Origin of the sequence: Brucella sp. RRSP16, assembly GCF_052246815.1 — a bacterium.
Taxonomy (GTDB): domain Bacteria; phylum Pseudomonadota; class Alphaproteobacteria; order Rhizobiales; family Rhizobiaceae; genus Brucella; species Brucella intermedia.
The window spans coordinates 110080-225422 of the sequence record NZ_JBQQAM010000004.1 but is presented as its reverse complement, the minus strand read 5'-3'; the positions used below and the strand labels follow the sequence as shown (position 1 = coordinate 225422).

The following is a 115343-nucleotide window of genomic DNA, read 5'->3' as shown; positions in this document are numbered from 1 at the left end:
TCGCAACGTTTATCGGCTCTCCGTCCATGAACTTGCTGCCAAGTGCAGAAACCGTCGGCTGGACGACCGGCAGTGCGGTGAAGACACCCGCAGGAAATTTCACCATCGGTGTTCGCCCGGAAGATGTCCACATTCTCGAAGATGGCGCGCCCGATGCTGATGGTTTCAATACGACCGTCCGTATCGAAGCGGTCGAACTCGTCGGTGCAGAAAGCTATATTCACGCTGCTTTGCCTGACGGCAAGCCACTTATCTTCCGCGTTGCCGGGCGCTCGGCCCATAATATAGACCAGACCGTGAGGGTTGGCGCATCCGCAGAAAATGTCCATGTTTTTGGCAGGGACGGCCAGCGCCTGAACGATTGACACTCTGACGGGTTGCGTCCGTCGAAGGTCGCAACCCGCTATAATAATCGATTTCTGTTTTAGAATTTATCGGCTACACAGAATGGAATATTTTTCCGCCTGTGAGGAAATTCCGATAGATGACGCATCAGCAGATACTCTCCTTCGCAGTGATCATACTTATGATGGGGGCGTTTATCTGGGGCAAATTCCGTTATGATGTCGTCGCGCTCTGCGCACTTCTCTTAGCGATAGCTGTTGGCGTTGTCCCATTCGATCACGCATTTTCGGGGTTTAGCGACGACATTGTCATCATCGTGGGCAGTGCGCTGGTGGTTAGCGCAGGCGTCGCACGTTCCGGTCTCATGCAGGCGGCAGTGCAGCGTTTCCTGCCGGAGATCAGCAGTGTAAGATTACAGCTGGCCGTGTTGGTCGCGGTCGTCACCGTGCTCTCCGCCTTTGTGAAAAACGTCGGTGCGTTGGCCATCATGATCCCGGTCGCTTTTCAATTCGCACGCCGCTCCAATGTTTCCCCCTCAACGTTTCTCATGCCTATGGCGTTTGGCGCGCTGCTCGGCGGTTTGATGACTCAGGTGGGTACTTCGCCCAATATCGTCGTTTCTCGCATTCGCGGCGAAATGGTGGGGGAGCCCTTCACCATGTTCGACTTCACGCCCGTCGGCGCCGTGCTTTCAGCCGTGGGGCTAATCTATCTGGTTCTTTTTTACTGGCTCGTCCCGCAACGCACGCGCGAAAATGTTTCGCTGGATGAAGCAATCAAGATCAAGAATTATGCTTCCGAAGCGCGCATCACAAAAACCTCGACAATGATCGGCAAGCGCGTGACTGATCTCATCAAGGCTGCTGAAGGCGAAGCGATGGTAACCTCCATCGTACGCAAGGAACAGCGATTGACGCCGCTTCCCGACACCGTCCTGAATGAAGGCGATGTAGTGCTACTTGAAGGCGACCCAAAGGCGCTTGATGCGATCATAAGTGCGGGAAAGCTCACCCTCTCCGAGAACCGCAATCCTTCCGAGACCAGCGGTTCGACCGACATCGAAGCCGTCGAAGCTGTTATTGGAAAAAATTCGCGTCTCATCGGACTGACGGCCCAGAGACTCGCCCTTTTCGCGCGGTATGATCTGAATCTTCTGGCTGTCAGTCGTCCAGGGGAGCGGATTACCGAGCGCCTCAGCGAAGTTATACTGCGCTTCGGCGATGTAATCGTCCTGCAAGGCAGACAGGCAAATCTATCAACCTTCCTGCCCGAGTTTGAATTGCTGCCACTCGCCCGCCGCAAGTTGATGCTCGGCAGTGTCCGGCGCGGATTGATCCCGCTCGCCATTCTGATTGCCGCCATCGGTGCGACCGCTTTAAGCCTCGTACCGGTTGCGGTGGCTTTCTTTGCGGCTGCCGTTGCTATGCTTCTGTTCAAGGTCATACCTCTCAACGAGGTCTATGACGAGATTGATGGCCCAATTCTGGTCATGCTGGCTGCGCTCATTCCGGTTTCCGATGCACTGAGGACGACCGGGGGCACTGATCTCATAGCAGAGGGACTTGCCACAATCGGCCATCAATTACCACCGGCCGGTGCTTTGACGCTCATTCTTGTGGCAGCGATGATGGTGACGCCATTTCTCAACAATGCCGCGACGGTCCTCGTCATGGCTCCAATCGCGACAAGCTTTGCTTCTGGGCTCGGTTTCAAGCCTGAAGCGTTCCTTATGGCAGTCGCGATCGGTGCGGGGTGCGATTTTCTCACCCCGATCGGTCATCAGTGCAATACGCTGGTGATGGGACCGGGCGGCTACAAATTCAGCGATTATCCGCGTCTTGGGTTGCCGTTATCCATCATCATCGCGATTGTAACGGTACCCACACTGATGTTCTTCTGGCCGTTGAAATAACGCTAACGCTGAACTGAATCTATCCATTCGAGGCTATCGGAAACGATCTTTTCCACGCTCTCGGCAACATCTGCTCGGAATACCAACGGCTCTCCGACCGGGCTTTCAAGTGTAGCAATCTGGCTTTCCAGCATCGTTACCGGCATGAAATGGCCTGTGCGATGCCCCATATGCTCATGCAAGACTTCAAAACTGCCGTCCAGAAAAACAAAAAGGACAGGCGCATCCGCTGCGGTGCGGAGGCGATCCCGATAGCTCTTCTTCAATGCGGAACAGGATATCACAATCCCGTCGCTCGAGGCTGCAAGACGTTCTCCGACTTTATCGAGCCAGGGCCAGCGATCCTCGTCCTGCAAGGGGATGCCTGCCGACATCTTATCGACGTTCGACTTTGGATGAAGAGAGTCGCCTTCGAGAAACGGAAGCTTCAAAGCATCTGCAATCTTCTCCCCGACCGTCGATTTTCCGGAACCCGAAACACCCATCACGATGATACGCAGCATCAATTCCTCATACGCTTGCGGTCATGCCGCCATCGACATGCAAGACCTGTCCGTTCACAAAAGTGGAAGCATCGCTGCTCAGGAATACGGCGGCACCGACCAATTCTTCCACATTCCCCCAGCGGCCCGCCGGCGTCCTTTTTTCCAGCCAAGCCGTAAATTCGGGGTCATCAACCAATGCCTGATTCAGCGGCGTCTTGAAATAGCCGGGTGCAATCGCATTGACCTGCAAGCCATGTCTGGCCCAATCGGTGGCCATACCGCGGGTCAGGTTACGGATAGCTCCCTTTGTCGCGGTATAAGGCGCAATCGAAGGACGCGCCAGTTCACTTTGAACCGAAGCAATGTTGATTATCTTGCCGCGTCCTCGCGCGATCATATGGCGCGCAGCCGCCTGCCCGGCATAAAAAGCGCTGGAGATGTTGGTTTCCAGAAGCTGCTGCCATTTCTCGATAGGGAAATCCTCAAGCGGTGCGCGGTACTGCATCCCGGCGTTATTGACCAGAATATCGAGTGCGTCGATTTCCTCTTCAATCATCTCAATGGCGGCGCGGACTTCCGCGGCATTCGTCACATCGAAGGCAGATGCAAAGACCTTATGTCCATCATCCTCCAGCAGGGTGACAGCCTGATCCACCTTGCCCCGGTCACGGCCATTGATGATCACCGTTGCACCATGTTCCGCAAGCCCTCGCGCCAGGGCAAAACCAATGCCCTGACTGGAACCCGTGATCAGCGCAATGCGCCCTTCCAGATTGAAAAGCCCAAAAGAAGAAGCCATCAAAAAGTTTCCAGCTTGAGGCCGACTCGGCTTGCTGCCTGCACGATGTGGTGGCGCATCACTTCGCGTGCCTGCAACGGATCCCGCGAATGAACGGCGTCCCTGATTGCGGTATGCTCATCAATGGTGATCTCGACAATCTGCTCGAGCACGGCCCGCGCACGCGCTGCGTTGATTGCCTGATTGATGCGTTCGGCAATGAAGCCTAGGACCAACGGAAAATACTCATTGTGAGTTGCAGAAGCGAGCGCCCGATGAAAAGCCAGATCGGCAGCTATACCCGTATCGGTCCATTTTTTTGAACCGCTCATTTCTGCGAGCGCTTCGTTGAGTTGCATCATGTCATGTTCATCATGATGAACCGCCGCTAATCCCGCCGCTTCAATTTCGAGTGCCATTCGTAACTGGAACAGGCTGCGGAAATTTTCGCGATTGGCAAGTGTTTCTGGCTCTATCCGGAGGGCGTGTCTCCTGTCGGGTTCTGTCACGAAAGCCCCGACACCCTGTCGGGTTTCAACCAGACCCTCGTTGCGCAACTGGGCTATCGCTTCACGTACAACCGAGCGGCTAACTCCGAAGCTCTGAGCCAGATTATGTTCTGTCGGCAGCTTTTGCCCCGGCAAGAGAGTACCTTCACCGATCTGCCGCGTGATTTCGGAAGCGATGCGTCCAGGGAGTTGCTCATTGCGCCTGATTTCACCAAACAAAATGATAAAGTCTCCCTGATTGCCTGTGCAATTGATGTGTCGTCAGCCTTTTGAAGAGTCAAGCGAAAGCTGGCAGCCCGGATTCATGATGTTGTCCGGATCGATTACCTGTTTGAGACCTTCAAGCAGCTTTCGCCGTGCAGGGTCAATACGCTTCTCGAAATCGTCCCTTTTCAGGCGACCAATGCCGTGTTCCGCGCTAATGCTGCCTGCATAACGATCCAGAACAGCATTGATCGTTTCCTTCGCAAGCTTGATCTTCGCGTCTTTCGCAGCAACATCGAGATTGCTTTCCGGGATGACATTGAGATGCACATTGCCGTCCCCGACATGTCCATAGGAAACCGCGAGACAATCAGGAAGAACCTTGGCCAGTTCCCTTTCAGCTTCATCGACGAACGATGCCAGTTTCGACAATGAAACCGATATGTCAGTGCGCAGATGCTTGCCACGCAGCGCCTGCCCTTCATTCATCGCCTCGCGAAACATCCAGAGATTTTGACCTTGTGCCCGCGAGGACGCGATGGTCCCGTCAAGAACGAGGCCATCTTCCATTGCTCCTGCAAGAAACTGCTCCATCAGTGACGCTATATCGACCAGTCCCGAGCCTGAAATCTCCATCAAGACATAGGCCGGATATTGCCCCAGCGGCGTGGCGAGTTCCGGCATCGCCTCTTGTGCCAGTGTAAAAGCCACCGGAGGCATGAACTCGAATGCCGACATCAGATCACAGCACTGCACCCGTGCCCGCCGATAAAGCGCAATGGCATCTTCAAGGGAATTGAGCCCAAGCAGCGCAGTTTCCACCTTGTCCGGCAAGGGCATCAGTTTGATTGCGACGCCGGTTACTATTCCAAGAATGCCTTCCGCACCGATAAAAAGCTGTTTCAGATCAATGCCGCCATTGTCTTTTCTCAGCGTCGAAAGACCGTTGAATATAGTACTGTCAGGCAGAACGACCTCCAGCCCCAGTATCAACTCGCGGGTCATGCCATAGCGCAACACATTGATGCCGCCGGCATTGGTGCTGACATTTCCCCCGATACGACAGCTTCCCTGCGCACCAAGCGCCAGCGGAAAAAACATTCCTTCGGTTGCCAGTTTGTCTTTCAGTTCCGAGAGAATGCAACCCGCATCGACAACCGCTGAAAAATCATCCGGATCTATTTTCCGAATGCGGTTCATCCGCTCAAGACTCAAAATGACGAGATTGTCCCGGCCATCCGGTACGCCACCCTGCACGAGACCGGTATTTCCGCCTTGCGGAATGATAGACAATCCCAGGGAAGCGCAGGCTTTGACCGCGGCGGAAACATCCGCTGTCGAACGCGGACGGATCACAGCAACCGCCGCATTTTCCACATCCCCCGGCCAGTCACGACAATAGCCAGACATGTCATTTTGTTCGGTCATAACCAGATCGCCACCCAAAAGAGCGACGAGACCGTCCTGCTTGTTTCCCGCCCTGTCCCCCGTAACGTACATGATATCCTCTTGGCTTTATCGAAGTGCAATGCGCTGTCGCAGGAGTACGACAGTTTTTCAGATGCGGCGGGCTTTTCCGTTTCATTCCTTGGACAGAACGGAGAAAACTGTTTCCAACGCTTACATATAAGGTTATCAGACAACCCTACAACATGAATCTGCGGGAGATTGGATAAGTGTTGTTCCACAGCCAAGTCTGCATCATTTGAGTGTCAGTGGCTGCAAGGCAGGGAGGAGATTTCTGGATGCATATCGCAATCATCGGCGCCGCTGGCATGGTGGGCCGCAAATTAGCGCAGCGCCTTTCCAACGATGGCCGTCTCGGGGATATCCCCGTAGAGAAGCTCACGCTTGTCGATATCGTCGCCGCAGAACCTCCAGTCGGCTTCGCAGGATCGGTCGACACTTTGGCTGCGGATATATCCACCAAGGAAACCGCGCAGAAGATCGTATCAGGACGGCCTGATGTCATCTTTCACCTAGCGGCAATCGTGTCCGGTGAAGCAGAGATGGATTTCGACAAAGGATATCGAATTAATCTGGACGGCACACGTTATCTGTTCGATGCAATCAGACTTGCGCACGTTGCCGATGGCTATAAGCCTCGTGTGGTCTTCACATCCTCCATCGCCGTTTTTGGCGCTCCGCTGCCCTATCCGATCCCGGATGAATTTCATACGACGCCGTTGACCAGTTACGGCACGCAGAAGGCAATCAGCGAACTTCTTTTGTCCGACTATACGCGACGCGGCTTCTTCGACGGTATCGGCATCCGCCTGCCGACGATCTGCATAAGGCCGGGCAAACCGAACAAGGCTGCATCCGGCTTTTTCTCCAGTATATTGCGCGAACCGCTCTCCGGTCAGGAAGCCATATTACCTGTTCCTGAAGAGGTTCGGCACTGGCATGCTTCGCCGCGCTCAGCGGTGGGCTTTCTGATTCATGGAGCCACTATCGATACGGAAGCGGTCGGTGCGCGTCGCAATCTTTCCATGCCTGGTCTCAGCGCCACCGTCGGTGAGCAGATTGAGGCGTTGCGCCGCGTTGCTGGCGATAAGGCCGTCCGACTCATCCGACGCGAGCCAGATGAAATGATCATGCGCATGGTCGCAGGGTGGGCGCCCGGTTTCGAGGCTAAACGCGCACAGGCCCTTGGCTTCACCGCCGAAACCTCCTTTGATGAGATCATTCGCGTTCACATCGAAGATGAAATGGGAGGCAAGCTTTGAAATGCAGGATCGCTTTTCTCGGTACCGGCCTGATGGGCGCACCAATGGCCGGTCGGCTTCTGGATGCAGGCTTCGACGTAACGGTCTGGAACCGGAACAGCGCCAAGTCTGCCCCCCTTGTGGAAAAAGGTGCCAAGCTCGCTCAAACCGCCGCAAAGGCGGGGGTGGACGCCGATATCGTCATCACCATGCTGACCGATGGACCAGCGGTACGTGATGTCCTCTTTGAGCAAGGTGTCGCTGCTGTCTTGAAAAAAGGCAGCATAGTCATCGACATGAGTTCAATTTCGCCGGACTTCGCGCGCGAGCATTCGAAGCGTCTGGAGGCGACGGGCGTCAATCATATCGACGCGCCGGTTTCCGGGGGCGTGGTCGGTGCACAGGAAGGTACACTCGCCATCATGGCCGGAGGTGATGAAGCGGTTATCGCCACCCTCGCCGATGTGTTCAAACCGTTGGGACGCCTCACGCGCGTGGGTCCGTCAGGTGCCGGCCAGCTTGCAAAACTTGCCAATCAACAGATTGTTGCCGTGACCATCGGGGCAATCGCAGAGGCAATGGTTCTTGTCGAAAAAGGCGGCGGGTCGCGTGCCGCATTCCGCGATGCCATCCGCGGAGGTTTCTGTGAAAGCCGCATTCTCGAACTCCACGGCAAACGGATGATCGACCGCAATTTTAAGCCAGGAGGCACATCGCGCATTCAGTTGAAAGACCTCAACTCGATCCTGAAGACCGCAGGCGACCTGTCCTTGAAATTGCCGTTGACCGAGACCGTGCGAGAGGCTTTTGCGACTTTCGTTGAAGACGGCGGAGGCGAGAAGGATCATAGCGCCCTGCTTCTTCATATCGAAAAGCTCAACGACGTTCCTCAAGATTAGCGCCTGATAAGCAGTTGCATTGGGAGGTGCAATGAAGATCACAGCAATCGAAACCATTCGCATCGCCGAACGGCCAAATCTTTTGTGGGTGGAAGTTCATACAGATGAAGGAATCACCGGCCTCGGCGAAACCTTTTTCATGTCCGAGACGGTCGAGTCCTATCTGCACGAATATGTCGCGCCGCGTGTTCTAGGTCGCGATCCGTTGCAAATCGATCTGCTGGCCTCTGACCTTGTGGGCTATCTCGGTTTCCGTTCAACCGGCGCGGAAGTGCGTGGCAACTCCGCTTTCGATATCGCCCTGTGGGATTTATACGGCAAAGCTGCCAATCTCCCTATCGCTCAGCTTCTCGGCGGCTTCAGTCGTCAATCCATCCGCACTTATAATACGTGCGCCGGAACCGAATACATCAAGAAGGCTACCGGCCAGCAATCCGGCAACTACGGTCTGGCCGGTTCCGGAGCCAGCTACGACGATCTGAACGGCTTCCTGCACCATGCCGATGAACTTGCCCTCTCATTGCTGGAAGAAGGCATAACGGCGATGAAAATCTGGCCATTCGACATGGCGGCAGAAAAGACACGCGGGCAGTATATCTCTCAACCCGATCTCAAAGCGGCATTGCAGCCTTTTGAAAAAATCCGGGCGGCGGTCGGTGATCGCATGGATATCATGGTCGAGTTCCATTCCATGTGGCAGCTCTTGCCCGCCATGCAGATTGCCCGTGAACTCAAGCCATTCAAGACTTTCTGGCACGAAGACCCGATCAAGATGGACAGTCTCGGCAGTCTCAAACGTTATGCAGAAGCCAGCATTGCACCTATCTGTGCCTCCGAAACTCTAGGAAGCCGATGGGCATTTCGTGATCTTCTGGAAACAGGCGTGGCCGGCGTCGTCATGCTTGACTTGAGCTGGTGTGGTGGCCTTTCTGAAGCACGGAAGATCGCTGCTATGGCCGAAGCCTGGCATCTTCCGGTCGCGCCACATGATTGCACCGGACCGGTCGTTCTGTGTGCTTCGACGCATCTATCGCTCAACGCACCAAATGCCCTGATTCAGGAAAGCGTCCGCGCGTTCTACAAAACATGGTATCGCGATCTTGTTACCGCCCTGCCCGAAGTCAAGGACGGCATGATTACGGTTCCGCCCGGTACCGGGCTGGGCATGGCCCTCAGCTCCGAAATGGACAAAGCCTATACCGTCGGCCGAAGAAAAACAGATCGATCTAATTTTTGAGCTCAAAGCCGTCTCAAGGCTGGACTCAATTCTGGACTGCTAATAATAGTACTATTGTTGTCAGGCATCCTGACAACATATGGCCCGTGGGAAACGGCCATACATTGGGAGGATATCTGTGCAAGACAAGCGTGAACTGAAAGCAACGGTGATTCTGCCTGAAGACAGCCACTCAGCGGTTTTGATTGGCCGTGTGTGGTCGAAAGCCGAAAACGGTCCTTGTCCTGTATTGGTCAAAAATGGCCATGTGCACGATCTGTCCAGCTTGTCAGCTACGGTTTCGGGCCTTCTGGAACGCCGTTCGCTAATAAGTGAACTGGAGAATACCGAGAGCTATCCAAACCTCGGTTCTCTGGATGATTATCTTTCCGGTGATCGCGGGGAGTTGCTCGCTCCCATAGACCTGCAATCCATCAAAGCAGCAGGCGTTACCTTTGCCGACAGCATGCTTGAACGCGTGATTGAAGAACAGGCCAAAGGCGATCCCTCTCGAGCCCGCGAAATTCGCGAACGTCTGGCGCCGGTTATCGGCGACAATTTGCGCGGCGTCGTGGCAGGCTCCGAAAAGGCTGCGGAGGTCAAGGCGCTTCTTCAGGAAATGGGACTCTGGTCCCAATATCTGGAAGTGGGTATCGGGCCCGACGCGGAAATCTTCACCAAATCTCAGCCGATGTCGGCCGTTGGATGCGGCGCTACCGTCGGCATTCTGCCCATTTCCCAATGGAACAACCCGGAACCCGAGGTGGTCCTGGTTGTCGCCTCGGATGGACGTATTGTCGGCGCAACTCTTGGCAATGACGTCAATCTTCGAGACGTGGAAGGTCGTTCGGCTTTACTGCTCGGTAAAGCGAAGGACAATAATGCTTCCTGCGCTATCGGCCCGTTTGTTCGTTTGTTCGACGCCCAATTCACTATGGACGTATTGCGCAAACTCAAGCTGTCGCTGACGGTTCATGGGGCTGACGGTTTCGAAATGACCGGCGAAAGCCCTATGGAAGCGATCAGCCGCGATCCTGAAAATCTTGCGTCACAGATGATGAACCGCAATCATCAGTATCCGGACGGCGCAGTGTTGTTTCTTGGCACCATGTTCGCGCCCGTGAAGGATCGTCGTGGTGCGGGACAAGGGTTTACCCACGAAGTCGGCGACCGCGTGGAGATTTCCACGCCGAAGCTTGGACGGCTCATCAACTGGGTCGACCGGACCGACAAATGTCCTGAATGGACATTCGGTATCAGGGCGCTGATCCAGAACCTGCAAGCGCGCGATTTGCTCGATAAAGTCTGAGGGCGCATAGATGACGAAAGCCATAGACTTCTTCTACAAGATACTTGGCGCAATTCTCGTCTTCCTCCTCGCCGGCATGGCTATTATGGTCTTCGTCAACGTGATTTTGCGCTACGCCGCAAACTCTGGACTGACCGTATCGGAAGAACTTGCGCGTTATTTTTTCGTCTGGGTGTCTTTTCTTGGAGCCGTCCTCACCTTTCGCGAGAATAGCCATTTGGGCATCGAGTCGCTCGTTGCTCGCTTTGGACGGCAAGGGCGCGTTACCTGCATGGCAATCAGTTATCTGATCGTCCTGCTTTGTTCCGGGATTTTCTTCTGGGGCACCTGGAAACAGTTCGACATCAACGCCAGCATGGTCGCACCCGTCACGGGACTTTCAATGATCTGGGTTTACGGCGTCGGGTTATTCACGGGTGGCGCAATGTTCATCATTGCCGCCGAGCGCTTCCTGCGCGCTGTCACCGGTCGTTTGACCGATGAGGAAATTGCCACCTTTGCGGGCGAACACTCGCTCGACCATCTGATGGAGTAGACGACATGACGCTCGTAGTATTTGTCGGCTCGCTTCTCAGCGCCATGGCTATCGGCGTTCCGATCGCTTTCTCGCTCATGTTCTGCGGTGTGGTTCTCATGTGGTACATGGGGATGTTCAACACGCAGATCATCGCGCAGAACATGATTGCCGGCGTGGATTCCTTCACGCTGCTGGCAATACCGTTTTTCATTCTGGCTGGTGAGCTTATGAATTCCGGCGGCTTGTCCCGCCGCATCATTGATTTCGCCATAGCTTGCGTCGGGCATATTCGCGGCGGCCTCGGCGTCGTTGCCATTCTCGCAGCCATCATCATGGCCAGCGTTTCGGGTTCCGCCGCTGCGGACACTGCGGCGCTGGCAACCATCCTAGTCCCCATGATGGCGAAAGCGGGCTACAACATCCCCCGGTCTGCGGGACTGATGGCGGCAGGCGGCATCATCGCGCCGGTTATCCCGCCATCCATGGCCATGATCGTGTTTGGGGTTGCTGCCAACGTATCGATAACGCAGCTTTTCATGGCCGGGATAGTGCCCGGTCTGATGATGGGTATCGCGTTACTCTTCACCTGGCAGATCGTCGTCAGAAAAGACAATCTCAAGGTGCTTCCCAAGCAATCCGGCAAAGATCGGCTGCAGGCGACCGGACGTGCACTTTGGGCGCTCGGCATGCCCGTGATCATTCTTGGCGGCATCCGTATGGGCGTCATGACACCGACAGAAGCGGCTGTGGTTGCCGCAGCCTATGCCCTTTTTGTCGGCATGTTCATCTATCGCGAACTGAGATTTGTCGATCTTTACGGCGTGTTTTTGCGAGCTGCCAAAACAACATCCGTCATCATGTTTCTCGTCGCGTCGGCCCTGGTGTCGTCATGGTTGATAACGGCAGCAAATATCCCGGCTGAAATCAGCAGTTACATCGCGCCGCTGATCGACAGTCCGAAACTGCTGATGTTTGCGATCATGATACTTGTGCTCGTCGTCGGAACAGCACTCGACCTTACGCCGACGATCCTCATCCTGACGCCAGTCCTGATGCCGATTGTCAAACAGGCGGGGATCGACCCGGCCTATTTCGGCGTTCTTTTCATTATGAACAACAGCATCGGGCTCATCACGCCGCCGGTCGGCGTCGTGCTGAATGTGGTGAGCGGCGTCTCAAAGGTGCCGCTCGGAAAAGTGGTCGCTGGCGTCAATCCATTTCTGATTTCGCAAGTGATCGTGCTGTTCCTGCTGGTTCTGTTCCCAAGTCTCGTACTGGTACCCATGAACTGGCTGCATTAGGTTTAACATCAACTCTGGGAGGAGAGTTCAATGAAGAAATTGCTTATGCTGGCAACAACCGCCCTGATGGCGGCCGCGCTAACCGTACCCGCTCTTGCCGAATTTCAGGAGCGCAACATTCGTGTCTCCAATGGCATCAACGAGGATCATCCAGTCGGCAATGGCATCAAGGCAATGAATGAATGCCTTGCTGAAAAGTCCGGTGGCAAAATGAAGATAACCGCCTTCTGGGGTGGAGCTCTGGGAGGCGATTTGCAGGCAACGCAGGCACTGCGTTCCGGTGTGCAGGAAGGCGTGGTAACCTCGTCGTCGCCCCTCGTCGGGATAGTTCCAGCGCTTGGCGTTTTCGATCTGCCATTCCTCTTCGCAAACGATGAAGAGGCAGATGCCGTCGTCGACGGCCCCTTCGGCAAAATGATGGACGAAAAGCTCGCGGCCGTCGGCCTCGTCAATCTTGCCTATTGGGAAAACGGCTTCCGAAACCTTTCAAACTCAAAACATCCGGTCAACAAATGGGAAGATTTCAGCGGCATGAAAGTCCGCGTGATGCAGAACAACATCTTCCTCGACACATTCCAGAATTTCGGTGCCAATGCCACACCGATGGCTTTCGGTGAAATCTTCTCAGCGCTGGAAACCAAGGCCATCGATGCGCAGGAAAATCCTTACGTCACCATCGATACTTCAAAATTCTACGAAGTGCAGAAATATGTGACAGAAACCAAGCATGCCTATACGCCGTTCCTGTTCCTGTATTCCAAGCCGATCTTCGACACATATTCCCCTGAGGAACAAGCCGCCTTGCGTGAATGCGCCGTTGTCGGACGCGACGTAGAACGCAAGGTCATTCGTGAATTGAACCAGAAGTCACTCGAGAAGATCAAGGAAGCGGGTCTGGAAGTAAACACGCTTTCGCCGGAAGAGCACGCGCGCATGCTCGAAAAATCCCAGCCGATCTACGCCAAATACAAGTCTCAGATCGGCGACGACGTCATCGATGCGGTGCAAAAGCAGCTAAGCGAAATTCGGAAATAAAAACAATTTGAAAACTCGAACAGGCCGCGCTCGTCACGCGGCCTGTTTTGTTTCGTTCAAGCGGCTTTCCGGCGGCTGTTAACTCGTTCGGCGAGCTTGCGGGCACGCGCAAGACTATCAGCCTGCTCGGTACTGAAACGATCTTCCCCGATTTCCATGATCAGGAAGGTATCGGGCAAAAAAGTCAGTTCATCGAAAATCTCGTCCCACGGAATATCGCCCCAACCGATCGGCAGATGCAGATCGCCAATACCGAGCGCCGTTGCCTCCGCAGGATGATAAAACTTGGTCATCGTGTAAGGGCGACCAAAACTGTCATGAACATGCAGATGCCCGGTTACCGGAGCCATGGCACGAATTTGCGGACGCCAATCGATTCCGAGACGACTGCACTCAATATAAGCATGGCTGAAGTCGATCAGCCCGCAGACGGAAGAGTGGTTGACCGCAGCGACCGTTTCGGCAACCTGAGCCGGTGTCTGCCGATACTCGGCATCGCTCATTGCAAAGATATTTTCCAGCGCGATGCGGACGCCATAAGACTTTGCCAGTTCCGCCATTTCGCCGAGCGCATCCCGCTCCATCTTGTCGAGGTCGGGAAGGCGAGAAGGCGCAGGCATTGTGGCGTGGCCGGAATGATGAACAAGTACTTCCGCTCCCACACGATCGCAGAGTTCCAGCATCGCCCGGACCACTGCCTTTTGATACTCAAGATGTTCGCGATCCATGAAATTGGAAACGATCTGTCCGTGGACGCTGTAACGGACGTCAAACTGTCTGGTAATATTGACGAGGCGATCCACGCGGTGCGGAATGAGACGGCCGCCTGAGATTATTTCCTCGCCATAAAGCGACAATTCCACAGCGTCCGAACCGAGTTCGACGATATTACGGATTGCCCCTTCAAGCGTGCTGAAATTGCCGTCACCTGCCGGAGTGCAAAAGCCAATCGCTGATATTATGTGGTCAGAAGTCATGATACTCGTCCTGTCAGACATGGAAAATGCGCGAACGGGGTGTCCTGTATCGCGCATCCCCTCTGGCACGAGGCTATTTCAGGCGTATGACTATAAGAAACGATTGTTCATCAGTTGAGAGGAATTGCGTTACCATCCTTGCTTGACTGATAAGTGTCGGACAATTCGTCATACTTCGCAAAAATCGCGTCGAGCTTTTTGCGGAGTCGCAAACGATCGGCGTCCGGCAAGGATGCCATCATTTTCGGAATCGAATGGCTATGCCAGAAAGCGTTGTCGCGGTTGTATCCGCCCGGTTCCAGCGTGAAGACTTCCTTGAGGATCTTCAAATCATGCGGGATAGAGAAAGCATCCCGTGAATCTTCATGGCTGAAAAGGTAGTAAAAATTGTCGAAACCACTCCATGTGATAGCCGATAAGCACATGGAGCACGGCTCATGAGTGGAAAGAAACACCATGTCTTTCGTATCGGGACGTCCATTCTCCGGCATTTCATAGAAGCGCTTCAATGTGTGCACTTCGCCGTGCCAGAGCGGATTCTCGGTCTCGTTATTGGTTTCAGCAAGAACAAGAGACAGATCTGACTTGCGCAACAGCGCCGCACCGAAAACCTTGTTGCCTTCCGCAACACCTCGCTCAGTCAGCGGAATGATGTCCTGCTCGATAACCTCAATAAGCTTTTCAAGCAGTTTCAGTTCATTCGTCTGCACAGTTGGTTCCTCCCGCTATTGCAGAATTACGCCGGACCTTTTCGGCCCGGCGCTTTACGGTTACTCCGCAAAGAATGCGAAGCGGATGACGAAAAGTGCAGCGACCAGCCAGGTAGCCAGATGCACGTCACGTGCCTTGCCCGTGAAGGCTTTGAGGATGACATAGCTGATGAAACCGAAGGCCAAACCGTTGGCAATCGAATAGGTGAACGGGATAGCCAAAGCTGTCAGCGCAGCCGGCGCAGCTTCCGTTACGTCGTGCCACTCGATCTCGGTCAATTCACGCATCATCAGGCAAGCGACGTAGATAAGGGCCGGTGCCGTCGCGTAGGCTGGAACAGAACCAGCGAGCGGGGAAATGAACAAGGCCGCAAGAAACAGAAGTGCTACGACCAGTGCCGTCAAGCCTGTACGGCCCCCCGCCTGAACGCCGGATGCGCTTTCCACATAGGCCGTCGTGGACGAAGTACCGAGAAGCGAACCACCCAGAATTGCCGTGCTGTCGGCAAAAAGGGCGCGTCCGAGACGGTTTGGTTTCCCCGGTTCAATCAGACCGCCACGCTTAGCCACGCCGATCAGCGTGCCTGTGGCGTCGAAAACTTCAACCAGCACGAAAACGAGAATGACGTGCAGAATGCCAGTATGCAGAGCACCCATCACATCAAGCTGAAGGAAAGTCGGAGCAAGACTAGGCGGCGCTGAGAAAACACCGCCGAACTGGCTGATGCCAAGAGCGATAGATGCCACGGTGACAATGAGAATACCAATGAGGATCGCACCGCGAACCTTAAGGGCGTCCAGCACCGCGATAATGAAGAAGCCCGCAATCGCCAAAAGCGGTCCCGCCTTCGTCAAATCACCCAGGCCAACCAAAGTCGCCTGATTGCCGACAACCACACCAGCGCTTTTCAGACCAATCAAAGCCAGGAACATGCCGATACCGGCTGCAATCGCACTTCGCAGCGAATGTGGAATACCCTCCACCAACCAGCGGCGTACACCTGTAACGGTCAGGATCAGGAAGATGATACCCGAAATAAAGACAGCACCGAGTGCCTGCTGCCAGGAAAAACCCATCGCCCCAACAACGGTGAAGGCGAAGAAGGCATTAAGACCCATGCCGGGCGCCATGCCGATTGGCCAGTTTGCGACGAGCGCCATGATGATCGAGCCGAGAGCTGCCGCAAGGCAGGTGGCAACGAAAACGGCGTTTCGATCCATACCCGTAGTGGACAGAATATCCGGGTTTACGAAGATGATGTAAGACATCGTCAGGAAGGTCGTCACGCCGGCAATAATTTCCGTTCTCGCCGTTGTGCCGTGTTCCTGCAATTTGAACAGCTTTTCGAGCATCGTCCCTCCAAGGCAAAGCGCCCGTCAATTTAGCGCCCCAATTCGCGTCAAATCACGACGCGCAACCTATTGCGCCCCGCAAATGTGTCGAGTTGAAGCAACCTATGCGATTGCCATAATGTTAGTTGCCGCTGCAGATTTGCAGGCGGACATGTTCCCCATACACCCATCGCGGACAAAAGCACAGTTCTGCCGCGTGAATGCCAGTTTGTTGACATGATTTAGTGTGGACTGAGATTTCACCGCGCGCCAGTCACTCATTTGCGGGAAATATTTGAAACAGATTCAAAAAAGACAGTTCGTGAATGCGGCTCTGCAAATTCTAACCGACTGTTTGGAATGAGCTTTGCAGGAGCAAGGCCGTTCCGTACATGCCAAGAGCAAAAAATGTATGCGCTATAAGATTGAGCAGTCGCACATTGCGCGCATTTGGCAGCTTGGACGCCGCCCAACCGATTCCCAGGCCCGGTTGCAATAAAAACCACCCCGCCGATACCGTCAGTATACCAAATATCCAAACCGGGAAAAATACTGGATCAGAAAACCATTCCGCGCCACCATAAATGGCAAAGATCACGCCATAAAGAATGCCGACTGCATAATGCCCGATCCAGCCGAGCGCTACTTCATGCTTATAAGGTGCAGAAGAGGAAATATCGTCGTGGAAAATCCGCCCATGCCGAAGATGCCAAAACCAGCGTCCCACCAGACCCCAGTTTGGACGTGCCTGTCCGGGCATTGCAGCAAGCAAAAGTGCCCATAAATCCATTACTATGGTTGCGCCGATCCCGATCAGAATTCCGCGCCAGACAATGTCCATCTTGAGTCTTCCTCTGCATCATCGGGCAGCCAGATAAGCCTGAGACCGCCCGATGATGCAAGAGGTAGATCTACGTGCACTCCTGCATTCCAACTTCTTACTGGCAATGACTTGGTATGACAACATGCACCGGCAATAGAACGTTGCTATGAAATAGAAGCGATGAAGAACGGCAATTCTACCGCAGTTAAAACGGAAAGACCGTACCTTCATCGCCGCCCCCGCAAGTACAAGTTGACTGAAATTCAGGATACACGCAATCGCAATCTGTCCCAAAAAGGCACGGATTATGTCCCATTAGCATTCTGTGAGAAGATGATGGACAAGACTGGATTCAAGCGGTTCCAGCGTACCGCGATACCGAACCTAATCCAGAATGTCGGCCAGGAAAAACTATTTAAATAAGGGATACATAAAACAAAAGCGTCGGGACTGGAGACCGACGCTTTGTTATTTTATTCGATTTTCACTTACGGGGCGATCCTTCGGGAGACACGCCATAAGTTATTACTTACCGAAAACTGCGCTCTGGATCTGCGAACGCGAAACACCGATATCGGCAAGAAGATGGTCGTCCATTGCACCGAGCTCACGGATAGCGCGGCGGCGGGATACGAACTGCTGTACTTTCTGACGAATGTTCATTTGCTTTCTCCTCGTTTGGATGATGGGTAAATAGGCGTTTGCCCAAATTTCCACCACGGATATGATTGCAAATGAGGCATGCGTTTTTGCTTGAGCTCGAAACCTTGAAAAGGTCGAATTTACTTCTTCCTCAAGCAATGAGCTGCTTATAGACTTTAAAAACAGAATTTCAGAAATGTCTTTTGCCAATAGGCTTCTAATCGATTAAGGGAACGATAGGAACGAACCCCTCCCCCCGTTTCTTTCGGACATCGTCATGCTTTATGGTATTTTTCTCGCGTTTGCGTCCTATGCGGCATTCGCTGTCAGCGACGCCTGCGTCAAGTTTCTCGATGGAACGTTATCGCCGTATGAAGTCGCGTTTTTCGGCGCCGTCCTTGGTCTGCTGGCTATCCCTTTTACAAAGAAAGCAGACGATGTCTGGCTGGACATGTTTCGCACAACCAACATTCAGATGTGGCTATTGCGGACCGTAACGGCCGCCATGGGAACCATAGGCAGCGTTACCGCATTCACACATCTCTCCATGGCGGAGGCTTTCGCGCTCATTTTCCTCCTGCCTGCCTACGTGACGATCCTTTCCGTGGTATTCCTGAAAGAGCAGGTTGGCTGGAGGCGATGGTCGGCGGTGCTTATCGGATTCGTCGGAGTTCTTATCGTGCTGCGGCCTGGATTCCGGGAGCTTTCCATCGGCCATCTCGGAGCACTTGCTGCCGGCATGGGCGGAGCGATGAGCATCATCATCTTCCGCGTCATGGGTAAGCAGGAAAAGCGCATATCCCTTTATACAAGCGGGTTGATCGGTCCCATCATCATTTGCGGAGCTCTGATGGCTCCGTCATTTGAGGCACCCAACACTGAGCAGTGGATCTACCTCGCAGGCTACGGTCTTCTGGCAGCACTAGCCAATATCCTGTTGATGCTTGCGGCCCAGCGCGCGCCTGCGAGCGCCATCGCCTCTCCGCAATACAGTCAGATGATTTGGGCGATCCTGTTCGGATATTTCGTCTTCCACGACCATATAGACACGCCAATGATGATCGGCATCGTTCTCATCACTATTTCCGGTCTCTTTACTTTCATTCGCGAAAGACAACGCGGCGTGGAGGGCCCTCCGGCTGTGGTTACATCGGAGCCCACCCCGGCGCTTGTTGAAGAACAATCCTGAAAGCAAACCGTGACAAGTTCGCGCTTGTCTCCGGCGTTGCCTCCTCCTACCATGCACGCAGGCCCGTGCCGGATCGATGAAACCGCACCTTAAAAGTGTGCTTAGGACATTGATCCGTTTCAATCATATCGAGACGCTCCGAGCATTTTCCGACAACGATCTGTGTTTGAAGGCGTTCTGACGCGGGCGGAAGCATGAAAGAATATTGTCAAAGGACTAGGAAAATGAACGATAAGCGGGCGATGTGGACCTATTACAAGGGCGAATGGCGTGAAGGGGATGTACGAATTCTAGGCGCAGCCTCGCAGGCGACCTGGCTTGGTTCGCTGGTATTTGATGGCGCACGCCTGTTTGAAGGTGTTACGCCCGATCTCGACCGTCATTGTGCACGCGCCAATGATTCAGCCCGCGCTTTGGGATTGGAGCCCACACTTTCTACCAGCGATATCGAAACATTGGCGCGCGAAGGCCTGAAGAAATTCGCGCCGGGAACAGACGTTTATATCCGTCCCATGTACTGGGCAGAAGAAGGCGACACGAGCACTGTCGCGCCGCTTGCCTCGTCAACGGATTTTGCACTCTGCCTGGAAGCGATCCCCATGGTCGAACCAAAAGGCTTCACTATCACCACTACGTCGTTCCGCCGACCCTATATGGAAGTCATGCCGGTCAATGCCAAAGCTGCGTGCCTCTATCCGAACAATGCGCGCATGCTGCGTGAGGCCAAGGCAAAGGGCTTCCACAATGCTCTGGTGACGGACGTTCTTGGCAATGTCGCAGAAACTGCAACTTCCAACGTTTTCATGGTCCGCGGCGGTGAGGTGTTCACCCCGGCCGCCAACGGCACGTTCCTCAACGGCATCACTCGCCAGAGGGTCATCAACCTGTTGCGCAATGCGGGCATTTCCGTTCATGAAACCGTTCTGAAAATTGACGACTTCCGCCAGGCAGACGAAATCTTTTCTTCAGGCAACATGAGCAAAGTCGTCCCGATCGTCGGTTTCGATGACCGCAAACTGGAATATGGACCGCTGACCAAACGCGCTCGTGCCCTTTATTGGGAATGGGCCCACGCCTGATATCCACACACAACATCTCCGGTCCTCCGACCGGAGATGTTTTTCACCGCTCGCAAATCTGACATCGCCGTTACATGATCGAACATACGCCCCTTTTTCTCGCAATCGCAGTCATTGCGGCATTTCTTGTCGGGCTTTCAAAAGGTGGCTTGCCGTCGGTTGGTACACTTGCCGTTCCCTTGATGGCATTAGTCATATCACCCGTCACTGCTGCTGCGCTTTTGCTTCCGATCTATGTCATCAGCGATATGTTCGGGCTGTATCTTTACCGCCGCCATTTTTCCCCACGCAATCTCGCGATCCTGACTCCCGCCGCGATTCTCGGCGTCGGCATCGGATGGATGTTCAGTGCGCACCTGTCGCCTACATTCATAGGAATGCTGGTCGGCTTGGTTGGTATCCTTTTCTGTTTCAACGCGTGGTTCGGCGCCCGTTATCGTAAGAAAGCCAGAAAGGCGGATGTGCCCGGCGGAGCATTCTGGGGTGTACTTACCGGACTGACCAGCTTTGTCTCTCATTCCGGGGCTCCACCGTTTCAGATGTATGTGTTGCCACAACACCTCCCGAAGCTGGTCTTCGCCGGTACCTCGACTATTCTTTTCGCCATCGTCAACGCCGTTAAACTCGTTCCTTACTGGCAGTTGCAGCAGTTTTCCCACCTCGATACGTCGCTTGGTCTCTGGCTGGTTCCCGCTGCAATAGTCGGTACCTTCGTCGGCGCCAAGCTGACGCGAATAATGCCGGACGGTCCGTTTTTCTTGCTGGTTCAACTGACCTTGTTCGGACTCTCCATCAAGCTGATTGCCGACTGGACCGTGCCTTATCTCTTCGGTTGAATAGTTTCAGCCATCGCTTGCAACGCTTCGTCCCTTCAGTCACGATGCCTGTATCAAGCGCCTTTTGGGAGAGAGGAAGCGGGGATGGCTGATGCTGATGCGATTATCATCGGAGCAGGACTAGCGGGGCTTGTCGCGGCTCACGAGCTGGCTGCTGACGGGCGCAAAGTCATTCTCCTCGAACAGGAAGGCGAAAACTCCATCGGCGGACAGGCATTCTGGTCGCTCGGTGGACTGTTTATGGTCGACAGTCCCGAACAGCGTCGTCTTGGAATCAAGGACAATATTGATCTCGCACGGCAAGATTGGTTCGGCTCGGCACAATTTGATCGACCCGAAGACCACTGGCCAAAGCGCTGGGCGGAATCTTATCTGGCGTTTGCCGCCGGAGAAATGCGATCCTGGCTCCACAGTCTCGGCATGCGCTGGTTTCCTGTTGTGGGCTGGGCAGAGCGCGGCGGCGCGCGAGCAGATGGTCACGGCAATTCCGTGCCGCGTTTTCATATTACGTGGGGCACTGGGCCCGCCGTCGTTGCGCCGTTCGAACGATCTCTTCGTGAAGCGATCGGCAAAGGGCTTATTACCTTGAAATGCCGCCACCGAGTCAACAGCATAGCCACTACAGACGGACGAGCCAGCGGCGTCTATGGCGAAGTGCTGGCCCCTTCGACCGTTGAGCGCGGGAAACCTTCATCACGAGATGCCGTAGGGGAGTTCGCCTACTTCGCGGACTGCGTGATCGTCACGTCGGGGGGAATAGGCGGAGATCCCGACAAAGTTCGAAGAGCATGGCCACGCGACCGGCTCGGCAATCCGCCGAAAGAAATGGTGTTGGGTGTTCCGGCCCATGTCGATGGGCGAGGCATTGATATCGCGGTAGCCGCAGGCGGTCACGTCATCAATGCCGATCGCATGTGGCACTACACGGAAGGCGTGCGCAACTGGGACCCGATTTGGCCGAACCATGGCATTCGCATTCTGCCGGGACCGTCTTCCATGTGGTTCGACGCCAGGGGTGATCGCCTCCCTGCCCCCTATCTCCCCGGTTTCGACACACTGGGCACGCTCAAACATATTCTATCCACCGGCTACGATTATTCCTGGTTCGTCCTGACGGAGAAAATCATTCGTAAGGAATTCTCCCTGTCCGGATCGGAACAAAACCCGGATATCACCGGCAAGGACTGGAAACTCTTGCTTAAAAGCCGCCTTGGTAAAGCCCCGCCACCTCCGGTGAAGGCATTTCTGGACAATGGAGCGGATTTCGTCACAGCGGTTACGCTTGATGAACTCATTGCAAAAATGAACAGTCTAACGGGAGAAAAGCTTCTCAAGCTTGACCATATACGCGATCAAATCGAAGCGCGGGACCGCGAGCTGATCAATCGCTATTCCAAGGATGCTCAGGTAATGGCGATTCATAATGCCAGGGCCTATATCGGCGATCGTCTTACACGCGCCGTTCCCCTGCATCCAATGCTGGAAGCTTCCAATGGTCCACTCATTGCAGTCAAACTTCATATTCTGACACGCAAGACACTCGGCGGCCTGCATACCGACTTGGACGCCCAGGTTCTCAATTCAGCTGGAGAAAGAGTACCTGGCCTGTACGCTGCAGGTGAGGCCGCCGGTTTCGGCGGCGGCGGCTATCACGGATATAACGCGCTTGAGGGGACGTTTCTTGGCGGCTGCATCTTTTCCGGTCGGACGGCGGGCCGGGCTGCAGCTGCAGCCTCGCTCTAACTCTCGTTCCCTGGCATCGCTCCTAAAGGGCCGCTTCCATATATGAGTTTTTTATTTTTCGGTCCCGGCTTCGCTCTCGAAACCCTATGCCAAACGGCAACATAATGCCCCTGTAAGAAACAGGGAGCCCTCTCGGGCATGATTATGGATTTCTTCGTCCTTGCAATCGGCATCGGCTTTTTTAGCCTGCTGTTCGGCTATTTGCGCATCTGCGAAAGGCTTTGAGGCAGGTCATGATGATCGAATACATCGCCGGCGCTTTGGTCGCCGTCTTCATAGCCGCCTATCTTCTTTATGCGCTTTTGCGACCAGAACGATTCTAAGCGGGTTTCTGGCCGACACCACGTAACCGGCAGCTATTCAGTCCTCGGAAAAGACAATGACCCTTAATGGATGGATTCAGATCCTCGTTTTCTGCGGGATCATCATTTTGCTCGTCAAGCCGCTCGGCGGCTACATGACGCGCGTTTTCAACGGTGAACGGACTTTTCTTTCACCAATCCTGGTGCCTGCGGAGCGCGGGCTTTATCGTCTCGCAGGCACGAGCGAACGCGAAGAGCAGCACTGGACAACCTACACCGTTTCCCTGCTTCTTTTCAACCTGGCGGGCTTTTTGCTCCTTTACGTGCTCCAGCGGGTTCAAGGCTCCCTGCCCTTCAATCCGATGGGCATGAGCAACGTTCCCGCTGATCTCGCCTTCAACACCACCGCAAGTTTTGTCACCAACACCAACTGGCAGAACTATGGCGGCGAAAGCACACTCTCTTACGTGACGCAAATGGCAGGGCTGACAGTGCAAAACTTCGTTTCAGCTGCGACCGGCGTTGCCATCGCCATAGCGCTCATTCGCGCGTTCTCGCGTAAGTCGATGAAGACGCTTGGAAATTTCTGGGTCGATCTTACGCGCTGCACGCTCTACATCCTACTGCCCTTGTGCGTCCTCCTTACCTTGGCTTTCGTCAGTCTCGGCGTGCCGCAAACGATTGGAGCCTATGCCGAAGCTACGACGCTGGAGGGTGCGCGACAGGTGATAGCGCTCGGGCCAGTCGCCTCGCAACTCGCGATCAAGATGCTTGGCACCAATGGCGGCGGCTTTTTCAACGCCAATTCCGCGCATCCTTTCGAAAACCCCGACGCCATTTCCAACCTGATCCAGATGGTTGCGATTTTCGCCATCGGTGCTTCGCTGACCAACGTCTTCGGGCGGATGGTCGGCAACGAGCGCCAAGGCTGGGCGATCTTTGCCGCCATGGGCATATTGTTCGTCGCGGGCGTTGCAGTCTGCTACTGGGCGGAAGCCACCGGCAATCCTCTTATCCATGCACTCGGAATTGACGGCGGCAACATGGAAGGTAAGGAAACACGCTTCGGCATCGCTATGTCCGCGCTATTCGCCGTTGTTACAACCGCTGCCTCATGTGGCGCAGTGATCGCCATGCATGACAGCATGATGGCGCTCGGCGGAATGATCCCCATGATCAATATGATGCTTGGGGAGATAATCATCGGCGGGGTTGGCGCAGGCTTCTACGGCATAGTCCTCTTCGTCGTCGTCGCCATTTTCGTAGCTGGCCTGATGGTTGGGCGAACTCCCGAATATCTCGGCAAAAAAATCGAAGCCAAGGAGGTGAAGATGGCGATGCTGGCCGTCCTTTGCCTGCCGTTGTCCATTCTTGGATTCACGGCCATTGCTTCGGTCCTACCGACAGGTCTGGCGTCAATCGCCAACCCCGGCCCGCATGGCTTCTCGGAAATCCTCTACGCCTATACCTCAGGGACAGCGAATAATGGTTCTGCCTTTGGTGGATTATCCGGCAATACGCCGTGGTACAACATCACGATCGGTCTCGCCATGTTGATGGGAAGGTTTCTCGTCATCATTCCGGCTCTCGCAATCGCCGGTTCGCTTGTCGCCAAGAAAGCCGCTCCGCAATCCGCCGGTACCTTCCCGACAACAGGCCCGCTTTTCGTCGGCTTGCTGATTGGCGTCATTCTCGTAGTCGGTGGCTTGATTTTCTTCCCCGCGCTGGCGCTCGGGCCCGTCGCCGAGCACTTCGCAATGATCAAGGGACAAATGTTCTGATGCTGCGCCCCTCAAACTGCATCCTCTCTATCCTTCTGGCAACGACCGCCATCCTTCTCGCGGTTCAGCTTGCCGGGTTGATCTGAGATTTTCCGAAACGGAAACGTAATTTACTGGAGCCTCCTTTATGAGCCAGTCCAAATCCGCGAGCATTCTCGATGCCCGCATCCTTTTACCCGCCATCGGCGATGCCTTCCGCAAGCTCAACCCGAGGAGCCTTGCACGCAATCCGGTAATGTTTGTGGTTGCAGTCGTTTCACTGTTGAGCACTTTGCTTCTCCTGAAGGACGTTGCCACCAGCAATCCCGATGCCAGCTTCTCGTTCCAGATCGTTCTCTGGCTATGGTTCACGGTTCTGTTTGCGAATTTTGCTGAAGCCGTCGCCGAAGGACGTGGAAAGGCGCAGGCGGACTCCCTGCGCCGCACACGAACAGAAACGCAGGCCAAACTTCTGGATAGTCCGGAAAGCCAAAGCTGGAAGAATGTACCGGGGACCAGTCTGAAGGTGGGTGATGTGGTTCTGGTGGAAGCCAGTGACATTATTCCCTCGGATGGCGAAGTCATCGAAGGCGTGGCCTCCGTTAACGAAGCGGCCATCACCGGGGAATCCGCACCGGTCATTCGCGAGTCCGGCGGCGACCGCTCCGCCGTCACCGGTGGAACACAGGTCCTGTCCGACTGGATCAAGGTCCGCATCACTGCCGCGCAGGGTTCAACCTTCATCGACAAGATGATCAGCCTGGTGGAAGGTGCCGAACGTCAGAAGACGCCGAATGAGATCGCACTCAACATTCTGCTTGCAGGCATGACGCTGATATTCGTTCTGGCCGTTGTGACAATCCCGAGTTTTGCGACCTATGCAGGCGGTTATGTTCCGGTCACAGTGCTGGTTGCACTGTTTGTAACACTCATCCCGACTACAATCGGCGCCTTGCTTTCCGCTATTGGCATTGCGGGCATGGATCGTCTCGTTCGGTTCAACGTGCTTGCCATGTCTGGTCGTGCCGTAGAGGCCGCAGGGGACGTCGACACGCTTCTTCTCGACAAGACCGGAACGATCACCCTCGGCAATCGTCAGGCGACTGCTTTTGTACCTGTCAGCGGCGTAACCGCGCAAAACTTGGCCGACGCGGCACAGTTGGCTTCGCTTGCCGATGAGACACCGGAAGGTCGCTCTATCGTCGTTCTTGCCAAGGAAAAATACGGCCTGCGTGGGCGCGACATGCAGAGCCTTCACGCTCATTTTGTACCGTTCACCGCACAAAGCCGCATGAGCGGGGTAGATGTTGAAGGTTCTGTCATTCGCAAAGGTGCGGTGGATGCGGTGCTCGCCTATGTGGAGCAGAGCAGCCGCGTTGATCAAGGCACCCTGTCCGGACTGCAATCCATCGCTGATACGATCGCCAAGGCGGGCGGCACACCGCTTGCTGTCGCCAAGGATGGTCAACTCCTTGGTGTCGTGCATCTGAAGGACATCGTCAAAGGCGGCATCCGTGAACGCTTCGCGGAACTGCGCCGGATGGGTATTCGTACAGTCATGATTACCGGTGATAACCCGATGACCGCAGCAGCCATCGCCGCCGAAGCCGGGGTGGACGACTTTCTGGCGCAGGCAACGCCTGAAAACAAACTGTCTTTGATCCGCGAGGAACAGTCCAAGGGCAAACTTGTTGCAATGTGCGGCGATGGCACCAATGATGCCCCTGCCCTTGCGCAAGCTGATGTAGGCGTGGCCATGAACACCGGCACGGTTGCCGCGCGTGAAGCAGGCAATATGGTCGACCTCGACAGTGATCCCACGAAACTCATCGAAATTGTTGAGATCGGCAAGCAATTGCTGATGACGCGGGGGGCACTGACCACATTCTCCATCGCCAATGACATTGCGAAGTACTTTGCAATCATTCCGGCGATGTTTCTGGCCTTTTATCCGCAGTTGGGCGCGCTCAACATTATGGGATTGGCTTCTCCACAGAGTGCCATTTTGTCGGCCATCATCTTCAATGCCCTGATCATTGTGGCCCTGATCCCGCTTTCGTTGAGAGGCGTCACCTATAAGCCGGTCGGCGCAGGCGCTCTCCTTTCGCGTAATCTTTTAATCTACGGACTCGGCGGTGTCGTCGTGCCGTTCGTGGGCATCAAGGCCATCGATCTGGCGATTATCACCCTTGGCCTCGTATAAGGATAAGCAAAAATGCTGAAACAACTTCGTCCAGCGCTTGTCATGATCGTGTCGCTTACCGTTATAACCGGATTACTCTATCCGCTCGGCATGACCGGCATCGCCCAAGCGATCTTTCCGGCGAAAGCCAGTGGCAGCCTTATCGAAAAGGACGGCACAATCATCGGCTCCCAATTGATCGGCCAGAATTTTACCAGCGATCGGTATTTTCACGGTCGGCCATCTGCCGCAGGAAAAGACGGTTACGATGCCGCAAGCTCCGGTGGTTCCAATCTGGGCCCAACCAATCCAAAGCTCATTGAGCGGATTAAAGCGAACGCCGCGGCCCTTGCGCACCAAGAAGGCTCTACAGAACCACCGATTGACCTCGTGACAACATCTGCAAGCGGTCTTGATCCGCATATCTCCCCGGAGGCAGCCTTCTATCAGGTGCCTCGCGTTGCAAAGGCACGCGGGATTGATGAAGCCGCATTGCGCCGGATTGTAGAGCAACAGATCGAACCTCGTGAACTTGGATTCCTCGGGGAGCCGGTGGTCAATGTTCTCGAGCTGAACCTTGTTCTGGACAGGGACGAAACCAAGTAGAATAACTCGGGCGGCAAGATTTGCCGCCCTTTCCTGTTAGGAGCCTTGTTTGACATCGGACCCGCTTCGTTTCGGCGAAAACAGACCCTCCCCGGATGCTCTGCTTGAACAGGCGGAACGCGAGACGCGTGGCCGTCTGAAGATATTTCTCGGTGCTGCGCCAGGTGTCGGCAAGACCTATGAAATGCTGATGTCGGGCCGCGCGCGCAAAGCTGATGGAATAGATGTCGTCATCGGCATTGTCGAAACGCACGGACGAGCGGAGACTGAAGCCCTTACTGAAGGGCTTGAAATCATTCCTCGCGCGCGCGTTGCATATCGGGGTCATCAACTCGAAGAAATGGATATCGATGCGGTTCTGGCGCGCAAGCCGCAGCTGGTTCTGGTAGATGAACTTGCACATACGAATGCGCCCGGCAGCAGGCATCCCAAGCGGTATCAGGATGTAGAGGAAATTCTGGCGCGCGGTATCGACGTTTACACAACGCTCAATATCCAGCACGTCGAAAGCCTGAATGATGTTGTGGCGCAGATCACCCGTATTCGCGTGCGTGAAACTGTGCCCGACAGCATAATCGACCGTGCCGACGACATCGAACTGATTGATCTCACCCCCGGAGATCTCATTAAACGGCTCAATGAAGGCAAGATCTACCTTCCCAAGACAGCGAAACGGGCGATCCGCAATTATTTTTCCCCCGGCAACCTGACAGCGTTACGCGAACTGGCGCTGCGCCGCACCGCCCAACGTGTAGACGAACAGCTTCTCAGCCATATGCGCGCTCATGCGATAGAAGGGCCCTGGGCGGCAAGCGATCGCATATTGGTCGCCGTCGATGACAGTCCGCGCAGTGTATCGCTTGTTCGCTATGCCCGTCGGCTTGCAGATCGCCTTCGCGCCCCATGGGCCGCAATCCATATCGAAACCGCCCGTTCTGCGGGGCTCGCCGATGAAGCAAAGGACAGGCTTGCAACGGCGTTGAGGCTTGCCGAACAGCTTGGCGGGGAAACGATCACCATTCCGGGCCAGTCAGTAGCCGAAGACATTGTTCGCTACGCTTCAGCTCACAACTTCACTCAGATCGTAGCCGGAAAGTCCATAAAGTCGCGTTGGCGCGAGATGATTGACGGGTCCGTCGCGCGCGAGCTTGTCCGGCTTTCCGGTGCTATCGATATTCATATAACAGCCGGGGTCGAGCACGAAAATGGGAGCGCCAGCCGCAAGATAAACACCGCCCGGCACAACACACCGCCCGATGTAACGCCCTATCTGATCGGCATGGCAATGACCGGCGTAGCCCTTGTTGTCGGGCTGTTGCTCGATCAGTTTTTGGATGTGCGCAGCATAGCGCTGGTATTCGTTGTTGGCGTTCTTGGTGTCGCAGTCACCCTCGGTCTTTGGCCTGCGCTTTTTGCATCCGTAATCAGCGCATTCGCCTATAACTTCTTTTTTCTCTCGCCACTTTACACGCTTTCAATCGCCGATCCCGAAAGTGTCGTAGCGTTGGTTTTCTTCCTGTTTGTGAGCGTTATCGCCAGCAATCTGGCAAGTCGCGTCCAAAGGCAGGCCGCGGCTGCGCGACAACGCGCGCGCATGACGGAAGATCTGTATCTCTTCAGTAAAAAGCTGGCAGGAACAGGTTCAATTGATGATGTGCTCTGGGCAACGGCATTCCAGATCGCATCCATGCTCAAGGTAAGGGTCGTAATTCTGCTTCCCGACGTTAACAGCATTGCTGTCAGGGCCGGTTATCCGCCAGATGATACTCTGGACGATGCTGATATAGCTGCCGCGCACTGGACCTGGGAGCATGACTTGCCGGCAGGCCGCGGCGCCAATACGCTGCCGGGTGCAAAGCGGCTCTATCTGCCTCTCAAAACTGCACGAACGTCCGTTGGCGTTATCGGTCTCGATAATGATCGTGTGGGCCCAATTCTCACGCCTGAGCAACAGCGTCTCTTCGAAGCTCTGGCCGATCAGGCAGCAATTGCCATCGAACGCGTTCAGCTTGTTGGCGATGTAGAGCGGGCAAAACTGGCCGCCGAAGCTGACAAGCTGCGTTCGGCATTGCTCACCTCCATCTCGCACGATCTGAAGACCCCTTTGGCTGCCATTCTCGGAGCCGCGACGACACTGCGCGACTATTCCGCATCTTTGCCGGACGCCGACCGATCAGAGCTTGTTGCAACCGTCGTGGATCAATCTGAACGCTTGAACCGCTTCATCGCCAATCTCCTTGATATGACCCGCATCGAAGCCGGTGCGATGAAGCCTAATCTCTCGCTTCATTTTGTTGGAGACCTGATCGGGGCTGCACTCAATCGTGCATCCAGGATACTCGCCTGCCATCAGGTCAACGTCGCGGTTCCAGTCAATCTGCCGATGGTCCACCTTGACGCCGTCCTGTTTGAGCAGGCTTTATTCAATCTGTTCGACAACGCCGCAAAATACGCTCCGGAGAATTCGCCCATTACGGTTAAAGCTCACGCGGATACATCCAACATAACGCTGGAAATCTCGGATCGAGGCCCAGGGATTCCTCATGACGATCTGGAGCATGTGTTCGATACGTTCTATCGTGTGCGTAAAGGAGATCACGTTCAGGCTGGCACCGGACTGGGTCTTCCTATCGCACGCGGTTTCATCGAGGCGATGGGAGGCTCCATCCGGGCAGGTAACCAACAAGAAGGTACTGGCGCTGTATTTACGGTCACCTTGCCCATTCCCGCTGATGAAGTTGACAGGGATTCATGAACGATCCGAAGCTCAAGATTCTAGTTGTCGATGACGAACCAGCCATCCGCAAATTGCTGCGGGTCGGACTGACAACAGAAGGCTATACCGTTGTCGAAGCTGCAGATGGCAGCCAAGCTGACGAACGCATTGCAATGGATAAGCCCGACATCGTGGTGCTCGATCTGGGCCTTCCTGATACCGACGGCCATACTCTGCTCCAACGCTGGAGAGAGAACGGAATAAGCTTGCCAATTCTCATCCTCTCGAGCCGCACCGATGAAGCCGGGATTGTCCGCGCCCTTGAAGAAGGGGCAGATGACTACATCCCGAAACCTTTCGGAATGAAGGAGCTTGCCGCTCGTCTTCGGGTCGCCTTGCGGCATCGACTACAACAGCAGGGACAAAAGCCGCTTTTCCAATGTGGTGGTCTGACCGTCGATCTCGTGCGCCGCATTGTAAAACTGAACGGCGAAGAAATTAAGCTGTCGCCAAAAGAATATGATATCCTGAGCTTGCTCGTACAGCATGCAGGGAAAGTGCTGACTCACCATTTCATCTTAAGCCAGGTCTGGGGACCGGCGGCTGACGTGCAATATCTTCGCATCTATGTCCGCCAGCTACGGCAGAAGATTGAAAAATCGCCGGATCAGCCGCATTATATCCTGACCGAAACAGGCGTCGGTTACAGGCTGCGCGAAGCCGATCCCGCTCTTTGAGGCAACCGGAACCAAGGCTTCGCGAAAGCGTTGTTTGACAAATAGCCAAGGTGACGGAGGCGAGCGTGGTCGAGTTGGTCAACAATATTGAGAATTTGGAATTTATTATCGCCAAGGCTCGGGAATATGATGTTCAGGTTCCCGCTACCGATGAAGACTCCGGATCCAACGCCAGCGATGACAACGAAGTTGATATTCTCGATGCCTCGCTGACCAATCCCACTCGAAAGGAACTTTTTGCGGCTATTCGTTCTCTTAACATAGACGAACGACAGGAACTGCTGGCGCTGATGTGGGTAGGACGGGGTGATTTCAGCGTCGACGAATGGGACGAAGCCCTGTCAACCGCTGCCGACCGCGATAATGGTCGGGAGGCCAAGTATCTTATCGGCACACCACTTCTCGGAGATTATCTTGAGGAAGGGCTGGCCGCTTTGGGCGTCGAGATTGAGGCTTACGATAATGAATAAGAAAAATTGATGCTTCCATGCAGCCTTCTGTTTTGACGCTGCAATGTCCGGGTATTAGTGTCAAAACACAAACCGGGTCCGCTTGAAACGACCCGGGACATTAAGCGCGACGGAGGACGGCACGATGCTTCAGAAAAACCTCATTCAGAAAACAGACTTCTATATCGATGGCGCATGGCGCGCTCCGGTAGAGGCCAAGTCCATTGAGGTCATTAATCCCGCTAACGAGAAGCCTTATGCCGTAATCTCTGCAGGCTCTGCGAAAGACATTGATCTGGCGGTCGCAGCTGCCCGCAAGGCATTCCCGTCCTGGAGCGAAACTTCTGCCGCGGACCGCATCGGTTATATTCGACGGCTCGTGGAAATTTATGAAGCTCGTCTTGAGGAAATGGCCAAGGCGATCTCGCTGGAAATGGGAGCGCCAATCACGCTTGCGCGGGAATCGCAGGCTGCGGCAGGCCTTTCGCATACCAAAGCCTTCATCGCAGCATTCGAGAATTTCGAGTTCGAAGAGCTTCTTTCTCCGAAATTTCCGAACCAGACGATAGTGCGCGAACCGATTGGCGTTTGCGGCCTCATCACGCCCTGGAACTGGCCAATGAACCAGATCGCGCTAAAAGTTATCCCTGCGCTAGCTGTCGGCTGCACCGTCATACTGAAGCCATCCGAGATTGCCCCCATGTCGGCCATGCTCTTCGCCGAGTTTGTGGATGAGGCTGGTTTCCCGCAAGGTGTGTTCAATCTCGTCAATGGCGAAGGTGCTGTCGTTGGTGAGGCCCTGTCGCAGCATCCGGATGTCGACATGATGTCGTTTACCGGCTCGACGCGCGCAGGCACAGCGGTCTCTCGAGCTGCAGCAGCAACGGTGAAGCGGGTTTCGCTTGAACTTGGCGGCAAGTCGCCGAATATCGTTTTCGCCGATGCCGACCTCGAAAAGACCATTGCCCGCAGCCTTGCCCATTGTTTCGAAAATACCGGCCAGTCCTGCAATGCGCCGACGCGCATGCTGGTCGAACGTTCGGTTTACGACAAAGCGGTCGAACTCGCCAGGAAGGTGGCGGAAGGCACGAAGGTTGGTGACCCGGCAGAAGAAGGCGATCATATTGGCCCGCTTTCCTCTTCGATCCAGTTCGAGAAAGTGCAGAAACTGATCCAGAAGGGCATCGACGAAGGTGCTCGGCTTGTGGCTGGTGGAACGGGGCGTCCCGATGGATTCACCGAAGGGGACTTCGTCAAACCAACCGTCTTTGCCGATGTGAATAATGACATGACGATTGCCCGCGAAGAAATCTTCGGACCGGTGCTGGCTATGATCCCCTTCGATACGGAAGAAGAAGCCATCGCCATTGCCAATGACACGCCTTACGGACTTGCAGCCTATATCCAGACCGGCAGCCCGGAACGGGCGAAACGCGTGGCTCGAAAGTTGCGTGCCGGCATGGTGCAGATCAATGGCACCTCCCGCGCGCCGGGCAGCCCGTTCGGAGGCTACAAGCAGTCGGGTAATGGTCGCGAAGGCGGCAAATGGGGGCTGGAAGACTTCATGGAAGTCAAGCTCATCAGCGGCTGAACTTCCAATATAGCAATAAAAAGCGCCGCTTAGCGGCGCTTTTTATTGCAAATCAGGGTTTCTTCATAACGCGGATACGCTGCTCTCCACCAATATTAATCAATTGCGTAGGAGGTGGTATCTTATGAACGTCATGCGTGCCGAAGCTGTCTGGGTAAAACGCATAACCGGCAGGCGGTTGCGGCGGGTTTCGATCGTCAATCAGTCGACCGCCCGTCAATTCGGTCATCGGGTCAGGAATGGCCGAAATCAGCCGCCGGGTATAAGGGTGGGTTGGATTCGAGAAAATCCGATCCCACGGACCACTTTCGACAATCTGCCCGAAATACATGACCGCCACCCGGTCGCTCATATGCTCCACGACGCTCAGGTCGTGGCTGATCATGATGTAGGAAAGGCCAAGCCGCTCCTTCAGCTCCAGGAGCAGATTGATGATCTGCGCCCGGATCGAGACATCAAGGGCCGAAACGGGCTCATCGAGCACGATGACTTTCGGATTAAGTAACAGCGCTCGTGCGATCCCTATACGCTGGCGTTGACCACCGGAAAATTCGTGCGGAAAACGCCTCGCCTGCTCGGGTTTCAAACCAACGAGACGTAGGATCTCTTCAATGCGACCGTCGATTTCGCTACGCGATTTCACGCCGTGAAGTCGCAAAGGTGCAGCGAGCGACGTGTACACCGTCTGGCGAGGATTGAGTGAAGCAAACGGATCTTGAAAGACCATCTGCGCCATCTTCGACCGTTCCAGACGGGAAGGTTCATTCTTGCCTGTGATCGGACGTCCTTCAAAATAGATCTGCCCACTGGTCGGTCTCTGCAAGCCGACTATGGAGAGGGCCAGTGTGGACTTACCGCAACCAGACTCCCCTACAATCGAAAGGCACTCGCCTTTGTTAAGCGTCAGGCTGAGATTGTTGACGGCGCGCAGCAATTGCTTGGAACGACTGAAAATTCCACCGCTCACCGGGAAGTAAACGCAGACATCATCGATGCGAACCAAAGGTTCTGCCAGTTTGGTTGAATGTAGATCATTCATGATGGAAGCACCTCACCACACCGGCATCCTCAAGCGGCGTCCAGCCCGGCTTTTGCGCACGGCAAACATCGGTCGCACGCGTGCAACGCGGCTCGAACCGGCAGCCTTTTGGAAAAGCGGAAATCGATGGCACGACACCCTCGATTTCCTGAAGCCGTAGCTGGCCTTCCGTCTGGCGCGATCCAAGCTGCGGCAGGGACGCCAGAAGACCATGCGCGTAAGGATGTGCCGGATGATGAAACAGATCCGCCGTTACACGCTCCTCGACCAGATGCCCGGCATACATGACACCCACGCGACGACACATTTTCGCAATGACCCCAAGATCATGGCTGATCATCAGAACGGAAGTCCCTCGCGCCGTGCAAAGTTCCTGCATAAGACGCAGAATTTCTGCCTGAACGGTCACGTCAAGCGCGGTCGTGGGTTCATCGGCGATCAGCAGATCGGGATTGCATGCAAGGGCGATCGCGATCATCACACGCTGGCGCATGCCGCCAGACATCTGATGCGGATAGTTCTTCACACGCTGCTCTGGTGCGGGCACCTGAACGCTGGCAAGTGCTTCAATCGCCTTGCGTTCTGCCTCATGCCAGGTTGCCCCCTGATGCAGCACGAACATTTCCGCAATCTGTCTTCCCACTGGTGACAGGGGATTAAGGGCGGTCATCGGTTCCTGAAAAATCATCGCGATACGATTGCCACGCAGCTTTCGCACTTCGCGCGACGACATGGCTCGCAGGTCCTGTCCTTTGAAGCGGATCGCGCCTCCGGTAATTGACAGCGGCTTACGCAACAGCCCGATCATGGACAGCGCGGTGATGCTCTTTCCGCAGCCGGACTCGCCCACCAGACCAAAGGTCTCGCCAGCGGCGATTGTGAACGATACATCCTCGACCACGTTATGTTTGCTTGAACCGGAAACGATATCGATGCGAAGATTTTCGACTTCTAGAAGTGGTTGTTCGCTCATACTTTGCGCGTCCTCATATGCGGGTCGAGCCAGTCACGAAGACCATCGCCGAACAGATTGAGTCCGAGTACCGTGAGGAAGATAGCCAGGCCCGGAAACACCGCAGCCCAAGGCGCGTTCACAATCAGCTCTCGCGCATCGGTGAGCATGTTCCCCCAGCTTGGATCGGGGGGGCTGATACCGAGACCAAGGTAGGAAAGAGCTGCTTCCGCAAGGATAGCATCGCCCATTCCAAGAGTGCCGATAACAAGGATAGGGCCGATCATGTTCGGCACAATCTGCGTGATCATGATGCGGACATCGCTATAACCGAGCATCTTGGCGGCCTGAACATATCCCTGTTTCTTGAGAGAAAGGGTTGAGCTGCGCGCGATCCGGCAGGTCCAGGACCAGTTCGTCAAACCCAGAGCAAGCAGAAGGCTCGGCAAACCGGGACCGAGGACAGCCATGATTGCCAGAGCAAAGATGAGCGACGGTATCGCCAGCATCAGATTTGTCAGACCGTTGACGAGATCGTCCCACCATCCGCCGAAATAGCCCGCGGAAATGCCAAAACACAAACCAATGACAGTGTTGATGCACTGCGAGACGACGCCGACGGTCAGTGACACCTGCGCGCCATAGAGGATTCGCGAAAAGACATCGCGCCCCTGTGCATCGGTACCAAACCAGAATTGTGTGTCAGGCGGAAGTTCGGCGTTCATCAAATCGGCATCAAGGACCGGGTTATAGTGGGCCAGCAGCGGTGCAAAAATCGCCGCCGCCGCGATGACGATGCATATGAAACCGCCGAATACGAGATTGAAACGGAGCTTCATGGGCTTACTCGTGGCTTATACGCGGGTCGATAACCGCGTAGAGGATGTCAACGATCGTATTGATAACCAGAAACCACAACACGATTACGAGAATTGCCCCCTGCACGACGGGGATGTCGCGCAGCGAAACGCTATCAATCAGCAAGGAACCAAGACCCGGCCACGAGAAAAGTTTCTCCACCACCACGGCCTGCCCCATCATCGATCCGAACTGCAGGCCGATAGTCGTGATGATCAGCACCAGCGCATTTCGCATGACATGCCATTTCACAAGCCGAAAGCTGCTCATGCCTTTGGAACGCGCTGTTCGAATGAAATCGGCACCCATCACTTCAAGCACGGCTGCTCGCGTCGTTCTTGCCAACAGTGCAAGGGGCGCGACACCCAGAGTGAGCGCCGGGAGGATAATATTTCTGATGCCGCCGTCGCCATAACCGAAGCTCGGCAGCCATCCGAGCGTCAATGCAAAGAGATACATGGCGAGCAGACCCAACCAGAATTGCGGCAAGGAAAGACCCGAAACCGCTCCTATCATGGTCACGCTGTCAAGAATGCTTCCGGGTTTCAACGCTGCGAGAAATCCGAGCGGCACCCCGATCAGGATAGCAAGTCCCATCGCGGCAAAAGCGAGCTTCAGCGTGGGCCACATTCGCTCCTGAATAAGCGAGATAACCGGCTGCCTTGAACGATAAGAAGTCCCTAGATCGAACTGCGCCAACTGAACGAGATAGTTACCGAAACGCACATGAACAGGCTTGTCGAGCCCGAATTCCTGGGTGATCTTCTCGACCATTTTCGGATCGTTCATGCCCTTGCCATTGGCGATAAGGCCGGAAGCGATGCTACCTGGAACCACGCTGAAGATAACGAAAATCAACAACGATACCGCCACGACCGTCGGTATCATCTGTAGGACGCGCCGGAAAATAAAATAGAGCACACGGTCCTCCTTTCGGATCAGCGCCGATTACGCTGGAGCAAAGGGGATCAGTGGCCCGCCCGAGAAAGAGCGGGCCGATCCAGAACAGCTGGAACTAGCGACCGGCCGGAACCGTGTCGTCCACCCAGAGCTTTTCATAGGACTGAACCGCGAGTTCCGCCGAGTTCGGCTGCAGGCCATGCAGCCATGGCTGGTGTGCCATCACTGCCTTGTTGTAGTTGAAGAACCAGACCGGCGCTTCTTCCTGCAACAGATTGTTCGCCTTCTTCAGAAGTTCGTTCTTCTCTTCTTCGGTTTTTGCCACCTTGGCTTCGTCGACAATCTTGTCGAATTCCGCATTGGAGAATTTTTGATAATTGCATGCGGATTGCGGCGTCGCGGAATAGAAGCACTGCATCGCGGTGAGTGCATCGGGCCCGCTTTCGAGCGACCACATATAGGCCTGGAAATTGCCAGCCGGAACCACATCAGCAAGCACAGAGGCCTCTACCGGCTTGGCCTTCACCTTGATGCCGACCTTGGCGAGCATCGGAATGATCGCCTGAACAATGGTCAAACCCCAGCTCTCATTCTGCGTTGCAGTCAGTTCGAACTCGAAACCATCTGGATATCCGGCTTCTGCGAGCAAGGCTTTCGCTTTTTCGGGATCATACGGATATGGCTTCGCATCCTTGTCGAAGGCTGGTGATGAGTTTGGAAGCCAACCTACAGCACGATAGGCCTTGTCCTTGACCAGACGCTTGATGATGAGATCGCTATCGATCGCGTAGTTGATTGCCTGACGGACGCGCTTGTCCTGGAACGGCTTGAAATCCGGGTTGAAGCCGACGGCGCGCGTATAAACTTCCGCCACCTCGACCATGTTCTTCGCCAGTTCGGGGTCGGCAAGATAGGCAGTGTACTGCGCGGGGCCAAGCACAGCTACATCGATTTCCTTGTTGCGGAACGCGACATCGCGCGCCGCCGCATCACCCATGATCATGATATTGATCTTGTCGGCGTAAGGCTTGCCCTTCTCGTAGTATTTGTCCCACTTCTCGACCGTGAGGCGTGAGCCGGGAACATATTCGGCAAACTTGTATGGTCCGAGACCGACGGGGTGGCGCTGAAATTCCTCACTGTCCCCCTCGCCTGCAGGATAGATCGCTGTGTTGTTACGCATAAACTGGAAACCCGGATCGATCGGCTGCTTCAACGTGATCTCGAGCGTATGGTCATCGATCTTCTTCAGACCGGAGATTTCCTTGGCCTTACCCTGCGTATATTCCTCCGCTCCTTTGATCTCGGCAATGTAGCGTGCTGGTGGGAATGCCTTTTTCGGGTCCATTATCCGTGTGTAGCTCCAGATAATGTCGTCTGCCGTCAAAGGCTTGCCATTGTGGAAAAATGCATCCTGACGAAGCTTGTAGGTATAGACGAGCCGGTCGTCGGACACGGCCACGTCCGTTGCAAGACCGAGCACCGGCTTGTTCAAATCGGCATCCCAATCATAGAGCGTGCGGTGAATAGCTTTGGCGTAGAACTCGTCCTGCGTGGCAGGCGATGCCTGAATGTCCAGCGTCGAGAAGCTGTCGCCGTAAGGCGCGACGAAATTGATAACGCCCCCTGAACGCGGTTCATCCGCAGCATAGGCTGCCGTTCCCGTCAACAGAGCTGCGGACAGCGCCGCCAGCAATGCAAATTTTCTCATATTGTTCCCCTTCATAAGTGTCATTCTTGCGATTCAGATGAACCGTTCATTCGGACAGTTCCGCCGAAACTTCGCTGTCCGACATTGCGCCGAAGCGTTTCCGCTTCAATTCTTTTTATGATCCGGCAGGAACCGGAGTATCGCTTCACGACCGTTCGAACACGATCTCACCGTCGCGTAGGGTAAGAACACAATGCGTGTCGTTGAGAATTTCTTCCGGCTTTGCAGTGAGCATGTTGCGCGTGAAAACTGCAATATCGGCAACCTGTCCAGGCACGAGCTTGCCCTTCACATTCTCCAACTTCTGTGAAAAAGCTCCGAACTCGGTGTAAACCTGCAGAGCCTCTTCAATGGTCACGCACTCGCGGGCATCCATCACCGTCCCCTTGCCCGTTTCACGGGTCAGCATCGAATAGATATTCGGATAGGGATTGGGGTGACAAACCGGCGCATCGCTGCCGGTCGCGGGTTTGAAACCGAGATTTTTCCACGTCTTCAGCGGGTAGCTTGAAAGGGCGCGTTCCTCGCCGAGAACAGAAATATAGGCATCTCCAAAATCATAGATGAAGACCTGTTGCGGGCACGGATAAATGCCGGCCTTCTTCATCCGCTCGTGTTGCGCCGGCGTGGAGAAACCGCAATGCTCGATACGATGGCGGCGGTCGGGATCGGGATAAGCGACTAGCGCCTTTTCATAGGCCATGATCAGCTGGCCGATTGCTGCATCGCCGATAGCGTGGCATGCCAGTTGGTAACCCTTCTTATGCGCGTCCAGCACCAGCGCTTCCAATTCCGCGTCCGGTAATATCTGGACACCGATATTGTTGTCGTCGCCAAGATAAGGCTTGCTCATCCACGCGGTCCGCCCGCCTGCTGAGCCATCGAGGAAAATCTTGACGGCACCGACCGTCAGCATGTCGTCACCGACACCGGAAACAAGCCCTGCTTTATAGCATTCCTCAACGATGGAAGGCCCAGGGTCGCCAAGCAGTACGAGCCAGGTGCGTACCGGCAAACGCTTTTGCAGCTTCGCGATGTTGTAGGCACGGATTTCATCGAAGCCCGCAACCTGACCGACAGCTGCATCCATAACGCTGGTAATGCCGTAGGAAAGAAGAAGGTTGCCCGCAGCCTCAATGGCTTCGATCATTTCTTCCGTCGTCGCCTTGGGGATAGCCCTGCGAACGGCGCCTTGAGCATTTTCAGCCACCATTCCGGTCAGAACGCCATTTTTCTGTTCGATCAAACCGCCTTCCGGTACCGGGAAGTTTTCATCCACACCGGCCAGCTCAAAGGCTTTCGAGTTGAAGATCGACACGTGGCCACAAGCACGTACGAGCATGACGGGATGGTTTGGAGCGACCGCATCGAGCTCCGACTTATGGGGATGACGACCGACGTCGAGCTTCGTCTGGTCATAACCGCGTGCTTTGATCCAGGTCCCGGGAGGCGCAGAAGCAGCCTTCTCGCGAATGGCATCAAGCAGGCTCTGTAATGTTGGCGCGGCCTGCGGTGTCGCATCAATCCATTTGAGTGTAAGCCCGACCGAGATAAGATGCAGATGGGCATCATTTAATCCGGGTGTCGCGAAGCGCCCTTCGAGGTCGATCAAACGGGTTTTGTCGCCCCTCAAGGACCATATCTGGTCCTTCGTACCCGTAGCAAGCACCTTGCCTTGCCAGATGGCCAGGGCTTCAACTGTGCCCTCTTCGTATCCACACCAGATCGTGCCGTTATAAACTATGGTATCGGCACACAATTCGGGCATTACAGGCATTTCAGCGATCCCCTCCCTACGTCACGCTTATATAAGTGTAGGGAGATTTCCATTGATGCTTTGACCGATCAAGCCGTGGATTTGTTAAATTTGTAGGGGGCAAATTGTTCAAAATGACAAGTCTACGGTCAATTTGCCGAAATTTTTGCAAAGTTGAGGTGAAACCGGTCGATCAAATCGGCAAAGACTGCCGCCAAATGGTTATCGCCGCCTCTGGCCTGTCAACAATCACAGCTTTAAAATATCTGCAGACACGCAAATGATAGGCAGCATCGCTCAACAGAGCACGGTCTCAAGAAGCGAATTGTCGACATACCCCCGACCCATTCCTTGGCGACTGACGACACCAGCGCAATTGGCCGTTAAGGGATGGGCAATGGGGCGTCCCGGTTCACAAATAACGATACGCCCCGTCAAAACGACAATCAAACGATCAGTATGCCGATCCCGGCGTGCGTTCTGCCAACTGTTCGGGAGTCAGCAAATCCGCGTGATGGGCACGTGCGACATCCGGATGCGACCGGAGGCGACTTTTGAGATTATTTGCACCTACCTCGCGGAAGATCGGATTAAGCGCGTCCACAGTCACGCCGCGTTCCTTGGTCTTCAACTCCTCCGGCAAATCGATAACCGGAATAGTCGCATCGTAACGAGCGCCAAGGAAGAACGCGACTGAGAAGCGTTCAACACCTGCTGGCGGCGCGACGACGCCGTGTACATCCGCCCGCACGAATCCGTTCGTGGCAAGCTCAAGCAGTTCCCCGGTATTGATGACAAAGGTGCCTGGGACTGGAGGCGCATCGATCCATTCGCCGTCTTCGCGTTGAACCCTCAAACCGGGAACAACATCCTGCAGGAGGACGGTAACGAAGCCACCATCCTTATGGGCACCCACCCCTTGTTCGCTTTCCGCCACATCGCGGCCCGGATAACGAATGATCTTCAAGAGCTGAGACGGATGCGGTTCGTAAATCTGGGCGAAAAAGTCTTCCGGCTGTCCCAATGCAGCAGCGATGGCTTTCAGAATGTCGATGCCGACACGCGTCACCTCGGCCTGATAGGCAAGCAGCAACGGCTTGAGTTCCGGCAACGCATCCGGCCATTGGTTCGGGCCGATCAGTCGCTTCCACGCCGGGCTGTCCGAACCAATTACGGCGGGCTCCGATTCAGTGTTGATATCCAGCTGTTCACGCCAGTCCTGCTGGCCGCGTGTCCGTTCAAAGCCAGCTCGATTGTAGCCTCGAAAATGGGGCGACTTCACCATTTCGATCTTCAGCTTTTCTTCCGCGGGCAGTGCGAAGAACTTCTTCGCCGTACTTACTACGTCTTCCACGAGTTTTGGATCGACGTCGTGGCCCGTAAGATAGAAAAAACCGTGGTCGTGAAGCGTCCGGCGCAATTCTTCAATAAAGCTGCCGCGCTCCTCCGCACTTCCGTTGAAACGGGACAGATCAAGCAAAGGCAGGTTGATCGGCGTGGTATGTATGGTCATGGAAACCTCCTGAAAATTCTTAGCGCGAGCGACGGCTGCGGGCCACGCGGTGATTGACAAGGCGAGCGGCATAATCGCCGGTAATCTGAATGGATTGCACGATTGCAACCAGAATGATGACAACGGCGATCATGACTTCCGGCATGAAGCGTTGATATCCGAAACGAATTCCGAGATCGCCCAAGCCACCGCCGCCGACCGTTCCTGCCATCGCCGAGTATCCGACAAGGCTGACAAGGGTAACCGTTTGCCCGGCAATAATCCCCGGCAGCGCCTCTGGCAGCAGCACCTTGAAGATGATCTGGATAGGCGTCGCGCCCATGCTTTCCGCAGCCTCGATCAGGCTTTGGTCTACTTCACGCATCGCCGTTTCCGCTAGTCGCGCGTATAAGGGTACGATTGCCACTGTCAGAGGAACGATGGCTGCATAGGTGCCAACCGTGGTTCCAGCAATCAGGCGCGTCAGGGGAATGATCGCCACCATCAGGATGATGAACGGCGTGGATCGAACCAGATTGACGATCGTGCCTGCTATGCGGTTAAAAGCCGGTCGTTCAAGAAACTGGCCGGGGCCGGTAACAACCAGCGCGACGCCCAGCGGTAGGCCGATCAAAGTGGACAGGACAGCTGATGCGGCCACCATAATGGCCGTCTGCCTCAGCGATTCAAGCAAGAGCCCGGCGAGCGCCGGGGGAAGCAGATCGGACAACATGGCCGATAACCTCTCCATGAAGATTGAGTGAAGAAAGATAGCTTCGGACAGCGGCAAGATCAGCCGGACCGTGCTCAGCGACAAGCGTCATGATGCCCAGAGGTTTGCCGCAAATATAATCTATACGTCCATGCAGTATGTTCGGATTTATCCCGAAACGCTGCACAAGCGTTGCAACGACAGGCGCGTGGGCGGCATCACCGGCGAACACGATACGCAGAACGGGATCCGATCCCGCTACAGGTTCCGGCAGTAGCCGCCGAGACACTTCCGCCGGAAGATCATGAGCAACAATGCTTGCCAGAAATGACCGGGCGGTTGGGGATTGCGGAAAAGCGAAAACATCGAAAGTCGGGCCACTTTCAACGACCCTGCCGCCATCGAGAACCGTCACATAGTCAGCGATGTCGCGTACTACCTCCATTTCATGCGTAATAAGCACAATCGTCAGGCCGAGGCGTCGATTGATGTCTTTCAATAAAGAAAGAATTTGTTCCGTGGTTTCGGGATCAAGCGCTGAGGTAGCCTCATCGGATAGCAGGACGCTGGGCTCCAGAGCCAATGCCCGCGCTATGCCGACACGCTGCTTCTGACCGCCTGACAGTTCCGATGGATAAGCACCAGCCTTTTCCTTGAGGCCCACCAACTCAAGCAGATCGTTAACACGCGATTTTATAGTTTTCCGATCAATACCGGCGAGTTCCAACGGTAGAGCTACATTACCATAAGCAGTTCGCGAGGAAAGGAGGCTAAAATGCTGAAATATCATTGATACTTCACGCCTGACCTGCCGTAGTTCTTCTTGCCGGAGGGTTGTGATCTCACGGCCCGAAACAAAGACTTTCCCATCGCTTGGATGCACCAGTCCGTTCAGGCAACGGACCAGCGTACTCTTCCCTGCACCTGAGCGGCCAATGATACCGTGAATGGTTCCCTTTTCAATCTGAAGCGAAACATTGTCGATGACCGGACCAGCCTTCTCGTCATAGGTCTTTGTCAGCGAACGTATGTCGATGATCGACAGTGGTGATGTCACATCACCCAGTGCCGTATTCGACATATTTTCGCTGCGTACGAGCACATTCATCTCACCAACCCGCTATGATGTTGCCGCCGAATTTCTTCTCGATGAACGCTTTGACGTCGGGGGACTTATAGGATTCGATTAGCGTCTGGACCCAGGGCGCATCCTTGTTCTTTTCCGCGACAGCAAGCAGGCAGAAATAATCGGATAGCTGATCTTCAATCAAAATCGCATCACGGCTCGGCACCAGCCCGGCACTCAGCGCGAAATGCGAAGTGATAACGGAAAAATCCACGTCTTCCAGCGACCGGGGAAGCTGGGCCGTTTCCATTGGAATAATTTTGACCTTCTTCGGATTATCAACGATATCGAGTTCGGTTGCGTTGAAAGTCACCCCCGGTGTGAGCTTGAGAACGCCCCCCGCCTCGAGAAGTTTCAGGGCACGACCCGCATTGCTGGGATCATTGGGAATCGAAATCTGTGCCCCCTCCGGCAGTTCGCCAAGTGATTTATATTTGTGCGAATATCCGGCCATCGGCAACAGCACAGTACGACCGCCGACGGCAACAAGGCTGAGACCTCGATCCTTGTTCTGCTGGTCGAAATAAGGCGTATGCTGGAAGCCATTGGCGTCGAGATCACCATCATTCGTTGCCGGGTCGATCAGTGCGCCGTCCGAGAACTCCACAATCTCTATTTCCAATCCCTTTGCCTTGGCGACGGGTGCCAGTGCTTCGGCGATTTCCGCATGTGGACCAGAAGTCACGCCGAAACGGATTTTGTCCGCAAATGCAGGTGAAGCGACGAGTACGGAAAAGAGTGCTGCGGAAACAGCTCCGCGCAACAATGAAACTGGATGCATGTCATTTTCCCTGTGGTTGTTTTTGAGGCACGCTTACGCAGCGCGCCGTTTGCGTTCATTGTTCCACTGTGCCAGCCTTGAACTGGCTTCCTGCAGCGTTTCTTCGCGCTTCGCGAAACAGAAACGCACATGGCTGCGCACATCGCGCGCACCGTAGAAGGACGAGATGGGCACAGGTGTTACGCCTGCTTCAAGCGTCAAACGTCGGCAGAAATCGAGATCATCGTCTCCGCTATCAAGTGCTCGTATGTCCGCCACAGCAAAATAGGTGGCTGGTACATCGGCGACCTCGAACCCCGCAGATTTCAGCCCTTCGACCAGAAGGTCTCTCCGCGATGCCAGCGCCGCACGAAGGCCGGTGAAATAACTGTCCGGCAAGCTTAACCCTACCGCCACTGCCGTTTGCAAAGCCGGGGGCGTGGTAAAAGTTACATACTGATGCGCACGGGCAATTGGCGCAAGAGTCGCCTCGGAAGCGGTCACATAACCAACCTTCCAACCCGTCAGGGAAAAGCTTTTTCCAGCAGAGCCGATACGCACCACACGGTCACGTATTTTTTCAACGCCCCATAAGGAATGAAACGGCCTTTCATCGAAGACGAGATGCTCGTAGACCTCGTCCGATACAATCAGGAGATCATGCTTGATGGCGAGATCGGCGAGAAACTCCAATTCATCGAGATCGAATATTTTGCCTACCGGGTTCATCGGCGTGTTGACGACAATCAGCCTCGTCCGTGGAGAGATGACTTTCGCCAACTCCTCACGCGGTAGTTCCCACAGAGGCGGCTTCAACCGTACCGGGACCACCGTTCCTCCTGCACGACGAATAAGCGTTGCATAAGCATCGTAAGCTGGCTCGAACAGAATTACCTCGTCGCCCGTGTTCAGATGCCCGAGAAACGTATCGGCTAGCGCTTCCGTAGCGCCGGAAGTGACGAGGACTTCCTTTTCCCAGTCAATGTCGAGGCCAAGAAAACGTCTCGTGTTTTCTGCAACCGCCTGACGGAGGACGGGCAGGCCCATCATGGGTGGGTACTGTTGTGAAGTTTCACGAAGAGCGAGGGCAGCAGCGTCAAGGAGTTCAGTTGGCTCAAAGCCTTCCGGGAAACCCTGTCCCAGATTAATAGCTCCGCGCTCAACGGAAAGCCGCGACATCGCCTCGAAAATCGACGTTCCCGCCTCACCGAATATCGGGCTAACCATCGGCGCTCCCCTTTCGCAATCGAACTTACGGGGAGAAGATAAAGCCTATAAAATCAGTAGACAAAGCATGGACTTGCCATCCCGGACAGCCGCAGGGAAAGCTTTTTCAAATTTTGGGGAACGTGAAACAGATTCAAGTTCCGCAATTGCAGCTGATTTTGAATCATCCTGCCGTTTGGCTATGCCGATTGCGCCAGAGTTCTCCAGCCTTGTCGAAGAACAGCGTATAGCTTTCATTGTCGGCGGATGCTGCCGTCATCATCCCCATGGCAGCGGTGGCAACGATTGTATTTTCTGCGCGCTTGTCCACGGCCGCACCGGACCAGACGCCATACCAGTATTCAAATGAGCTGAAGTTCGAATGCTTGTCTCCGCTCTCTCTGGATAGTGTGGGAAGCAGCAGATCTATTTCACGACCGTCCAGAAGTCTGTGGACGGTATGGGCCCTGTGTGGAACCAGTTCCGCAACATCGCGGCTGGTCGAAACAACCGAGATCGACGGCAAGCCAAGAAGCGCACCTGCATCGCGATGCAATTTGCGATATGCGGGTTGGGTAACCCCAAGGAAAGATGCCTTGAGGTTCATCGGATTAAGCAGATGAACGAGGCTGTTCATCGATGAACGCGACTCGAACAGGGGATAGAGCGCCATCAGCGCATGGATCTGAGGAGCGAAACCGGCCATAGGCATGAAGCATATGCCATGTGCTCTCAATGCATCTTTCGCCAGAGAGTGTGATGTCGCGATCGGAAGATTGATAGCTTCGGCAGCGATCTCAAGCTTGCCCGATATCTCGCCGGTACCGCAGTTTCCGTGCAGGACAACCGGAAAGCCAGCCCGGGCGACCAGCAATGCCGAAAGCATGAACCACGGTGATTGCATGGAATTGGGCGACAGATAGGCTGGCCAATCCAGTGCAGGCATATTCAGTTCGGCGTCGGCTGAGTAAATTCTTCTTGCCGCCCGCGCCATGCCAGCCAGTTCCGGTGCAGTTTCTCCACGGTAGTGAATAAGCCGTAGTAATGCACTGATCTGCATCGGATCGGCATTCCCTGTGAAAATCGTCGTGAAAGCATCCTCGGCTTCGGACATTTCCAGCGGGCGGGTGTGCCCGGCTTTTCGCCCTACCACAGCGATATATTTTGCAAGCCTCCTGATTGGATCATTTTCGCCCTGGATGTCCGCGAACTGCGCCGCAAGCTGTTCCGGCGTGGGGTGGTTTTCAAGCTCGACCACCTTACGGATACCGAGCGGCGGCGGTGCGACGATGGCGCTTCGGTTCCAGCCATGATGGCCGGTGCAACTGGATTTCGGCACTTCGGCGAGATCCAAATTGAGGAGTGCTTCAGCTTCATTCGCAAGGCGTCGCAAACGCGCACGCAACGCTTCGGCTTTCGGCGTAGCCACCATGTTACGTCCCGAGCGAACCAGAATGGGGTCGTTAAACTTCTCGCGGATCTGGCCAAGCAGCCGACTCATCGCCGCAATGCTCAACCCCATCTGCTTTGCAGCGCCGCCAACACTGCCCTCCACAAGAAGTGCATCAAGAGCGATCAGCAGGCGTAATTGTCCCAAGCGAAGGCTTTCGTTCTCACCTTTCGCCGTTTGCTGCTGCGTTTTCGCTTCCTTGCCCGACATCACTTTTGTGCCCGTTCATTTGCAGTTTTTGGAACTTAGAATGCTTATAAAACATGACGATTGACGTCACCTTATCGCCATACATAAGGAGACTTGAAAACTCAACTTTAAACGGTGACGAAAATGACGAGCTTGTTTCGGGGATTGTGGGCCGATGGTACACAAAACAGGCGTATGGCTGGCAAACCGCTCGTGTACCGGGCGATCCTTGCGGGCACGTGTCTTTCCACAGCGCTGCTTTTGAGCGAAGCGGTTGCGAACGCGCAAACCGCGACCAAGGCCAAAGAAGAAGCATCTTCCGACGCGAGCGCCAAGAAAAAGGCAGCGGAAGCAGCCGTCGAGACGGGTGCTGACGGAGCCGTCAAACTCAAACAAATCGTTGTCACGGCGACCGGGTTCGAACAGAACATCACCGACGCGCCCGCAAGTATCACCGTGATTCCCGGAGAAGAGCTGGAAAAAGGCGTCTATCGCGATCTGACGGACGCTCTAAAAGATGTGCAAGGCGTAGCTGTAACCGGTCCCGCGGCTGAAAAGGACATCTTCATTCGCGGTCTTCCCGGCTCTTACACGCTGCTTCTGGTAGACGGCAAACGGCAGAGCACCCGCGACGCCCGCACCAACGGCAATTCCGGTTTCGAACAGAGCTTCCTGCCACCGGCGAACGCCATTGAACGGATCGAAGTCATTCGCGGCCCGATGTCCTCGCTTTACGGATCGGACGCCATGGGCGGTGTTATCAACGTGATCACCAAAAAGGTGTCGGACACGTGGAGCGGCTCTTTCTCGGTCGACGGCACGGTACAGCAGCACTCCAAATTCGGAAACTCATTGCAAGGCTCCTACTATATGACCGGGCCGCTGGTTCCCAATCTTGTAGGCGTTCAGCTCTGGGGGCGTGGTCTCAAGCGGCAGGAAGACAATATCGTCAGCGGCACGCCTGAGCAGAAGGATATCGACATCACGGGACGTGTCACGATCACGCCGAATGAAGATCACGATATCATGCTCGAATTGGGAAAGACGCGCCTTCGCCGCGACTCCACCGTTGGCAATACGGCAGCGTCGGGTTCGGACTCCTACAACTACAATGATCGCGATCATTGGTCTATCAGCCACACCGGCCGCTGGGGTCCGACAACATCGGAGTTCTCGTTCCAGCAGGAATGGGCGGAGCGCACCAATTTCAACTGGGACAAGAAGACGAAGAGCTATGTCGAGAATCTACGTTCTCCGCACATCCGCAACTCTGTGCTCGATGGCAAGTTCACGACGCCGTTTGAATTCTACGGAAATCACACCCTGGTAACAGGTGGGCAGTTCATGCAATCGGTGCTCACCGATCAAAACCCGGGACGCCGCACCGGTCTGGACGAGGAATTCAGTGTCCGCCAGTGGGCGCTCTTTGCCGAAGACGAATGGTGGATCACCCCGGACTTCGCCCTGACGGGTGGCCTGCGCATGGATGACCATGAGATTTATGGATCGCATTTCAGCCCGCGCGGCTATGCCGTCTGGCACGCAACTGAACAGTTGACGTTCAAGGGCGGCATCTCCACAGGTTTCCGCGCACCAGAACTGCGCACTATCGCCCCGGGATACGCTTATACGACGGGCGGGGCGGGATGCTCATACGGTCCTAACGGCACCTGTGGCGTGATCATCGGCGATCCGGACCTGCAGCCAGAAAAGAGCACGAGCTATGAAGCGAGTGTTCTCTGGGACAATCAGTCCGGCCTTCGTCTGGGCGCAACGTATTTCTACACGGATTTCAAGGACAAGATCAGCAATGCATTGATCACGGATGCGAACGGTGATCCTGTTCGCTGGAGCGAAGATCCCAATTATCGCCTCTGGTACAGCTTCAATATCGATGAAGCCGTGATGCAGGGTGTGGAACTCACCTTCAACTGGGAAGCAACCGACACGATCACCTTACGCGGTAACTATACCTACACCGACTCCGAACAGCAGACGGGTGATTACAAGGGCTTGCCTCTGGCACGCACGCCGAAGCACATGGCGAGCCTGCGTGCGGACTGGATAACGCCGGTTGAAGGCCTGAGCGCATGGGCAGCCGGTAACTACCACGGCGAAGAAACCAATGCGGGCGCGCGTATCGGAACAGCCGGCGAACCGGTTTACAGAAACGGCAAGGTGGTCGCCCGTAAATACAAGCCCTATGCGACCTTCGATATTGGCGGGTCTTATGACTTCAGCGAGAATGTCACCTTGAATGCCGCCGTTTACAACATCTTCGACAAGAAGGTGGACGTGGATGACTTCAATTCAGTCGTCGATGGGCGTCGTCTCTGGGTCGGAATGACTTCCCGCTTCTAGGATTGCAAGCCAAGACGCCTGCCCCAACGGCTGGCGCCTTCCACTGATGGGATGCTCCTATGAGCGTAGTGACGATGATCGTAAAATGGGTGTGCCTGACAATGACGGGGATACTTACCGCTTCAACCGTGCAAGCTGCCGAGCCTGTCACTTCGTCGTTTGACATGGAGGCCAATGGCATTGCCTATCGTATATTCACTGCTGCCCCCAAAGGTGCGGCACCCGAAGGCGGTTACCCGGTTATATACATGATTGACGGCAATCGCACGTTGCCGATTGCTGCAAAACGTATGGCGGAAAACCCAGCATTGAAAGCTGTCGTTGTCGGCATCGGCTACCCCACCGACAATCCGGAAGAAATTGTCCGGCTGAGATATTTCGACCTCACCCCTCCCACGCGCGATGATCTGATCCCGGTTCACTTCAATGTACCGAAGACAGGAGGACGAGAGGCCTTCTTCAACTTCATCGAAAATCAGGCGAAGCCTGAGATCGAAAAGCGTTTCAACATCGACAAAGACCGGCAGGCTTTGTTCGGGCACTCTCTGGGCGGGTTGTTTACACTATATGCCCTGTTCAACCACCCGGCTTCCTTCCAGAGTTATAGTGCAGCAGACCCATCGATCTGGTGGAATGACCGCTCAATTTTGAAAGATAAGGATCAGTTCGTCACGAGTTCCAAGGATAGCCCTCGCCCCATCCGCTTGCTTATAGAAACCTCGGGCAAACGTGGTAACCGGCCTGGCCAGACGAAGCAGGATGATGACCGGTTGAAGAAACTGCGCGGCGGGCCCTCTGGTGCGGATATCTTCAAGGAGCTTTCTGAACTGCCGCAAATGGATGCAGCATTCCGTCGTTTTGAAAATGAGAGCCACGGATCAATGATACCGTTAACGGTAGAAGACAGCCTCGATTTCATCCTGCTCGGAAAAGCTCCCATCGTCAAAAACAACTGAATTTTACCTCTCCGTCTTTGACGGCGAAGATACTTGACTATAAAGCACAGGATTGATGAAAGGATCGAACACCATGCTGAATATCGCTCAACAGGTTTCCCGCTTGTGTGGTGCCGCTGTCGTGGCACTTGGCGTCGCTGCATCTGCAAATGCCGCGGATTTGACCGTCAAGCATGCCCAAGGTGAAACAGCGGTTCCAGCCTCACCGACAAAAGTACTGGTTTTCGATCTTGGCACCCTCGACAATCTTGACCGTCTCGGCGTCAAAGTAACCGGCGTTCCCAGCGGCATATCGTTTCCTGAATATATGAAGAAATATCAGGGCGATGAATACGTAAAGATCGGCACATTGTTCGAGCCTGATTATGAGGCCGTCAACGCGGCAGAGCCTGATCTCATCATCGTGGCAGGCCGTTCAGCCGCCAAATACGGTGAACTTTCGAAAATCGCACCTACGATTGATCTCACCACCAACGCGAAAAACTTTATCGTCGACACTGAAGCCAATGTGGAAAAGCTTGGCCAGATTTTCGGAAAGGAAGCAAAAGCAAAGGCTGAAGTCGAAAAGCTTGATGCTGCGCTTGCTGCCCTGAAGGAAAAGGCTGCCAATAAGGGTACAGGGCTTCTTATCCTCACATCCGGCGGAAAGATCAGCGCCTATGGTCCTGGTTCGCGCTTCGGAGTCCTTCACGAGAGCTTCGGCGTCAAGCCGGCAGCGCCAGACCTTTCCACTGGCAACCATGGCCAGCCTGCCAGTTCGGAATTCATCCTGGAAACCAATCCGGACTGGTTGTTCGTCATTGACCGCGATGCGGCGATTGGTCGGGAAGGCAATTCGGCCAAGCAGGTTCTCGACAACGACCTCGTGCGCCAGACCAATGCCTGGAAGAAGGATCAGGTCGTCTATCTGAACGCTCAGAACTGGTATCTCGTCGGAGGCGGCCTCGGTGCGCTTCACGGCACGGTTGATCAGCTTTCGCAGGCTTTCGACAAGGCAAAGTGACAGCTTTCCAAACCCAATTCGATCGGGCCGCCATCGGTGGCCCGAATTCGTAATCAGGCAATAGAACAGGAAATGCGTGTGAAGGGACTTGCAGCAGCCGTTATCGTTGTTGCCGTACTGGCTGTCATAAGCCTGTTCATCGGCGTCAGCGAGGTATCGCTGAGTACGCTTTTTGGGGCAGGAAGCACAGACCGTGCCACTGAAGTTCTGCTCATCAGCCGCATTCCGCGCACTCTTGCTATCATTCTGGCGGGCATGTCCATGGCCGTTTCGGGAATGATCATGCAAATGCTGACCCGAAACCGCTTCGTTGAACCGTCAACGGCTGGCACAGTGGAATCCGCGGGTCTCGGCATTCTTCTGGTTATACTGTTCGCACCGGAGACGCCGGTTATTGGCAAAATGCTGGTTGCATCCGTCACAGCGCTTGCTGGAACAGCCCTGTTCCTTCGTATTCTTCGTACAATTCCATTGCGTTCCGTTCTTGTCGTGCCCTTGGTCGGCATCATGCTTGGTGGTGTTGTCAACGCGATCACCACCTTCATTGCTTATCGCTTTGACCTCCTGCAATCGCTCAATTCCTGGACGACCGGCGACTTCTCCGGCGTTCTTCGCGGGCGCTACGAATTGCTCTGGTTCGCGTTCAGCCTGACTGTCATCGCCTATATCGCCGCCGACCGCTTTACGGTCGCGGGACTAGGCGAGGATTTCACCACCAACCTTGGGCTCAACTACCGCCGCGTGGTCACACTTGGCCTAATCATCGTCTCGATGGTCAGTGCATCGGTCGTCGTGACGGTTGGCATGATACCTTTCCTGGGGCTTATCGTTCCCAATGTCGTCAGCATGTTCATGGGTGACAATATGCGGCGCGCGGTGCCATGGGTTGCGGTGCTCGGCGCAGGGCTCGTTCTTGCCTGCGACATCGTCGGACGGTTGGTCCGCTTCCCCTACGAAATCCCGATCGGAACGATGATGGGTGTCGTAGGGAGCGTCCTGTTCCTCTACCTTCTGTTGCGGCGAGGTTCACGCCTTGCTTAAGCGCCCCACCCTGAACCTCACGCTGCTTTGCCTGCTCACGTTGCTTACAGTCGCCGCATTCATGACTGTCGGCGCAAAAGGAAGCTGGTCCTTTATCCTGTCCTTCCGCGGTACCAAACTTGCAGCCATGTTACTGGTTGCTTATTCGATTGCAGTTTCGACGGTCTTGTTCCAGACGGTCACGAACAACCGCATCCTGACGCCCTCGATCATGGGCTTCGATGCGCTCTATATCCTGATCCAGACCGTGGTGGTCTTCTTCTTCGGCGCTGTCCATATGGACTGGCTCGGACCGAACATTCGATTTCTCGCAGAAACCGCCATCATGGTGGTTTTCGCCGGGACGCTCTATTACTGGCTTTTCTCGGGCGCCACACGCAGCCTGCATCTCGTTATGCTCGTCGGCATTGTCTGCGGTGTGTTTTTCCGCAGCATTTCCAACCTGATGCAGCGGATGCTCGATCCAAATCTTTTCGCCGTCCTGCAAGACCGGTTTTTCGCAAGCTTCAACACCATCAACAGCGACATTCTGATAATGTCGGCCGTTATCGTTGTTGCAGTTTCGCTCTACGGCCTGCGCTTTATTCACGTCTTTGACGTGCTGTCTCTCGGGCGCGACGCCGCGATCAATCTTGGCGTCGATCACCAGCGGATCGTGCGCAAGATCCTGTTCATGGTCACGGTGCTGGTTTCCGTTTCCACCGCACTGGTCGGGCCCATTACCTTCTTCGGCCTGCTGGTGGCCAACCTGGCCTACATGATTGCAGGTTCGGCAAAGCACCGAATTATACTGCCGGTAGCGGCCCTGCTTGCAGTCTTCTGCCTCGTGGGCGGACAGACCATTCTTGAACGTGTCTTCTCATTCAATTCCGCACTCAGCGTCATTATCGAGTTTCTGGGCGGCCTAGTCTTCATCATCCTTCTCGTCAGGGGGCACGCGCGTTGATAGAAATCAGCCAAGTCAGCAAATCCTACAATGGCACCCCGGTTGTGGATGATGTGTCCCTGAAACTGCCAGCACGCGGCATAACCTCGATCATCGGTCCGAACGGTGCGGGAAAATCTACCCTACTCTCCATGATGAGCCGTCTCCTGCCTATGGACAAAGGGCGGGTTACCGTAGACGGACTCGACGTTTCGACCACATTGGGTGACGTGCTGGCAAAACGGCTGTCGATACTGCGGCAGGAGAACGCAATCAATTCCCGCCTGACCGTGCGTGATCTCGTAACTTTCGGCCGTTATCCCTATTCCAAGGGTCGCCCGAATAATGAGGATCGCAAACATGTCGAACAGGCCATCGGCTATCTCGGCCTTGACGATTTAAGCGGACGTTTTCTGGATGAGCTTTCCGGCGGGCAGCGCCAACGCGCCTTCGTGGCGATGGTTCTCTGCCAGGACACGGACTACGTGCTGTTGGATGAACCGCTCAACAATCTCGACATGAAGCATTCGGCTTCAATGATGAAGCTGCTGCGCCGGGCGGCGGATGAACTTGGAAAAACGGTCGTTCTGGTTCTGCACGACATCAATTTCGCCTCATGCTACTCCGACCATATCGTTGCCATGCGCCACGGCAAGGTCGTCCATCAGGGAAACCCGGACGAACTCATTCATCCGGAAATCCTCGAAGACATTTACGAGATGGAGATTGCCGTCGAAATCATCGGCGGGAAGCGTATCGGCGTTTATTATCTTTAAAGCGCCGATCTGATCCAATCGGATCGAAACGCGCTCTAAGCAACCGCGCTGGACGGAAACAGTGCCTGCAAGGCATCGTATGATGCCAGAACCGTTTCCATTTGCGCGGTATGTCCTTTGACGAACGCATCCCCATAAATCGTTTCATCAGGATATTCGGTAATCAGCGTCAGCGGCACGGTGTGTCGATCATCCACACCGACAAGGCATGGGAAACCGTTGATAATGCGGAAACCCGTTTCACCGGCATGTTGCTCGAAAAGCCTGATCTGGGCGTTGTTATACGCAACCAGCCCGTCGATAGCCGCCAGATGCTTCGTTACCCGGTCTATCAGTTCCTCCGCTTGCCGCTCCCATGAAGCGTGATGACGGATGATGAGGAAAAAGCCCTTTGGCAGGGTCCACATGGCAAAAGAACGCGGCACATAACCCGATAGCGGGCGCGTCCATTCATGCGACGGATAGCCGTGCAGATTGACATGCAGTTTTGCGCCTGTGAGCTTTTCCGCCTCAACGCGGATAGCCTTTTCGTAAAGCCCCTCGCCTTTGCGATACTCCAGATCGTCACCGAGCGCCGTATAGCGGGCAGCATGATGCATATGATGCGGTTGCAAGGCGCAAAGCCGTTTGTGGATTTCGTATCCGTCGGGGTTTTCCTGCGGTGAAATCGTGAAATGGGCGCTTTCACGCGAGATCAGCCGGTTGGCCGCACGCAGTGCGCCGACGACACCCGTGGTCTCGTTGGCATGTTGACCTGCGCTGATCATCATCGCCGCGTCGCTGCCCTGGATATAGGTCGCGCGAACGCTCCGACCTGCACGGCTTTTTGCCTCAAAGGGCAGGCCACCTAGCGCGATAATCTCACGCTTGATCTGATCTGCGGAAAGTGGCGCCTGAGCCTCTCCCAGCACCTGTTCAGCGGTCACTGCATCAGCTGTGGCAAGCGGACGTGTTTCGACCCTGACTGAAGGAGCCGCATCGTGAAAGCGGACTTCCGGTACGATCTGGCCCGGTTGCAAACCACGATCCCCGACCGGACGGCCGGACTTTTTCTGGAAAACTTCGAGCAGCGAGAAATAGATATCCTCGTGCATGGCTTCGGTGAGGCTGAGCCTTTCCTCATCGTAAGGCAGGCGGCGGTCGGTGATCGGTAGGCTGACTGCAATATTCAGTTCGTCAAAATAGGGTTCGCCATGCTTCCAGTCATGCGCGGCGATAGCCGAGATCGTATCGTGGAACAGCTTTTCGTATGATGTTTCAAAGCGTTCGCTATCAGTTCTGCCATGATGCGTGATGGACAGCCAGCCAGTCGGCGAAACCAGCGTTTCGCCGATGAAATCCTCGTGCACGCGGTTTGGAGCAAAAACCCGGTGGTTCTCGCTGTTACCATCGGCAAAAAGCAGATCAACTTCATAGTGAAAGTCGTCTTTCCCAGAAGCGGCGAAAGTGACATCCACCCCCGGCAGCAGCGCGGACAACGGATAAGTCTCCAGGAGAAAGCGGTTCTGCACGCAGGCGTCATGACGAGGATAGCGGATCGCAGCCGACCTCAGCGTGACGCTATCCACCTCTTCAAGAAAGAAGTGAAGGAGTGGTTTGTAGGCAGAACGGAATCGTGCCTCGACACCTGCTTCACGCAGCTTCATTTCGGCGGCAAAGCGGCTCGGCTGGTCGTCGAACAACCAGGCTTCCATCTTCGCGCCGCGCATTTCCGGTTTCATAAAACGTTCGACAAGCGCGTGAACGGTGCGGGGATAGGTTTTCTCAAAAAGCACGCTCATCGTGAAGTCCTGCCTGTTGGATCGAGGCTATCGCGCAGCCAGTCTCCAAGGAGATTGAGGCCTAGCACAGTGAACAGAATGGCGAGACCCGGAAATATGCTCACCCACCAGGCGGTTTGGAGATAAGTACGCCCGTCGGCCAACATGCCGCCCCAACTCGGGATAGTCGGATCAACACCGAGGCCAAGGAAGGTCAAGCTCGATTCCAGCAGGATGTTGTTTGCGACATTGAGAGTCATGAGCACGATCACCGGACCGAGCAAGTTCGGTAGCAAGTGCTGGAAAATGATGCGCCAATCCTTCACGCCGATAGCGCGGGCCGACAGGATGAATTCCCGCTCGCGTAGCGATAGTACCGAGCCCCGCACAAGTCGCGCATATTGCACACATTGCGAGACGATCAGCAGAATGATGGTGTTGAATAACCCGCCGCCCAGAATGGCCATGACCGTAATGGCGAGCAGGATAAACGGCATAGCCAACTGCACATCGACAAAGCGCATCAGCGCCATATCCCAGAAGCCGCGATAATAACCGGCGACAAGGCCCATGACCGTGCCGATGACAACGGAGCCGATCACCGAAACAAAACCGACAAACAGCGAAACCTTGCCGCCGGTGACGACACGCGCCAGCACATCACGGCCCAGCGGATCGGTCCCGAAAATATGTGCCGGATTGACAAATGGCGGCGTCAGGCGCGCCAGAAGATCGATCTTGTTAGCGCCACCGGGAAAGAGATAGCCCGAGAAAACCACAGCCAGACAAATACAGCCGGTGAGCACGACACCGACGATGAACTCAAGGCTCGCAAAACGCGAAAACAGAACGGATGAAGTCTTGGTCGCCATCGGTCCTACTCCGTGCGAATACGCGGATCGACAAGCCCGTAGGCGATGTCCACGAGAAGATTGACGCCGATGATCAGCATGGAAAGGATCGCGATAGTGGCCTGCAGAACGGGATAATCGCGCCCTGCCACGGCGTCAAAGGCGAGTGTGCCCATGCCTGGCCAGTTGAACACCCGCTCGACTACCACGATGCCGCCGAGAAGGCCGCCGAACTGAAGGCCGAGATAAGTGATCAGCGGGATCGCGCAATTGCGTAGCGCGTGCTTGTAGAGAACCTTGTTCTCGCTCAATCCCTTGGCCCGTGCCACCATGATATATTGCGATTGCAACGTTTCCAGCATCGACGTGCGCACGAGACGGACATTCGTTGCCGTCAGGATGATACCCATTGTGAGCGCCGGCATGATGAAGCTCGCAACGCCGCTCATGCCGCTTGGCGGCAGCCACTGCAGTGAGATGCCGAAAAGCAGCACCAGCATGGTCGCCAGCCAGAAATTAGGAAAGGAAAGGCCCACCAGCGAGCAAATGCGGATCAACTGGTCGGCCCATTTTCCGCGGGACACGGCCGCCTTGATCCCAAGCGGGACGGAAATCACGATGGAAACGAACAGTGAAGCGAAAGCAAGCATCAGCGTAGCAGGTAAGGCGCCAGCCACCAGCGTCGATACGGGTGTACCGCCGAGGAAACTGCGCCCCAGATCCATCGTGAACAGGCCCTTCAGGAACTGCCAGTATTGAACGAAGAACGGCTGGTTGAGACCAAGACCTTCGCGGATGCGTGCAAGATCGGCTTCGGTGATACTGCCCGCACCTTGCGTCAGCATCAATGCCGGATCGCCCGTCAGGCGGACCGCGAAAGCGACAAGCAGCGTCATCGCGACGAGCACAAATAACGCCTGCAAAATTCGTTTAATCAGAAATCCGGCCACCAGTGCGCCTCCGCAATGCTGCGGCAAGCCGGACATATCCGGCTCGCCGTATTGTCATTCTTGCTTACTCAACGGTAACGTCCGTCAACCGCAGACGGCTGTCGGGAACCGGAACGAAGTTCTTCACGCGCTTGTTGACGCCGAAGATCGCCTTGAGGTTATAGAGCGGCATTTCGAGTGCGCGGTCGGCTGCGTAATGCGCGATTTCCTGCAGGAGCTTTTCACGCTCCCCACGGTCAAGAACCGAACGCTGTGCTTCGAGCATCTTGTCCAGCTTTTCGTCCTTGTCGTAGGGATTCCACTTCTCGCCGGAATGATACATCGAATAGGCAGTGTTGTCGTAGTCGAAGGTCCAACCGCCCCAGGACTGCTGGAACATGGCACCCGTCTTGCCCTGCGGGATGATGTCGTTCAAAAGGACGTTGGTATCGTAAGGCTTGATGGTTGCGTTGATACCAACCATTTGCAGGAAACTCGCAACTGCCTGCGCCACTTCATTGAAGCTTGCCTCCTGCCCGCGCACATCGATCTGCACGGTTGCGCCGGGTTGAACGCCCGCTTCTTCGAGAAGCTTCTTCGCACCTTCCGGATCGTAAGGCAGCGGCTTCATATTCGGATCGAAGCCGAAGGATAACGAGCCCTGAAAGCTGGCAATCGCTTCCGCCTGACCTGCCAGAATGGACTGAATGATCGCATCGCGATCCACCGCCATAATCAGCGCCTTGCGCACGCGTTCGTCTTTGGTGATGCCGTCAGCGGTATTGAAGCGCAAGGCATAAACCGTAGGCCCAGAAGCGGTGACCAGCTCCAGTTTTGGGTCGCCCTGAATTGTCGGGATCATTCCAATTGGAATGGTTGGCGGGATAACCAGATCGACGCGACCGGCCTGAAGTTCGGCAACGGCGGTCGAAGGCTCGGTTATGAAGCGATATTCGAGTTCCGAAAGCTTCGGCGCACCACCCCAATGGTCTGCGAAAGCCTCAAGCTTGATGTTTACCTTCGGCTCATATGAGACGAACTTGAACGGCCCGGTCCCCACCGGGTGCATATTGAAATAATCGTCGCCCTTTTCCTGAATGTACTTTGGCGGAACAATCATGCCGCCGTAACCGGCCAGCTTGGTGATAAGAACCGGATCGGGCGCCTTCAGATGAAAATCGACGGTTTTTTCGTCGATCACTTCCACCTTTTCGATTGCAATATAGTTGGAACGCTGAGGACCTTTCGCTCCTTCATCGCCCAACAGACGCTCGAAGGTGAATTTGACGGCGTCCGCATTAAAAGGCTCACCGTTCTGGAACTTGACGTTCTCGCGGAGATGGAAGCGAATGCGCTTGCCCTTGTCCAGTTCTTCCCACGAAGTCGCGAGTGCCGGGACAATCTTGAGGTCCGGTCCACGATAGACAAGGCCATCGAAAATATTGGTGGCGACAGAAGCCCAATTGACGAGGAAAGTGTCGATCGGGTCCCAACTGCCCGGGTCCTGCGGGGACGAAATGGTGAGCTTTCCGGCAGCGAACGCCGGAGCAGATGCAAACACAGCCGTCGACAATGCGGAAGCCATGAAAACGGCTTTGAGTGTTTTCCTTATCATTGTTTTCCCCTTTGGGTTTCGTTAAGCTTTTATGGTTCAGGCAGTTTCAGCTACAAAATGCCCGGCTGCGACCTCGCGATGTTTATAAATCGCCGGTTTGTCGTCGATCAGGCGGGTCGTGCTTGGAATTTCACCTTCCAGCGCAGGTCGCTTGGTCCGCGCAGTCGGATCGGCAATCGGCACAGCCGACAGAAGCCGCTTCGTGTAAGAATGTGATGGGGTTTCGAAAACCTGCTGGCGCGAACCAAGCTCCATGATCTGGCCGAGATAGAGAACCGCGACCCGATGGCTCATCTTCTCGACCACCGCCATGTCATGACTGATGAAGAGATAGGCCAGATCGTGCTCTTTCTGCAGGTCCATGAACAGATTGATGACCTGCGCCTGAATGGAGACATCCAGCGCTGAAAGCGCTTCGTCGGCAATGATGAGCTTCGGCCTGGAAGCAAGCGCACGCGCAATGCAAACGCGTTGACGCTGACCGCCCGAAAACTCATGCGGATAGCGCCTGGCGTGTTCCGGGCCAAGACCGACACGCTCCAGCAACTCCGCAACGCGCGCATTGATCGCCTTGTCATTATCGAGAAGGCCATGCGTACGGATGGGTTCGGCAATGGAAAAGCCGATCGTCTTGCGTGGGTCGAGCGATGCGAACGGATCCTGAAAGATATATTGGACTTCACGGCGCATTGCATAGCGTTCGGCCGCGCTCATTGCCGAATATGCCTTGCCGTTGAAGCGAATATCCCCGGACAATGGTGTCTGAAGTTGCTGGATTGTGCGCCCTATGGTCGACTTGCCCGAACCGGATTCACCAACCAGCGCCAGTGTCTCGCCCGGATAGATATCGAAGGCGACATTCGATACCGCGTTGCAGACATGCGTGATCTTGCCGAACAGGTTCTTCTTGATCGGGAAGCGCACATAGAGATCGTCAACAGAGAGGAGAGGCTTGCTATCGTAGCGCGCAGTGTCCTGATTGCGCTCCTCCCCTGCCACCACCGGCACACCGTCGCGCATGGTCATGACCGGCATTCGCTTGGGAAAGGCTTCGCCCGTCATGCTGCCAAGTTTCGGCACCGCCGACAGCAGCGTTTTGGTATAGGCATGCTGCGGCTTTGAGAAAATCTGTCCGACTGGACCTTCCTCTACCTTTTTACCCTTCCACATCACGATGACATCGTCGGCCATTTCCGCCACCACACCCATGTCATGCGTGATGAAAATTACCGCCATTTCAAGCTCTTGCTGCAACTCCCTGATAATGTGCAGTATCTGGGCCTGAATGGTCACATCGAGAGCGGTCGTCGGCTCGTCGGCAATCAACAATTTCGGGCGGCAGGCGAGCGCCATGGCGATCATGACACGCTGACGCATACCGCCGGAGAGTTGGTGCGGATAGCGCTTCAACAGTCCTTCCGCATCCGGAAGCCGCACCATTTCGAGAAGTCGCTTGCCTTCTGCAAGCGCCGCCTGCTGGGTCATGCCCTCGTGCAGCATCAGAACTTCGGATATCTGGTTGCCGATAGTGAAAACCGGGTTTAGCGAAGTCATCGGCTCCTGGAAGATCATGGCGATCTCCTTGCCGCGAATGCTTCGCATCGTCTTCTGGTCAGCCTTGAGCAGATCGCGCTCGCCCAACATAATTCGACCTGAGGGGAACTTCGCGCCGCTCATATCGGCAAGCCGCATGATGGAAAGCGACGTAATCGACTTGCCTGAACCGGATTCCCCCACCACAGCCAACGTCCGACCGGGATGGACCGAAAAGCTCAAATCGTCAACGACACGGCTTGCCCCAAATTCGACACTGAGGCCATCGACGGTCAGCAAAGGCTTTGAAACTGGCTCACTCAATTCGGTTCCGCTCAAACTCTGACCCTCTTAAAGTGTGATGGCAGACCGCGTGGCCTGATTGAATGCGCCGGACATGAATCGCAAAAGGGCCGCCACCTCCGAAAGCGTTTCTTCCGAAGGTCGTGCATTGGAAGTGGAATCGACCAGAAGACGCTCCCGAATCTGCGCATAACGCGCACAAGCTTCGGCCCCCTTGGCGGTGATCTTTACCGTTTTTTCCTTGGCAGCCTTGCCGGTGGTCAGCAAGCCGGCACTTTCAAGCTTGCGAATGGCATAAGTTGCAATGTGCGTGTCTTCAATATCGAGAACGAGGCAGATATCGGCCAGTTTCTTTTCGCGATCCCGATGGCGGATCGAGTGGAGAATAAGCACTTCGATAGGGGAAAGACCCGGCAATCCTGCCGCAGCCATGCAACGTACCATCCAACGGGAAAACGCATGAGACGCGAGAATAAGGCCATACTCGACCTCGGACATGCCGGGTGAACCGCCTTCAGCGAGATGGGCGGATGAAACGATGGGGCCAATCGAAGCAACAGGACGCAGATGCTTGGGCAGCGCAACTTCCTCGAAACTCGCTTCCCGAATCTCGGTGGAGAACGTCGCAGTTACTTCACCGTCCCTTTTCTTCCCCATTCTTGCTGCTCCCTCATTTATGTGTATTTTATGTCACCATCTTATCGACATTTTGTCAATAAAGTGGGACTATGAAATTCTGAAAAGATGTCAAAATGCACCAGTTGCATTGGATGAGGGAGCCGATAATGAGCGGAACGGGACGTGGAGTATGGGATTTCTGGATCGACCGCGGCGGCACATTTACCGACGTTATCGGGCGCGATCCACAGGGCCAGCTTCATGCGCGCAAGGTTCTCTCCGAAAACCCGTCTGCCTATAAGGATGCTGCCGTCCAGGGCATTCGCCTACATCTGGGCCTGAAAGCCGGCGATCCGGTCCCCGCCGGAATCATCGGAGAAGTCCGTATGGGCACGACAGTCGCCACCAATGCGCTGCTGGAGCGCAAGGGCGAGCGGCTGGCGCTGGTGACCACCAGAGGCTTTCGCGATGCGCTGCGCATCGGCTATCAGGAACGCAAGAACATCTTTGCAACCGAGATCATCAAGCCGGAGGCGCTCTACGAAAAGGTGATCGAACTGAATGAGCGCGTACAGGCTGACGGGACAATTGAAACGGCGCTAGATCCCGCCGAAGCCGAAAGCGCACTGGTCGCACTGAAAGAACAGGGCTACAAATCCATCGCCATCGCCCTCATGCATGCTTATAAGTTCCCCGCGCATGAGGCTGAAATTGCTCGCATTGCGCGCGACCTTGGCTTTGAGCAGGTCTCTGTCAGCCATGAAGTTTCGCCGCTGATCAAGCTGGTCGGACGGGGCGACACCACCGTCGTTGATGCATATCTGTCACCCGTTCTCCGCCGCTACGTTGCACAGGTATCAAACGAACTGGATGTCGAGCGCACCGGCGCGCGCGTCATGTTCATGATGTCGTCGGGCGGCCTTACGGCGGCGGATCTCTTTCAGGGCAAGGACGCCATCCTCTCCGGTCCGGCGGGCGGTGTCGTCGGTCTCGCCCGCACCGGCGAAACGGCCGGTTTCCCGAAAGTCATCGGCTTCGACATGGGCGGCACTTCTACAGACGTGGCCCATTTCGACGGCGAATATGAACGTGCTTTCGAGACGGAAGTGGCTGGTGTTCGTGTTCGCGCACCCATGATGCTGATCCACACGGTTGCCGCTGGCGGTGGCTCGATCCTGCATTACGACGCCGGGCGCTTCCGTGTCGGTCCGGATTCGGCAGGCGCCAACCCGGGCCCGGCCTGCTATCGTAATGGCGGACCTCTCGCAGTCACCGACGCCAACGTCATGCTTGGCAAGCTGCTGCCGGAATTTTTCCCGGCGATCTTTGGCCCTGAACAGAACCAGCCTCTAGACGTTGAGCGGGTGCGCGAACTCTTCACCGCGCTCGCTGCCGAAATCGGTGACGGTCGTTCGCCTGAAGCAGTGGCGGACGGTTTTATCCGAATTGCGGTGGCCAATATGGTTGAGGCCATCAAGAAAATCTCAGTCCAGCGCGGATACGATGTGACGCGCTATGCCCTCAACTGCTTTGGTGGAGCTGGGGGCCAGCATGCGTGTCTCGTGGCGGACGCGCTCGGCATGAAAAGTATCCTTCTTCATCCGATGTCGGGGCTCCTGTCAGCGTATGGCATGGGCCTTGCTGATATTCGCGCCACGCGCCAAAAAGCGCTTGGCGTCCCACTCGATATCGACGCTCCAAAAGCGTTGAAGGAGCTAGGCGAAGAACTTGCGCAGGAATGCGTTGCCGAACTCACTATACAAGGCATCGAAGCAGATGCCATTGAACGACATCTGCGCGCTCACATCCGCTATGCAGGCACCGATACGGTCCTCTCCGTTGAAGCCACCTTCCCCGAAGAGGACAGCGCCGACCGTCTTCGCGCCGAGTTTGAAGCCGCGCATAAGCGCCGTTTCGGCTTCATTGCGGAAAACAAGGCTCTCGTTATCGATGCTGTCGAAGTAGAAGCCGTTGGCGGCGGCGCGGGTGAAACCGAAAGCGCGCAATCACTTGAGAGCGATCTGGAAGCCGCAACAGCCGAGCGGACACGCTTCTTCTCGCAAGGCGAATTGCACGATGCGGGCGTTGTCTTGCGCGAACAGATGCAGCGCGGCCAGACTGTTACCGGCCCGGCGATCATTATCGAGAAGAACCAGACAATCGTCATCGAAGACGGATGGCAGGCGCGTCTGAGCGCCCATGACCACGTGGTGCTGACACGTATCAAGGCGCTTCCCGCCCGTACGGCCATCGGCACTGAAGCCGATCCCGTCATGCTTGAGATTTTCAACAATCTCTTCATGTCCATCGCCGAACAGATGGGCGTGACGCTTCAGAACACTGCCTATTCGGTCAATATCAAGGAGCGTCTCGACTTCTCCTGCGCTGTTTTCGATGCTGCAGGCAATCTCGTTGCAAATGCGCCTCATATGCCGGTGCACCTGGGCTCCATGGACGCATCGGTTGCCACCGCCATTCGCGAAAACAGCGAGATCAAGCCCGGTGATGTATTCCTCATCAACGCCCCATATAATGGCGGCACTCACCTTCCCGACCTCACCGTCTGCACGCCGGTCTTCGACGATGACAATCGTGTAATCCGGTTTTGGGTCGCAAGCCGTGGACATCACGCGGATATTGGCGGCATCTCGCCGGGATCCATGTCGCCGCTTGCGGTCAATATCGAGCAGGAAGGCGTCTATATCGACAATTTCAAGCTGGTGGCCCGGGGTACGTTCCGGGAAGATGCACTGGCTGATCTGTTGACCGGCGCAACCTATCCTGTCCGCAACCTGACCCAGAACGTCAACGATTTGAAGGCGCAGATAGCAGCCAACGAAAAGGGTGTTGCCGAGCTGAAAAAGATGATCGGGCTTTTCGGCGAGGATGTCGTGAAGGCTTACATGGGCCATGTTCAGGACAATGCTGCCGAGAGCGTGCGCCGAGTGCTGGACAAGCTGCCGGATGGCCATTTCACCTATGAAATGGATCAGGGTTGCAAGATCGAAGTGCGAGTTACGATCGACAAGGAAAAGCGTGAAGCGACTGTCGATTTCACTGGCACGTCCGAACAGCGTTCCGACAATTTCAACGCACCACAACCTGTTACCCGTGCGGCTGTGCTCTATGTGTTCCGCGTGCTGGTCGAAGGCGACATTCCGATGAATGCGGGTTGCCTGCGCCCGATCAAGATTATCGTGCCGGAAGGCTCCATGCTTTCACCACGCTATCCGGCAGCGGTCGTGGCCGGAAATGTCGAGGTAAGTCAGGCTGTTACCAACTGTCTGTTTGGCGCGACCAGGGCGATGGCCGCAGCCCAAGGCACCATGAACAATCTGACATTCGGCAACGACGAATATCAATATTACGAAACCATCTGCTCGGGCGCACCAGCCGGCCCCGGCTTCAATGGCGCGGATGCGGTGCATACACATATGACCAATTCACGCCTGACCGACCCGGAAATTCTTGAAACCCGTTTTCCGGTATTGCTGGAAGATTTCCACATTCGGGAAGGATCGGGCGGCAAGGGCAAATGGAGCGCTGGCGACGGCACCAAGCGCACGATCCGGGCATTGAAGAGGCTGGAATTCGCCATTCTCTCCGGGCATCGCCGCGTGGCGCCCTTCGGCCTCGATGGCGGCGAGGCGGGACAAACCGGCCGTAACGAAGTGCGCCGCGGGGACGGTTCGGTTGAAGTGCTTGGCAATTGCGACCAGACCGTTCTGGAGGCAGGTGAAGCCTTCACCGTCGTCACACCGACCGGTGGCGGGTACGGAAAACCGGAATAATCCGACATTCTAAAGATTTCGCCGCCTTCAAGGCGGCGTTTTCATTTCGAGGCATACCTTAGCGAGCCAGAATCCCGACGATCAATGGAAGCGTCTTCCTGTTTCTCATCTGGACAAATACCCCAGATGGAATACAATTTCATCCTGTCGCTGATAATTAGAAATAAACTCTCAATTGAGGGACGTTGCGACCCGGTTTCGACGCATCATTAGAATTAAATTTCTGCGATCAATAGGACATCAACCAGATCACGGATACCACAATGAAATTCGCTCAGATTCTCGCTACCGCAGGCATCATTCAGGCAGTTCTCCTCACTGGCGCAATGGCCGGAGAAAATCTCGACGCCATCAAGTCGGCTGGTGTCTTGAAAATTGGGACTGAAGGCACCTATGCGCCGTTTACCTATCACGACAAGGACAACAAGCTCGTTGGTTTCGACGTCGAAATCGGTGAAGCGGTTGCCGCCAAGCTCGGCGTTAAGCCGGAATTCGTTGAAGGCAAATGGGATGGTCTCATCGCAGGTCTTGATGCCAAGCGTTATGACGCCGTCATCAATCAGGTAGGCATTACCGAAGAACGCCAGAAGAAATTCAACTTCTCCAATCCCTATATCGTTTCGAAGGTCGTTCTGATCGTCAACGACAAGAACGATACGATCAAGGACTTTGCGGATCTCAAGGGCAAGAAATCGGCTCAGTCCCTCACCAGCAACTATGGGAAACTGGCGAAGGAAGCTGGCGCCGAACTCGTTGCTACTGATGGCTTCGACCAGTCGATCCAGCTGGTTTTGACCGGCCGCGCCGACGCCACACTTAATGACAGCTTGTCATTCCTCGATTTCAAGAAGCACCAACCGAAGGCACCGGTCAAGGTTGTCGCCGAAAAGGAAAATGCGGATGCGTCCGGCATTATTGTCCGCAAGGGCGACGACGAACTCGTGGCGGCCATCAACAAGGCCCTCGATGAAATCAAGGCCGACGGCACCTACGACAAGATTTCGCAGAAATATTTTGGCCAGGACGTCTCCAAGTAAGCGTCGTCTCGGTTCATGCCGCGAAGCCGGAAGCTACTTCCGGCTTCGTTTTATTGTGAGCGCGAAAAACTATTCCAACGACATGAATGCCAGACTGTATAAGATATGAGCGCCCAGCTTCATTTCAGTCTGACGCTTAGATATTGATGAGGAGCCGAAGAACGTGCCCGACTGGCTTCAACTAATGGCGGAGTCCCTGCCCACCCTTCTGTGGGCTGGATTGATTTTCACCATCCCCCTCACTCTTTTGTCCTTTGCTTTCGGCCTTACGTTGGGCCTGTTGACAGCACTTGTACGGCTATTCGCGCCGCTCTGGCTTTCGTCCATCGCCCGCTTTTATGTCTGGATATTCCGCGGCACACCACTGCTTGTGCAGTTGTTCGTAATCTTTTACGGCCTGCCCAGTGCAGGCATCTATCTGGATGCTTTTCCTGCGGCGGTAATCGGCTTCACCCTAAGCGTCGGCGCCTATAGTTCGGAGATAATCCGGGCTGTGATATCAGCCGTTCCGAAAGGTCAATGGGAAGCCGCTTATTCCATCGGGATGAGTTGGCGTCAGGCCCTCTCGCGCACCATTCTGCCACAGGCGACCCGTACGGCAGTACCACCGCTTTCCAATTCCTTCATTTCCCTGGTGAAGGATACCTCGCTCGCCGCCGCAATCACAGTGCCGGAGCTTTTCCAATCAGCACAACGCATCGTGGCCACCACTTATGAACCTCTCATCCTCTATATCGAAGCGGCTCTGATCTATCTGGTGATGAGTTCCGTTCTCTCTGCCCTGCAGGTACGGCTGGAACGACGCTTCGGTCGCTATGGCGGCACGCTGGAGACAAACGCATGATCGAGCTGCAACACATCGTGAAGCGTTTTGACGACGCGGTCATTCTCAACGACATCAACGTTGCAATTGCAGAGGGAACGGTAACCGCGCTTGTGGGCCCGTCCGGCGGCGGCAAGAGCACGCTGTTGCGCTGCATCAATCTGCTGGAGGTACCGACCTCCGGCACTCTTGTTCTGGGTGGCCAGAGCCTCAGCTTCGAGCCTGACCGCAAGCCCAGCTGGCAAGCGATCCAGTCAATCCGCCGCCAGACGGGTATGGTTTTTCAGAACTTCCAGCTCTTTCCACACCAGACAGCGATCCAGAATGTGATGGAAGGACTCGTTACCGTCCTGAAATGGCCGAAGGACAGGGCCAAGGAACGTGCGATGGAACTGCTCACGAAAGTGGGCATGGCGCACAAGGCAGATGCCTGGCCTTCGACCCTTTCCGGTGGACAGCAGCAACGCATCGCTATTGCGCGTGCACTGGCACCCTCGCCGCGTGTGCTGTTATGCGACGAACCTACCTCGGCGCTCGACCCCGAGTTGGCATCAGAGGTCGTTGATGTTCTGAGCAAGCTCGCCCGGGAAGGCACAACCATGGTGATCGCGACACATGATCTGCGGCTTGCATCGAAGATTGCAAAAAATGTCGTCTTCCTCGAGTCGGGCAATATTGTTGAAACCGGCTCCGCACACGAAGTTTTCACCCGGCCTACGCGTGAGCGCACGAAACAATTCGTCGCGACAATCAACGCAGCCCATACTTACGATATTTAACCTGTAGCCAGGTCGGTTCCGTAAGGGCTTTCGCCACCAGCGAAAGCCCTCGGCACGCCGTTGGTTCAAATTTCATACGTGTATTCGAAATTTTCCGGCGGCTCCCGACAGCCTGCCCCTTGGTAAAACAGAAAACCACTGTTACATTATGCACAACGTAGAAATTGAAGCGCCTTGCTTGCGTCCTCACAGGTTCGCGCGGCGCCATAAGGACAAGAACCTTGAAGAACCCCGACGAGCGCACCGCAGAAACGGTGCATCAAGGGGCGTCCGGCGGACAATCGGGCAATTCGCAAGCCTGGAATCCGTCCGATAACGGCAAGCGCAGACCGCGCAAAAAAGCCGTTGCAGATATCGGTAATGCCCGTAGTGCATCCGATTCAGGACGCTCAAAAGCACAGGACGAAACCGAAGGCACGAGTTCGCAGGCCCAGCGTAAACGTGCGCGTCGGCGTCGGCGCGGCAAGTCCGTGCCAGCCCTTGAAACCTCGTCACAAAAGCCAGCCGCTACAGATCCGGGCAACAACCAACAGCGGTCTCCGGGAAAATCTCGAATCGCCGCCGGCGTGCACGTAAAAAGAAGCAATCGCGGCAACTTGGTGCTCAGACGCCGCCGGCAGCTGAAGTATCGGTCAAGACTTCGCATAATGCTGTGCGTGCAGAGAACCCGCACGTCCCTGTCCAAAACAAGCGTAAGGGCACCAATGGCCAGACGCCCAGAGCCAGCAACGGCGTGCAGCACGACAAGGGTGATGCCCCCCTTTACGCAGCTTTGGATCTCGGCACCAACAATTGCCGGTTGCTGGTAGCATCCCCGACAAGACCTGGTCAGTTCCGGGTCGTGGATGCGTTTTCGCGGATTGTGCGGCTTGGGGAAGGCTTGAGCGCCACCGGTCGGCTCAGTGACAATGCAATGGATCGCGCAGTGGAAGCGCTGAAGATTTGCCGCGACAAACTGGCAGGGAAAAAAATCAGACGGTCGAGGCTGATCGCGACCGAAGCCTGCCGTTCGGCATCGAATGGCGAGCAGTTTCTGGAACGAGTCCGTGCGGAAACCGGTCTTGAACTGGAGATCGTGGACCGGCAAACAGAGGCCCGCCTGGCAGTTTCTGGGTGCGGCACTCTGGTAACTCGTGAAACGGATGCCGTGGTGTTGTTCGATATTGGCGGCGGTTCTTCAGAAATCGCCCTGATCGATGTTTCCCGTCGACGTCCCCACGCCTTGCCGAGCACATCATGGCCTGGACGTCTCTTCCCGTCGGCGTCGTGACGCTGGCAGAACGTTTCGGCGGACGGAATGTCACGCAGGAAAGCTTCGATTCCATGGTTTCCCATGTAACCGATCTGCTTGCGCAATTTGCCGAGCGGCAGTGCCTTGGGAACCTTACCGCCAGCCCGCGCTTCCATCTGCTTGGCACATCCGGAACTGTGACCACTCTGGCCGGAATACATCTCGGACTTGAACGCTACGACCGTCGGCGAGTCGACGGAATGTGGATGGGCGCCGAAGACGTAACGCAAATGACCAACCGCCTGCTGTCGTGGGATTTTGATGCACGCGTAGCCAACCCGTGTATTGGCGCGGATCGCGCCGATCTGGTATTGGCAGGCTGTGCTATCCTTGACGCAATACGCAAAGTGTGGCCGAGCGAGAAGCTACTCGTTGCCGACCGTGGTCTGCGTGAAGGCATTTTGACCGAACTGATGTCGCGCGATGGCGCATGGCGGCACAATCGCGCAACAGGCGCTAGAAACAGGCACTGATGATGAGCAAGACAGGCGGCAATAAAAGCGGAGTGAAAACTGGCGGTCGCGGGGGCGCGGGCTCCAGCAATCTGCAGGTGCGCGTGAAGAAAAAGGCAGGCACGATCAAGGAATCGTCGCGCCGTTGGCTTCAACGCCACCTGAACGATCCTTACGTGCATAAGTCCAAGCAAGACGGCTATCGTTCACGTGCGGCCTACAAGCTCATTGAAATCAACGACCGTTATAATCTGCTCAAAAAAGGCCAAAAGATCATCGATCTCGGGGCCGCGCCGGGCGGGTGGTCCCAAATTGCGGCCAAGGTTGTCGGTTCAACCGACGAAGACCCGCACGTCGTTGGCATAGACTATCTCCACGTCGATCCCCTTCCCGGCGTCGTTCTGCTGGAAATGGATTTTCTGGACGACGAAGCACCGCGGAAGCTGATGGAAGCTCTGGGAGACAAACCCGATCTGGTCATTTCGGACATGGCTGCCCCGACCACCGGCCACCGCCGTACCGATCATCTGCGCACCGTACATCTTTGCGAAGTCGCTGCCGATTTTGCCATTTCGGTTCTAAAGCCGGGTGGACATTTTCTTACAAAGACTTTCCAGGGCGGCACCGAAAACGAACTCCTGGCACTGCTCAAGCAGAAATTCCGCTCTGTGCATCATGTAAAGCCACCGGCATCCCGCGCCGAGTCCGTGGAGCTTTATCTGCTCGCTCGCGATTTCAAGGGCTAAGGCTTATTTTCCAGTGGAGGTACTCGCAGCTTCTATTGTTGCGTGCTCCTCGCTACGGTGTTTCTTGACGGTCGGCGCGGCTAGTTCCTTGCCAGCATCCGGCGCAAGCCGGGCAAACCAGAGAAAAGCCAAGGCCGAAACAGCGGCAACCACGAAGAAGCCGATGTGGAAATCTACGAGTTCGAGGTGGGCTCTGCGAAGAGATGTGCTGATCTCCAGAATACCACCTGCCAATGCGACCCCGATAGCGATGGAAACCTGCTGGGCAACGGCCGTGATGGGCGTAGCCTGACTGGTCTTTTCGTCGGGTATTTCCGCAAAGGCCAGCGCGTTGACCCCGGTGAAGAACAATGAGCGCGCAAAGCCTCCCACCAACAGAAAACCAATGATGATCCAGTAAGGCGTCGTTGGCGTAAACAGCCCATTGACCGCAATGAAGCAGGCCGAGATCAAAGAACCTGCCATCAGGCGCGCCGGAAACCGACAAGGACAAAGATGCGCTTTGCACCGAATTTCATGCTGATCGCGCCAATTGCCGACACAAATGTCATCATGCCCGATTGAAAGGGTGTGAGACCGAAACCCAGCTGAAACATCAACGGCAACAGAAACGGAATGGCACCAATCCCAAACCGGAAAATGCTGCCACCAATAACCGCTGCGCGGAACACCTGATTATCAAAAAGCTTCAGGTTCAACAAAGGGTCGTCGACCCTTTTCGCATGCTGTAGATACAGAACCGTGCAGACGACACCGATTGCAAGGGTGGTAAAACCAACCGCAGGCGGCAAAGCTGGCAGACTGACTACCGACAGTCCGAACACCACCCCGGACATGGCGATGCCCGAAAGAAAAAAACCTGTCCAATCAAGTCGCTTTACGATGCGCTCGTCGTTATCTGGAAGGAACCGGCTGGCAAACCAGATCCCCACGAAACCGATCGGCACGTTGATGAGGAAAATCCAATGCCAGGTCAGGAATGTCGTGATGAAGCCGCCCACCGGCGGGCCGACAAGCGGCCCGACCATCGCAGGGATTGTCAGCCAGGCCATGGCTGAAACGAGTTCACTGCGTGGGGTCGAACGAATAAGGACGAGACGCCCAACGGGGGTCATCATCGCGCCGCCCATGCCCTGCAAAAACCGTGCAATGACGAAAGCGGTGAGTGAATTCGATGCGGCGCAAGCAACGGACCCAACCACGAACACCGCTATCGCCGCCCGAAACACATTCTTGGCTCCAAAACGATCAGCCATCCAGCCGCTGACGACAATAAAAACCGCGAGCGCAACAAGGTAAGCCGTCAGCGCCAGCTTGAGCGCAATGGGGCTTGTGCCGATATCGGCTGCGATAGCGGGAAGCGAAGTCGAGATGACATTCGAATCCATCTGCTCCATGAACAGGGCTATGGCCAACACGAGAGGAATGATGCGATTCACGATGATATTCCGAATAAACGGGCACGAAAGGATCGGCAATTCTATGTAGCGCCCAACTAATTATTGCTAGCCGAACGGCGTCACAATGCAGTGAATGCGCGATAAAATCAGTCATTTCTCGCGGTTTAGGCTCAAGACGATCGCCGTAGACCGGCACCGGAATGCCTCACGCGAGATTTCAGCCGTTCACATTTGTGTAAAACAGGGTTGCGCTTCCCGTAACAGCTTGTTACATTTCGTTACAGTTTCACGAAGCTTCGAACCGGGTGGGGGGCCGCTCCGGTTCAAGGAGGTAGGAAATGAACGATATTACAAGAACCGCTATCATCTATGGAATGATGATCATTTCGCTCAACACTGCCCTCGCAGTCGGTCTTCTCGGACTTGATTTCCTGCGTTAACGCGCCCCAAGCAAGTTTTTGCCCTCCAGGCACTCATGAAAAAGAGCGTTTCCATTCATTGGAAGCGCTCTTTTCATTTCCAGCGGTTGAAATGCGCAACCCCGAGACTGCCCTGTCCGAGCCACGGGTCAGAGAATGCGGGCCTGACTGTTCGGATCGAAGAAAACCGACTTGTCGAGATTGAAAGCCAGCCGGGCCGGCTGCCCTGCGGTGATGCGGGCATCGGCGCGTAGACGTGCCACGACATGCTTGCCGCCCAGACGCGTGACCGCGAACGTGTCGGAGCCCGCCGGCTCGACAACGTCGATAAGGCTGTCGCCTTCCACGATTGCGTCGGCATTGCGGTCTGCTCCATCGGGATCGGTCAATGCCTCGGGGCGGATGCCGAACACGATATCCTTGCCTTCATAGGCACCGAGACCCTGCGGTGCTGTCTTCAACGGAAGCTTGAGCGGTTCGCCCTCACCGCGCTTGAGATTAATCGCATAACCCGAACCATTTTTTTCGACCTGTGCTGTCAGCAAATTCATTGCTGGGGAGCCCATGAAATCGGCAACGAACATGTTGGACGGGTTATTATAAATCTCGGCCGGCGTGCCGAACTGCTGCAAGATTCCATCCTTCAGGACTGCAATCTGGGTAGCCAGCGTCATCGCCTCGATCTGATCGTGCGTCACATATACGATCGTGGTCTTCATCCGGCTATGCAGCCGTTTGATTTCCGTGCGCATATCAACGCGCAGTTTTGCGTCGAGATTCGATAGCGGTTCATCAAAAAGGAAGACCTGAGGATTGCGCACCAGAGCACGCCCCATGGCCACGCGCTGACGTTGGCCACCGGAAAGCTGGCTCGGCTTGCGATCCAGCAAATGACCGATCTGGAGTATGTCGGCGACTTCCTGAATAGCCTTGTCACGCTCGGCCTTTGGAACCTTGCGAATTTCCATGCCGAAAGCGATGTTCCCGGCAACCGTCATATTCGGGTAAAGCGCATAGGACTGGAAGACCATTGCAATATCGCGCTGCGACGGATGCAGCCCTGCAATAGACTTGCCGTTGATTGAGATGTCCCCGGAAGTGATGGGCTCAAGCCCAGCAATCGTGTTGAGCAGCGTGGACTTGCCGCAGCCGGACGGCCCGACGAGAACCAGAAAACCGCCTTCGTCGATCTCGATATTGATATCCTTCAAAACCGAAACATTGCCGTAGGACTTGTAGAGGTCGGATATTTTCAGAAAAGACATTTGCAACTTATCCCTTAACGGCGCCGGACATCAGGCCTCGTACAAAATAGCGGCCGGAAACAATGTAGACGATCAGCGTCGGCAGAGCAGCGAGGATGGCTGCTGCAAAATGGACGTTGTACTCCTTGACGCCGGTGGAGGAGGAAACCAGATTGTTGAGTGCTACCGTCATCGGGGTAGAATTCGCACCCGAGAAGGAAGCACCAAACAGGAAGTCATTCCAGATATTGGTGAACTGCCAGATCACGGAAACGACAATGATCGGTCCTGAGGATGGCAGCAAAATCCGCCAGAATATCTGGAAAAAGCTTGCCCCGTCGATCTGGGCTGCGCGAACCAGTTCCGTTGGAAAAGCCTCGTAGTAGTTGCGGAAATAAAGCGTCGTGAACCCGATACCGTACACCACGTGCACGAGGATCAGCCCCCAGATCGTGCCGGCAATTCCCAGGAAACCAAGAACGCGCGCCATAGGAATGAGCACGATCTGAAATGGGATAAAGCACGACAACAACAGCAGGCCGAAGAAGATATCTGAGCCGCGAAATTGCCATTTGGTCAGTACGTAGCCGTTCAACGCGCCAACAATGGTCGAAATAGCAACCGCCGGCACGACCATAAGGATCGAGTTGATGAAGAACGGCTTCAACCCGGTAGGCTGCACCCCGATCTGGGCAGTGGACCAGGCCGATAGCCATGGCTCGATGGTCCACTGTTGCGGCAGGTTCAACATTCCCCCTTGACGGATTTCCTCGAGGGGTTTGAACGAGTTAACCAGCATCACATAGAGCGGCAGCAGATAGTAGAAAGCGAAGACCAGCAACGCGGTATAGATCAGCGCCCGTGTCAGCTTTCCACTGCTGATGGCATTGTCTTGCGGTTGGGCGCTCATGACCGCGACCCTCCGCGAATTTCCGAATAAAGGTAAGGGATGATGATCGAGAAGATCATGACCAGCATGATAATAGCGGACGACGCGCCGATACCCATCTGGTTCCGCGTGAAGGTGTAGGAATACATGAAAGTTGCTGGCAGTTCCGTGGCCTGTCCCGGTCCACCGCCGGTCAACGCGATAACAAGGTCATATGCCTTGATCGCAAGATGAGCGAGAACCACGAAAGCGGATAGAAACACCGGGCGCATCAACGGAATGATGATGCGGCGATAGATTGTTCCGGTTGACGCACCGTCGATCTGGGCTGCCTTGATGATTTCGTTATCTACCCCACGCAAGCCCGCGAGAAACATCGCCATCACAAATCCGGAGGACTGCCACACCGCAGCAATCACCAGACAGTAGATTGCCATGGTATTGCTCTTGATCCAGTTGAAGGAGAAACTCTCCCAACCCCATAAATGCATTGTGTTTTCCAGTCCAATGCCTGGGTCGAGGAACCACTTCCATGCCGTTCCGGTAACGATGAAGGACAGGGCCATCGGGTAGAGGTAGATCGGCCTAAGGATGCCTTCGCCGCGTATCTTCTGGTCAAGAAGGATCGCCAGAAATAATCCGATCACCGAACAGATAATGATGTAGAGCGAGGCAAAAATCGCAAGATTGGTGATCGCACGCCACCAATGGGGCAAAGCCCATAATTTGGTATAATTCGCAAGTCCGACGAAACCAAAGGACGGCAGCATTCGGCTATTGGTGAGGGAAAGGATGCCGGTATAGATTATGAAACCGTAGACGAACACGAGCACTATCAAAAAGCTCGGTCCCAGAACCAGCTTTGGCACCAGTTCCTGTAATCGGCTGTTACGCTGCATATTTGCGCCACCCTGTTTACGTCGCCCGCTTAGCCCACATCAGCAGGCTGTCCGTCCGGACGTCTGTTTGATCAGCATTCCAACGCGTCAGCATTATGCGCAACAGAATGCACCCGATAAGCTCAGTCTGCCGCCGTCTCCGATGGAAACATGCAGACGTCCATCATGCAATTATTGTTTTGATTTCCGGCTCTTGCTGCCACCGCTTCCAACATCTGGAGCACGGAGATAATGGCGTCCGGGAACACTCCCGGACGCTCTCGCTGTTATTTCGCAGCTTCAACTGCCGATACGAGTTCCTTGACAGCGTCTTCAGATGAGAGCTGGCCGTTGAACTGACGTGTGACGACGTCATAGATGGCGTTCTTGACCGCAGCCGGGTTGGCGTAGCCGTGTGCCATGGAACCCAGCATCGTACCCTTTTCGCTCGCTTCCCTCTCGTCAGCGATGGCCTTCTTGCCGCAAGCATCGAAGTCGGTATCAGGTACATCGGTACGGGCTGGGGCAGAGCCCTTCACCACGTTAAAGGCCGATTGGAATGTCGGGCTTTCGATCGCGGACGCCATTTCCAGCTGCGCCGGGACCTTGTCATCCGAAATCTTGAACATTGCAAACATATCGGAATTGAAGGTGATCGCGCCCTGCGTGCCTGGATAGCGGATGCAGACGAAGTCTTCACCCGGCTTCTTGCCAGCCTTGACAAACTCGCCCTTTGCCCAGTCACCCATGAACTGAAGACCGGCCTTGCCTTCAATAACCATAGCGGAAGCAAGGTTCCAGTCGCGGCCAGAGAAGTTGTCGTCAACATAGGAACGAAGCTTCGTCATACGGTCGAAAGCCTGCTTCATCGTATCGCTGCCGAGCGTGTCGGGATCAAGATCGACGAAAGCTTTCTTGTAGAAGTCCGTACCGAAGGAAAGTACGACGGCATCGAAAATTGTCGCGTCCTGCCACGGCTGACCACCGTGAGCGACAGGCGTGATCCCGTGTTCCTTGAACTTGTCAAGCAGCGCGATCAGTTCGTCCCAGTTTGCAGGCTCCTTGCCGCCAGCCTTGTCGAGCGCGGCCTTGTTGATCCACATCCAGTTGGTGGAGTGGACGTTGACAGGCGCCGCAATCCAATGGCCGTCATACTTTGCGAATTCCTGCAGAGGAGCCGGAATAACTTTTTCCCATCCTTCCTTGGTGGCGATCTCGTCAAGATTGCCAAGAGCACCCTGCTCTGCCCAGTCGCGAATATCGAATCCGAGCATCTGCACAGCCGTCGGCGCGTTGCCTGCCGTGACACGTGCGCGCAACACCGTCATAGCTTCCGTGCCGCCGCCGCCAGCCACCGGCATATCGGTCCAGCTGATGCCCTTCTTTTCAAGATCCTTCTTGAGAACGTCGAGCGCGGCGGCTTCACCGCCGGCGGTCCACCAGTGCAGAACTTCAACATTCTGCTTATCTTGGGCGTTGGAAATCGGCGACATTCCAGCGAGCAAAGCGCAGGCGGCCGTACCCATCGCAGCGAGCTTCAAAAGTTTATGCATATCTACCTCCCGTAGAAACCAACAAAACTAACTAACGGATATCCGGGCAGGCTCTCGCTTCTGCGCGGCGATCCATCGCGTCATTCCCATCCGGGCCTCCTCGGCACGGATCCGAAACCGGCTGCTTCGCATATCCGGTTCCTCGCTTTTCCACTGCCGCAACAAAATGCGAAAGCTGCCGCTTTCGCCTGCGCCCAGCCACCCTCACGACGTACTAACCGAGATCCTCCATCTTACTCTTACGCCGCTTCACCCGAATTGACAACGTTGTCTTTATGGGACGCGAAGGTATCCCCAAGACAAGCTGTGACGCACAGGATAGGCCCAAACCCCATCGGCGTGTCAATATGCTCGAAAGATAAAACGGGAGAAATTCAATCGAATAAACCATGGGTAGCACTCCCTGCCTAGAAACTCCCTAGAAATTCAAGGATTAATTGCTTGAGACGCTGCAATTTTCCAAGGCGGATTCGACCATGAAATAACAGCGCGGAAATTTCTCACGCCATACTGGACAAGACCGCGAGGAGATCATAATTTCAGGCCGCTCGCACAATGGTGTGCGGGCTTGTTCTCGGGGCGGGGTGAAACTCCCCACCGGCGGTATGAAGCGATAGTTTCGAGCCCGCGAGCGCCTGAACACATGCCGATTCGGTTATGGTTCAGGGTCAGCAGATCCGGTGAGATGCCGGAGCCGACGGTTAAAGTCCGGATGGAAGAGAGCGATTGAACGTCAGGATCGTGTCATTCCGGCACTGTCCATGCGTTCTGTTGTGCGCCCTGATTCTAGTTTCGTGAGGACCTATGAACCAGAGCTATCCGAACAAGACTTCATTCAAAATTGCATTTATTCAAGCCCGTTGGCACTCCGATGTTGTCGATGAGGCCCGCAAAAGCTTTATTGCCGAACTCTCGGCAAAAGCTGGTGCCAATGTGGAAGTCGAAATTTTCGACGTTCCCGGCGCCTATGAAATCCCCCTTCATGCCAAAACCCTGGCCAAGACTGGAAAATACGCCGCTATCGTCGGTGCGGCTTTCGTGGTGGACGGCGGCATTTACCGGCATGATTTCGTGGCAACTGCCGTCATTAACGGCATGATGCAAGTTGGGCTGGAGACTGAAGTTCCAGTGCTCAGCGTGGTCCTGACGCCGCATCATTTCCATGAAAGCAAGGAGCACCACGATTTCTTCCATGCCCACTTCAAGATCAAGGGCGTGGAAGCAGCGAATGCTGCTTTGCAACTTGTGAGTGAGCGTAGCCGTATTGCTGCGTTAGCGTAACGTGCGCTGACCGGCCTTTAAGAAAAGGCCGGTCCTTCTCCAATGATGCGCTCACGATGCGCATAAAGGTCGAAGTCGTCACCACGCACCAGTGCAACAAGCGTCAGGTTCGCTTCATCAGCCGTCCGAATGGCCAAAGCGGTTGGCGCAGAGATCGCAGCCAGAACAGGCGCGCCGAACATAACGGCTTTCTGCACCATTTCCACAGAAACGCGACTGGTAATTACAACGATACCGTCTTCTGGCGAGCACCCGATAAGCAAAACAGCCCCCACAAGTTTGTCCAATGCGTTGTGGCGCCCGACATCCTCGCGAACGGCGATAAGCCCATTGCCAGGAACATAAAAACCCGCCGCATGAACGGCATGGGTCTGAGAGTTCAATCGCTGCTCGTCTGCCAGAGATCCGACAGCTTGCGAAATATCGTGGGGAGAAAATGTTCGACCGCTTTGCTCCAAGGCCTGTAGGGACCGCAACGCATGGTCAATCGAGTCTATCCCGCAAAGACCACAGCCAACGGGGCCAGCCATGAACCTGCGTCGCGCGGCAAGCCTCTGTTCAGGCCGTTCAGACAATCTAATCTGTATGTCGATGCCCTTCTCAAATGCCACGACCTCGACGGTTTCAATCTCGGAAATATCGTCCACAATATTTTCGGTAAGGGTGAAACCGATCCCGAAGTCCTCAAGATTATCGGGGGTAGCCATCATCACGGCCTGGGTAGAACCGTTATAGCTCACCGCCACGGGCACTTCCTCCGGCACCACTCGCTCACCCTCATGGAAGCCCGACGCACGGTGGGCGATACGTGGAGTACTCCGGCTAACTTTGTGGATCGTCATCTCAACCGCTCTCCCGTCACCGCGCCCATTTTTCCCGGCAGTTTCATGTGGCATGAAAACAACTTTAATGTAAGTTGCCACCGGACAAGCCGTCGCAAGTTGGGCGGCAAGCGAGGAAAACATGGATATTCGCCAGATAGACGACAATTATTCGGTTTCAGGGCAAATCGAACCCGACGATGTGCGCGACATCGCTGCAGAGGGATTTCGCACGATCATCTGCAACCGGCCCGATGGCGAGGGAGGCCCCCAGCAGCCCGAATTCAGCGAAATTGCACGCGTCGCAGAAAAAGCAGGACTTGCAACCTATTATATTCCGGTCGTCGGCGGTCAGTTGACGCAAGAAGATGTGGATGCGATGGCAGCAGCACTGGACGAAGCCGAAGGGCCCATCCTTAGCTACTGCCGATCAGGTGCACGCTCTACGAATGTTTACGGGATAGTGCAGAGCCAAAAGCGCGGATAAAGAACGAGCGCAGGCTATGTGGGCGGTGGAGCCGCAAAGGCATTTCGAGGGTCTTTGCAAACATGGCGATCACCGTCCCGAAAGCCGGGCGCGACCCGAATGGACGGCGCGCGATGTGTGGGCGCAGTACTGGCGATAATAGCTCATGCCGGTACGTGTGACAGTCGCGACAACGCCGCCGAGAACCAAAAGCCAACCAATTGCCTGCGGCCAGTTGAAGCTTTCAATTCCGCCGCTCAGCGCGACAATGAAGATACCGGCCCAGAGCAACGCTGCCGTCCGGCGCCAGAATACAGGGTTAAGCTCGTCGAACACGGCCTTCCACAGCGAGTGAACAAGGCAGGCGAAGAAAAGGGCAGCGGCCAGACCGATATTGAGCAACTCGACCGGAAGCCATTGTTGCGAGGTGAGCATCGTTTCCATCATCCACTTGACTAAATTCGTATCCAAGAAATCCGCCAGAACGTTTCTTGCGATCCGAGTACTATTACTGTTCGTCCTATTCAGCTTTCGCTTTGTGGCCGCAACGTGTTACAAGCATGGAAAGCTCCCCCGGATAAATTCACTTATTATTGCGTTCACGCGAAATATCGTGTTGAAAACATTGCCCTATTCTGGGTGCTATGCCAGATCAAGGACTACGCAACCCCTTCCATTGCTTAACGAATTTGCGGTTCCGAGCCGTCGGCGCTTCGCTGCAATGTTCCGTTCACAATCGCATCAGATAACAGCTTTGTAACAATTCGGCACAGCAAGGCAGCCTTTAGAAATAGCGAAACCTCGCGGTTATTCACAAGGATCGGGCTTCTTAGCTGGCTTTTACTTGCCCCACAGCCGTTTTGTTGAGGCAGCGCGACGGGTCGATTGGAGCGGGCGCATTAGCCGGCCGGCCGAAAAGAAAGCCTTGAACCTGTTCACAGCCCTCTTCGATCACCATGCGGTGCTGGTCAAAGGTTTCGATCCCCTCGGCCACGACCGGCAGATCGAGACTGCGACCAAGCCCGACAATGGCTCGTACAATTGCTCTGGCGCTGACATCCGTTTCCATGCTGGTGATGAAGCTGCGGTCAATCTTGATCTTGTCGAATGGAAAACTTTGAAGATTGCTGAGCGATGAATAACCGGTCCCGAAATCGTCCATAACAATGCGAACTCCCGACTTCTTCATTCGACGCAGCAGTTCAAGAGTCGTCAGTCGATCCTTCATCAAAGCGGATTCGGTTACCTCCAGTTCCAGTCTCGTCGGATCAAGCCCGGTCTCTGCGATAACCGACCTGACGGTATCCGGCAGGCTGACGAGCCGGAACTGGACGGGAGACAGATTTACAGCGATGGACAGATGGCTCTCCCATTCGGCGGCCGTGCGGCAAGCCTCACGCAGAACCCATTCGCCCAGCGCCACGATTGTTCCCGTTTCCTCGGCAATAGGGATGAACACGTCCGGTGGTATCTGCCCGCGTTCCGGATGATTCCAGCGGACCAATGCCTCATAACCCGTACAACGCCCGTCAGACGTCGCAAACAAAGGTTGATAGGCGATACCGATCTGTCCCCGCACCATCGCGTGACGCAAATCCGCTTCTAGCTGGCGCCGCTCTCTTATCTCCTGATCCATTTCCGGGGAATAGAATGCAAATAATCCGCGCCCTTCCGTCTTCGCCCGATAGAGCGCGATATCTGCCGCATGCCGGATGGCTTCCGCATCCTTGCCATCATTTGGATATAGGGCAACGCCAATACTGACGCCGACAGCGGTCGGATCAAGCACGGTATTCAGCTCCAAGCGGAAGGCTTCCAGAATCTTCTCGCTCAGCTTCCGGGCACCTCTAGGCTGCGGGACGCCCACTTGCAGAATAATAAACTCGTCACCGCCGATGCGTGCGGCAGTATCTATGCCATTTACGCAGCGCTTCAGGATGCTGGAAACCGTCTTCAATACCCGGTCGCCTTCGGCGTGACCGAAAATGTCGTTCACAGCCTTGAACCGGTCCAGATCGAGTGCCAGCACGGCGAAAGGCTCGCGGCTGGGACGCGCAACGGCATTCGCCAACCTTTCCTCAAAAAACATGCGGTTGGGCAGATCGGTGAGCGCGTCATGACGCGCCATGTGCTCAATCTGGCGTTGAGCTGCGCGTTTTTCGGTAAGATCGCGTACGGCGAGCACCTCGCAAGGACGTCCCTGATATTCGATGGCATGGACCGCAAGCTCAAAAATGCGTTCATCATTGGGAAACCTTGGAGCCGCCTCGATAGCCTCGGCACGGCGAGCACAGACCGGAAGCCCGTCAGCCGCCAATAACAAAGTATCGGGTTCAATACCCATCAGCGACTTTTCGCTTCTCCGCATGAGCTCAGAGAACCGGGCATTCATCTCGACTATCCCGCCATCCCGTATAACGACCAAACCGTCTAATGTGGCGTTTGCAAACCCCTTCAAGTCCGTCATGTAACGGTCTATAAACACGGCAGAAATTGTCGCCAGCGCCACGCTACACACCACTGCCGCGATGGCAACAACGAGCCAGAGGCGTCCGATCCCAAGCGGATCGGCCGCGGGAAGAGTGGGGTTTGGGACCAGTTCAGTCGAGGCAACCGCGGTGAAATGGAGTGTGCAAACAGCGAGTATGCCTCCTACGGTCGGAAGCAGAATACGTGACCAGCCGGAAGCATTCGTCACAAACCAGAAAGCGGCCAGCAAAATCAGGACCGAGATTGCGCCGCCCACGAAGATCGGTGGAAGATCATAGTGTATGTCAGCCGCTGCTTTGATCGCACTCATGCCTGTGAAATGCATTGCGGCTATCGATAGCGTCGCCGAAATGGCCGCCATCAGAGCATATTTCAGCGCAGCACCCTTAAGTAGATGTAGGCTCAACCAAAAACCGAGAACAGCCGTCGCCGCCGAAAGAACGGTGGCGGTAAAATCAAACTCGATTGCTACGGTGCCGCTGTAAGCGAGCATCGCCACAAAGTGGGTTGCCCACACGCCAACTCCACCGGCAAAAGCACTGATTGCGAGCCAGTTGTCACGGCGGCTCCTGGTGCATTCGCGCGCGCGGGCCAGCAACAGGAAAAATGCAAACATGCTTGCAAATGAAATGGATGCAGCCAGAACCACAAAAGGCTGATCGTGCTGTACAGTCACGCATTCCAGAACTTTGAACATGCAGCCCCCTGCCCCGCCTAAGGTGCAGTTCTTGTTAAATACAACCAGAAGCACTATCCCGACTGTGCTTGGTTCCCCGAATAAAAGTATCGATAACTATTTAAGCAATCCTGAATTATCGATTTTGTCACCTGTTGTTGCTGTTAATGGCAGGAGATTAAACACGCTTACCGAAGCGCCTACCGACACGCGCAAGCAATATCACCGGTAAAATTCCGACCGTCACGATGGCGAGGGCGGCAAGGGAGGCTTCTTCGTATGTTCCGCGTGCGGCCTCGCCATAAAGATGCGTTGCGAAAGTCTCGACGTTGAGGGGGCGCAGCAGAAGTGTTGCAGGCAGTTCTTTCACACAGTCTACGAATACGAGGAGACCCGCCGCCACGATGGCTGTTTTCGATAGTGGCAAATGAACTGCGCAAAACGTTTCGGTAACGCCACGCCCGAGCGTGCGCGAAGCATGATCCAGTGACACGGGTATGCGCTCCAGCCCGGAATCGATGCCACCTGCGGAGATGGCCAGAAATCGAACGACATAGGCATAGATGACCCCCGCGCCTGTCCCGATCAGCACCAGCCCTGCCGAATAACCGAAGACATGCGATGTGAACAGATTGAAAAATTGATCGAAGCTACCGGCCACCACCAAAATGCCGATGGCGATAACGGTCCCCGGAGCCGCATATCCCATCGTGGACACGCGATACGACCAGCGTGAAACAGCCCCCGGGAAAAGCCGGACAGCATATGCAACAAATATTCCGCATATCAGCACCAACGCTGTAGCCACTGACGCGAGCACAACGGTATTGAAAGCTTCGCCAACCAATCGCGGAGAGATACCGGCAAAACGGGCGCGCTTCACCGCTTCCACGACCAGATAAATTGCCGGCAGAACAAATCCAATGACGACTGGAAGGGAGCAGAGACAGAACAACCAGACGCCCCGCCCGTTCCTGACGCTCAATGGTTCGAAGCCACGCGAATGACGGATGTTGGAAGCAAAACGTTGCTTCCGTCGCCCCCAGCGTTCAATCGAAACAAGAGCAACCACCAGAAACAGGAGAGCGAGGGCCAATTGCGCAGCGCCTGGCAAATCCGAGCGCGTAATCCATGTGGTGTAAATCGAAACAGTCAATGTGCGCACGCCCAGGAATTCGGCGGCGCCTACATCATTCAGCGTTTCCATTAAAGCGAGACTGACCCCAACCGCTACGGCAGGCCGCGCGAGCGGCAATGCAACACGCCAGAAAATGCCCTTGCGGCTAACGCCCAAAGTTCTTGCCGCTTCGATAAGGCTGGCGGACTGAGTTAGAAACATTGCCCGTGTAGGGATATAGACATAGGGGTAGAGAACGAAGCCGAGAAGAATAATACATCCGGCCATTGAACGAATATCGGGCAAGCGGAACTGGCGCGGACTATCGTATCCCAGCATGAATCGCACCGCTCCCTGCACCGGACCAATAGGGTGCAGGATATCGAGATAGGCATAGGCAACGATGTAGGTCGGTACGGCCAAGGGCAGCAAAAGCGCCCATTCAAGCAGGCGCCGCCCGCGAAAATCATATGCCGTCACCAGCCATGCCGTTGACGTTCCTATGAAAGCGGCAATGATGCCGACACCGATAAGCAGAATTACCGTTTCGAGAAAAGCTGTCGCTAGATTGGTGGCGAGAAGGTGCGCCCAGAGCCCCGCAGATCCTTGTATGGCTTCAAAGGCAAGGGCAAGAACCGGAAGTAAAACCAGAACTGCAACCAATGCCGAGAGCCTTAGCCAGTTGCGTCCCGCTTTTGCGGGTCGCAAAACTCGTTTCCGGGTGGCTGCAAAAGCTTCCATTGGTCTCTCTATAGAGCATTTCCTGTTAGATCTTCGGAAATGCTCTATCCATTTGTTTTAATGCACGTCTTTGCCCGAACTAGCATCCGCTCTCGGGAGACGCGCTCTAGTACAACGCCGGCGCATGAAATGCACCGGCGCTGGTCTGGTTAGTTCATTCGGCTTTTAGTTATCAAAACCGACTTTGTCGACCAGTTCGCTTGCCTGCTTGCGATGGCTCACAATTTCCGAAAGCGGAACACTGTCGATCTTCAGTTCACCGAACGATTCCACGATTGGATCAAGCGGAGCGCCCGGCTTTACCGGATACTCGAAATTGGCCTTGGCGTAGAGCTGCTGGGCTTCGTCGGACACCAGATATTCGAGCAGCTTGACTGCTGCGTCCTTGTGCGGTGCATTCTTTGCAACGGCTGCGCCACTGATGTTGACCTGAGTTCCGCCATCCTTGAATGTCGGCAGCAGAACCTTGATGCCTTCGCCCCAGGTCTTCTGCTCGTCACCGCCCTTACCCGAACGCATCAGGCCGACATAATAGGAATTGGCAACGGCTATATCGCAAATGCCGCCTACGATATCCTTGGCACCATCACGATCGCCACCGGCAGCCTTGCGCGCAAGATTATCCTTGAGCCCCTTCAACCATTCTTCGGTCTTTTCCGGACCGTAATGCGCGATATAGTCCGCGAAGAGTGCTGTATTGTAAGGATGCTGGCCCGCACGGATGCAGATTTTGCCCTTCCACTTCGGATCGGACAGGTCCTCATAGTTGATCTTGTCGAGCTCGAGGTCTTTCGCGGCATAGACGATGCGAGCGCGCATGGACAATGCGAACCAGTTATCCTTGGCGTCGCGGAGCTGTTCCGGAACAGCTTCTTTCAGCACCTTGGAATCAACAGGCTGGGTGAGTCCCTTGTCGACGAGATCGACCAGGTTCCCGGCGTCGACCGTCATAAGAATGTCGGCGGGCGAGTTGGCGCCCTCAGAAGCTACGCGTTCTGCCAGACCGTCCTTCAGGAAAACCGTATTGACGGTAATTCCGGTAGACGATTTGAAAGCATCGAGCAGGGGCTGAATGAGGCCCGGTTCACGCGTCGTGTAAATGTTCACTTCATCTGCGTGGGCAGCTCCTGCAAAGAACGTTACTGCGGCGAGAGCAAGGCCAGAACGCGCGAACTTGGACATTTTACCTCCAGATGGACCTGTTTCATATTAAATTATGAGTTACGCAATCAAGTTATACGGTGCAGCGCACCGACGGTCAATTGCTGCAACACTTCGACAGCGGATATTTTCAGTCACTTGGGGAAAATCAGCGCCTTATCCCAATGCGGGCGTAGCACTATATCGTTGGAAGAAGCCGGAAGCCGCAGTTCGGTGCGTACACGCAGGCGCGGAGCCGCATCTGTTACCCGCACGACCAGTTCTTCGATTTCACCGAGAAAGGTGCGGGCTTCAATATGACCACGCAATGAAGCTTCGCCAGTCTCACTATCGGTCACAATCGTAAAGTCACGCGGACGCAGATAGGCAAACGCTTCAGCGTCGGGTCCAAACTGTGCACTTATGGCAATTTTCCCAAAGGGAGTTACCAGCCCATTACCCTCGACTTTTCCGGGTATCACATTGAAGTCACAGAAAAAATCCGCTGCATACCGGTTCACGGGCTGGTCATGAAGCTCGCGTGCCGGGCCATTCTGAACAACTTCGCCAGATCGCATCAATACGACACGATCTCCGGTCGACAGCGCCTCTTCGGCTTCGTGCGTTACGATAATCGCCGTTGTGCCAAGCTCCCTCAGCAAAGCCACTGTCTCACGGCGAACCCGGGCGCGCAGTCCTCTATCAAGGTTCGAAAACGGCTCGTCCATCAGCAGAAGCTGTGGTTTCGGAGCAAGGGCCCGGATAAGTGCCACACGTTGCTGCTCGCCACCTGACAGCATGTGCGGATAGCGATCCGCCATGTGCGAGAGCGACACCAGTTCGAGAAGCTCTCCTGTCCGCGCATCCGCCGCGTGGCGGGGCATTCTTCGCAATCCGAACAGGATGTTTTCTCTTACCGTCAGGTGCGGAAACAAAGCGTAGTCCTGGAAGACGACACCCACGTTCCGTTTTTCAGGCTCAATAAAGACGGATGGGCCGACCAGCGCCTGCCCCCCCATGGTGAGTGTTCCACTGTCTGGAACATCGATGCCCGCGATAATGCGCAGCAGGGAAGTCTTACCGCAGCCGGAATGGCCGACCAGGCAAATTATCTCGCCCTCGTGAACATCGAGAGAGACATCATTGAGCGCACGCACAGCGCCAAACTGGCGGGTAATACCGGACAGAGTCAGTGCTGGGCCGGATTGCCCGAATACCTGTCTTTTATCATGCGGGTTGCGTGCTGCGTCCATAAGCAAGATCGCGTGTCCAGATTGCAGTTCAGGCGGATATAGAGACACATTCTCCAGAAAGCTACAAAAACAGGATGGATTATCTCAGGAATATCGCAACTAAGTATTGTGTAACAGGTTATCCGGTTGATCGTGAACAAAAAGCGAGCCATGTTCACTGTGCTTCCATATGCTCAAATCACCCAATCGCATTGCAGGAGAATACCGAAATGGGGCCGGTCACGGATAAGGTGGCGACAGCTGACAGCTTGCCGCAGGAAACCAAAATTGCCATCATCGGCGGCGGCGTCATCGGTGTTTCCACTGCCCTTTTTCTGGCCGAACGCGGCATTCCTGTCACTCTCCTTGAAAAGGGGGAGATCGCGGGGGAACAATCCAGCCGCAATTGGGGGTGGTGCCGCCGTACCGGGCGCGACAGCCGGGAAATGCCCCTCATCGTCGAAAGCATGCGACTATGGGAAGGCATGAATGAGCGAACGGGGCGCGAAACCGGTTTCCGTGTGACCGGAATTGCCTACACAGCTGAAAAAGAAGAGCAAATGGCTCTTTATGCGGAGTGGATCAGGATAGCTCGGGAACACGGCATTGGGACGGAACTTCTCAATGCAAATCAGGTCGCAGCATTGGCACCCGGCATCAATCGTCGGCTCGCAGGCGGCATGATAACGCCGCGCGACGGACGGGCCGAACCGCAAAAGGCGGTTCCGGCTTTTGCCGCAAAAGCGCAAGAGAATGGCGCCATCATTCTACAAAACTGTGCCGTGCGCGGTATAGAGACGACCAATGGCCGGGTCACGGCAGTCCTTACCGAAAAAGGCCGTCTGTGCTGCGAGGCAGTGATCGTCGCGGGCGGAGCCTGGTCAAGACTTATCGTTTCGAGCTTCAAGGCCCACCTGCCGCAGTTGAAGGTGCGTTCTTCCGTATTCCGCACGGCTCCCATTGATGCCGGTGTCGAACCTGCAATTGCGTTTTCGGACTTTGCCCTGCGCAAGAGGCTTGATGGCGGATACACGGTTGCAAGCCTCGGTGGCTCTATCGCGGATATCGTGCCCGACAGTTTCCGGTTCTTTCGGGATTTCATACCCTCGCTTTCAACCGAGTGGCGGTCGTTGCGCTTCCGGTTCGGCGAGCGCTTCTTCGAAGAAGCTTTCCAATGGAAACTCCGGCCTGCCGACGAGATATCCATTTTCGAAAAAATTCGCACGCTCGATCCTGCTCCGCACAAGGCCGCCAACGCTCAGGTGCTGACGAAGCTCAGGCAGGCAATCCCCTCTTTCGCCCAGGCAACGATAGAGCAGGAATGGGCAGGGCTCATCGACACGATGCCGGACGTCATCCCGGTCATCTCGCCACTCCCGGGCATTGAAGGCTTGATCGTAGCAACAGGCTTTTCGGGGCATGGCTTCGGGATTGGTCCCGGCGCGGGCAAGCTCGTTGCCGATATGGTTACAGGTGAAACGCCGGTCGTCGATCCTTCGGCGTTTCACATTTCCCGGTTTTCCGATGGTTCCAAGATTCGCATCGAAAACTGGGGATAGCGATTATTGGATGATCCCGCAGGCGAACCGAGCGCCGCCACCGCCAAGCGGCTTGGGTTTATCAGAGTAGTTATCTCCTCCCACGTGAACCATCAAGGCTCGCCCCTTGATTTCATCCAGCGACCTGAGCCGCGGGGCCGTCACGCTTTGAGTCACGTTACCCTGTGCGTCGGCTTCGAGCAGAGGCAAGTCACCAAGATGCCCCTCACCTTCCGGTCCCATGTGGTGCTTGGAATGCGACGGATCGTAATGCCCGCCGGCAGATTGCGCCGGGACAGTTTTTCCATCCTGTTCAGCCGGTGCGCAGCTGCCTTTCTCATGCACATGAAAGCCGTGCTCACCAGCAGGAAGGCCTCTCAAATTGGTCTTGAATAACAATCCAGCATCCATCTGCGAGATGGTGACGGTGCCAATTTCCTTTCCCTGGCCTGTTGGCAGAGCTTCATAAAGTTTGACGCTCATATCCGCGGCAATGGCTGGAACTGCCAGAAGCATCATTGCTGAAGCAATCAAAAACGGCTGCATTGTTTCCTCCTGATCGCGATCCTTCGTGATGAGACGACAACGCACACCGCTCGAAATTGTTCGAAAATAAAATGCCGGAGCGACCGCGTGACAAACACTGTCACGCGGTCAGAGGCGGATTATACCGTCATGAATTGAGCCATCATGCCCACATCTTCATGTTCCAGCACGTGGCAATGAAACATGAATGGATGGCTTTTCGCCGCTTCACGGTCGAAATGAACCAATATTTCAGCCTTCCCATCAATCAAAGCCGTATCCTTCCAGCCCGCTTGATGTGCGGGGGGCGCTTTGCCATTCTGGGAAAGAATGCGAAACGACGCCCCATGGATATGGAATGGATGCGGCATCTCCTTCGTTGTAAGTTCCCAGATTTCCCAGGACCCAAGCTTGGCCTCGACATCGATACGACCCATGTCGAACGGTTTGCCTGCGATCGCCATCGTTACGCCTGACGACAAGGCGTCAAGCGCCGGACCTGCATCGGCAGAACTTCTGGCCCCGTGCATCTCATGATCCATAGCGCCAGACTGCATGGAGCTCATGTCCATACTGCCCATGTTATGCCCGGCATGAGGATCGGTGGACGGTTTTGCCATCATCAGCCTCATATTTTCCGTCATTCGCTCGTCAAAGAAGAACGAGCGGCGTTTTACGGAAAGGTTTTCGTCCGGGACGCCTGGCCCATCCAGACGATCTGGAAAGGACTTGATTTTCGCTTGCAAGGCGCTGTCCACCTCAAACCGCATCAAATGCAGATCATCGCCACCGCTGTCATTTTCGTAGGTCAGCAAATCGACTGCCCTGCCTTGGGAAAAATCCACCAGAACCTCGTAGCGCTCACCGGGACTTATGGACAACCTTTTGACCGGTTCCGGCTTTCCGATGAAACCGCCATCCGACGCGATGACAAATAAGGGGCGATTATCACCGAGACGAACATGAAAGTTTCGCGCATTGGCACCGTTCAGGATGCGCAGACGGACAATGGACTGAGGGACCCGCGCTTCCGGTGAAACTATCCCGTTCACGATAAGCTTGTCGCCACGGAAACCATGCATCAAGTCCATAATGTCAGGCTGATAAATCCTGTCCCCCTCAATCACCCGACGATCCTGAAGCACCAGCGGAATATCATCTATACCGTAGTCTTCGGGCAGCCCGCGTGCAGCATCCTTGCCATCAGTCACGACCATGAGACCGGCAATGCCGAGATGCGCCTGACGGGCGGTATTTCCATGCAGATGCGGATGGAACCAGTTGAACGAGGCTGGCTGATTGACCGTGATTTTCGGTTTCCATTCCGCGCCCGGCGCAATCACATTATGGGGGCCGCCGTCGAGTATGGAGGGGACGAAAAGCCCGTGCCAATGAAGCGTAGTCTCATCATCCATGCCGTTTTCTACGGAAAGGGTGACTGTTTCACCATTCTTCAAGCGCACGAGCGGACCAAGATAGGCACCGTTGACGCCAGCCGATGCTGCTTCGCTTCCTTCTTCAAAACTGTGCCACCCTGCCTGCACCTTGAGTTTGACGACACCCGACGCATCCGGTTCGATCAGAGGCGGGAGAGGCAAAGGCCGTCCAGCAGTCGGGGTCCACAAGGCCCCCGCGCCGTGGGCCATATGCTGATGAGCGTCTTGAGCAAAGCTGTCAATTGGGCGGATGGTCGTGGCAAAGGCCGCCCCGGTCGCCAGAGCGAACAGGCGGCGGCGTGTAATTCCAGTCATGGTAAGTCTCCAGACAATAATCGTGATAGCCGCCAAATTTCGGCGGCGATTTCCAAGATCAAGCCTGAAGCGATATGGGCGGTCGCAGGTCGCTGTTCGGGGATTTGCCGTTCAGCGCTGCAACGAGCGGCGGCAAACCAAAATCCTGTACAGGAACATCCGCGCGCAAATCCGTTGCCAATTGAACAACACAGCCGCACGTCATCATCACACAAGCATTCGGTGTTTTGCCGCCGTGATCCTTCGGCGCAGTTTTGCCCGCATCCGCCGAGACCGATGTGTCGTCCATCTGATGCGACATGTTCACATGACAATCAGAAACCGTCTGCACAGAGGGCGCCTCATGCGCCATGGCGTAACAAAGTTGCGCGGAAACAAGAAACAGGATTGCAAGCAACGTCACGAGCCCACGGGAAGGCAAGCGCAGGACCGCATGGTCCCGGGCTGCCCCCCTCAAGCCGATATCGTATTTTGCTCGAAACATGTTTACTTTCGTACAGATGACACAGGAAATTTAATCAGCCCTTGCGGCAAATGAAAGATCAGAACGCGCGCTGACAGGAATTTTATCCACTTTCGCTTTTGTTTCCAAAACAGCCCATCCGAAATCACAAAATTGCTTAAAAGCCCTTTTCCGCTTGCGATTCTATATTGGCCGGCTTTAAAGAAGCCACATCTTGGGCTCCCTCCCCTAAAAAGACGGCCCGCAATATTGGAACTGAAACAATGACAGTCGCTGTAGCGGTTGCTCCGCAGAAAAACTCCGCGCGCCGAGTTCTGGCCGCAAGCATGATCGGCACCACGATCGAATTTTTTGACTTCTATATTTACGCGACCGCCGCGGTGATCGTGTTCCCCCATCTGTTCTTCCCGGCAAGCGACGGCAACTCCGCGCTTCTCCAGTCTTTGGCAACCTTTGCGATTGCATTCTTTGCACGCCCCATCGGCGGAGCATTGTTCGGCCACTTCGGAGACAAGGTCGGACGCAAGGCTACGCTGGTCGCAGCGCTCATGACCATGGGTATTTCCACGGTCGCCATCGGTTTCCTGCCAACCTACGACTCCATAGGCGTCTGGGCAGCTCTTCTGCTGGCTCTGTGCCGTCTGGGCCAGGGGCTTGGTCTCGGTGGCGAGTGGGGCGGCGCGGTGCTGCTTGCAACTGAAAACGCGCCCGAAGGCAAGCGGACATGGTACGGCATGTTCCCGCAGCTCGGCGCTCCGGTTGGCTTCATTCTGGCGACGGGCATCTTCCTCATTCTGGCCGAGGCTCTTACCGAAGAACAATTTTTTGCTTTCGGCTGGCGCATTCCTTTCATAGCCAGCGCTCTTCTGGTCGGTGTGGGTTTGTTCATCCGTCTGAAGATCGCCGAAACGCCTGAATTCCAGAAAGCAATCGACAAGGCTGAACGCGTCGAAGTACCGGTCGCAACCTTGTTCAAGCAGCACAAGATGAGCCTTCTCCTAGGCACCATCGGTGCGGTTGCAACCTTCGTCCTGTTCTATCTGATGACGGTCTTTTCGCTGGGCTGGGGCACACGCGCCCTTGGCTATAGCCGCGAGGAATTCCTTATTCTTCAGATGATCGGCGTGGTCTTCTTCGGCTTGATGATCCCTGTGGCTGCGCTGCTGTCCGACCGTTTCGGCATGCGCCCGGTCATGATTATCGTCACCGTCCTGATCGGCCTCTACGGCTTCATCATGGCGCCCTTGTTCATGGCGGGCACTGCTGGCGTCCTCGCATTCCTCATCATCGGCTTCGGTCTGATGGGTCTTACCTATGGCCCGATCGGTGCCGCGCTCGCCGAACCATTCCCAACCTCTGTCCGTTACACCGGCGCCTCGCTGACCTTCAATCTGGCAGGTATTCTGGGTGCCTCGGTCGCACCCTACATCGCGACCTGGCTCGCAACGCACTATAGCTTCGACTATGTCGGTTATTACATGGTCGCAGCCGCCGTGGTTTCGCTGATTGGCTTTACCTTCATTTCGTTCAAGCGCGGCGAATAGTAAACTGTACGAAGCAAAAAGCCCGCGTGGAGCGATCCGCGCGGGCTTTTCCTTGTGAGGCGCGAGGGCCCTATTCCGTGTCGGCAGCTTCCAATGCGATAGCCACCGACTGGATGATCGATGCAAAGCGGACAGCCGTCTGGATCGCTTCCGACGACACATTGGCCTTGCGCAGCACATCCTCATGCGCATCGATGCACATGCCGCAGCCATTGATGGCAGATACCGCCAGCGACCAGAGCTCGAAGTCAACCTTGTCGACGCCCGGATTACCGATCACATTCATGCGCAGCTTTGCCGGCATGGTACGGTAGTCTTTATTGGTAGCGAGATGTACGAAGCGGTAATAGACATTGTTCATGCCCATGATCGACGCAGCCGACTTCGCGGCTTGAATGACGGAAGCGTCGACTTTGGCGGTGGCTTCGCCAACAAACGCCTTACGCACGTCGGCGTTGCGAGAGGCAATGCCGCACGCAACGAACAGGCCGTATTTCTGCTGTGGCGTCAGTGTTTCATCGCTTGCCATGGACGAAAGATTGAGACGGACGTCCTTGGCGAAATCCGGGATTTTTGACTTCAGGTCATCAATGGACATGGAACCCTCTTTATCTGCCATTCGGGATATCAAAGCATTTCCAGCAAAAATGCGGTGCGGTCTTGCATGGGAGAATGCGTAAAAACAAAGAGATAGAGCAGTTCCGATGTCCATGTTGGGCTGGAACCGCTTCAGATAAAAGAAAGGCGGGCCTTGACCCGCCTTTCCGCACTCAATCAGGACCTATCAAGCTGCCTTGAGCGTTTCGCCACCGACTTCGCGGTTGCACGGGCAAAGTTCATCGGTCTGCAGCGCATCGAGAACACGCAGCGTATCCTTCGGAGCACGGCCAACGTTGAGGTTGGTTGCGTAAACGTGCTGGATTGTGTTGTCCGGATCGACAACAAAGGTATAGCGATACGCGACGCCATCCGGCGAGCGAACGCCCAAGCCATCGACCAGCGAGCCGTTGGTGTCGGCAAACGACCAGATCGGCAGCTTGTCGAGATCCTTGTGATCACGACGCCATGCGAGCTTCACGAATTCATTGTCGGTCGAACCACCCAGAACGACTGCGTCACGGTCTTCGAAATCAGATGCAAGACGGGCAAACTCAGCGATTTCCGTCGGGCAAACGAAGGTGAAATCCTTCGGGTAGAAGAAGATAACCTTCCACTTGCCAGCAAAGCTTGCTTCGGTGATTTCTTCAAACGCCGAAACGCCGTTTTCTTCGTGATGGTTGAAGCCGGGCTTTACGCCGGTGACCTTGAAGGAGGGGAGCTTGTCGCCGATACCGAGCATCTTATACCTACCTTTAAAATTCGATGGTTATGCGGAATTTTCTGAATTTTCAGAATTTTCCGTTCTGCGAGTCATATATAGGGTTTCTTGCCAAATCGGTCAAAGCGATTATATCGATAAATTCCATCGATTATAACGATGGAACAAGGACTTAAGATTCGATGCTCAACATCAGTGTCCGTCAACTCCACTATTTCATGGCCCTCGTCAAAGCGGGCTCCTTTTCACGAGCCGCCGAAGTCGTGGGCGTAACCCAATCAACCTTGAGTGCCGCCATTCAGTCCCTCGAGGCGGAACTCGGCGTAACGCTGATCGATCGCTCAGGCCGACGAATGCAGCTTCTGCCTGCCGGCGAAGATTTTCTGGAGCGAGCCCGCACTATCGTAGCTCTCATCGAAGAACTACCTGAACATGCGCGGCAGGCAGAACGCCCGCTGACGACCAGATTGCGGATGGGAGTCATTCCGTCGATAGCGCCTTTTTTGTTACCCAAAATTCTGCCTGCGACCTCCAGGGCCTTTCCCGAACTGCAGCTTACCATTCGCGAAGGCCTCACGCGCTCCCTGCTGGACAGCTTGCGTTCAGGATCCCTCGATGTTGCGCTCGTCGCCCATCCATACGATCTCGATGAATTTGAAGTATCAGAGCTTGGTCACGATATCTTCTATCTGGCGGTGCGGCGCGATCATGCCCTGGCCAATCGCGACCGGGTCGATGCTGACGATTTGCAGGATCAGCCCTTTCTCCTGCTGGAAACAGGGCATTGTCTTCGCGAACACGTCATGGCCGCCATAGGTTCCACACCGGCGCAAGCAAGCGGCGATGTCCATGCCACATCGATCACGACACTGGTGCAGCTTGTCGATTTCGGAATGGGCGTCACCCTTCTGCCGGAGGTGGCGGTCAAAGCGGGTGTCACGCGAGGAACGGAACTAAGCGTCGTTCCTTACGAGGGCAAGAACAATTACCGATCGCTGGTTCTGGTCTGGCGCTCCAATGCTGCCCGCCGCAACGAGTTCGAGCTTTTCGCGGATCATCTGCGCCGCAAATGCATGAAGCTGATCTAGAGAACTCCCCAGGCCCGAAACCGCCCGCGTCCGGTGATCTCTCTCAAATTGAGTTCCGAAATCAGTTTCAGCGCCCCTTGCTGCGTGACCTGCAATTCCTTTTCCACCATCTGGCTGGAAATGACCGGGCTGCGCAGCACCATCTCCATCAGTTCCGGCAAGCGCGAATTGGACCTGCGCCCTTTGAGCTTACGTTGCATTTGTTCACGCGCCAGAAGCAACCGGTCATGCTCCTTCATGGAAAGGTCGGCAGCTTCTTCAATGCTTTCAAAAAACGTTCTGAGCCTGATCACACGGTTGGACGAGCGACGTTCATCGGGCCGTTTCGCACGCAGGCCGAGACTGATTGTCGGCAGATGGCCCGTTGCAAGACCGCTTTGGCGCAGGAGTGCGGCCGTCAGAAGCCGGCCTATCCACGATGACCGCTGCACAACCTCCAGCGAAAACCAGGCGTCATGGATCAATGCGGCTCGCATCAGCGGTGGCAGATGCCTCGTGCCGGCAAGACAATCGCGCCATTCCTGCAAACGCGCATCCTCATCCCAGTCATCGTCATAAAGCAGCGTGTCACGCGGCGTCGTTTCCGGCTTGGGTCTGACGGGAGCCACGCCTTCCAGAAGAGCACCCGTCCGCGCAAGCAGACTGTCAATGTCATTGAGCAACGGGTCGAAATCATCATCCGTAGCTTGGCGCGGTTCGACTTCCGAAGGGGTGAGATCGATGGATCGGCCGAGCAATTGCTGGATACCAGCGGGTCCGAGGGCCCAGTCTGCTGATTTTCCGGCAATCTGTCTGCGCATGCGCAAAACCGCATGCGCTATCGTCAAGGCATGGCTTGGCATCCGGTTGTCCATCAAGGCATCATGCAAGACCAGGTCTTCCATATGCACCAGTTCGCCCTCAAGCCACATCGAAGCGACGGCATCGTGCATATGCAACCGTTCGATCATGCCATCGTGAATAGGTGAGCGCGAAAGCCGCTCGTCGAGTCGAACCAAGGCCGCCGTAGCATTGCTCACGGGCACAAAAAACTCTTCGAACGGTAAATCATCGATCTCGTAGGCCATGTCCCGCATATCGCAGCCGATTGCGATAAAAGGCAAACGAAATTACCGTATTACCCTAGGACCTCCGCAACCTTGACGGTCCGACCTTCCTTGACCGAACGAAGAGCAGCTTCAGCCAATGCCAAGGCCTGCAACCCGTCTTCTGCTGAAGGATAGGGCGCCTTTCCTGTATCAAGTGCATCGATAAACGAAGCGATTTCCGCTGCATAAGCAGCCGTGTAGCGCGTCATGAAAAAATCGTGCAGAGGCGGACGGTTATAACCGTCCCTGGAAGCGATTTCTATCGAAACCGGACGTTGATTTTCCGCCGAAACAGCCCCGAGTGATCCATGGACTTCAATGCGCTGGTCGTAGCCATAGGAAGCTCGTCGTGAGTTGGAAATGACGCACTGTCGGCCGGAGGCGGTCGTCAGGATGACGCTCGCACTATCGTAATCACCGAGTTCCCCGATTTTTGGATCGACAAGAACCGAGGCCGACGCCGATACGCTCTCGATTTCTTCCCCAAGCAGAAAACGCGCCATATCGAAATCGTGGATCGTCATGTCGCGAAAAATGCCGCCGGATACCTTGATATATTCCGCCGGTGGCGCGCCGGGATCGCGGCTGGTGATCGTCACCATTTCAACATTGCCGATGCGTCCGTCTTTAATGGTTTTGCGTACTGCAGCAAAATGCGGATCGAACCGGCGATTGAAACCCAGCATCACCTTCGCGCCGGCTTCGCGGATAACTGCGAGGCAGGCGCGGACGCGCGCAATATCGAGATCAATGGGCTTTTCACAGAAAACGGCCTTGCCGGCGCGCGAAAACCGTTCAATAAGATCGGCGTGGGTATTGGTCGGCGTGCATATCAGCACAGCATCAATGTCGTCTGCCTTTTCGATAGCGTCGATGCTGCGAACTTCGGCCCCGGCAGAGTCGGCAATTGCGCGTGCTGCCGCTTCATTGGCATCCGCAACGGCAACCAGCCTGGCCCGCCTGTCCGCAGCGATTGCGCCCGCATGCACCTTGCCGATACGGCCCGCACCGAGTAACGCCAGACGTGTCACCATTGCCTCATCCTCCCCAGGAAACAGCCATCTTCATTCACCTGAAGATACGCTGTAGAATATTTATTCTATTTTGCTAGAATGTGACATAAAGATTGTCAAGATATTGAAAGGCCAATGATGGATTCCCCTGCCCCGTCACCGATCAGCGTTCCGGCAAATATCAAGGAATTCGAAGCGAAGCTGCTGGAGGTGTCCGACCGCTTGCCAAAGAGGCTCAAGCAGTGCGCCGATTTCGTTGCCGCCAATCAGGATCGTATCGCCGTGTCGACTGTCGCAGAGATGGCCGAAGGGGCAGGCGTGCAGAGTTCCGCCTTCATGCGGTTCTGCCAGATCATGGGCTTCTCCGGCTTTTCCGAAATGCAGAAGCTGTTCCGGGATTCCTATGCGGGTGGCTGGCCTGATTACTCGACCCGGTTGCAGCATTTGCGAGAAACCGCAACGGGTAGCGCCCCTGCCCTTCTTGCGGAGTTTGCCGAGGCCGGGCGCACCTCCCTCGAAGGTTTGCTGAAGACCATTGATCCAGAAGCACTCGAAAAGGCTGTTCAGCTTTTGGCGAGCGCGCATACAATCCATATCGTCGGAATCCGTCGCGCCTTTCCGGTCGCGAGCTATCTGGCTTACGCGCTGGAGAAAATGCACGTTCCCGCCATGCTGCACAGTGCCGTGGGCAAACTGGAAAACCTGCACGCTATTCGCGAAGGCGATGTGCTTCTGGCAATTACCTTTTCCCCCTACTCGCCGGAAACGGTCGCCATGGCTGAAACCGTCGCCGCGCGGGGCATTGACGTCGTCGGTATCACAGACACCTTTGTCAGCCCCATGAGCAAATCCGCCAAGCAGACACTGCTGGTTTCCGAAGTGGATTTCGGTGCATTTCGTTCGCTCTCCGCAACGCTTTGCCTGGCTATCGCACTTGCCGTCGCCGTAGGGACACTAAGGCAAAGCGACTGACCTTCCCCTGCACATTCCATTTTTCAGTTGAAATAGAATAATAAATCCATTTTAATCAAAAATGGAATAACTGCTATGTGTCATGATTCATGCACAGCCATGCAGCAATAAGAAAATACCGAGGGAGGATGGAGTGAAACGGCTCGACTTGATCACGATTGGCCGATCTTCGGTGGACCTGTATGGCGCGCAAGTGGGCGGCCTTCTGGAAGACATGGCCTCCTTCAACAAATATGTCGGTGGCTCCCCCACCAATATTGCAACCGGAACCGCGCGGCTTGGTCTCAAATCGGCGGTGATCACGCGTGTCGGCGATGAGCATATGGGGCGTTTTCTGCTGCGGGAACTGGAGCGGGAGGGCGTGGACACTCGGGGCATCGTTACCGACCCAGAGCGCCTGACTGCCCTGGTTATTCTCGGCATTCGCGACCAGCAGCATTTTCCCTTGATCTTCTATCGCGAAAATTGCGCCGACATGGCTTTATGCGAGGACGATATCGATCCGGATTTCATCGCCGAAGCGGGCTGTGTGTTGGCAACCGGCACACATTTATCCCATCCGAAGACGGAAGCGGCGGTCCTGAAGGCAATTCGCCTCGCCCGTGGCAATGGCAGCCGCACGGCGCTTGATATAGACTATCGCCCCAATCTCTGGGGACTTTCCGGCCACGGTGACGGCGAAAACCGTTTCATCGAATCCGCAGCCGTCACAGCCAAGCTGCAATCGACGCTTCATCTGTTTGATCTTGTCGTTGGAACAGAAGAGGAGTTCCATATCGCAGGCGGTTCGACTGATACGCTACAGGCACTGAAGGCGGTGCGTGATGTAACGAACGCAGCACTGGTCTGCAAACGCGGTCCGATGGGAGCGGTGGTTTTTGAAGGCGCGATTCCCGACAGTCTCGACGAGGGACAGAGCGGCGAAGGTTTTCCGATTGATGTTTTCAATGTGCTTGGGGCAGGCGACGGGTTCATGTCCGGACTTCTGCGCGGTTGGCTGAAGGACGAGGACTGGCCTACCAGCCTCAAATTCGCCAATGCCTGCGGCGCCTTTGCAGTCTCGCGGCATGGATGCACGCCAGCCTATCCGAGCTGGGAAGAGCTTCAGTATTTTTTCCGCACTGGCATTCGCAACAAGGCTTTGCGCAAGGATGCGGCCCTGGAGCAGATACATTGGTCCACCAACCGGAGCGGCGGCTGGCCTCACATGCGCGTCTTTGCGTTCGACCACCGCATCCAGCTTGAAGAAATGGCCGCCGAAGCGGGTGTTTCAAGCGAAAAGATCGGAGAATTCAAACAGCTGTGCTTGGATGCTGCCTTGCAGGTGGCTGACGGGGCCAAGGGCTACGGCATATTATGCGATGGGCGGCTGGGCCGCGATGCTCTTTACAGGGCAGCAGGCACGGGCTTGTGGATCGGCGCCCGACTGAATGGCCCGGTTCGCGTCCACTTAAACTGGAGCCGGAACTGGGACCCGACTGCGGCGGACTTGTGGAGTGGCCTGTCGAGAATGTCGTAAAATTACTATGCTTCTATCATCCAGATGACACGGCTGAGTTCAAGGCGCAGCAGGAAGAAACTGTTTCACGTCTTTTCGCAGCCGCCCGGCGTAACCGACTGGAATTCCTGCTCGAAATCATCCCGTCAAAAGCAGGAGCAGTCGATGACGATACGACAGCTCGTGTGATCGAGCGGTTCTACGAAATCGGGGTTTATCCCGACTGGTGGAAGCTCGAGCCTATGAAAACCAAAGCGGCCTGGGCCAATGCCTGTGACGCAATCACACGCAACGACCCACACACACGCGGCATCGTCGTCCTGGGACTGGACGCACCCGCCGAAGAACTGGAAGCCAGCCTTGCTATCGCTGCCGACTTCGACCTTGTCAAAGGTTTTGCGGTGGGGCGCACCATCTTTGGTGACGCGGCACGCAAATGGCTGAATGGTTCGATCAGCGACGATGAAGCAATTGCCGACATGGGTACGCGCTATCGCAGCCTTTGCAACGTTTGGGACAGCGTGCGCAAATATTGAGTTCGTTCTGCCGGGAGGACGCTGGAGGAGCTATGAAAACTATTCGATTGACCGCCGCACAAGCATTGGTGCGCTATCTCGCAAACCAGCTGACGCCGGAAGGGGAGACTTTTATCGCGGGTGTCTGGGCTATTTTCGGCCATGGGAATGTGGCCGGGCTTGGAGAAGCACTCCATGGCATTCGCGAAGAATTACCCACGTGGCGAGGCCACAATGAACAGACAATGGCCCATGCAGCCATTGCCTATACCAAGCAGCTTGGCCGCAAACGCGCTTGCGCTGTCACCTCCTCCATCGGCCCCGGAGCGACGAATATGGTCACGGCAGCTGCCCTTGCCCATGTAAATCGCCTGCCCGTCCTTCTCATTCCCGGTGATGTCTTTGCCAATCGCGGCCCTGATCCCGTCTTGCAGCAGATCGAAGACTTCAACGACGGCACCATGACAGTGAATGACTGTTTTCGTCCGGTTAGCCGCTATTTCGACAGGATCACCCGGCCGGAACAGCTTCTCACCGCCCTGCCTCGTGCGTTCCGCACAATGACCGATCCTGCCGATTGCGGGCCGGTGACGCTCGCCTTTTGCCAGGATGTACAGACGGAAGCCTATGACTGGCCGGAAGAATTCTTTGAACAGAAAGTCTGGCACTGGCGTCGTCCGCCACCGGACGAAAACGAACTGAACAGCGCAGCCACGGCGATCCAGGCAGCGCTTAAACCTATTATCGTCGCAGGCGGTGGTGTACATTATTCCGGCGCCCACGAAGCGTTGCGCAATTTTGCCGAAGCGCACGGCATTCCGGTCATCGAAACGCAGGCTGGCAAATCGGCCCTGCCGTGGGATCACCCGCTCAATTTCGGCCCGGTCGGCGTAACCGGGGCAGACAGCGCCAATGCGATCGCGGCCGAAGCCGATCTCGTGATCGGTGTCGGCACGCGCTTTCAGGATTTCACAACCGGATCATGGGCGCTGTTCAAGCACCCCGGCCACAAGCTCCTCTCGCTCAATGTCCAGCCCTATGATGGCTCCAAGCATGGTTCGCTTCCATTGGTTGCCGATGCAAGGATCGGCCTTGAAACGCTCTCGAAGGCAATCGGCAGCTATAAGCGCCAACCCGTCAATGCCGCATTGAAAGAGAAATGGTTTGCCGCAGCAGACAATTTCACTGCTGCCCCCAGCGACGGCAATGCCTTGCCGACCGATATGCAGGTGATTGGCGCGGTACAGCGTCAGGCACGGGAAAACACTGTCGTCATGTGTGCGGCCGGAACGATGCCCGGAGAGCTCCATCAACTCTGGAAGGCTGGTCGCCCCATGTCCTATCATATGGAATACGGTTTCTCCTGCATGGGTTATGAAATTGCTGGCGGCCTTGGCATCAAGATGGCCGAACCGGACCGCGACGTCATCGTGATGGTTGGCGACGGCTCCTACATGATGGCCAATTCCGAACTCGCCACAGCCGTCATGATGGGGCAGAAGATCACTGTCGTGATCACAGACAATCGCGGTTTCGGCTGCATCAACCGGCTTCAGATGGCGACCGGCGGCGCCGAGTTCAACAACCTGCTCGACCATGCCGCGCATGTTAATCCATCGAAGATCGATTTCGCTGCCCACGCCGGAGCGATGGGCGCGGATACGAAGAAAGCAGGATCGATCCGCGAGCTGGAACATGCCCTTGCCGAAGCCCGCAACAGTCCGCGCACGACAGTCGTCATTATCGACACCGACCCCTACCCGACGCCTGAAACCGGTGGATGGTGGTGGGATGTTGCCGTGCCGGAAGTCTCGGAGCGCGAACAGGTGCGCGCTGCCCGTAAAGATTACGAAGCCAAGCTCAAAGAAAGAAACTGACCGATGATCCTCTATGGCACCAATCCAATTGCCTGGTCGAACGACGATGATCGCAGCCTCGGCGCGTACATCACCCTGGATCAATGCCTCGATGAAACCACCAAAATCGGCTTCGACGGGATCGAGAAAGGTCATAAGTTTCCGCAGGAAGCCGACGCTCTTAAAGCCGTGCTCGAGCCCCGCAGGCTTCGCTACGTATCGGGCTGGCATTCACTCAATCTGTTGGTGAATTCCGTCGAAGAAGAAAAGAAGGCCATGCAGCCTGCGCTCGATCTTCTGAAGGCGATGGGTTCGAAGGTCATCATCGTTTGCGAAACCTCGAACGCCATTCATGGTGACAACGACAAGCCGCTATCCGAGCGTCCGGTCCTGGAAGAAGCGCGCTGGGAAGAATTTGGGACGGGCGTCGAAGCACTGGCAGAATTTGCCGCGGCCCAAGGTATCGCGCTTGTCTACCATCATCACATGGGAACGGTAGTGCAGAGCGAAGACGAGATTGATCTTCTGATGCAGCATACCGGGCCGCACACGAAGCTCCTTCTCGATACCGGCCATTGCCTGTTCGGCGGTGGTGATCCGGAACAGGTTGCCAAAAAGCATATGGGCCGCGTCGGTCATATCCACGCCAAGAACGTTCGTCCGGCGATAGCTACCGAGGTACGGGACCAGAGCTTGTCTTTTCTGGAGGGAGTTCGTCGCGGTGTATTCACTGTTCCCGGCGATGCAGAGGGCGGCGTAGACTTCACGTCTGTGCTGAAAGTCGCGGCTGACAAAGCCTATCAGGGCTGGCTGGTGATCGAAGCCGAACAGGACCCGGAAGTTCGCAATCCATACCAGTATCAGTCACTCGGGTTGAAATCACTGAAATCATTCGCACGTGAAGCAGGGCTCGACAAAGGAGACTGAGACATGGCCAATTTGTTGCGCAAGCCCAAGGGCACGCATGGAAAGGTCCACGACATCCCCCCTGAAAGTGCCGAATGGGGGTATGTCGGATTCGGGCTCTATCGTCTAAAGCCCGGTGAGAGTGCATCCGAAAAGACCGGATCGACCGAAGTGATCCTGGTCCTTGTGGAAGGCAAAGCGAAGATTTCCGCCTCCGGCGAGGATTTCGGTGAGATAGGCGAACGCATGAATGTGTTCGAGAAACTGCCGCCGCACTGCCTCTATGTGCCTGCTGAAAGCGACTGGCGCGCGACTGCCACGACAGATTGCGTTCTGGCGATCTGCACCGCGCCGGGCAAACCCGGCCGCAAGGCACAGAAGCTTGGGCCGGAAAGTCTGACACTGGAGCAGCGCGGAAAAGGCGCCAACACCCGCTTCATCCACAATATTGCGATGGAAGACCGGGATGTTGCCGACAGCCTTCTTGTTACCGAGGTCTTCACACCACAGGGAAACTGGTCATCCTATCCTCCCCACAGACATGACGAAGACAATTTTCCCGACATGACCTATCTGGAAGAGACCTATTATCACCGTCTCAATCCGGCGCAGGGTTTTGGCTTCCAGCGTGTCTTCACCGAAGACGGAAGCCTTGATGAAACCATGGCGGTCGCGGATGGAGATGTCGTGCTTGTTCCAAAAGGCCATCACCCATGTGGCGCACCCTACGGCTATGAGATGTATTATCTCAATGTGATGGCCGGTCCCTTGCGCAAATGGCGGTTCAAGAACCACCCCGATCATGACTGGATTTTCCAACGGGACAACTCCTGATCCTCCTTAGGAAACTGACCGACTCGTGTAAGCTTTCGGCAAGTCCGTAGAAGACTTGCCGATTTGTTTTTGGAGGAGATCCCATTGAGTGGGCGTGTCCGTTTTCAGCTTTCGTCCGCTGTCTTTGTCATTCTGGCGCGCGGAGCAGAAATCTGCATGTTGCAGCGGAAAGCGACGGGATGGATGGACGGTTCATTCAGCCTTCCTGCAGGGGGACTTGATGGGGGCGAAACAATCCGCGCCGCAGCCATTCGCGAAGCGTTTGAGGAGACGGGCGTGGTCATCGCGCCGGAATCTCTGAAATCAGTCCACACCTTGCATAGCCTGACGGCTGGCAGCCCGTGGATAGGCCATTTCTTCCGCACCGAGGAATGGGCAGGCACCCCCGCGCTATGCGAGCCGGACAAGCACGCCAATCTCCAATGGAAACATCTGGACAATCTCCCGGAAAACACCATTCCCTATGTCCGGCAGGCGCTTCTCAGCGCCGCCGGAGGCGAACCCTATTCAGAATATGGCTGGGAATAAGCGCCAATACGCCGGGACTATCAGTCAGAGACCGGCCACTTTCTTGAGATCATCAACCGCACCGGGTGCAGCCACGAAAACCTTGTTGCCCTTGGTAAGCTTTTCTCCATCGACTGGGAAAGGATGCGCATAACCGCCGGCCTCACGCACGAGGCAAAACCCAGCCATGCAATCCCAGGCATGCATGTAGGGTTCATAATAGCCCACCAACCGGCCAGCCGCGACATAGGCTATCATCAGCGCGCCCGAACCATTGCGAATAAAGGTCCCACCCGCCTCCAGCAGATCTTCCACGATTTTGGCCACGAGTTGCGGCGTCACATAGTTGTTGGCACCGATACCCGTCACCGAATTGCGGATCGTGCGGCTTGGATCGAGAACCAGCTTCTTGCCATCAAGTGTTGCGCCCAAGCCTTTTGCCGAGGCATAGAGTTCGTCAAAGCACGGGGCTTGGATTACGCCGATGACGGGCTCTCCGTCTTTCAGAACGGCAATGGAAACGCACCAGTTCGGCATGCCGTTGACAAAAGGGCTGGTGCCATCAATCGGGTCGACGACCCAGGTGTAACCTGACGTACCCTCGTTCAGCCCGTATTCCTCTCCCAGAAAGCCATCTTGCGGAAAGATTTCCGACACACGGGTGCGAATGAGCTTTTCGACGTCCCTGTCAGCAATCGATACCACATCCTGAGGGTCGCGCTTGGTTTCGATAACCAGCGTTTCACGTCGTTTGAAATAGTCGAGAGCCTTGGCGCCCGCTTCGCGCGCTATCTTTTCGGCAAGCGCCAGCCGCGCTTCTAGTTCCGGTCCGGGATGGGAAGTCATGTTGGTTTTCCGATGAGAGATAAGGAGAGGCGCGACGTTTCTGCGCCTATTGATTGATAATGGCAAGCCCGCGCGATTTGAACTCGATAGAGACATCGGTTTGTGGCGGCAGAGCCTCTTCGACCGCCGGATCGACAATGAAAAGCTTGCCGTGCTCGGTCTCGATTTCATATTCAATATGATCGCCAAGATAGGCTGAATGCGCGACACGTCCCGGGAAGCCGCCGCCGGCCCGCGGCTGTAAGCTCACGGCATTGGGACGGATTGCGAGCTGCGCCGGCCCGGCCGGGCGTTGGGGGCAGCGACGCGGTGGATCAGGCCACCCACACGAATGACCGCTTCACCTCCATCCGCCGTCACTACCTCACATGGCACAACATTCGCCTCCCCCATGAAGTCCGCGATGAAAGCGGAGGCCGGTGTTTCATAGAGATCACGCGGGCTTCCCTTCTGGGCGATGTTGCCTTCCTTCATGACGATGATCGTGTCGGAAACGGCAAGCGCCTCGTCCTGATCGTGTGTCACATAGACGGCAGTAAAGCCGAGCCGCTGCTGCAACTCCCGAATTTCGGTCCGCACCCGGCGCCGCAACCGGGCGTCGAGGTTTGAAAGCGGTTCATCCAGAAGCAGAACCTGTGGTTCCAGCACGAGAGCGCGGGCCACGGCCACGCGCTGCTGCTGCCCACCCGAGAGTTCGGCAGGTAGGCGATGCCCCATTCCTGCAAGACCGACGAGCTTGAGCCCCTCTTCCGCACGTTCGCGCGCTTCGGCCTTTTTCAAGCCCGAGGACTCCAGGCCGTAGGCCACATTGTCGAGCGAACTCATATGCGGGAAGAGTGCATAGGACTGGAAGACCATCGAAACGTCGCGCTCGTTGGCCGGCAGATTGGTCACGTCCTTGCCGCCGATCAGGATACGGCCGGACGTTGGGTGTTCGAGTCCGGCCAGCAGCCGCAATGTCGTCGTCTTGCCGCAACCGGACGGGCCCAGGAGCGTCACTAACGTTCCCGGCTCGACAGTCAGGGACAGATCGGGCAAGGCAGTAAAATTACCGAACTTCTTGGTGACATTTTCAAATGTAACGGAGCCGGGACGGATCGCAGTCATGCGGCTTTCTCCTGACGAATAGTTTTGACGGGGGTGACGGCTGCAACGCGGTTCTCGCGCCTGAGCTTGCGTTCACCCACGAGAAGCTGAAAGCTGGTGATGACGACGATCATGACCACGATCAGCATCGATGAATATGCGATGGCCACACCGAACTGGCCGTTCTCGACCAGGCCGACGATATAGGACGTCGCCATATTGTACTCTGCCGATACAAGGAAGATGACCGCGCTGATGGAGGTGATTGCGCGTACGAAGGAATAGACCAACGCCGCAGTGATCGCCGGGCGCAGCAGCGGCAGAATGACCTTGCGGATCGTGCGGAAGCTGTTTGCCCGCAGCGTCAGGGAGGCTTCATCTAGGCTCTTGTCGAGCTGGCTCATGGCTGCGACCCCCCCACGCACGCCCACCGGCATGTTGCGGAACACGAAACATGCAATCAGGATCAGCGCTGTGCCGGTCATTTCAAGCGGCGGCAAGTTGAAGGCCATGACATAGCTGACGCCGATTACCGTTCCGGGGATGGCAAAACTCAGCATCAGGGCAAATTCGAAAACATTGCGTCCGACAAAACGCTGACGAACGATCAGATAAGCCGTCAGCAGACCGACTGCCGCAGTGAGTGGTGCCGATAGCAGTGAAATTTCCATGGTCGTCCAGAACGAGTTCCACGCCACGCCGGTCCATGCAATGCCGTTCTCGGTCCAATTGATAGAAAAGGCCCGTGCGTAATGTTCGACCGTCAGCGTATTATCGAGCCCCCACTGTCGCACGAAGCCGCCGATGAGGATCATCGCATAAACAACGACAGTGAAAACCATCCAAGGGATGACAAGGGCATAAACGCCGATTTTTAGCCCGCGTGGCAAGCCGGCATGCATTCCGGAATCACCCTTGCCGGTCACCGTGGCGAAGTTCTTGCCGGAAAGCCATACGCGTTGAATGAGAAACGCGGTCAATGTAAAGCACAGCAACACGATAGCGAGAACCGCCGCACGCGAGGGATCGTTTTGGGCGCCCACCACGGCAAAGAATATTTCTGTCGAGAGCACGCCATTGCTGCCGCCGAGCACCATCGGATTGCCGAAATCCGCCATGCTTTCTATGAAGGCGATGAGAAACGCATTGGCAAGGCCCGGCGCCATCAGAGGCAATGAAACCTTGCGGAACGTCCGCCAGCGATCGGCACGCAGGGTTTGCGATGCCTCTTCCATTGACGGGGACACACCTTCGACAACGCCGATTAGCACGAGGAAGGAAATGGGCGTAAACGACAGGACCTGAGCGATCCATATGCCAATGAGGCCGTAGAGCCACCGTCCGGGCTCGATGCCGAATATGCTGGATAACTGCTCCGTCACGACCCCCGCGCGGCCAAAAAGCAGCGTCAAAGCAAGCCCGACGACGAAGGGCGGCGTGATGATCGGCAATATGGTGAGAAGCCGCAATCCCTTCTTGAAAGGAAAACCCGTGCGGGTAGCGACCAGTGCAAAGGCGAGGCCCAGCACTGTGGACCCCGTCGCCGTCATCAGCGCCAGCCACAATGTGCGCCATGCGACGCCACACCGTCCTTCCCCGACAAGACAGGCCAGGCTCCAGATCGAGGAATCCTGAATATTGTCAATAAACCCTTCAGGCTTGAACGAGCCATCGAAATCCTGCACCGACCCGGCAAACATGCTGATGACAGGATAGAAGACAAATACAGCTACCAGCGCGACAAGCAGGGTGATGGAAGAGACGACGAAAGCGTCCCCCTTCATCACGCCGCGTTCCGCCAGACCAAACGAAAAAATGAGCAGAAAGCATAGGCCTGTCAGGATCGCTCCTGCGCCGAAGGCCGGCTGACCGTCTGCGAGCGTGCCGAACAGATTTTCGCTGATCGTCCAGTTCCAGCCGGAAAAGCCGATAGCCAGCCCTTGCAGCGCCAGAAATATCACACCAAGGAGACTTGCCCAGACTAAAACACCGCTACGACGCTCTACAGGCAATATGAAACGGGCAGAGGCGCAGAGAAGCATCAACACGGCGATAGCGCCAAGCCACGGACGCCCGAAGAAGGCCATTTGCCAGAAGCCCGGCGCCGTTGCACCGTCGCCATACATTCCGTCCAGCCAACCGAAACTCAGAAAGCCGTCTTCAATGCGGTACCAAGGCAGCAAGACAAATGCTGCCAACGCCAGCATAAGAACAATATTCAGTCTGCGATTATGCTGTTTCATGAATGTCCGTGTCCTCCCCATGGAGATTCCAAGGAATGACCAGCGCTCCGGCTCCTGCATTCTTCAGGAATACCGCTGGCAGCTCCGCCATTTGGAAATGGTGCGTCGCACAACAGGAGCGGCGCACCCGGATTTCAAGCTAACGAAAGATCAGTTGGCGTGCGCGCCGATTTCCTCATCCCAGCGCTCGAGCAATTCCTTGCGCTTGGCCGGTTCGCCATATGTCTTGAAGTCATAATCAATGAGCTTGATGTCCTCGAAGCGCGGCGATTCCTTTGGCACTTCAGCCGACTTGTTCGACGGCAACTGGAAGGACTTCGCATCCTTCATGTGCGACTGCACTTCGGCGGTCAGCGCCCAGTCATACCACTTCTTGGCGTTCTCAAGATTCTTGGCACCCTTTATGATGGACATTGAGCCAATTTCATAACCAGTGCCTTCGCACGGTGCGACTGACTTGATCGGGAAGCCTTCCGCCGTCATCGAAACCGCATCGTGCATGAAGACGATGCCGATACCTGTCTCCCCTCGCGCCGCCGACTTGACCGGGGCCGAGCCTGATTTGGTGTACTGCGATACGTTCTCGTTGAGCTTCTTCAAATATTCATAGGCCTTGTCTTCGCCCATGATCTGCACGAGCGTAGCCAACGCCGTATAGGCCGTGCCTGAAGAGTTCGGGTTGGCCATCTGGATTTCGCCCTTGTAGGATGCGTCGAGCAAATCAGCCCAGCATTTCGGCTCTTTCAGGTTTTTCTTGGCCAGAATATCAGTATTGTAACCCCAACCGAGCGCACCGGCATAAACCCCGACCGTGCGGAATCCGGAGCTTTCGGCCTGCTTCTTGGCCCAATCATTCAGTTGCTCGAGCATCGGCGACTTATACTCAAGCGTCAGCCCTTCGGAAGCTGCCTGCAGGTGCGGATCGCCCGTGCCGGCCCACCAGATGTCGGTTTTCGGATTGCGCGCTTCGGCCCGTATCTTGGCGTAGGTTTCACCGGAAGAAAGCCGGACCATGTTGACCTTGATGCCGGTATCCTTCTCGAACATGTTCTTCATCTGCTCGCAGATGACCACATCCGCCGAACAAATGAGATTGAGATTGCCTGCGGCCTGCGCAGAAAAAGCAAATGAAGATACGCCCGCAGCGAGCGCAGCAACGAAAAATGCCGAACGCATTGTTTTCCTCCCTTTATGCGGCGCCTCCACGCCGACGCTTTTGCAAGCGTGTGCATAGTCTTTGCTTTTTATAAAAGCCTGTCAATGCCTTTGTAAATTTTATTCTGAAACCATAAAAAATAATCCAATAATTCTGTTTTAGAGCATTTCCAGCAAAAGTGTGAAACGGTTTTGGGATGGATAATGCGCTAAAACAAACACTTAGAGCGGTTCCGGCGATTCTGTCAGAACAGGAACCGCTCCAGGTTATCGGTGCACAACCATGCAAGACCGACCGAAAAAGAAAAAGGCGGCCGCAGCCGCCTTTTTTGGGTCAGCCGATTGCCATCAGGCTGGCATTGCCACCCGCAGCCGTGGTGTTGATCGAGGTCGAAACTTCTTCCAGAAGCCAATTGAGGCAATAGGCGTCCGGGTTGTTTGCCAGTTCTTCCGAGGAAGCCGCCTGCGTCAGAACCAACGGCCCGGGGAGCGTCGCGATCTTCTTATTGATCTCCACGATGCGTTCAGCGTCGCCTTCAATCAGAGCACCGGCAAATGGCGCATCGGATTCCCAGTTATTGGTCCAGATCGTACGCGCTGCCACGGAAGCCGGAATATCTTTCAGAACATTCCGCAAGCCCGAAGTCTCGTCAATATAGACGGTATTACCCGTGGCAAGGGCAGCAGTCATCTGGCGATAAAGGCCTGTTTCCGTCTGCGGAACCAGCAGGATATTTCCACGCGCATGCAACGCATAAAGATTGCGCTCACCGACCGGGCCCGGCAATTCCAGATCAAGGCCGAGCGCCGAGGCGCTGCCGGTATCGCGGGCAGCTTGTGCCAGATCATTCATGCCACGATTGCCAAGCCACTTGGCAAAGTCCTTAAGCGCCGGATCGGTGTGAACCGAGCTGTGGCGCGGCGGGATCGGCGCTGCTTCCACCAAACGTCCAAGGTAGAGTGGGCCACCAGCCTTGGGTCCGGTGCCGGACAGGCCGCGCCCGCCGAAAGGCTGCACGCCGACAATGGCGCCGATAACATTGCGATTGATATAGATATTGCCGACACGGATACGATCCGCAACGTTGGCGATGGTTTCGTCAAGGCGTGTATGCAGGCCGAAAGTAAGCCCGTAACCCGTCGCGTTAATGTCGTCGATCAGACGCTCCATATCATCGCGCTTGTAGCGCACGACATGCAATACCGGGCCGAAGACTTCCCGTTTCAGATCGCGAAGCGAATTGATCTCGATGATGGTCGGCGCAACAAAAGTGCCCTTCTCGGTTTCAGCCCCAAGCGGCAGCTGTTCGACCTTGCGGCCGAGATCGCGCATAGCCTGAACGTGCTTTTCGATTATGGTCTTGGCTTCATCGGTGATGACCGGGCCAATATCGACGTTCAGCCGGTCGGTACGACCGATCGAAAGTTCCTTCAGTGCGCCCTTGAGCATGGTCAGGATGCGGTCAGCGACGTCTTCCTGGAGGCAGAGAACACGCAGCGCTGAACAACGCTGACCGGCGCTATCAAATGCCGATGCAATCACGTCGAAAACGACCTGCTCGGCGAGCGCAGAAGAATCCACGATCATTGCATTCTGACCGCCGGTTTCAGCAATGAGCGGAATAGGCTTTCCATTTGGCAACAGACGGGAGGCAAGCTGCGCCTGAATGAGACGCGCCACTTCGGTCGAGCCTGTGAACATCACGCCGCATGTTTCTTCGGCAGCAACCAACGCGGCCCCAATGCGGCCATCGCCCGGCAGAAGCTGCAGCGCATCAGCGGGAATGCCAGCCTCATGCAGGATACGAACGCCCTGTGCTGCAATAAGCGGGGTTTCTTCGGCAGGCTTTGCCAGCACCGGATTGCCGGCGACAAGCGCTGCCGCAATCTGGCCGGTGAAGATCGCCAGCGGAAAGTTCCACGGGCTGATGCAGACGATAGGCCCCAGCGCCTTATGGCCAACGCCCAGCGTACGCCGGGTCTGTTCCGCATAATAGCGCAGGAAGTCGATGGCTTCGCGTACTTCGGCAATCGCGTTTGGCATGGATTTGCCAGCTTCGCGCATGATGAGGCCCAGTAGAACCGGCATATCACGCTGCATGATGTCAGCGGCACGTTCCAGACAGGCTGCACGCTCAGCAGGCGCGACCACCGACCAGCTCGCCGTTGCCTTCTTTGCTGCCTTCATGGCCTTGGCTACGTCTGCCTCGGCAATCTCCGTCACCTGGCCTACAACATCGCTGTGATCGCCGGGATTGAGCACCGGACGGCTGGTTCCCTTCACCTTGGCGCCAGCAACCTGCGGCTCCGATGTCCATGCACGAGTGGCGCTGTCTTTCAGAATTTTGCTCAGCTCAGCAAGCGTAGTCTCGTTCGACAGATCGAAACCATCGGAATTCTTGCGCGCGCCATAGAGATTTTCCGGCAGGGCAATCTGATCATGGCGTGCCCCGACAACAGCCATGGAGCGAACGACTTCAACCGGATCGGCGATCAGCTCATCAACGGAAACATTTTCGTCACCGATACGGTTGACGAAGGAGGAATTCGCGCCGTTTTCAAGAAGGCGGCGGACGAGATAAGCCAGCAGCGTTTCATGCGTGCCGACAGGCGCATAAATGCGGGCCGGACGGCCAAGCTTGTCAGCGCCGACAACTTCATCATAAAGCGGCTCACCCATGCCATGCAGGCACTGGAACTCAAACTTGCCGGTTTTAAAATCCGGCCCAGCCAAATGATAGATGGTGGCCAGCGTCTGCGCATTGTGGGTTGCAAATTGCGGGAAAACGGCATCGGTCGCAGCCAGAAGCTTGCGGGCGCAGGCTATGTAGGAAACATCGGTATGTACCTTGCGCGTATAAACCGGGAAATCTTCCAGTCCATCCACCTGCGCACGCTTGATCTCGGCATCCCAGTAAGCGCCCTTGACCAGACGAACCATCACGCGGCGTTTGTTCTGCCGCGCCAGATCAATGATGAAATCGAGCACAAACGGACAACGCTTGCCATAGGCCTGCACCACAAAGCCGATGCCTTCCCAATCCGCCAACTCCGGGTCTTCGATGAGGCTCTGCAACAGATCGAGCGACAGTTCCAGACGGTCAGCTTCTTCGGCATCGATATTGAGGCCGATATTATAAGACTTGGCGATGACAGCGAGCGCCTTCACCTTGGGCAGAAGCTCTCCCATCACGCGGTCGCTCTGTGAGCGGACGTAACGCGGATGCAGAGCAGAAAGCTTGATGGAAATGCCGGGGCCCTCATAAATGCCCCGACCAGCCGATGCACGACCAATGGCGTGGATCGCGGTCTCGTAATCCTTGTAATAGCGCTCGGCGTCAGCAGCAGTCGTCGCGGCTTCACCCAGCATGTCGTAGGAATAGCGGAAACCGCGTTCTTCCAACGGCTTGGCGCGTTTCAACGCCTCGTCGATGGTTTCGCCGGTGACGAACTGTTCGCCCATCATGCGCATGGCCATGTCAACGCCACGGCGAATGACAGGCTCGCCGCAACGCGCGATCAGGCGCGTCAGAGCGGCTGACAGGCCGCGATCATTGACTGTATTCGTCAGCTTGCCGGTGACCACAAGGCCCCAGGTTGCCGCGTTGACGAAAAGCGAACGCCCGCCGCCGATATGGGACTTCCAGTCGCCATTGGAAATCTTGTCGCGGATCAGCGCGTCGCGCGTCGCCATGTCGGGGATACGCAGCAGCGCTTCGGCAAGGCACATCAGCGCCACGCCTTCCTGGCTCGACAGCGAATATTCATGCACCAGACCTTCGACGCCTGTGCCCTTGTGCTTGGCGCGCAACGCTTCGATCAGCTTGCGGGCCGTGGCACGGATCTGCTTGGCCGTTTCTTCCGGCAAAGCAGCCTGCGCAGCCAATGCGGAAACGCATTCGGCTTCAGGACGACGATAAGCGGCGGTGATCGCCTGCCTCATCGCGTTTTGCTCGCGGATCGGCGGCGCAAAAGTCTGGAAAACCGGATTGGTGGGGACGGGTATGGTGTCGGTCATGGTGCAATGCTCGCAAATGAAAACAGCCCCGAGCGTCTCTGCCCAGTTTAGCTCTGCTTTATGTGGGCGCACACTAACATTTGTCCAAATTGCATTCTGCCTTCATTTGCTTCATATGAAGGATTATCGATCTTATTATTGGCTCGAATGAAGGCAAAAAGAATGCGAAAGATAGATTCTTTAGACGATCTGGATCAGTTTGATCGACGCATTCTGGAAGTCCTGAGCGAAGATGGGCGCATTCCGGTGACCGAACTCTCGAAAAAGGTCGGCCTATCCAAGACCCCTTGCCAGGCGAGGCTGAAAAGACTGGTCGATGAAGGCTATATTGTCGGCTTCCGCGCGGAAATCGATCCCGAAAAACTTGGTCTCGATCACATCGCCTTCACGACAGTTAAATTGTCCGACACACGCGAAGCCGCACTTGAAGCATTCAACACGGCGGTGCGCAAAATACGCGAAGTCGAAGAATGCCACATGATTGCCAGCTCTTTCGACTATCTTCTGAAAGTGCGAACGCCCAACATCCGGCGTTACCGCGAGGTGCTGGGCGAAAAGATTTCGAGCTTGCCCAATGTGGCGAGCACATCCACTTTTGTGGTCATGGAGTCGGTCAAGGACAATCGTCCGGTCAGGGTCTATCCGGGCGCATTGTAATTTGGTTATAGCGGGTCACCTGCCAGATACCGCTCGAGCGTTTTAACAGTCCCATCCTGCCAGATGCGTAGAAGCGCGGACGAGAACGCCGTGACATAGGCTGAATTTGAGGCAAGCGAGCCAAAGATGTCTTCCATTGCAAGCCAGGCCGACGGATTACTTTTCGCGAGTGCCGCCTGTCGAGCCAGGCGATCCCACGACGGATCGTTAGGTTCGATGATCGCGCCGCTATCGGTTCTGCCATAGCAATAGCGGCACCAGAATGCGGAAACGAGCGCCAATCCTGTCACAGACTTGCCTTCAGCCACTCGATCAGAAGCTGTTGGCAGAATGAATTTCGGCTGGCGGTTGGAACCGTCGAGGCATAGCCTGCGAATTGTATCGCCGATGCTTGGATTGGCGAAGCGCTTGTCAATGAGAAGCCGATAGGCCTCCAGATCGGTATCAGGCACCGGCGGCACTTCAGGGATGATCTCTTCCGTGGTGAGCTTTTCCAGATAGCGCCGGATCAACGGGTGCTCCATGGCCTCATGCACGAAATGTATGTCGAGCAAACCGCCCGGATAAGCGATAGCCGCATGGCCGCCGTTCAGAATACGGATCTTCATCAATTCATAAGCGGCGACCTGATCGGTAAACGTGACGCCAACCTTCTCCAGCGCGGGACGTCCAGCAGGAAAATTGTCTTCCACCACCCATTGCTTGAAACCTTCACAGAAGACTGGCCAGCCATCTTCGATCCCGAACTCCTTCGCTGCGAACTCGCGTTCACGCGCGCCGGTGGCCGGCGTAATGCGGTCCACCATGGAATTTGGAAAAGCGACATGGGCTGAAATCCAATCGGCAAAGGCGGGATCATCCAGTTTCGCGAGACCGACGACAGCATCTTCGGTCACATGCCCATTGCCCGGAATGTTATCACACGACATCACGGTGAAGGGC

General features: G+C 55.5%; 92 protein-coding genes, 4 pseudogenes and 1 riboswitch (2 of these 97 only partly in view). Of the genes and pseudogenes, 45 read left to right on the top strand and 51 right to left on the bottom strand.

Annotated elements, in window-relative coordinates:
• A protein-coding gene (locus ACS5UA_RS08485; protein ID WP_006469007.1) for a sn-glycerol-3-phosphate import ATP-binding protein UgpC crosses the window boundary here: on the top strand, positions 1-365 show its end. 691 nt of this gene lie to the left of the window's left edge; the window shows 365 of its 1056 coding nt (coding positions 692-1056); its start codon lies off the left edge, out of view; the stop codon is at positions 363-365.
• A 119-nt stretch (positions 366-484) separates the two neighbouring features.
• Entirely contained in the window at positions 485-2257 is a 1773-nt protein-coding gene (locus tag ACS5UA_RS08480; protein WP_006469008.1) for an SLC13 family permease, read from the top strand.
• A gap of 2 nt (positions 2258-2259) precedes the next feature.
• Here the strand turns inward: ACS5UA_RS08480 and ACS5UA_RS08475 are convergent, their stop codons facing one another.
• Genes ACS5UA_RS08475 through ACS5UA_RS08460 form a run of 4 tightly spaced genes read right to left on the bottom strand, consistent with a single transcriptional unit; the run spans position 2260 to position 5733 of the window.
• Complete coding sequence (locus tag ACS5UA_RS08475) at positions 2260-2760, bottom strand: gluconokinase (protein ID WP_006471323.1); 501 nt, start codon at positions 2758-2760, stop codon at positions 2260-2262.
• A gap of 7 nt (positions 2761-2767) precedes the next feature.
• Positions 2768-3541, bottom strand: a complete 774-nt coding sequence (locus ACS5UA_RS08470; protein ID WP_006471324.1) for an SDR family oxidoreductase — start codon at positions 3539-3541, stop codon at positions 2768-2770.
• Entirely contained in the window at positions 3541-4248 is a 708-nt protein-coding gene (locus ACS5UA_RS08465) for a FadR/GntR family transcriptional regulator (protein WP_006469011.1), read from the bottom strand. The genes ACS5UA_RS08470 and ACS5UA_RS08465 overlap by 1 nt, the downstream gene beginning before the upstream one ends.
• Before the next feature lie 42 nt (positions 4249-4290).
• A complete protein-coding gene (locus ACS5UA_RS08460; protein WP_006469012.1) occupies positions 4291-5733 on the bottom strand; it encodes an FAD-binding oxidoreductase in 1443 nt (480 codons plus the stop codon).
• A 245-nt stretch (positions 5734-5978) separates the two neighbouring features.
• Here ACS5UA_RS08460 and denD point away from each other — a divergent pair, with 245 nt between their 5' ends.
• The 7 genes from denD (at position 5979) to ACS5UA_RS08425 (ending at position 13218) form a co-directional block, all read left to right on the top strand.
• On the top strand, positions 5979-6962 hold the full coding sequence (gene denD / locus ACS5UA_RS08455; RefSeq protein WP_006471325.1) for a D-erythronate dehydrogenase: 984 nt from the start codon (positions 5979-5981) through the stop codon (positions 6960-6962).
• Complete coding sequence (locus tag ACS5UA_RS08450; RefSeq protein WP_006469014.1) at positions 6959-7840, top strand: NAD(P)-dependent oxidoreductase; 882 nt, start codon at positions 6959-6961, stop codon at positions 7838-7840. The genes denD and ACS5UA_RS08450 overlap by 4 nt, the downstream gene beginning before the upstream one ends.
• Positions 7841-7871: 31 nt before the next feature.
• Positions 7872-9077, top strand: coding sequence for a mandelate racemase/muconate lactonizing enzyme family protein (locus ACS5UA_RS08445; RefSeq protein ID WP_006471326.1), 1206 nt, complete (start codon positions 7872-7874; stop codon positions 9075-9077).
• A gap of 118 nt (positions 9078-9195) precedes the next feature.
• A complete protein-coding gene (locus tag ACS5UA_RS08440; RefSeq protein ID WP_081252510.1) occupies positions 9196-10365 on the top strand; it encodes a fumarylacetoacetate hydrolase family protein in 1170 nt (389 codons plus the stop codon).
• A 10-nt stretch (positions 10366-10375) separates the two neighbouring features.
• Positions 10376-10900 carry a TRAP transporter small permease gene (locus tag ACS5UA_RS08435; RefSeq protein ID WP_006469017.1) on the top strand — a complete coding sequence of 175 codons (525 nt, stop codon included), beginning with the start codon at positions 10376-10378 and terminating at the stop codon, positions 10898-10900.
• Between the two features lie 5 nt (positions 10901-10905).
• Positions 10906-12183: a TRAP transporter large permease gene (locus tag ACS5UA_RS08430; protein WP_006469018.1), complete on the top strand. Its 1278-nt coding sequence runs from the start codon at positions 10906-10908 to the stop codon at positions 12181-12183.
• 30 nt (positions 12184-12213) lie between these two features.
• On the top strand, positions 12214-13218 hold the full coding sequence (locus tag ACS5UA_RS08425) for a TRAP transporter substrate-binding protein (RefSeq protein WP_063621077.1): 1005 nt from the start codon (positions 12214-12216) through the stop codon (positions 13216-13218).
• 56 nt (positions 13219-13274) lie between these two features.
• On the opposite strand, the gene ACS5UA_RS08420 is transcribed toward ACS5UA_RS08425, so the two are convergent.
• The 5 genes from ACS5UA_RS08420 to ACS5UA_RS08400 all read right to left on the bottom strand — a co-directional run bounded on the left by ACS5UA_RS08420 (position 13275) and on the right by ACS5UA_RS08400 (position 17723).
• Positions 13275-14195, bottom strand: a complete 921-nt coding sequence (locus ACS5UA_RS08420; RefSeq protein ID WP_006471328.1) for a sugar phosphate isomerase/epimerase family protein — start codon at positions 14193-14195, stop codon at positions 13275-13277.
• A 110-nt stretch (positions 14196-14305) separates the two neighbouring features.
• A complete protein-coding gene (locus tag ACS5UA_RS08415) occupies positions 14306-14905 on the bottom strand; it encodes a nucleoside deaminase (protein WP_006469021.1) in 600 nt (199 codons plus the stop codon).
• 60 nt (positions 14906-14965) lie between these two features.
• Positions 14966-16258: an NCS2 family permease gene (locus tag ACS5UA_RS08410; RefSeq protein WP_006471329.1), complete on the bottom strand. Its 1293-nt coding sequence runs from the start codon at positions 16256-16258 to the stop codon at positions 14966-14968.
• 322 nt (positions 16259-16580) lie between these two features.
• Positions 16581-17078 carry a DUF2938 domain-containing protein gene (locus tag ACS5UA_RS08405; protein WP_006469022.1) on the bottom strand — a complete coding sequence of 166 codons (498 nt, stop codon included), beginning with the start codon at positions 17076-17078 and terminating at the stop codon, positions 16581-16583.
• A 507-nt stretch (positions 17079-17585) separates the two neighbouring features.
• On the bottom strand, positions 17586-17723 hold the full coding sequence (locus ACS5UA_RS08400) for a DUF1127 domain-containing protein (RefSeq protein ID WP_006471330.1): 138 nt from the start codon (positions 17721-17723) through the stop codon (positions 17586-17588).
• Between the two features lie 256 nt (positions 17724-17979).
• Between ACS5UA_RS08400 and ACS5UA_RS08395 the strand changes: the two genes are divergently transcribed.
• The 12 genes from ACS5UA_RS08395 to ACS5UA_RS08340 all read left to right on the top strand — a co-directional run bounded on the left by ACS5UA_RS08395 (position 17980) and on the right by ACS5UA_RS08340 (position 32892).
• On the top strand, positions 17980-18891 hold the full coding sequence (locus ACS5UA_RS08395) for a DMT family transporter (RefSeq protein WP_006469025.1): 912 nt from the start codon (positions 17980-17982) through the stop codon (positions 18889-18891).
• Between the two features lie 224 nt (positions 18892-19115).
• Complete coding sequence (locus ACS5UA_RS08390; RefSeq protein ID WP_031346972.1) at positions 19116-19970, top strand: branched-chain amino acid aminotransferase; 855 nt, start codon at positions 19116-19118, stop codon at positions 19968-19970.
• A 74-nt stretch (positions 19971-20044) separates the two neighbouring features.
• On the top strand, positions 20045-20806 hold the full coding sequence (locus ACS5UA_RS08385) for a sulfite exporter TauE/SafE family protein (protein WP_006469027.1): 762 nt from the start codon (positions 20045-20047) through the stop codon (positions 20804-20806).
• A gap of 84 nt (positions 20807-20890) precedes the next feature.
• Complete coding sequence (locus ACS5UA_RS08380; protein WP_443101258.1) at positions 20891-22549, top strand: FAD-binding dehydrogenase; 1659 nt, start codon at positions 20891-20893, stop codon at positions 22547-22549.
• Positions 22550-22782: 233 nt separating this feature from the next.
• Complete coding sequence (gene kdpF / locus ACS5UA_RS08375) at positions 22783-22872, top strand: K(+)-transporting ATPase subunit F (RefSeq protein ID WP_021587266.1); 90 nt, start codon at positions 22783-22785, stop codon at positions 22870-22872.
• 56 nt (positions 22873-22928) lie between these two features.
• Positions 22929-24632: a potassium-transporting ATPase subunit KdpA gene (gene kdpA / locus ACS5UA_RS08370; RefSeq protein WP_006469030.1), complete on the top strand. Its 1704-nt coding sequence runs from the start codon at positions 22929-22931 to the stop codon at positions 24630-24632.
• 127 nt (positions 24633-24759) lie between these two features.
• On the top strand, positions 24760-26814 hold the full coding sequence (gene kdpB, locus ACS5UA_RS08365) for a potassium-transporting ATPase subunit KdpB (protein ID WP_006469031.1): 2055 nt from the start codon (positions 24760-24762) through the stop codon (positions 26812-26814).
• A 12-nt stretch (positions 26815-26826) separates the two neighbouring features.
• Positions 26827-27399, top strand: coding sequence for a potassium-transporting ATPase subunit KdpC (gene kdpC / locus ACS5UA_RS08360; protein ID WP_006469032.1), 573 nt, complete (start codon positions 26827-26829; stop codon positions 27397-27399).
• Positions 27400-27448: 49 nt separating this feature from the next.
• Positions 27449-30154 carry a sensor histidine kinase gene (locus tag ACS5UA_RS08355; RefSeq protein WP_006469033.1) on the top strand — a complete coding sequence of 902 codons (2706 nt, stop codon included), beginning with the start codon at positions 27449-27451 and terminating at the stop codon, positions 30152-30154.
• On the top strand, positions 30151-30852 hold the full coding sequence (locus tag ACS5UA_RS08350) for a response regulator transcription factor (protein WP_006469034.1): 702 nt from the start codon (positions 30151-30153) through the stop codon (positions 30850-30852). The genes ACS5UA_RS08355 and ACS5UA_RS08350 overlap by 4 nt, the downstream gene beginning before the upstream one ends.
• Positions 30853-30917: 65 nt before the next feature.
• Positions 30918-31322: a DUF3775 domain-containing protein gene (locus tag ACS5UA_RS08345; RefSeq protein WP_006473150.1), complete on the top strand. Its 405-nt coding sequence runs from the start codon at positions 30918-30920 to the stop codon at positions 31320-31322.
• Between the two features lie 124 nt (positions 31323-31446).
• On the top strand, positions 31447-32892 hold the full coding sequence (locus ACS5UA_RS08340) for an aldehyde dehydrogenase family protein (RefSeq protein ID WP_006473151.1): 1446 nt from the start codon (positions 31447-31449) through the stop codon (positions 32890-32892).
• Positions 32893-32944: 52 nt separating this feature from the next.
• Here the strand turns inward: ACS5UA_RS08340 and ACS5UA_RS08335 are convergent, their stop codons facing one another.
• From ACS5UA_RS08335 to ACS5UA_RS08280, 12 genes are all read right to left on the bottom strand, one after another.
• Positions 32945-33931 carry an ABC transporter ATP-binding protein gene (locus ACS5UA_RS08335; protein ID WP_006469037.1) on the bottom strand — a complete coding sequence of 329 codons (987 nt, stop codon included), beginning with the start codon at positions 33929-33931 and terminating at the stop codon, positions 32945-32947.
• On the bottom strand, positions 33924-34904 hold the full coding sequence (locus tag ACS5UA_RS08330; RefSeq protein ID WP_021587267.1) for an ABC transporter ATP-binding protein: 981 nt from the start codon (positions 34902-34904) through the stop codon (positions 33924-33926). The genes ACS5UA_RS08335 and ACS5UA_RS08330 overlap by 8 nt, the downstream gene beginning before the upstream one ends.
• Entirely contained in the window at positions 34901-35722 is an 822-nt protein-coding gene (locus tag ACS5UA_RS08325) for an ABC transporter permease (RefSeq protein WP_006469039.1), read from the bottom strand. The genes ACS5UA_RS08330 and ACS5UA_RS08325 overlap by 4 nt, the downstream gene beginning before the upstream one ends.
• 4 nt (positions 35723-35726) lie before the next feature.
• The gene (locus ACS5UA_RS08320; protein ID WP_006469040.1) at positions 35727-36662 is read right to left on the bottom strand and encodes an ABC transporter permease; all 936 of its coding nucleotides are present in this window, start codon (positions 36660-36662) and stop codon (positions 35727-35729) included.
• A gap of 94 nt (positions 36663-36756) precedes the next feature.
• Positions 36757-38352 (bottom strand): ABC transporter substrate-binding protein, encoded by a 1596-nt coding sequence (locus ACS5UA_RS08315; RefSeq protein WP_021587268.1) that lies wholly within the window; start codon positions 38350-38352, stop codon positions 36757-36759.
• A 145-nt stretch (positions 38353-38497) separates the two neighbouring features.
• The gene (locus ACS5UA_RS08310; protein WP_374846531.1) at positions 38498-40120 is read right to left on the bottom strand and encodes an amidohydrolase; all 1623 of its coding nucleotides are present in this window, start codon (positions 40118-40120) and stop codon (positions 38498-38500) included.
• Positions 40121-40562: 442 nt separating this feature from the next.
• On the bottom strand, positions 40563-41621 hold the full coding sequence (locus tag ACS5UA_RS08305; RefSeq protein WP_006473154.1) for an isopenicillin N synthase family dioxygenase: 1059 nt from the start codon (positions 41619-41621) through the stop codon (positions 40563-40565).
• Positions 41622-41640: 19 nt separating this feature from the next.
• On the bottom strand, positions 41641-42333 hold the full coding sequence (locus ACS5UA_RS08300; protein WP_021587269.1) for a methionine ABC transporter permease: 693 nt from the start codon (positions 42331-42333) through the stop codon (positions 41641-41643).
• Positions 42287-43420 (bottom strand): methionine ABC transporter ATP-binding protein, encoded by a 1134-nt coding sequence (locus ACS5UA_RS08295; protein ID WP_006469044.1) that lies wholly within the window; start codon positions 43418-43420, stop codon positions 42287-42289. The genes ACS5UA_RS08300 and ACS5UA_RS08295 overlap by 47 nt, the downstream gene beginning before the upstream one ends.
• Before the next feature lies 1 nt (position 43421).
• The gene (locus ACS5UA_RS08290; protein WP_006469045.1) at positions 43422-44219 is read right to left on the bottom strand and encodes a MetQ/NlpA family ABC transporter substrate-binding protein; all 798 of its coding nucleotides are present in this window, start codon (positions 44217-44219) and stop codon (positions 43422-43424) included.
• Positions 44220-44252: 33 nt separating this feature from the next.
• The gene (locus ACS5UA_RS08285; protein WP_006469046.1) at positions 44253-45425 is read right to left on the bottom strand and encodes an aminotransferase; all 1173 of its coding nucleotides are present in this window, start codon (positions 45423-45425) and stop codon (positions 44253-44255) included.
• 163 nt (positions 45426-45588) lie between these two features.
• A complete protein-coding gene (locus tag ACS5UA_RS08280; RefSeq protein ID WP_075041862.1) occupies positions 45589-47064 on the bottom strand; it encodes a glycosyl transferase family protein in 1476 nt (491 codons plus the stop codon).
• Between the two features lie 174 nt (positions 47065-47238).
• Between ACS5UA_RS08280 and ACS5UA_RS08275 the strand changes: the two genes are divergently transcribed.
• The 6 genes from ACS5UA_RS08275 to ACS5UA_RS08250 all read left to right on the top strand — a co-directional run bounded on the left by ACS5UA_RS08275 (position 47239) and on the right by ACS5UA_RS08250 (position 54105).
• Complete coding sequence (locus tag ACS5UA_RS08275) at positions 47239-49404, top strand: TonB-dependent receptor domain-containing protein (protein WP_443101270.1); 2166 nt, start codon at positions 47239-47241, stop codon at positions 49402-49404.
• 59 nt (positions 49405-49463) lie between these two features.
• Positions 49464-50360: an alpha/beta hydrolase gene (locus ACS5UA_RS08270; protein WP_443101257.1), complete on the top strand. Its 897-nt coding sequence runs from the start codon at positions 49464-49466 to the stop codon at positions 50358-50360.
• A 55-nt stretch (positions 50361-50415) separates the two neighbouring features.
• Positions 50416-51363, top strand: a complete 948-nt coding sequence (locus ACS5UA_RS08265; RefSeq protein ID WP_006472647.1) for a siderophore ABC transporter substrate-binding protein — start codon at positions 50416-50418, stop codon at positions 51361-51363.
• Between the two features lie 78 nt (positions 51364-51441).
• The gene (locus ACS5UA_RS08260) at positions 51442-52404 is read left to right on the top strand and encodes an ABC transporter permease (protein ID WP_006472648.1); all 963 of its coding nucleotides are present in this window, start codon (positions 51442-51444) and stop codon (positions 52402-52404) included.
• Positions 52397-53350, top strand: coding sequence for an iron chelate uptake ABC transporter family permease subunit (locus ACS5UA_RS08255; protein WP_006472649.1), 954 nt, complete (start codon positions 52397-52399; stop codon positions 53348-53350). Before ACS5UA_RS08260 ends, ACS5UA_RS08255 begins: the two co-directional genes overlap by 8 nt.
• Positions 53347-54105: an iron ABC transporter ATP-binding protein gene (locus tag ACS5UA_RS08250; protein ID WP_006472650.1), complete on the top strand. Its 759-nt coding sequence runs from the start codon at positions 53347-53349 to the stop codon at positions 54103-54105. The genes ACS5UA_RS08255 and ACS5UA_RS08250 overlap by 4 nt, the downstream gene beginning before the upstream one ends.
• 35 nt (positions 54106-54140) lie before the next feature.
• On the opposite strand, the gene ACS5UA_RS08245 is transcribed toward ACS5UA_RS08250, so the two are convergent.
• The 6 genes from ACS5UA_RS08245 to ACS5UA_RS08220 form a co-directional block, all read right to left on the bottom strand.
• A complete protein-coding gene (locus ACS5UA_RS08245) occupies positions 54141-55886 on the bottom strand; it encodes a M14 family metallopeptidase (protein ID WP_006469053.1) in 1746 nt (581 codons plus the stop codon).
• Positions 55883-56737: an ABC transporter permease gene (locus tag ACS5UA_RS08240; RefSeq protein WP_006469054.1), complete on the bottom strand. Its 855-nt coding sequence runs from the start codon at positions 56735-56737 to the stop codon at positions 55883-55885. The genes ACS5UA_RS08245 and ACS5UA_RS08240 overlap by 4 nt, the downstream gene beginning before the upstream one ends.
• A gap of 5 nt (positions 56738-56742) precedes the next feature.
• Positions 56743-57666, bottom strand: coding sequence for an ABC transporter permease (locus ACS5UA_RS08235; RefSeq protein ID WP_031346976.1), 924 nt, complete (start codon positions 57664-57666; stop codon positions 56743-56745).
• A 64-nt stretch (positions 57667-57730) separates the two neighbouring features.
• The gene (locus ACS5UA_RS08230) at positions 57731-59260 is read right to left on the bottom strand and encodes an ABC transporter substrate-binding protein (RefSeq protein WP_006469056.1); all 1530 of its coding nucleotides are present in this window, start codon (positions 59258-59260) and stop codon (positions 57731-57733) included.
• Positions 59261-59296: 36 nt separating this feature from the next.
• Positions 59297-61132, bottom strand: a complete 1836-nt coding sequence (locus ACS5UA_RS08225; protein WP_006469057.1) for an ABC transporter ATP-binding protein — start codon at positions 61130-61132, stop codon at positions 59297-59299.
• Positions 61133-61144: 12 nt separating this feature from the next.
• Positions 61145-61753: a winged helix DNA-binding protein gene (locus ACS5UA_RS08220; protein ID WP_006469058.1), complete on the bottom strand. Its 609-nt coding sequence runs from the start codon at positions 61751-61753 to the stop codon at positions 61145-61147.
• Between the two features lie 113 nt (positions 61754-61866).
• Between ACS5UA_RS08220 and ACS5UA_RS08215 the strand changes: the two genes are divergently transcribed.
• The 6 genes and pseudogenes from ACS5UA_RS08215 to ACS5UA_RS08190 all read left to right on the top strand — a co-directional run bounded on the left by ACS5UA_RS08215 (position 61867) and on the right by ACS5UA_RS08190 (position 70633).
• Positions 61867-65505: a hydantoinase B/oxoprolinase family protein gene (locus ACS5UA_RS08215; RefSeq protein WP_170873262.1), complete on the top strand. Its 3639-nt coding sequence runs from the start codon at positions 61867-61869 to the stop codon at positions 65503-65505.
• A gap of 263 nt (positions 65506-65768) precedes the next feature.
• A complete protein-coding gene (locus ACS5UA_RS08210) occupies positions 65769-66542 on the top strand; it encodes an amino acid ABC transporter substrate-binding protein (RefSeq protein WP_006469060.1) in 774 nt (257 codons plus the stop codon).
• A 163-nt stretch (positions 66543-66705) separates the two neighbouring features.
• Entirely contained in the window at positions 66706-67386 is a 681-nt protein-coding gene (locus tag ACS5UA_RS08205; RefSeq protein WP_006469061.1) for an ABC transporter permease subunit, read from the top strand.
• A complete protein-coding gene (locus ACS5UA_RS08200) occupies positions 67383-68144 on the top strand; it encodes an amino acid ABC transporter ATP-binding protein (protein WP_006469062.1) in 762 nt (253 codons plus the stop codon). Before ACS5UA_RS08205 ends, ACS5UA_RS08200 begins: the two co-directional genes overlap by 4 nt.
• A gap of 221 nt (positions 68145-68365) precedes the next feature.
• Positions 68366-69908: pseudogene (locus ACS5UA_RS08195) on the top strand (Ppx/GppA phosphatase family protein).
• A gap of 2 nt (positions 69909-69910) precedes the next feature.
• Positions 69911-70633: an RlmE family RNA methyltransferase gene (locus ACS5UA_RS08190; RefSeq protein WP_006472653.1), complete on the top strand. Its 723-nt coding sequence runs from the start codon at positions 69911-69913 to the stop codon at positions 70631-70633.
• 3 nt (positions 70634-70636) lie between these two features.
• Here the strand turns inward: ACS5UA_RS08190 and ACS5UA_RS08185 are convergent.
• The 5 genes and pseudogenes from ACS5UA_RS08185 to ACS5UA_RS08165 form a co-directional block, all read right to left on the bottom strand.
• Positions 70637-72072: pseudogene (locus ACS5UA_RS08185) on the bottom strand (DHA2 family efflux MFS transporter permease subunit).
• A 529-nt stretch (positions 72073-72601) separates the two neighbouring features.
• Complete coding sequence (locus tag ACS5UA_RS08180; RefSeq protein WP_443101256.1) at positions 72602-73717, bottom strand: ABC transporter ATP-binding protein; 1116 nt, start codon at positions 73715-73717, stop codon at positions 72602-72604.
• 7 nt (positions 73718-73724) lie between these two features.
• Positions 73725-74606, bottom strand: a complete 882-nt coding sequence (locus ACS5UA_RS08175) for a carbohydrate ABC transporter permease (protein ID WP_443101255.1) — start codon at positions 74604-74606, stop codon at positions 73725-73727.
• The gene (locus ACS5UA_RS08170) at positions 74603-75484 is read right to left on the bottom strand and encodes a carbohydrate ABC transporter permease (RefSeq protein ID WP_006469069.1); all 882 of its coding nucleotides are present in this window, start codon (positions 75482-75484) and stop codon (positions 74603-74605) included. The genes ACS5UA_RS08175 and ACS5UA_RS08170 overlap by 4 nt, the downstream gene beginning before the upstream one ends.
• A gap of 266 nt (positions 75485-75750) precedes the next feature.
• On the bottom strand, positions 75751-77016 hold the full coding sequence (locus tag ACS5UA_RS08165; protein WP_075041859.1) for an ABC transporter substrate-binding protein: 1266 nt from the start codon (positions 77014-77016) through the stop codon (positions 75751-75753).
• A gap of 566 nt (positions 77017-77582) precedes the next feature.
• Positions 77583-77744: riboswitch (FMN riboswitch) on the top strand.
• Positions 77745-77820: 76 nt separating this feature from the next.
• Here ACS5UA_RS08165 and ACS5UA_RS08160 point away from each other — a divergent pair.
• Positions 77821-78297, top strand: coding sequence for a 6,7-dimethyl-8-ribityllumazine synthase (locus ACS5UA_RS08160; RefSeq protein ID WP_006469073.1), 477 nt, complete (start codon positions 77821-77823; stop codon positions 78295-78297).
• A 17-nt stretch (positions 78298-78314) separates the two neighbouring features.
• Here ACS5UA_RS08160 and fdhD read toward each other — a convergent pair whose 3' ends face one another.
• Complete coding sequence (fdhD, locus tag ACS5UA_RS08155) at positions 78315-79139, bottom strand: formate dehydrogenase accessory sulfurtransferase FdhD (RefSeq protein WP_031346983.1); 825 nt, start codon at positions 79137-79139, stop codon at positions 78315-78317.
• A gap of 121 nt (positions 79140-79260) precedes the next feature.
• Between fdhD and ACS5UA_RS08150 the strand changes: the two genes are divergently transcribed.
• Positions 79261-79605 (top strand): TIGR01244 family sulfur transferase, encoded by a 345-nt coding sequence (locus tag ACS5UA_RS08150; protein ID WP_006469075.1) that lies wholly within the window; start codon positions 79261-79263, stop codon positions 79603-79605.
• Positions 79606-79674: 69 nt separating this feature from the next.
• Here the strand turns inward: ACS5UA_RS08150 and ACS5UA_RS08145 are convergent, their stop codons facing one another.
• The 5 genes from ACS5UA_RS08145 to ACS5UA_RS08125 all read right to left on the bottom strand — a co-directional run bounded on the left by ACS5UA_RS08145 (position 79675) and on the right by ACS5UA_RS08125 (position 87001).
• Complete coding sequence (locus ACS5UA_RS08145) at positions 79675-80031, bottom strand: hypothetical protein (RefSeq protein ID WP_021587277.1); 357 nt, start codon at positions 80029-80031, stop codon at positions 79675-79677.
• A gap of 382 nt (positions 80032-80413) precedes the next feature.
• Positions 80414-82771, bottom strand: coding sequence for a bifunctional diguanylate cyclase/phosphodiesterase (locus ACS5UA_RS08140; protein ID WP_075041858.1), 2358 nt, complete (start codon positions 82769-82771; stop codon positions 80414-80416).
• Positions 82772-82928: 157 nt separating this feature from the next.
• A complete protein-coding gene (locus tag ACS5UA_RS08135; RefSeq protein WP_443101254.1) occupies positions 82929-84608 on the bottom strand; it encodes an ABC transporter permease in 1680 nt (559 codons plus the stop codon).
• 165 nt (positions 84609-84773) lie between these two features.
• The gene (locus ACS5UA_RS08130; RefSeq protein ID WP_006469080.1) at positions 84774-85790 is read right to left on the bottom strand and encodes a Fe(3+) ABC transporter substrate-binding protein; all 1017 of its coding nucleotides are present in this window, start codon (positions 85788-85790) and stop codon (positions 84774-84776) included.
• A gap of 113 nt (positions 85791-85903) precedes the next feature.
• Positions 85904-87001 carry an ABC transporter ATP-binding protein gene (locus tag ACS5UA_RS08125; protein WP_006472659.1) on the bottom strand — a complete coding sequence of 366 codons (1098 nt, stop codon included), beginning with the start codon at positions 86999-87001 and terminating at the stop codon, positions 85904-85906.
• A gap of 209 nt (positions 87002-87210) precedes the next feature.
• Between ACS5UA_RS08125 and ACS5UA_RS08120 the strand changes: the two genes are divergently transcribed.
• Positions 87211-88539, top strand: coding sequence for an NAD(P)/FAD-dependent oxidoreductase (locus ACS5UA_RS08120; RefSeq protein WP_006472660.1), 1329 nt, complete (start codon positions 87211-87213; stop codon positions 88537-88539).
• A gap of 3 nt (positions 88540-88542) precedes the next feature.
• Here the strand turns inward: ACS5UA_RS08120 and sodC are convergent, their stop codons facing one another.
• The 3 genes from sodC to ACS5UA_RS08105 all read right to left on the bottom strand — a co-directional run bounded on the left by sodC (position 88543) and on the right by ACS5UA_RS08105 (position 91278).
• Entirely contained in the window at positions 88543-89064 is a 522-nt protein-coding gene (gene sodC, locus ACS5UA_RS08115) for a superoxide dismutase [Cu-Zn] SodC (protein ID WP_443101253.1), read from the bottom strand.
• Positions 89065-89183: 119 nt separating this feature from the next.
• Complete coding sequence (cueO, locus tag ACS5UA_RS08110; protein ID WP_443101252.1) at positions 89184-90794, bottom strand: multicopper oxidase CueO; 1611 nt, start codon at positions 90792-90794, stop codon at positions 89184-89186.
• A 58-nt stretch (positions 90795-90852) separates the two neighbouring features.
• Positions 90853-91278, bottom strand: coding sequence for a hypothetical protein (locus tag ACS5UA_RS08105; RefSeq protein ID WP_006469084.1), 426 nt, complete (start codon positions 91276-91278; stop codon positions 90853-90855).
• A 242-nt stretch (positions 91279-91520) separates the two neighbouring features.
• On the opposite strand from ACS5UA_RS08105, the gene ACS5UA_RS08100 reads away from it, so the two are divergent.
• Positions 91521-92801 carry an MFS transporter gene (locus ACS5UA_RS08100; protein ID WP_006469085.1) on the top strand — a complete coding sequence of 427 codons (1281 nt, stop codon included), beginning with the start codon at positions 91521-91523 and terminating at the stop codon, positions 92799-92801.
• A gap of 70 nt (positions 92802-92871) precedes the next feature.
• On the opposite strand, the gene ACS5UA_RS08095 is transcribed toward ACS5UA_RS08100, so the two are convergent.
• Both ACS5UA_RS08095 and ACS5UA_RS08090 read right to left on the bottom strand, forming a co-directional pair.
• Positions 92872-93399 (bottom strand): carboxymuconolactone decarboxylase family protein, encoded by a 528-nt coding sequence (locus tag ACS5UA_RS08095; protein WP_006472664.1) that lies wholly within the window; start codon positions 93397-93399, stop codon positions 92872-92874.
• 186 nt (positions 93400-93585) lie between these two features.
• Complete coding sequence (locus tag ACS5UA_RS08090; RefSeq protein ID WP_006469087.1) at positions 93586-94140, bottom strand: peroxiredoxin; 555 nt, start codon at positions 94138-94140, stop codon at positions 93586-93588.
• A gap of 161 nt (positions 94141-94301) precedes the next feature.
• Between ACS5UA_RS08090 and ACS5UA_RS08085 the strand changes: the two genes are divergently transcribed.
• Positions 94302-95207, top strand: a complete 906-nt coding sequence (locus tag ACS5UA_RS08085) for a hydrogen peroxide-inducible genes activator (RefSeq protein WP_006469089.1) — start codon at positions 94302-94304, stop codon at positions 95205-95207.
• Here ACS5UA_RS08085 and ACS5UA_RS08080 read toward each other — a convergent pair.
• Positions 95204-96274: an RHE_PE00001 family protein gene (locus ACS5UA_RS08080; RefSeq protein ID WP_006472665.1), complete on the bottom strand. Its 1071-nt coding sequence runs from the start codon at positions 96272-96274 to the stop codon at positions 95204-95206. The two genes, ACS5UA_RS08085 and ACS5UA_RS08080, sit on opposite strands and share 4 nt — an antisense overlap.
• A 50-nt stretch (positions 96275-96324) precedes the next feature.
• Positions 96325-97329 carry an inositol 2-dehydrogenase gene (iolG, locus tag ACS5UA_RS08075; RefSeq protein ID WP_006472666.1) on the bottom strand — a complete coding sequence of 335 codons (1005 nt, stop codon included), beginning with the start codon at positions 97327-97329 and terminating at the stop codon, positions 96325-96327.
• Between the two features lie 117 nt (positions 97330-97446).
• On the opposite strand from iolG, the gene ACS5UA_RS08070 reads away from it, so the two are divergent.
• From ACS5UA_RS08070 to ACS5UA_RS08045, 6 genes and pseudogenes are all read left to right on the top strand, one after another.
• On the top strand, positions 97447-98280 hold the full coding sequence (locus ACS5UA_RS08070) for a MurR/RpiR family transcriptional regulator (protein WP_006472667.1): 834 nt from the start codon (positions 97447-97449) through the stop codon (positions 98278-98280).
• Between the two features lie 82 nt (positions 98281-98362).
• Positions 98363-100314: pseudogene (locus ACS5UA_RS08065) on the top strand (bifunctional 5-dehydro-2-deoxygluconokinase/5-dehydro-2-deoxyphosphogluconate aldolase).
• Between the two features lie 32 nt (positions 100315-100346).
• On the top strand, positions 100347-102170 hold the full coding sequence (iolD, locus tag ACS5UA_RS08060; RefSeq protein ID WP_006471547.1) for a 3D-(3,5/4)-trihydroxycyclohexane-1,2-dione acylhydrolase (decyclizing): 1824 nt from the start codon (positions 100347-100349) through the stop codon (positions 102168-102170).
• A gap of 3 nt (positions 102171-102173) precedes the next feature.
• Entirely contained in the window at positions 102174-103076 is a 903-nt protein-coding gene (iolE, locus tag ACS5UA_RS08055) for a myo-inosose-2 dehydratase (protein WP_006469095.1), read from the top strand.
• 3 nt (positions 103077-103079) lie between these two features.
• On the top strand, positions 103080-103889 hold the full coding sequence (gene iolB / locus ACS5UA_RS08050) for a 5-deoxy-glucuronate isomerase (RefSeq protein ID WP_006469096.1): 810 nt from the start codon (positions 103080-103082) through the stop codon (positions 103887-103889).
• A gap of 84 nt (positions 103890-103973) precedes the next feature.
• On the top strand, positions 103974-104417 hold the full coding sequence (locus tag ACS5UA_RS08045) for an NUDIX hydrolase (protein WP_006471546.1): 444 nt from the start codon (positions 103974-103976) through the stop codon (positions 104415-104417).
• A 24-nt stretch (positions 104418-104441) separates the two neighbouring features.
• On the opposite strand, the gene ACS5UA_RS08040 is transcribed toward ACS5UA_RS08045, so the two are convergent.
• The 5 genes and pseudogenes from ACS5UA_RS08040 to putA all read right to left on the bottom strand — a co-directional run bounded on the left by ACS5UA_RS08040 (position 104442) and on the right by putA (position 113744).
• The gene (locus ACS5UA_RS08040) at positions 104442-105242 is read right to left on the bottom strand and encodes an inositol monophosphatase family protein (RefSeq protein WP_006471545.1); all 801 of its coding nucleotides are present in this window, start codon (positions 105240-105242) and stop codon (positions 104442-104444) included.
• 46 nt (positions 105243-105288) lie between these two features.
• A pseudogene (locus ACS5UA_RS08035) lies at positions 105289-106349 on the bottom strand (ABC transporter ATP-binding protein).
• Entirely contained in the window at positions 106346-108571 is a 2226-nt protein-coding gene (locus ACS5UA_RS08030) for an ABC transporter permease (protein ID WP_006471544.1), read from the bottom strand. Before ACS5UA_RS08030 ends, ACS5UA_RS08035 begins: the two are co-directional and overlap by 4 nt.
• Positions 108572-108721: 150 nt before the next feature.
• On the bottom strand, positions 108722-109747 hold the full coding sequence (locus ACS5UA_RS08025) for an ABC transporter substrate-binding protein (RefSeq protein WP_443101251.1): 1026 nt from the start codon (positions 109745-109747) through the stop codon (positions 108722-108724).
• A gap of 313 nt (positions 109748-110060) precedes the next feature.
• Positions 110061-113744, bottom strand: a complete 3684-nt coding sequence (putA, locus tag ACS5UA_RS08020; RefSeq protein ID WP_006471542.1) for a trifunctional transcriptional regulator/proline dehydrogenase/L-glutamate gamma-semialdehyde dehydrogenase — start codon at positions 113742-113744, stop codon at positions 110061-110063.
• 162 nt (positions 113745-113906) lie between these two features.
• Between putA and ACS5UA_RS08015 the strand changes: the two genes are divergently transcribed.
• Entirely contained in the window at positions 113907-114401 is a 495-nt protein-coding gene (locus ACS5UA_RS08015) for an Lrp/AsnC family transcriptional regulator (protein ID WP_006471541.1), read from the top strand.
• A 5-nt stretch (positions 114402-114406) separates the two neighbouring features.
• On the opposite strand, the gene ACS5UA_RS08010 is transcribed toward ACS5UA_RS08015, so the two are convergent.
• On the bottom strand, positions 114407-115343 hold the 3' portion of the coding sequence (locus tag ACS5UA_RS08010) for a mannitol dehydrogenase family protein (protein ID WP_006471540.1). Its footprint extends 548 nt past the window's final position; 937 of the gene's 1485 nt are visible here — the last part of the coding sequence; its start codon lies off the right edge, out of view; the stop codon is at positions 114407-114409.

What these genes read in the sequence shown, in the direction of transcription:
- ACS5UA_RS08480 (WP_006469008.1), top strand. Translation starts at nt 485, where the DNA reads ATGACGCATCAGCAGATACTCTCCTTCGCAGTGATCATACTTATGATG.
- ACS5UA_RS08475 (WP_006471323.1), bottom strand. Translation starts at nt 2,760, where the DNA reads ATGCTGCGTATCATCGTGATGGGTGTTTCGGGTTCCGGAAAATCGACG.
- ACS5UA_RS08470 (WP_006471324.1), bottom strand. Translation starts at nt 3,541, where the DNA reads ATGGCTTCTTCTTTTGGGCTTTTCAATCTGGAAGGGCGCATTGCGCTG.
- ACS5UA_RS08460 (WP_006469012.1), bottom strand. Translation starts at nt 5,733, where the DNA reads ATGTACGTTACGGGGGACAGGGCGGGAAACAAGCAGGACGGTCTCGTC.
- denD (WP_006471325.1), top strand. Translation starts at nt 5,979, where the DNA reads ATGCATATCGCAATCATCGGCGCCGCTGGCATGGTGGGCCGCAAATTA.
- ACS5UA_RS08445 (WP_006471326.1), top strand. Translation starts at nt 7,872, where the DNA reads ATGAAGATCACAGCAATCGAAACCATTCGCATCGCCGAACGGCCAAAT.
- ACS5UA_RS08435 (WP_006469017.1), top strand. Translation starts at nt 10,376, where the DNA reads ATGACGAAAGCCATAGACTTCTTCTACAAGATACTTGGCGCAATTCTC.
- ACS5UA_RS08430 (WP_006469018.1), top strand. Translation starts at nt 10,906, where the DNA reads ATGACGCTCGTAGTATTTGTCGGCTCGCTTCTCAGCGCCATGGCTATC.
- ACS5UA_RS08425 (WP_063621077.1), top strand. Translation starts at nt 12,214, where the DNA reads ATGAAGAAATTGCTTATGCTGGCAACAACCGCCCTGATGGCGGCCGCG.
- ACS5UA_RS08420 (WP_006471328.1), bottom strand. Translation starts at nt 14,195, where the DNA reads ATGACTTCTGACCACATAATATCAGCGATTGGCTTTTGCACTCCGGCA.
- ACS5UA_RS08410 (WP_006471329.1), bottom strand. Translation starts at nt 16,258, where the DNA reads ATGCTCGAAAAGCTGTTCAAATTGCAGGAACACGGCACAACGGCGAGA.
- ACS5UA_RS08405 (WP_006469022.1), bottom strand. Translation starts at nt 17,078, where the DNA reads ATGGACATTGTCTGGCGCGGAATTCTGATCGGGATCGGCGCAACCATA.
- ACS5UA_RS08400 (WP_006471330.1), bottom strand. Translation starts at nt 17,723, where the DNA reads ATGAACATTCGTCAGAAAGTACAGCAGTTCGTATCCCGCCGCCGCGCT.
- ACS5UA_RS08395 (WP_006469025.1), top strand. Translation starts at nt 17,980, where the DNA reads ATGCTTTATGGTATTTTTCTCGCGTTTGCGTCCTATGCGGCATTCGCT.
- ACS5UA_RS08390 (WP_031346972.1), top strand. Translation starts at nt 19,116, where the DNA reads ATGAACGATAAGCGGGCGATGTGGACCTATTACAAGGGCGAATGGCGT.
- ACS5UA_RS08385 (WP_006469027.1), top strand. Translation starts at nt 20,045, where the DNA reads ATGATCGAACATACGCCCCTTTTTCTCGCAATCGCAGTCATTGCGGCA.
- ACS5UA_RS08380 (WP_443101258.1), top strand. Translation starts at nt 20,891, where the DNA reads ATGGCTGATGCTGATGCGATTATCATCGGAGCAGGACTAGCGGGGCTT.
- kdpF (WP_021587266.1), top strand. Translation starts at nt 22,783, where the DNA reads ATGATGATCGAATACATCGCCGGCGCTTTGGTCGCCGTCTTCATAGCC.
- kdpA (WP_006469030.1), top strand. Translation starts at nt 22,929, where the DNA reads ATGACCCTTAATGGATGGATTCAGATCCTCGTTTTCTGCGGGATCATC.
- kdpB (WP_006469031.1), top strand. Translation starts at nt 24,760, where the DNA reads ATGAGCCAGTCCAAATCCGCGAGCATTCTCGATGCCCGCATCCTTTTA.
- kdpC (WP_006469032.1), top strand. Translation starts at nt 26,827, where the DNA reads ATGCTGAAACAACTTCGTCCAGCGCTTGTCATGATCGTGTCGCTTACC.
- ACS5UA_RS08350 (WP_006469034.1), top strand. Translation starts at nt 30,151, where the DNA reads ATGAACGATCCGAAGCTCAAGATTCTAGTTGTCGATGACGAACCAGCC.
- ACS5UA_RS08340 (WP_006473151.1), top strand. Translation starts at nt 31,447, where the DNA reads ATGCTTCAGAAAAACCTCATTCAGAAAACAGACTTCTATATCGATGGC.
- ACS5UA_RS08335 (WP_006469037.1), bottom strand. Translation starts at nt 33,931, where the DNA reads ATGAATGATCTACATTCAACCAAACTGGCAGAACCTTTGGTTCGCATC.
- ACS5UA_RS08330 (WP_021587267.1), bottom strand. Translation starts at nt 34,904, where the DNA reads ATGAGCGAACAACCACTTCTAGAAGTCGAAAATCTTCGCATCGATATC.
- ACS5UA_RS08325 (WP_006469039.1), bottom strand. Translation starts at nt 35,722, where the DNA reads ATGAAGCTCCGTTTCAATCTCGTATTCGGCGGTTTCATATGCATCGTC.
- ACS5UA_RS08315 (WP_021587268.1), bottom strand. Translation starts at nt 38,352, where the DNA reads ATGAGAAAATTTGCATTGCTGGCGGCGCTGTCCGCAGCTCTGTTGACG.
- ACS5UA_RS08310 (WP_374846531.1), bottom strand. Translation starts at nt 40,120, where the DNA reads ATGCCCGAATTGTGTGCCGATACCATAGTTTATAACGGCACGATCTGG.
- ACS5UA_RS08305 (WP_006473154.1), bottom strand. Translation starts at nt 41,621, where the DNA reads ATGACCATACATACCACGCCGATCAACCTGCCTTTGCTTGATCTGTCC.
- ACS5UA_RS08300 (WP_021587269.1), bottom strand. Translation starts at nt 42,333, where the DNA reads ATGTTGTCCGATCTGCTTCCCCCGGCGCTCGCCGGGCTCTTGCTTGAA.
- ACS5UA_RS08295 (WP_006469044.1), bottom strand. Translation starts at nt 43,420, where the DNA reads ATGAATGTGCTCGTACGCAGCGAAAATATGTCGAATACGGCACTGGGT.
- ACS5UA_RS08290 (WP_006469045.1), bottom strand. Translation starts at nt 44,219, where the DNA reads ATGCATCCAGTTTCATTGTTGCGCGGAGCTGTTTCCGCAGCACTCTTT.
- ACS5UA_RS08285 (WP_006469046.1), bottom strand. Translation starts at nt 45,425, where the DNA reads ATGGTTAGCCCGATATTCGGTGAGGCGGGAACGTCGATTTTCGAGGCG.
- ACS5UA_RS08280 (WP_075041862.1), bottom strand. Translation starts at nt 47,064, where the DNA reads ATGTCGGGCAAGGAAGCGAAAACGCAGCAGCAAACGGCGAAAGGTGAG.
- ACS5UA_RS08275 (WP_443101270.1), top strand. Translation starts at nt 47,239, where the DNA reads ATGGCTGGCAAACCGCTCGTGTACCGGGCGATCCTTGCGGGCACGTGT.
- ACS5UA_RS08270 (WP_443101257.1), top strand. Translation starts at nt 49,464, where the DNA reads ATGAGCGTAGTGACGATGATCGTAAAATGGGTGTGCCTGACAATGACG.
- ACS5UA_RS08265 (WP_006472647.1), top strand. Translation starts at nt 50,416, where the DNA reads ATGAAAGGATCGAACACCATGCTGAATATCGCTCAACAGGTTTCCCGC.
- ACS5UA_RS08245 (WP_006469053.1), bottom strand. Translation starts at nt 55,886, where the DNA reads ATGAGCGTGCTTTTTGAGAAAACCTATCCCCGCACCGTTCACGCGCTT.
- ACS5UA_RS08240 (WP_006469054.1), bottom strand. Translation starts at nt 56,737, where the DNA reads ATGGCGACCAAGACTTCATCCGTTCTGTTTTCGCGTTTTGCGAGCCTT.
- ACS5UA_RS08230 (WP_006469056.1), bottom strand. Translation starts at nt 59,260, where the DNA reads ATGATAAGGAAAACACTCAAAGCCGTTTTCATGGCTTCCGCATTGTCG.
- ACS5UA_RS08220 (WP_006469058.1), bottom strand. Translation starts at nt 61,753, where the DNA reads ATGGGGAAGAAAAGGGACGGTGAAGTAACTGCGACGTTCTCCACCGAG.
- ACS5UA_RS08215 (WP_170873262.1), top strand. Translation starts at nt 61,867, where the DNA reads ATGAGGGAGCCGATAATGAGCGGAACGGGACGTGGAGTATGGGATTTC.
- ACS5UA_RS08210 (WP_006469060.1), top strand. Translation starts at nt 65,769, where the DNA reads ATGAAATTCGCTCAGATTCTCGCTACCGCAGGCATCATTCAGGCAGTT.
- ACS5UA_RS08200 (WP_006469062.1), top strand. Translation starts at nt 67,383, where the DNA reads ATGATCGAGCTGCAACACATCGTGAAGCGTTTTGACGACGCGGTCATT.
- ACS5UA_RS08190 (WP_006472653.1), top strand. Translation starts at nt 69,911, where the DNA reads ATGAGCAAGACAGGCGGCAATAAAAGCGGAGTGAAAACTGGCGGTCGC.
- ACS5UA_RS08180 (WP_443101256.1), bottom strand. Translation starts at nt 73,717, where the DNA reads ATGTCTTTTCTGAAAATATCCGACCTCTACAAGTCCTACGGCAATGTT.
- ACS5UA_RS08175 (WP_443101255.1), bottom strand. Translation starts at nt 74,606, where the DNA reads ATGAGCGCCCAACCGCAAGACAATGCCATCAGCAGTGGAAAGCTGACA.
- ACS5UA_RS08170 (WP_006469069.1), bottom strand. Translation starts at nt 75,484, where the DNA reads ATGCAGCGTAACAGCCGATTACAGGAACTGGTGCCAAAGCTGGTTCTG.
- ACS5UA_RS08165 (WP_075041859.1), bottom strand. Translation starts at nt 77,016, where the DNA reads ATGCATAAACTTTTGAAGCTCGCTGCGATGGGTACGGCCGCCTGCGCT.
- ACS5UA_RS08160 (WP_006469073.1), top strand. Translation starts at nt 77,821, where the DNA reads ATGAACCAGAGCTATCCGAACAAGACTTCATTCAAAATTGCATTTATT.
- fdhD (WP_031346983.1), bottom strand. Translation starts at nt 79,139, where the DNA reads ATGACGATCCACAAAGTTAGCCGGAGTACTCCACGTATCGCCCACCGT.
- ACS5UA_RS08150 (WP_006469075.1), top strand. Translation starts at nt 79,261, where the DNA reads ATGGATATTCGCCAGATAGACGACAATTATTCGGTTTCAGGGCAAATC.
- ACS5UA_RS08145 (WP_021587277.1), bottom strand. Translation starts at nt 80,031, where the DNA reads ATGATGGAAACGATGCTCACCTCGCAACAATGGCTTCCGGTCGAGTTG.
- ACS5UA_RS08140 (WP_075041858.1), bottom strand. Translation starts at nt 82,771, where the DNA reads ATGTTCAAAGTTCTGGAATGCGTGACTGTACAGCACGATCAGCCTTTT.
- ACS5UA_RS08135 (WP_443101254.1), bottom strand. Translation starts at nt 84,608, where the DNA reads ATGGAAGCTTTTGCAGCCACCCGGAAACGAGTTTTGCGACCCGCAAAA.
- ACS5UA_RS08130 (WP_006469080.1), bottom strand. Translation starts at nt 85,790, where the DNA reads ATGTCCAAGTTCGCGCGTTCTGGCCTTGCTCTCGCCGCAGTAACGTTC.
- ACS5UA_RS08125 (WP_006472659.1), bottom strand. Translation starts at nt 87,001, where the DNA reads ATGGACGCAGCACGCAACCCGCATGATAAAAGACAGGTATTCGGGCAA.
- ACS5UA_RS08120 (WP_006472660.1), top strand. Translation starts at nt 87,211, where the DNA reads ATGGGGCCGGTCACGGATAAGGTGGCGACAGCTGACAGCTTGCCGCAG.
- sodC (WP_443101253.1), bottom strand. Translation starts at nt 89,064, where the DNA reads ATGCAGCCGTTTTTGATTGCTTCAGCAATGATGCTTCTGGCAGTTCCA.
- cueO (WP_443101252.1), bottom strand. Translation starts at nt 90,794, where the DNA reads ATGACTGGAATTACACGCCGCCGCCTGTTCGCTCTGGCGACCGGGGCG.
- ACS5UA_RS08105 (WP_006469084.1), bottom strand. Translation starts at nt 91,278, where the DNA reads ATGTTTCGAGCAAAATACGATATCGGCTTGAGGGGGGCAGCCCGGGAC.
- ACS5UA_RS08100 (WP_006469085.1), top strand. Translation starts at nt 91,521, where the DNA reads ATGACAGTCGCTGTAGCGGTTGCTCCGCAGAAAAACTCCGCGCGCCGA.
- ACS5UA_RS08095 (WP_006472664.1), bottom strand. Translation starts at nt 93,399, where the DNA reads ATGTCCATTGATGACCTGAAGTCAAAAATCCCGGATTTCGCCAAGGAC.
- ACS5UA_RS08090 (WP_006469087.1), bottom strand. Translation starts at nt 94,140, where the DNA reads ATGCTCGGTATCGGCGACAAGCTCCCCTCCTTCAAGGTCACCGGCGTA.
- ACS5UA_RS08085 (WP_006469089.1), top strand. Translation starts at nt 94,302, where the DNA reads ATGCTCAACATCAGTGTCCGTCAACTCCACTATTTCATGGCCCTCGTC.
- ACS5UA_RS08080 (WP_006472665.1), bottom strand. Translation starts at nt 96,274, where the DNA reads ATGGCCTACGAGATCGATGATTTACCGTTCGAAGAGTTTTTTGTGCCC.
- iolG (WP_006472666.1), bottom strand. Translation starts at nt 97,329, where the DNA reads ATGGTGACACGTCTGGCGTTACTCGGTGCGGGCCGTATCGGCAAGGTG.
- ACS5UA_RS08070 (WP_006472667.1), top strand. Translation starts at nt 97,447, where the DNA reads ATGGATTCCCCTGCCCCGTCACCGATCAGCGTTCCGGCAAATATCAAG.
- iolD (WP_006471547.1), top strand. Translation starts at nt 100,347, where the DNA reads ATGAAAACTATTCGATTGACCGCCGCACAAGCATTGGTGCGCTATCTC.
- iolE (WP_006469095.1), top strand. Translation starts at nt 102,174, where the DNA reads ATGATCCTCTATGGCACCAATCCAATTGCCTGGTCGAACGACGATGAT.
- iolB (WP_006469096.1), top strand. Translation starts at nt 103,080, where the DNA reads ATGGCCAATTTGTTGCGCAAGCCCAAGGGCACGCATGGAAAGGTCCAC.
- ACS5UA_RS08040 (WP_006471545.1), bottom strand. Translation starts at nt 105,242, where the DNA reads ATGACTTCCCATCCCGGACCGGAACTAGAAGCGCGGCTGGCGCTTGCC.
- ACS5UA_RS08030 (WP_006471544.1), bottom strand. Translation starts at nt 108,571, where the DNA reads ATGAAACAGCATAATCGCAGACTGAATATTGTTCTTATGCTGGCGTTG.
- ACS5UA_RS08025 (WP_443101251.1), bottom strand. Translation starts at nt 109,747, where the DNA reads ATGCGTTCGGCATTTTTCGTTGCTGCGCTCGCTGCGGGCGTATCTTCA.
- putA (WP_006471542.1), bottom strand. Translation starts at nt 113,744, where the DNA reads ATGACCGACACCATACCCGTCCCCACCAATCCGGTTTTCCAGACTTTT.
- ACS5UA_RS08015 (WP_006471541.1), top strand. Translation starts at nt 113,907, where the DNA reads ATGCGAAAGATAGATTCTTTAGACGATCTGGATCAGTTTGATCGACGC.